At 62.3% G+C, this 112,833-nt stretch carries 107 protein-coding genes and 3 rRNA genes (2 of these 110 only partly in view); 48 read left to right on the top strand and 62 right to left on the bottom strand.

Annotated elements, in window-relative coordinates; all coding sequences use genetic code 11:
• Positions 1-377 carry the 5' end (the start) of a PepSY-associated TM helix domain-containing protein gene (locus tag QQ992_RS23755; RefSeq protein WP_286111261.1) on the bottom strand. The gene continues 1,198 nt to the left of window position 1, outside the view, so only the first 377 of its 1,575 coding nucleotides appear in the window; its start codon is at positions 375-377; its stop codon lies beyond the left edge, outside the window.
• Positions 374-679, bottom strand: coding sequence for a DUF3649 domain-containing protein (locus QQ992_RS23760; protein WP_016713490.1), 306 nt, complete (start codon positions 677-679; stop codon positions 374-376). Before QQ992_RS23760 ends, QQ992_RS23755 begins: the two co-directional genes overlap by 4 nt.
• A 139-nt stretch (positions 680-818) precedes the next feature.
• On the opposite strand from QQ992_RS23760, the gene QQ992_RS23765 reads away from it, so the two are divergent.
• The 5 genes from QQ992_RS23765 to QQ992_RS23785 all read left to right on the top strand — a co-directional run bounded on the left by QQ992_RS23765 (position 819) and on the right by QQ992_RS23785 (position 5,888).
• Positions 819-1,331: a sigma-70 family RNA polymerase sigma factor gene (locus QQ992_RS23765; protein WP_177410249.1), complete on the top strand. Its 513-nt coding sequence runs from the start codon at positions 819-821 to the stop codon at positions 1,329-1,331.
• Positions 1,328-2,248 carry a FecR domain-containing protein gene (locus QQ992_RS23770; RefSeq protein WP_286111262.1) on the top strand — a complete coding sequence of 307 codons (921 nt, stop codon included), beginning with the start codon at positions 1,328-1,330 and terminating at the stop codon, positions 2,246-2,248. Before QQ992_RS23765 ends, QQ992_RS23770 begins: the two co-directional genes overlap by 4 nt.
• A 378-nt stretch (positions 2,249-2,626) precedes the next feature.
• A complete protein-coding gene (gene fecA, locus QQ992_RS23775) occupies positions 2,627-4,951 on the top strand; it encodes a TonB-dependent Fe(3+) dicitrate receptor FecA (RefSeq protein ID WP_286111263.1) in 2,325 nt (774 codons plus the stop codon).
• A gap of 178 nt (positions 4,952-5,129) precedes the next feature.
• Positions 5,130-5,477 carry an HPF/RaiA family ribosome-associated protein gene (locus QQ992_RS23780; RefSeq protein ID WP_105945688.1) on the top strand — a complete coding sequence of 116 codons (348 nt, stop codon included), beginning with the start codon at positions 5,130-5,132 and terminating at the stop codon, positions 5,475-5,477.
• A 120-nt stretch (positions 5,478-5,597) separates the two neighbouring features.
• Positions 5,598-5,888: a DUF3509 domain-containing protein gene (locus QQ992_RS23785; protein ID WP_286111264.1), complete on the top strand. Its 291-nt coding sequence runs from the start codon at positions 5,598-5,600 to the stop codon at positions 5,886-5,888.
• Between the two features lie 3 nt (positions 5,889-5,891).
• Here the strand turns inward: QQ992_RS23785 and QQ992_RS23790 are convergent, their stop codons facing one another.
• On the bottom strand, positions 5,892-6,362 hold the full coding sequence (locus tag QQ992_RS23790) for a phosphate-starvation-inducible protein PsiE (RefSeq protein ID WP_016713487.1): 471 nt from the start codon (positions 6,360-6,362) through the stop codon (positions 5,892-5,894).
• A gap of 223 nt (positions 6,363-6,585) precedes the next feature.
• Here QQ992_RS23790 and QQ992_RS23795 point away from each other — a divergent pair, with 223 nt between their 5' ends.
• Positions 6,586-6,849, top strand: coding sequence for a YebG family protein (locus tag QQ992_RS23795; RefSeq protein WP_016489064.1), 264 nt, complete (start codon positions 6,586-6,588; stop codon positions 6,847-6,849).
• Positions 6,850-6,954: 105 nt separating this feature from the next.
• Here the strand turns inward: QQ992_RS23795 and QQ992_RS23800 are convergent, their stop codons facing one another.
• Positions 6,955-7,974 carry a Leu/Phe/Val dehydrogenase gene (locus QQ992_RS23800; protein ID WP_025753991.1) on the bottom strand — a complete coding sequence of 340 codons (1,020 nt, stop codon included), beginning with the start codon at positions 7,972-7,974 and terminating at the stop codon, positions 6,955-6,957.
• Between the two features lie 123 nt (positions 7,975-8,097).
• Here QQ992_RS23800 and QQ992_RS23805 point away from each other — a divergent pair, with 123 nt between their 5' ends.
• Positions 8,098-8,904, top strand: coding sequence for a SirB1 family protein (locus QQ992_RS23805; RefSeq protein WP_286111265.1), 807 nt, complete (start codon positions 8,098-8,100; stop codon positions 8,902-8,904).
• Here QQ992_RS23805 and maiA read toward each other — a convergent pair.
• Genes maiA through hmgA form a run of 3 tightly spaced genes read right to left on the bottom strand, consistent with a single transcriptional unit; the run spans position 8,898 to position 12,140 of the window.
• Positions 8,898-9,530 (bottom strand): maleylacetoacetate isomerase, encoded by a 633-nt coding sequence (gene maiA / locus QQ992_RS23810; protein ID WP_286111266.1) that lies wholly within the window; start codon positions 9,528-9,530, stop codon positions 8,898-8,900. The two genes, QQ992_RS23805 and maiA, sit on opposite strands and share 7 nt — an antisense overlap.
• A gap of 12 nt (positions 9,531-9,542) precedes the next feature.
• Positions 9,543-10,835, bottom strand: coding sequence for a fumarylacetoacetase (fahA, locus tag QQ992_RS23815; RefSeq protein ID WP_286111267.1), 1,293 nt, complete (start codon positions 10,833-10,835; stop codon positions 9,543-9,545).
• Positions 10,836-10,838: 3 nt separating this feature from the next.
• On the bottom strand, positions 10,839-12,140 hold the full coding sequence (gene hmgA / locus QQ992_RS23820; RefSeq protein ID WP_119371413.1) for a homogentisate 1,2-dioxygenase: 1,302 nt from the start codon (positions 12,138-12,140) through the stop codon (positions 10,839-10,841).
• A gap of 174 nt (positions 12,141-12,314) precedes the next feature.
• Between hmgA and QQ992_RS23825 the strand changes: the two genes are divergently transcribed.
• Positions 12,315-13,097 (top strand): IclR family transcriptional regulator, encoded by a 783-nt coding sequence (locus QQ992_RS23825; RefSeq protein WP_119371414.1) that lies wholly within the window; start codon positions 12,315-12,317, stop codon positions 13,095-13,097.
• 275 nt (positions 13,098-13,372) lie between these two features.
• Here QQ992_RS23825 and QQ992_RS23830 read toward each other — a convergent pair whose 3' ends face one another.
• From QQ992_RS23830 to QQ992_RS23845, 4 genes are all read right to left on the bottom strand, one after another.
• Positions 13,373-14,284, bottom strand: coding sequence for an SDR family oxidoreductase (locus tag QQ992_RS23830; protein ID WP_286111268.1), 912 nt, complete (start codon positions 14,282-14,284; stop codon positions 13,373-13,375).
• 114 nt (positions 14,285-14,398) lie between these two features.
• Positions 14,399-15,304 carry an alpha/beta fold hydrolase gene (locus QQ992_RS23835; protein ID WP_274082695.1) on the bottom strand — a complete coding sequence of 302 codons (906 nt, stop codon included), beginning with the start codon at positions 15,302-15,304 and terminating at the stop codon, positions 14,399-14,401.
• Positions 15,305-15,480: 176 nt separating this feature from the next.
• A complete protein-coding gene (locus QQ992_RS23840; RefSeq protein WP_016713477.1) occupies positions 15,481-16,167 on the bottom strand; it encodes an LrgB family protein in 687 nt (228 codons plus the stop codon).
• Positions 16,157-16,543, bottom strand: a complete 387-nt coding sequence (locus QQ992_RS23845) for a CidA/LrgA family protein (protein ID WP_016713476.1) — start codon at positions 16,541-16,543, stop codon at positions 16,157-16,159. The genes QQ992_RS23840 and QQ992_RS23845 overlap by 11 nt, the downstream gene beginning before the upstream one ends.
• Positions 16,544-16,640: 97 nt before the next feature.
• Between QQ992_RS23845 and QQ992_RS23850 the strand changes: the two genes are divergently transcribed.
• The gene (locus QQ992_RS23850) at positions 16,641-17,522 is read left to right on the top strand and encodes a LysR family transcriptional regulator (RefSeq protein WP_119371416.1); all 882 of its coding nucleotides are present in this window, start codon (positions 16,641-16,643) and stop codon (positions 17,520-17,522) included.
• Between the two features lie 25 nt (positions 17,523-17,547).
• On the opposite strand, the gene QQ992_RS23855 is transcribed toward QQ992_RS23850, so the two are convergent.
• Complete coding sequence (locus QQ992_RS23855) at positions 17,548-18,003, bottom strand: flavodoxin (RefSeq protein WP_286111270.1); 456 nt, start codon at positions 18,001-18,003, stop codon at positions 17,548-17,550.
• A gap of 116 nt (positions 18,004-18,119) precedes the next feature.
• Here QQ992_RS23855 and QQ992_RS23860 point away from each other — a divergent pair, with 116 nt between their 5' ends.
• Together QQ992_RS23860 and QQ992_RS23865 are read left to right on the top strand one after the other, a co-directional pair.
• Positions 18,120-18,548: a PAS domain S-box protein gene (locus QQ992_RS23860; RefSeq protein ID WP_016713473.1), complete on the top strand. Its 429-nt coding sequence runs from the start codon at positions 18,120-18,122 to the stop codon at positions 18,546-18,548.
• A 59-nt stretch (positions 18,549-18,607) separates the two neighbouring features.
• Positions 18,608-19,225, top strand: coding sequence for a hypothetical protein (locus tag QQ992_RS23865; RefSeq protein WP_286111271.1), 618 nt, complete (start codon positions 18,608-18,610; stop codon positions 19,223-19,225).
• Here the strand turns inward: QQ992_RS23865 and QQ992_RS23870 are convergent.
• Positions 19,210-20,145: a MerR family transcriptional regulator gene (locus QQ992_RS23870; protein WP_286111272.1), complete on the bottom strand. Its 936-nt coding sequence runs from the start codon at positions 20,143-20,145 to the stop codon at positions 19,210-19,212. The genes QQ992_RS23865 and QQ992_RS23870 overlap by 16 nt on opposite strands.
• Before the next feature lie 218 nt (positions 20,146-20,363).
• On the opposite strand from QQ992_RS23870, the gene QQ992_RS23875 reads away from it, so the two are divergent.
• The 4 genes from QQ992_RS23875 to QQ992_RS23890 all read left to right on the top strand — a co-directional run bounded on the left by QQ992_RS23875 (position 20,364) and on the right by QQ992_RS23890 (position 22,334).
• A complete protein-coding gene (locus QQ992_RS23875) occupies positions 20,364-20,924 on the top strand; it encodes a putative antibiotic biosynthesis monooxygenase (RefSeq protein ID WP_105946997.1) in 561 nt (186 codons plus the stop codon).
• Between the two features lie 77 nt (positions 20,925-21,001).
• Entirely contained in the window at positions 21,002-21,694 is a 693-nt protein-coding gene (folM, locus tag QQ992_RS23880) for a dihydromonapterin reductase (protein WP_028698644.1), read from the top strand.
• Between the two features lie 9 nt (positions 21,695-21,703).
• Positions 21,704-22,000 (top strand): DUF1244 domain-containing protein, encoded by a 297-nt coding sequence (locus tag QQ992_RS23885; protein ID WP_012274156.1) that lies wholly within the window; start codon positions 21,704-21,706, stop codon positions 21,998-22,000.
• A complete protein-coding gene (locus tag QQ992_RS23890; protein WP_286111273.1) occupies positions 21,993-22,334 on the top strand; it encodes a HopJ type III effector protein in 342 nt (113 codons plus the stop codon). The genes QQ992_RS23885 and QQ992_RS23890 overlap by 8 nt, the downstream gene beginning before the upstream one ends.
• Before the next feature lie 46 nt (positions 22,335-22,380).
• Here QQ992_RS23890 and QQ992_RS23895 read toward each other — a convergent pair whose 3' ends face one another.
• From QQ992_RS23895 to QQ992_RS23905, 3 genes are all read right to left on the bottom strand, one after another.
• Positions 22,381-23,307: an alpha/beta hydrolase family protein gene (locus QQ992_RS23895; RefSeq protein WP_286111274.1), complete on the bottom strand. Its 927-nt coding sequence runs from the start codon at positions 23,305-23,307 to the stop codon at positions 22,381-22,383.
• Between the two features lie 105 nt (positions 23,308-23,412).
• Positions 23,413-24,624 carry an enoyl-ACP reductase FabV gene (gene fabV / locus QQ992_RS23900; protein ID WP_119371422.1) on the bottom strand — a complete coding sequence of 404 codons (1,212 nt, stop codon included), beginning with the start codon at positions 24,622-24,624 and terminating at the stop codon, positions 23,413-23,415.
• Between the two features lie 136 nt (positions 24,625-24,760).
• Entirely contained in the window at positions 24,761-25,621 is an 861-nt protein-coding gene (locus tag QQ992_RS23905; RefSeq protein WP_286111275.1) for a LysR substrate-binding domain-containing protein, read from the bottom strand.
• Positions 25,622-25,756: 135 nt separating this feature from the next.
• Between QQ992_RS23905 and QQ992_RS23910 the strand changes: the two genes are divergently transcribed.
• From QQ992_RS23910 to QQ992_RS23925, 4 genes are read left to right on the top strand one after another with little or no spacing between them, the layout of a single operon-like run.
• Complete coding sequence (locus QQ992_RS23910) at positions 25,757-26,797, top strand: agmatine deiminase family protein (protein ID WP_286111277.1); 1,041 nt, start codon at positions 25,757-25,759, stop codon at positions 26,795-26,797.
• Entirely contained in the window at positions 26,794-27,690 is an 897-nt protein-coding gene (gene aguB / locus QQ992_RS23915) for an N-carbamoylputrescine amidase (RefSeq protein WP_286111278.1), read from the top strand. The genes QQ992_RS23910 and aguB overlap by 4 nt, the downstream gene beginning before the upstream one ends.
• A gap of 2 nt (positions 27,691-27,692) precedes the next feature.
• Complete coding sequence (locus QQ992_RS23920) at positions 27,693-28,778, top strand: extracellular solute-binding protein (protein ID WP_286111279.1); 1,086 nt, start codon at positions 27,693-27,695, stop codon at positions 28,776-28,778.
• Positions 28,779-28,781: 3 nt separating this feature from the next.
• A complete protein-coding gene (locus QQ992_RS23925) occupies positions 28,782-29,891 on the top strand; it encodes an agmatine deiminase family protein (protein ID WP_286111280.1) in 1,110 nt (369 codons plus the stop codon).
• A 9-nt stretch (positions 29,892-29,900) separates the two neighbouring features.
• On the opposite strand, the gene QQ992_RS23930 is transcribed toward QQ992_RS23925, so the two are convergent.
• Positions 29,901-30,434, bottom strand: coding sequence for a cytochrome b/b6 domain-containing protein (locus QQ992_RS23930; RefSeq protein WP_286111281.1), 534 nt, complete (start codon positions 30,432-30,434; stop codon positions 29,901-29,903).
• Complete coding sequence (locus tag QQ992_RS23935; protein ID WP_105947006.1) at positions 30,431-30,697, bottom strand: PepSY domain-containing protein; 267 nt, start codon at positions 30,695-30,697, stop codon at positions 30,431-30,433. Before QQ992_RS23935 ends, QQ992_RS23930 begins: the two co-directional genes overlap by 4 nt.
• Positions 30,698-30,872: 175 nt before the next feature.
• Here QQ992_RS23935 and QQ992_RS23940 point away from each other — a divergent pair, with 175 nt between their 5' ends.
• Positions 30,873-32,051 (top strand): acetyl-CoA C-acetyltransferase, encoded by a 1,179-nt coding sequence (locus QQ992_RS23940; RefSeq protein ID WP_286111282.1) that lies wholly within the window; start codon positions 30,873-30,875, stop codon positions 32,049-32,051.
• A 252-nt stretch (positions 32,052-32,303) separates the two neighbouring features.
• The gene (locus QQ992_RS23945) at positions 32,304-33,257 is read left to right on the top strand and encodes an IS110 family RNA-guided transposase (protein WP_286111283.1); all 954 of its coding nucleotides are present in this window, start codon (positions 32,304-32,306) and stop codon (positions 33,255-33,257) included.
• 111 nt (positions 33,258-33,368) lie between these two features.
• Here the strand turns inward: QQ992_RS23945 and QQ992_RS23950 are convergent, their stop codons facing one another.
• Positions 33,369-34,088: an SDR family NAD(P)-dependent oxidoreductase gene (locus QQ992_RS23950; protein WP_286111284.1), complete on the bottom strand. Its 720-nt coding sequence runs from the start codon at positions 34,086-34,088 to the stop codon at positions 33,369-33,371.
• A 54-nt stretch (positions 34,089-34,142) separates the two neighbouring features.
• On the bottom strand, positions 34,143-34,967 hold the full coding sequence (locus QQ992_RS23955; RefSeq protein ID WP_286111285.1) for a 5-methyltetrahydropteroyltriglutamate--homocysteine methyltransferase: 825 nt from the start codon (positions 34,965-34,967) through the stop codon (positions 34,143-34,145).
• A gap of 202 nt (positions 34,968-35,169) precedes the next feature.
• Here QQ992_RS23955 and QQ992_RS23960 point away from each other — a divergent pair, with 202 nt between their 5' ends.
• Positions 35,170-36,657: a methylenetetrahydrofolate reductase C-terminal domain-containing protein gene (locus tag QQ992_RS23960; protein WP_286111286.1), complete on the top strand. Its 1,488-nt coding sequence runs from the start codon at positions 35,170-35,172 to the stop codon at positions 36,655-36,657.
• Here QQ992_RS23960 and yjiA read toward each other — a convergent pair.
• From yjiA to QQ992_RS23975, 3 genes are all read right to left on the bottom strand, one after another.
• Positions 36,617-37,594, bottom strand: coding sequence for a GTPase (yjiA, locus tag QQ992_RS23965; protein ID WP_105947011.1), 978 nt, complete (start codon positions 37,592-37,594; stop codon positions 36,617-36,619). The genes QQ992_RS23960 and yjiA overlap by 41 nt on opposite strands.
• Before the next feature lie 77 nt (positions 37,595-37,671).
• Positions 37,672-37,869, bottom strand: coding sequence for a YbdD/YjiX family protein (locus tag QQ992_RS23970; protein ID WP_016713459.1), 198 nt, complete (start codon positions 37,867-37,869; stop codon positions 37,672-37,674).
• A 17-nt stretch (positions 37,870-37,886) separates the two neighbouring features.
• Entirely contained in the window at positions 37,887-39,953 is a 2,067-nt protein-coding gene (locus tag QQ992_RS23975) for a carbon starvation CstA family protein (RefSeq protein WP_016713458.1), read from the bottom strand.
• A 177-nt stretch (positions 39,954-40,130) separates the two neighbouring features.
• Between QQ992_RS23975 and QQ992_RS23980 the strand changes: the two genes are divergently transcribed.
• Positions 40,131-40,496 carry a PilZ domain-containing protein gene (locus tag QQ992_RS23980; protein WP_119371428.1) on the top strand — a complete coding sequence of 122 codons (366 nt, stop codon included), beginning with the start codon at positions 40,131-40,133 and terminating at the stop codon, positions 40,494-40,496.
• A 263-nt stretch (positions 40,497-40,759) separates the two neighbouring features.
• Entirely contained in the window at positions 40,760-42,277 is a 1,518-nt protein-coding gene (locus tag QQ992_RS23985; RefSeq protein WP_286111288.1) for a nucleobase:cation symporter-2 family protein, read from the top strand.
• A gap of 91 nt (positions 42,278-42,368) precedes the next feature.
• Here QQ992_RS23985 and radA read toward each other — a convergent pair whose 3' ends face one another.
• Positions 42,369-43,739, bottom strand: a complete 1,371-nt coding sequence (gene radA / locus QQ992_RS23990; RefSeq protein WP_012274175.1) for a DNA repair protein RadA — start codon at positions 43,737-43,739, stop codon at positions 42,369-42,371.
• A 176-nt stretch (positions 43,740-43,915) separates the two neighbouring features.
• On the opposite strand from radA, the gene mscL reads away from it, so the two are divergent.
• Positions 43,916-44,335, top strand: a complete 420-nt coding sequence (gene mscL / locus QQ992_RS23995; RefSeq protein ID WP_286111290.1) for a large-conductance mechanosensitive channel protein MscL — start codon at positions 43,916-43,918, stop codon at positions 44,333-44,335.
• A gap of 87 nt (positions 44,336-44,422) precedes the next feature.
• Here mscL and QQ992_RS24000 read toward each other — a convergent pair whose 3' ends face one another.
• Entirely contained in the window at positions 44,423-45,199 is a 777-nt protein-coding gene (locus QQ992_RS24000) for a ferredoxin--NADP reductase (protein ID WP_028699862.1), read from the bottom strand.
• A 213-nt stretch (positions 45,200-45,412) separates the two neighbouring features.
• Between QQ992_RS24000 and QQ992_RS24005 the strand changes: the two genes are divergently transcribed.
• Both QQ992_RS24005 and QQ992_RS24010 read left to right on the top strand, forming a co-directional pair.
• Positions 45,413-46,120: an autoinducer binding domain-containing protein gene (locus QQ992_RS24005; protein WP_286111292.1), complete on the top strand. Its 708-nt coding sequence runs from the start codon at positions 45,413-45,415 to the stop codon at positions 46,118-46,120.
• Positions 46,121-46,216: 96 nt separating this feature from the next.
• Positions 46,217-47,341: a methyltransferase gene (locus QQ992_RS24010; protein WP_027615365.1), complete on the top strand. Its 1,125-nt coding sequence runs from the start codon at positions 46,217-46,219 to the stop codon at positions 47,339-47,341.
• A 135-nt stretch (positions 47,342-47,476) separates the two neighbouring features.
• Here QQ992_RS24010 and QQ992_RS24015 read toward each other — a convergent pair whose 3' ends face one another.
• From QQ992_RS24015 to QQ992_RS24025, 3 genes are read right to left on the bottom strand one after another with little or no spacing between them, the layout of a single operon-like run.
• The gene (locus tag QQ992_RS24015; RefSeq protein WP_016713451.1) at positions 47,477-47,632 is read right to left on the bottom strand and encodes a DUF2474 domain-containing protein; all 156 of its coding nucleotides are present in this window, start codon (positions 47,630-47,632) and stop codon (positions 47,477-47,479) included.
• 9 nt (positions 47,633-47,641) lie between these two features.
• Positions 47,642-48,649 (bottom strand): cytochrome d ubiquinol oxidase subunit II, encoded by a 1,008-nt coding sequence (cydB, locus tag QQ992_RS24020; protein WP_016713450.1) that lies wholly within the window; start codon positions 48,647-48,649, stop codon positions 47,642-47,644.
• A gap of 3 nt (positions 48,650-48,652) precedes the next feature.
• Positions 48,653-50,089 (bottom strand): cytochrome ubiquinol oxidase subunit I, encoded by a 1,437-nt coding sequence (locus QQ992_RS24025; protein WP_025754001.1) that lies wholly within the window; start codon positions 50,087-50,089, stop codon positions 48,653-48,655.
• Positions 50,090-50,435: 346 nt separating this feature from the next.
• Between QQ992_RS24025 and QQ992_RS24030 the strand changes: the two genes are divergently transcribed.
• From QQ992_RS24030 to trmA, 3 genes are all read left to right on the top strand, one after another.
• On the top strand, positions 50,436-51,656 hold the full coding sequence (locus QQ992_RS24030) for an MFS transporter (RefSeq protein WP_119371432.1): 1,221 nt from the start codon (positions 50,436-50,438) through the stop codon (positions 51,654-51,656).
• 223 nt (positions 51,657-51,879) lie between these two features.
• Positions 51,880-53,175: an NCS2 family permease gene (locus QQ992_RS24035; protein ID WP_119371433.1), complete on the top strand. Its 1,296-nt coding sequence runs from the start codon at positions 51,880-51,882 to the stop codon at positions 53,173-53,175.
• Entirely contained in the window at positions 53,172-54,257 is a 1,086-nt protein-coding gene (gene trmA, locus QQ992_RS24040) for a tRNA (uridine(54)-C5)-methyltransferase TrmA (RefSeq protein WP_286111295.1), read from the top strand. Before QQ992_RS24035 ends, trmA begins: the two co-directional genes overlap by 4 nt.
• Before the next feature lie 126 nt (positions 54,258-54,383).
• Here the strand turns inward: trmA and pcaG are convergent, their stop codons facing one another.
• Positions 54,384-54,989, bottom strand: coding sequence for a protocatechuate 3,4-dioxygenase subunit alpha (gene pcaG, locus QQ992_RS24045; protein ID WP_012274187.1), 606 nt, complete (start codon positions 54,987-54,989; stop codon positions 54,384-54,386).
• A 10-nt stretch (positions 54,990-54,999) separates the two neighbouring features.
• Positions 55,000-55,719, bottom strand: coding sequence for a protocatechuate 3,4-dioxygenase subunit beta (gene pcaH / locus QQ992_RS24050; RefSeq protein WP_003251597.1), 720 nt, complete (start codon positions 55,717-55,719; stop codon positions 55,000-55,002).
• Positions 55,720-55,919: 200 nt separating this feature from the next.
• On the opposite strand from pcaH, the gene ypfJ reads away from it, so the two are divergent.
• A complete protein-coding gene (gene ypfJ / locus QQ992_RS24055) occupies positions 55,920-56,813 on the top strand; it encodes a KPN_02809 family neutral zinc metallopeptidase (protein WP_016713442.1) in 894 nt (297 codons plus the stop codon).
• Between the two features lie 174 nt (positions 56,814-56,987).
• Complete coding sequence (locus QQ992_RS24060; RefSeq protein ID WP_286111296.1) at positions 56,988-58,907, top strand: methyl-accepting chemotaxis protein; 1,920 nt, start codon at positions 56,988-56,990, stop codon at positions 58,905-58,907.
• A 145-nt stretch (positions 58,908-59,052) separates the two neighbouring features.
• On the opposite strand, the gene ggt is transcribed toward QQ992_RS24060, so the two are convergent.
• The 3 genes from ggt to mdaB all read right to left on the bottom strand — a co-directional run bounded on the left by ggt (position 59,053) and on the right by mdaB (position 62,355).
• The gene (gene ggt / locus QQ992_RS24065) at positions 59,053-60,720 is read right to left on the bottom strand and encodes a gamma-glutamyltransferase (RefSeq protein ID WP_286111297.1); all 1,668 of its coding nucleotides are present in this window, start codon (positions 60,718-60,720) and stop codon (positions 59,053-59,055) included.
• Positions 60,721-60,837: 117 nt separating this feature from the next.
• Positions 60,838-61,734, bottom strand: a complete 897-nt coding sequence (locus QQ992_RS24070) for a LysR family transcriptional regulator (RefSeq protein ID WP_028699858.1) — start codon at positions 61,732-61,734, stop codon at positions 60,838-60,840.
• A 30-nt stretch (positions 61,735-61,764) separates the two neighbouring features.
• Positions 61,765-62,355, bottom strand: coding sequence for an NADPH:quinone oxidoreductase MdaB (mdaB, locus tag QQ992_RS24075; protein WP_060500016.1), 591 nt, complete (start codon positions 62,353-62,355; stop codon positions 61,765-61,767).
• Positions 62,356-62,517: 162 nt separating this feature from the next.
• On the opposite strand from mdaB, the gene QQ992_RS24080 reads away from it, so the two are divergent.
• A complete protein-coding gene (locus QQ992_RS24080) occupies positions 62,518-62,832 on the top strand; it encodes a putative quinol monooxygenase (protein WP_016713437.1) in 315 nt (104 codons plus the stop codon).
• On the opposite strand, the gene QQ992_RS24085 is transcribed toward QQ992_RS24080, so the two are convergent.
• Positions 62,822-63,586 (bottom strand): sulfite exporter TauE/SafE family protein, encoded by a 765-nt coding sequence (locus QQ992_RS24085; protein ID WP_286111298.1) that lies wholly within the window; start codon positions 63,584-63,586, stop codon positions 62,822-62,824. The genes QQ992_RS24080 and QQ992_RS24085 overlap by 11 nt on opposite strands.
• Before the next feature lie 77 nt (positions 63,587-63,663).
• On the opposite strand from QQ992_RS24085, the gene QQ992_RS24090 reads away from it, so the two are divergent.
• The 7 genes from QQ992_RS24090 (at position 63,664) to QQ992_RS24120 (ending at position 70,409) form a co-directional block, all read left to right on the top strand.
• Positions 63,664-64,548, top strand: coding sequence for a LysR family transcriptional regulator (locus QQ992_RS24090; protein ID WP_286111300.1), 885 nt, complete (start codon positions 63,664-63,666; stop codon positions 64,546-64,548).
• A 160-nt stretch (positions 64,549-64,708) separates the two neighbouring features.
• Positions 64,709-65,320: a CDP-alcohol phosphatidyltransferase family protein gene (locus QQ992_RS24095; RefSeq protein ID WP_286111301.1), complete on the top strand. Its 612-nt coding sequence runs from the start codon at positions 64,709-64,711 to the stop codon at positions 65,318-65,320.
• A 24-nt stretch (positions 65,321-65,344) separates the two neighbouring features.
• Positions 65,345-67,099, top strand: a complete 1,755-nt coding sequence (locus QQ992_RS24100; RefSeq protein ID WP_286111303.1) for a bifunctional alpha/beta hydrolase/class I SAM-dependent methyltransferase — start codon at positions 65,345-65,347, stop codon at positions 67,097-67,099.
• The gene (locus tag QQ992_RS24105) at positions 67,100-68,413 is read left to right on the top strand and encodes a phosphatase PAP2/dual specificity phosphatase family protein (protein WP_286111305.1); all 1,314 of its coding nucleotides are present in this window, start codon (positions 67,100-67,102) and stop codon (positions 68,411-68,413) included.
• On the top strand, positions 68,410-68,841 hold the full coding sequence (locus QQ992_RS24110) for a hypothetical protein (protein ID WP_286111306.1): 432 nt from the start codon (positions 68,410-68,412) through the stop codon (positions 68,839-68,841). The genes QQ992_RS24105 and QQ992_RS24110 overlap by 4 nt, the downstream gene beginning before the upstream one ends.
• Before the next feature lie 10 nt (positions 68,842-68,851).
• Positions 68,852-69,475, top strand: a complete 624-nt coding sequence (locus QQ992_RS24115) for a lysophospholipid acyltransferase family protein (protein ID WP_286111307.1) — start codon at positions 68,852-68,854, stop codon at positions 69,473-69,475.
• 1 nt (position 69,476) lies between these two features.
• On the top strand, positions 69,477-70,409 hold the full coding sequence (locus tag QQ992_RS24120) for a phosphatidate cytidylyltransferase (RefSeq protein ID WP_119371443.1): 933 nt from the start codon (positions 69,477-69,479) through the stop codon (positions 70,407-70,409).
• A gap of 21 nt (positions 70,410-70,430) precedes the next feature.
• Here QQ992_RS24120 and QQ992_RS24125 read toward each other — a convergent pair whose 3' ends face one another.
• Together QQ992_RS24125 and QQ992_RS24130 are read right to left on the bottom strand one after the other, a co-directional pair.
• Positions 70,431-70,838 (bottom strand): type II toxin-antitoxin system HicB family antitoxin, encoded by a 408-nt coding sequence (locus tag QQ992_RS24125; protein WP_286111308.1) that lies wholly within the window; start codon positions 70,836-70,838, stop codon positions 70,431-70,433.
• A 180-nt stretch (positions 70,839-71,018) separates the two neighbouring features.
• Positions 71,019-71,294 (bottom strand): metal/formaldehyde-sensitive transcriptional repressor, encoded by a 276-nt coding sequence (locus QQ992_RS24130; protein ID WP_060500006.1) that lies wholly within the window; start codon positions 71,292-71,294, stop codon positions 71,019-71,021.
• A gap of 70 nt (positions 71,295-71,364) precedes the next feature.
• Here QQ992_RS24130 and dmeF point away from each other — a divergent pair, with 70 nt between their 5' ends.
• Both dmeF and QQ992_RS24140 read left to right on the top strand, forming a co-directional pair.
• The gene (gene dmeF / locus QQ992_RS24135) at positions 71,365-72,300 is read left to right on the top strand and encodes a CDF family Co(II)/Ni(II) efflux transporter DmeF (RefSeq protein WP_286111309.1); all 936 of its coding nucleotides are present in this window, start codon (positions 71,365-71,367) and stop codon (positions 72,298-72,300) included.
• Between the two features lie 96 nt (positions 72,301-72,396).
• On the top strand, positions 72,397-72,741 hold the full coding sequence (locus tag QQ992_RS24140; protein WP_003258412.1) for a cupin domain-containing protein: 345 nt from the start codon (positions 72,397-72,399) through the stop codon (positions 72,739-72,741).
• Positions 72,742-72,832: 91 nt separating this feature from the next.
• On the opposite strand, the gene mmsB is transcribed toward QQ992_RS24140, so the two are convergent.
• Together mmsB and QQ992_RS24150 are read right to left on the bottom strand one after the other, a co-directional pair.
• Positions 72,833-73,720, bottom strand: coding sequence for a 3-hydroxyisobutyrate dehydrogenase (gene mmsB / locus QQ992_RS24145; protein WP_027609099.1), 888 nt, complete (start codon positions 73,718-73,720; stop codon positions 72,833-72,835).
• 9 nt (positions 73,721-73,729) lie between these two features.
• Positions 73,730-75,256 carry a CoA-acylating methylmalonate-semialdehyde dehydrogenase gene (locus QQ992_RS24150; RefSeq protein ID WP_286111310.1) on the bottom strand — a complete coding sequence of 509 codons (1,527 nt, stop codon included), beginning with the start codon at positions 75,254-75,256 and terminating at the stop codon, positions 73,730-73,732.
• Positions 75,257-75,388: 132 nt separating this feature from the next.
• On the opposite strand from QQ992_RS24150, the gene QQ992_RS24155 reads away from it, so the two are divergent.
• A complete protein-coding gene (locus QQ992_RS24155; protein ID WP_029380272.1) occupies positions 75,389-76,339 on the top strand; it encodes a LysR family transcriptional regulator in 951 nt (316 codons plus the stop codon).
• A gap of 30 nt (positions 76,340-76,369) precedes the next feature.
• Here QQ992_RS24155 and yfiB read toward each other — a convergent pair whose 3' ends face one another.
• From yfiB to mrcB, 18 genes are all read right to left on the bottom strand, one after another.
• The gene (gene yfiB / locus QQ992_RS24160; protein ID WP_286111311.1) at positions 76,370-76,861 is read right to left on the bottom strand and encodes an outer membrane lipoprotein YfiB; all 492 of its coding nucleotides are present in this window, start codon (positions 76,859-76,861) and stop codon (positions 76,370-76,372) included.
• A 4-nt stretch (positions 76,862-76,865) separates the two neighbouring features.
• Entirely contained in the window at positions 76,866-78,137 is a 1,272-nt protein-coding gene (dgcN, locus tag QQ992_RS24165; RefSeq protein WP_286111312.1) for a diguanylate cyclase DgcN/YfiN, read from the bottom strand.
• Positions 78,134-78,700: a regulatory sequestration protein YfiR gene (gene yfiR / locus QQ992_RS24170; RefSeq protein WP_105947035.1), complete on the bottom strand. Its 567-nt coding sequence runs from the start codon at positions 78,698-78,700 to the stop codon at positions 78,134-78,136. The genes dgcN and yfiR overlap by 4 nt, the downstream gene beginning before the upstream one ends.
• 100 nt (positions 78,701-78,800) lie before the next feature.
• Positions 78,801-80,876 (bottom strand): exodeoxyribonuclease V subunit alpha, encoded by a 2,076-nt coding sequence (gene recD / locus QQ992_RS24175; protein WP_286111313.1) that lies wholly within the window; start codon positions 80,874-80,876, stop codon positions 78,801-78,803.
• Positions 80,873-84,547 carry an exodeoxyribonuclease V subunit beta gene (gene recB / locus QQ992_RS24180; protein ID WP_286111315.1) on the bottom strand — a complete coding sequence of 1,225 codons (3,675 nt, stop codon included), beginning with the start codon at positions 84,545-84,547 and terminating at the stop codon, positions 80,873-80,875. Before recB ends, recD begins: the two co-directional genes overlap by 4 nt.
• Entirely contained in the window at positions 84,544-88,023 is a 3,480-nt protein-coding gene (gene recC / locus QQ992_RS24185; protein ID WP_286111317.1) for an exodeoxyribonuclease V subunit gamma, read from the bottom strand. The genes recB and recC overlap by 4 nt, the downstream gene beginning before the upstream one ends.
• Before the next feature lie 150 nt (positions 88,024-88,173).
• A 5S ribosomal RNA gene (gene rrf, locus QQ992_RS24190) occupies positions 88,174-88,289 on the bottom strand.
• A 134-nt stretch (positions 88,290-88,423) separates the two neighbouring features.
• Positions 88,424-91,315, bottom strand: a 23S ribosomal RNA gene (locus tag QQ992_RS24195).
• A 279-nt stretch (positions 91,316-91,594) separates the two neighbouring features.
• Positions 91,595-93,131 (bottom strand): 16S ribosomal RNA (locus QQ992_RS24200).
• Together the 16S, 23S and 5S rRNA genes form the textbook arrangement of a ribosomal RNA operon.
• 500 nt (positions 93,132-93,631) lie before the next feature.
• The gene (gene msrQ, locus QQ992_RS24205) at positions 93,632-94,243 is read right to left on the bottom strand and encodes a protein-methionine-sulfoxide reductase heme-binding subunit MsrQ (RefSeq protein ID WP_119371459.1); all 612 of its coding nucleotides are present in this window, start codon (positions 94,241-94,243) and stop codon (positions 93,632-93,634) included.
• Positions 94,243-95,256 (bottom strand): protein-methionine-sulfoxide reductase catalytic subunit MsrP, encoded by a 1,014-nt coding sequence (gene msrP, locus QQ992_RS24210; protein WP_286111319.1) that lies wholly within the window; start codon positions 95,254-95,256, stop codon positions 94,243-94,245. Before msrP ends, msrQ begins: the two co-directional genes overlap by 1 nt.
• 79 nt (positions 95,257-95,335) lie before the next feature.
• Complete coding sequence (gene pssA / locus QQ992_RS24215) at positions 95,336-96,187, bottom strand: CDP-diacylglycerol--serine O-phosphatidyltransferase (RefSeq protein ID WP_003250045.1); 852 nt, start codon at positions 96,185-96,187, stop codon at positions 95,336-95,338.
• A gap of 150 nt (positions 96,188-96,337) precedes the next feature.
• Positions 96,338-97,354, bottom strand: coding sequence for a ketol-acid reductoisomerase (gene ilvC, locus QQ992_RS24220; protein WP_003250043.1), 1,017 nt, complete (start codon positions 97,352-97,354; stop codon positions 96,338-96,340).
• A 55-nt stretch (positions 97,355-97,409) separates the two neighbouring features.
• Positions 97,410-97,901, bottom strand: coding sequence for an acetolactate synthase small subunit (gene ilvN / locus QQ992_RS24225; protein ID WP_003250040.1), 492 nt, complete (start codon positions 97,899-97,901; stop codon positions 97,410-97,412).
• A 1-nt stretch (position 97,902) separates the two neighbouring features.
• Positions 97,903-99,627, bottom strand: coding sequence for an acetolactate synthase 3 large subunit (locus QQ992_RS24230; RefSeq protein ID WP_060498430.1), 1,725 nt, complete (start codon positions 99,625-99,627; stop codon positions 97,903-97,905).
• A gap of 410 nt (positions 99,628-100,037) precedes the next feature.
• The gene (locus QQ992_RS24235) at positions 100,038-100,370 is read right to left on the bottom strand and encodes a YqcC family protein (protein ID WP_019099850.1); all 333 of its coding nucleotides are present in this window, start codon (positions 100,368-100,370) and stop codon (positions 100,038-100,040) included.
• A complete protein-coding gene (locus QQ992_RS24240; protein ID WP_105948671.1) occupies positions 100,370-101,170 on the bottom strand; it encodes a tetratricopeptide repeat protein in 801 nt (266 codons plus the stop codon). Before QQ992_RS24240 ends, QQ992_RS24235 begins: the two co-directional genes overlap by 1 nt.
• Positions 101,171-101,185: 15 nt before the next feature.
• Positions 101,186-103,507, bottom strand: coding sequence for a penicillin-binding protein 1B (gene mrcB / locus QQ992_RS24245; protein WP_105948672.1), 2,322 nt, complete (start codon positions 103,505-103,507; stop codon positions 101,186-101,188).
• A 115-nt stretch (positions 103,508-103,622) separates the two neighbouring features.
• Here mrcB and QQ992_RS24250 point away from each other — a divergent pair, with 115 nt between their 5' ends.
• Together QQ992_RS24250 and QQ992_RS24255 are read left to right on the top strand one after the other, a co-directional pair.
• Positions 103,623-105,185, top strand: coding sequence for a bifunctional aminoglycoside phosphotransferase/ATP-binding protein (locus QQ992_RS24250; RefSeq protein ID WP_286111321.1), 1,563 nt, complete (start codon positions 103,623-103,625; stop codon positions 105,183-105,185).
• 174 nt (positions 105,186-105,359) lie between these two features.
• A complete protein-coding gene (locus QQ992_RS24255) occupies positions 105,360-105,638 on the top strand; it encodes a TfoX/Sxy family protein (RefSeq protein ID WP_060498420.1) in 279 nt (92 codons plus the stop codon).
• A 190-nt stretch (positions 105,639-105,828) separates the two neighbouring features.
• Here QQ992_RS24255 and QQ992_RS24260 read toward each other — a convergent pair whose 3' ends face one another.
• From QQ992_RS24260 to QQ992_RS24275, 4 genes are read right to left on the bottom strand one after another with little or no spacing between them, the layout of a single operon-like run.
• On the bottom strand, positions 105,829-106,713 hold the full coding sequence (locus tag QQ992_RS24260) for a ChaN family lipoprotein (protein WP_286111322.1): 885 nt from the start codon (positions 106,711-106,713) through the stop codon (positions 105,829-105,831).
• A gap of 12 nt (positions 106,714-106,725) precedes the next feature.
• On the bottom strand, positions 106,726-107,493 hold the full coding sequence (locus tag QQ992_RS24265; protein ID WP_119371466.1) for a heme ABC transporter ATP-binding protein: 768 nt from the start codon (positions 107,491-107,493) through the stop codon (positions 106,726-106,728).
• On the bottom strand, positions 107,493-108,476 hold the full coding sequence (locus QQ992_RS24270; protein ID WP_286113997.1) for a FecCD family ABC transporter permease: 984 nt from the start codon (positions 108,474-108,476) through the stop codon (positions 107,493-107,495). Before QQ992_RS24270 ends, QQ992_RS24265 begins: the two co-directional genes overlap by 1 nt.
• A 50-nt stretch (positions 108,477-108,526) precedes the next feature.
• On the bottom strand, positions 108,527-109,411 hold the full coding sequence (locus QQ992_RS24275; protein WP_286111323.1) for a heme/hemin ABC transporter substrate-binding protein: 885 nt from the start codon (positions 109,409-109,411) through the stop codon (positions 108,527-108,529).
• Positions 109,412-109,559: 148 nt separating this feature from the next.
• Here QQ992_RS24275 and QQ992_RS24280 point away from each other — a divergent pair, with 148 nt between their 5' ends.
• Positions 109,560-109,877 carry a Rieske (2Fe-2S) protein gene (locus QQ992_RS24280; protein WP_016712065.1) on the top strand — a complete coding sequence of 106 codons (318 nt, stop codon included), beginning with the start codon at positions 109,560-109,562 and terminating at the stop codon, positions 109,875-109,877.
• Here QQ992_RS24280 and sfsA read toward each other — a convergent pair.
• Positions 109,867-110,580, bottom strand: coding sequence for a DNA/RNA nuclease SfsA (sfsA, locus tag QQ992_RS24285; protein ID WP_286111324.1), 714 nt, complete (start codon positions 110,578-110,580; stop codon positions 109,867-109,869). The genes QQ992_RS24280 and sfsA overlap by 11 nt on opposite strands.
• Positions 110,580-111,752, bottom strand: coding sequence for a pyridoxal phosphate-dependent aminotransferase (locus QQ992_RS24290; protein ID WP_286111325.1), 1,173 nt, complete (start codon positions 111,750-111,752; stop codon positions 110,580-110,582). Before QQ992_RS24290 ends, sfsA begins: the two co-directional genes overlap by 1 nt.
• Positions 111,753-111,962: 210 nt before the next feature.
• Here QQ992_RS24290 and dksA point away from each other — a divergent pair, with 210 nt between their 5' ends.
• Complete coding sequence (dksA, locus tag QQ992_RS24295; protein WP_012274224.1) at positions 111,963-112,406, top strand: RNA polymerase-binding protein DksA; 444 nt, start codon at positions 111,963-111,965, stop codon at positions 112,404-112,406.
• 63 nt (positions 112,407-112,469) lie between these two features.
• Positions 112,470-112,833 carry the 5' portion of a tRNA glutamyl-Q(34) synthetase GluQRS gene (gene gluQRS / locus QQ992_RS24300; RefSeq protein WP_177410905.1) on the top strand. It continues 524 nt past the right edge of the window, so the window shows 364 of its 888 coding nt (coding positions 1-364); it begins with the start codon at positions 112,470-112,472; its stop codon lies beyond the right edge, outside the window.

Below are 112,833 nucleotides of genomic sequence, written 5' to 3' on the forward strand. Positions count from 1 at the left end.
AAGAACTCGCCACCGCGGCTGTCGCGCGCTTCAACCGGCTGACCGGTCTGGGTATCGAGGGTTTTACTCACGAACCCGCGTGGCCCGCCGTTGGGGTCGCGGTAGCCCACGCTCAAGGCAGTCTCGCGCGCGTTGGGCATGCGAATGAACCAGGTGCCCGAATGCCCGGCATTGTCCTGCAGGTAACGTTGGGCCACCCCCAGGCTGTTGAGCGGATCCAGGGCATGGCTGCGCACTTCGGGCTGCGCCCAGTGGGTGATTTCTTCCTTGAAATACGACAGCGTGCCGGTGAGGAAGATGGCGAACAGCAGCCAGCCGAAGATCAGGCCGGTCCAGGTATGCAGCCAGGCCATCGCCTGGCGAAAGCCTTCTTTCATGGGTTTTTCATCCAGTAGGCGACGCCGCTGATCATGCCCAACAACAGGCTTGGCGCCAGTACACCCAGCCAGGCACGCCAGGCGTTGCGGCAGGCAAAGCACCAGATGAACGCCAGCAGGTAGAAGACGAACGACAGCAACAGGCCGGTGAGCGTGGCATCGACCTTGGGCAACGGCGCCACCAAGGCAATACAGACGCTGGCCATCGACGCCAGCAAGTAGCCGCCCAGCAGCGCGGCGAGGCTGCGTGAGGCAACGCCCAGCCGGTAACTGAGCGGGAGGCCGGCGGTTTTGCGCGTCATGGCGAAGGTCCGGGCGTTTTCGGGGTTGCAATACTAATGATTTCAATTCTCATAAGCAAAGCCTGCTGACAGGTGACGATTGCCGAAAAAGACGGCCACCCCTACAATGCGAACAATTCTTACTACCAGTTGCGCTGTCATGCGCCGGAGTATCACGGTGACCAGCGCGCTTACATCGACGGTCGAAGGCCTTTACCACGCACACCACAACTGGCTCACCGGCTGGTTGCGTCGCCGTCTGGGCTGCCCGCACAGCGCCGCCGATCTGGCTCAGGACACCTACATGCGCCTGCTCCAGGCGCGCGAGGCGCCCCAGCTGGTGGAGCCGCGCGCGTTTCTTGCCACCGTCGCCAAGCGCGTATTGTGTAACCACTTCCGCCGCCAGGAACTGGAGCGCGCCTACCTGCAAGCGCTCGCACAGGTGCCGGAAGAGGTCGCGCCGTGCGAGGAGCAGAAGGCGATCATTTTCGAGACTTTGCTGGAACTCGATCGCCTGCTGGACGACCTGCCGCCATTGGTCAAACGCGCCTTCCTGCTGGCCCAGGTCGATGGCATGGGCCAAGGTGAAATCGCCCGGGAACTGGGCATCTCACTGGCCACGGTCAAGCGCTACCTGAGCAAGGCGGCCATGCGCTGCTACTTCGCCCTGTGAACGCCTCGTTTTCCCCGCAAGTGGCCGAGCAGGCCGTGCACTGGTTGATCAAGTCGCAAGGCGATGATTTCGGCCAGGCACAGCAATCGGCATTCGAACACTGGCTGCAGGCTGACCAGGAGCACCAGCGGGCCTGGGCGCATATCCAACAGGTCAACCAACGCTTGCGTGGGGTGTCGTCGCCGGTGGTGCACGCAACGCTGCAAGCCCCGCATTCGCCTGCCCGACGCCGGGCGCTCAAGGCCTTGTTGCTGGTCGGTGTGGCCAGTGCCACGGGGCTTGGCCTGCAACAGCACAACCCCCTTCCCGGGATGATGGCCGACTACCGCAGCCCGGTCGGTCAGCGCCGACGCATGCAACTGGGCGACGGCAGCGTGCTGCAACTCAACACCCGCAGCGCAGCCGATGTGCGTTTCGACGGGCAGCAGCGGTTGGTGCAACTGTTCGAAGGCGAACTGGCACTGCAAGTGGCCAGCGATGCACGGCCGTTGCGGCTACGTACGGGTGAGGGTGTATTGCACCTGGACAGCGGGCGCTTCAACGTACGCCAGTTCGACGGGTATAGCCTGGTGTCGGTGTTCGAAGGCGGGGCCAGCGCAGACGGGCAGCCGCTCATGGCCGGGCAACAGGCACGCTTCAACGGCGCCTGGCGCTCGGTGTCGGCACTCGACCGCAATGTCGGCGCCTGGGTCGACGGCATGCTGGTGGCCTCGCAGATGCGCCTGGCAGACTTCCTTGCCGAACTTGGGCGCTATCGCCATGGGCAGCTGGGGTGCAGCGAGCGGGTCGCCGACTTGCGCATTTCCGGGTCGTATCCGCTGGATGACAGTGAGCGCATCCTGCAGATGCTGGAGGTGGCATTGCCGGTGCGTGTGCGGCGGTTCACCCGCTATTGGGTAACGGTGGATGTGGGGTAAGGGCAAGCAGGTGACCGCCGCAGGTTTTGCAGGGGGCGTAAATCGAGCGCCGCCCGCGCGGCGCATCGCGAGCAAGCTCGCTCCTACATTTGTTTCGGGCCAGTAACGCCTGTGACAGTCGCGCGCGACCGCCTTGTTTGTAAGACGCGATATCGAGCTATGCGCGAAGGCGTTCGAGCGTAAATATCACAGGAATAATTGGCCCGAAACAAATGTAGGAGCGAGCTTGCTCGCGATGCGCCGCGCGGGCGGCGCTCGGTCTCACAGGCAATAACAATGTCATGCCGGACACCCCCGCAAAAAAATTCAAATTGACTGAGCCATTTTCCCAACCTCGCGTGACAGACATGGCAGAACCCCTCTCTCAGGACCCGACCCATGCCGTTGCGCCCCAGCCCGTTCGTTCACGCCCTGCTGCTCACCACCACCCTCGGCCTGGCCATGCCCGCCGCTCATGCCGAAACCCGCAGCTACCACATCGCCGCCGGTTCGCTTGAAGACGCCCTCAACCAGTTCGGCCGCGAAAGCGGTGCACTGATCTCGTTCGGCTCGCAACTGACCCAAGGCATGAGCACTCAAGGCCTGGACGGCCAGTACGACACGCGCCAGGGGCTGGACGCCCTGCTGCGCGGCAGCGGCTTGCAAGCACGCCAGGAAACCGACAACGCGTTCAGCCTGCAGCCCGTCGCAGCCCCTGCTGCCGGCGCCGCAGTCGAGCTCGGTGCCTCCACCGTGGTCGGCGACTGGCTGGCCGAGGCGCAGCAGGACAACGTATTCGAGCACCCCGGCGCCCGCGACGTCGTGCGCCGCGAAGCATTCGAACGCAACGGCGCTACCACCGCCCGCGAAGTGCTCAACCGCATCCCCGGGGTCAACGCCCCCGACAACAACGGTACCGGCAGCCACGACCTGGCGCTGAACTTCGGCATCCGCGGCCTCAACCCGCGCCTGGCATCGCGCTCGACCGTGCTGATGGATGGCATCCCGGTGCCCTTCGCGCCGTACGGCCAGCCGCAGCTGTCGCTGGCGCCGCTGAGCATGGGCAACATGGACGCCGTGGACGTAGTGCGCGGTGGCGGCGCGGTGCGCTACGGCCCGCAGAACGTCGGCGGCATCGTCAACTTCGTCACCCGGGCGATCCCTGAACAGGCCACGTTCAAGGCCGCCATGCAAAACCAGATCAGCCCGTCTTCCAGCCACGACGGTTTCAAGAACAGCGCCAACCTGTTGGTCGGTGGCACCAACGACAACGGCCTGGGCGGCGCCCTGCTGTACTCCGGTACCCGTGGAGGGGACTGGCGCGAACACAGCGACACGCAGATCGACGACCTGATCCTCAAGGGCAAGCTGCAACTGGACGAAGCCAACAGCCTGCACGCCATGGCCCAGTACTACGAGGGCGAGGCGGACATGCCCGGCGGCCTGAGCACTGCCGATTTCGATGCCGACCCGTACCAGTCCACGCGCCTGAAAGACAAGTTCTGGGGCCGCCGCACCCTGTTCAACTTCGGCTACGACTACAAGCAGGACGACCGCCAGTTCAGCGTCAACAGCTTCTTCACCAAAACCCTGCGCAGCGGCTACCTGGACCAGGGCAGCTTCGTCTCGCTGTCGCCACGCGAGTACTGGGTGCGTGGCATCGAAACCCGCTTCTCGCAGGGCGTGGCCCTGGGTGACAGCTGGCACGAGCTGGGCATCGGCTACCGCTACGTCAACGAAGCCGGCCACGAACTGCGCTTCCGCGAGCCGGTGAACGGCAACCTGCCCACCACCGCCAGCCGCAACGACCGCGACACCCGTGGCAGCACCGAAGCCCACGCCATCTACCTGGATGACCGCATCGACATCGGCCGCTGGACCATCACCCCGGGCGTGCGCTACGAGATGATCGACTCCGAACAGAGCAACAAGCTCAACGGCCAGCGCTACCAAGGCAGCTACAACACTGCACTGCCAGCCCTGAACGTGATGTACCACCTGACCGACAGCTGGAACCTCTACGCCAACACCGAAGGCTCGTTCGGCAGCGTGCAGTACAGCCAGATGCCCAACCGGGTCAGCAGTGGCGAAGTGAAACCGGAAAAAGCGCGCACCTGGGAAGTGGGTACCCGTTACGACAACGGCGACTTGCAGGCCGAGATCGGCGCGTTCCTGATCAACTTCGACAACCAGTATGAAAGCAACCAGACCAACGACTCGGTGATCGCCCGTGGTGAAACCCGCCACCAGGGTATCGAGACCAGCGTCCGCTATGCGCTGGACGGCCTGAGCCCGGCCTTGGCCGGCTTCGACGTGCACGCCAGCTATGCGTTCGTCGACGCCACCATCCGTGAGGACGGTCCGAACAAAGGCAACCAGGTGCCGTTCTCGTCGCGCCACAAGGGCAACCTGGGCGTGGGCTACACCGAGGGCCCGTGGCAGTTGAATCTGGACGGCAGCTTCCAGAGCAGCCAGTACGCCGACAACGCCAACACCAGCACCGAAAGCGCCGATGGCAGCACCGGGCGCATTCCGGGCTACATGCTGGTCAGCACCCGTGCCGGGTACGACTTTGGCCCGCAGTTGTCGAACCTCAAGGTGGCAGTCGGGGTGAAGAACCTGTTCAACCGCGAGTACTACACGCGTTCTTACGATGACAACAACAAGGGCAAGTATGTGGGTGAACCACGTACTTTGTATGTGCAGACGTCGGTGGAGTTCTGACCTGTAGCAAATGGGGGGCCGCTTTGTAGCCCCCTTTTGCAACAAGAAATTTATTTTCAAAAAGGGCTTGAATTCATTCCGCAGTTGCCTGACCTTAGAGTCAAGAGGCGCAGAAATTCCAAGGGTCTCAAGGGCCTAGGCGCGCCTCCATGCGAGCAAGCTGAATAAGGATTGAATCATGCAAATCCAGGTCAACAGCAGCAACCATTTCGAAGGCAACGCCCGGCTCGATCAGTGGGTCCGCAGCACACTGCAGAACTCGCTGGAACGTTACGAAGAAGACCTCACCCGCATCGAGGTTCACCTGCGCGACGAGAACGGCGCCAAGCCCGGACCGCATGACAAACGCTGCCAGATGGAGGCTCGCCCAAAAGGCCACCAACCGATTTCCGTGACCCACACCGCCACTTCGCTGGACCAGGCAGTCGACGGTGCCGCCACCAAGCTCAACCACGCGCTGGAACACTTCTACGGCAAGTTGCGCAGCAAGCGCGGCGCCCTGGAGCTGAGTGACCCAGACGCCTGATCGGCAATGCAAAACGCCCGGCCTAGAGCCGGGCGTTTTTATTTTTGCGATCAACGGAATTGAACCAACCCGCCGTTTTGTCGGTCAACCTCTGCACTCACTCGCTGCAGAAGCCAGACCATGAACAACCCATTCGAACTGATCAGTGCCGCATTTGCCCCCGAGTACCGGGTCAACCTGAGCATCGAAAACCTCGATGGCAGCATCATGCTGACCCTGTCCGACGACGCCGGCGTGGTCGCCAAGCGCCTCATCACCCAGGCCCAGCGCAACGATCCGGTGCGCCTGCAGCGGGTAATCGACAGCATCCGCCTGGGCCTGGCCATCGAACTGAGCCAGAACCCCATGCAGGTGCTGGCTGCGCTGACCCGCGACGCCCTTCACGAGCCGCGCCACTTCGTTGCCAACTGAGGGCTACTTGCCCTCCTCCACTTCCTTGCCGTTGGCATCCAGCACCTTGGTCGACGGGTAGCGATACGAAGCGTAGCGCACCACCAGAATCGAGAACGCCAACAACAGGATGCCGCCGCACAGGTACAGCAGCCCTTCGTCCGGCGCCTTGTGGTGCGAGACATCGCCGATCAGCAGGCGGGTCAACGCGGTAATGGCCACGTACAGCAGGAAGCGGATTGGCATGTGGTTGGTCTTGAAATAAATGCCAACCATCGCCCCCAGTTCCAGGTAGATGAACAACAGCAGAATGTCATCGACACTGACCCCACCCTTGCCGAGCATGTCCAGGAAGGTGACCACCGCCGCATAGGCGGTAATCGCGCCAATGCCGAACAGCGCCAGGTAATGGAAGGCCTCGACGCACAGGTTGCCCAGCGAGTCGGCCGAACCATGCAGGCCTTTGCGTAGCTTGTCTGCCCATTTGATGTTCACGATGTTCCATTCCCCGATACGTCTTTAAGGATGATGCGTCACCGGTGTGACGCTTGTGCCATGCAGTTAAAGGGCCAGGCCCTTGGCTTGGAAGGCGACCGATTGCCGCAAGGCACGTGTGGGTCAGGCTGAAGAATCAGGTTGCGCGATGATGGCAATGCTATTACTGTATGTGCATACAGTAAATTGCAACGCAACCAGCAAAAAGGCATAGAGGTGATGAATGGCCGTCGAAGTGGTGTACCGCAGCAGCCGCGACCCGGAGCGCTTGTTCATGGATAAGGCCGAAGCAGACCGTCACGACAAGATGCTCGAACTGGCCGAGCGCCTGGCCGAAGTGCTGCACAAGGCGGTGCCGTCGCTGACTGAGCAGCAGGTTGAGGAAGCCGGTATCTACATGGCCAAGAACCGCGATGTGTTTGCCCGGGCGTTCAAGAGCCAGCCGGATGCGTTGGCCGAGTTGCTGGAAGGTGGCGCTGCCGAGTGAGATCGGCGCCGCCTGCTTCGCGGGTAAACCCGCTCCTACAGGTATCACGTATCCTTGTAGGAGCGGGTTTACCCGCGAAGAGGCCAGCAAAGCCGGTATCAACCTTCAGCCATACAACAACCGCTCCGCCAACATCTGCGCCACCCGCGCCGGCGAACGCTTCTCCGCCTGCGCATGGCCGAACACTTCGGTCAGCCGTGACGGTATCCGCGCCAGGTGCGCGGTGATGGTGCCCAAATCCTCGCCACGATGGGTCAGCGCCACGTAGATCAACCCACCGGCATTGATCACGTAGTCAGGCGCATACAGTATCCCGCGCGACTCCAGCTGGTCGGCCACCTGCAAGGTGGTCAGCTGGTTGTTCGCCGCCCCCGCCACCGCCGCGCAACGCAACTGCATCACGCTTTGCCCGTTCAGCACCGGCCCCACGCCGCAAGGGGCGAAGATGTCGCACGGGGTGCTGATCAACGCATCGTTGGTCACAGGCTTGGCATCGAACTGCTCCATCGCCAGCCGCACACGTCCTGGGTCCAGGTCGCTGACCAGCAGCTCCGCGCCCACTGCATGCAGTTGCTCCGCCAACGCAAAACCGACATTGCCCAAGCCCTGCACCGCCACTCGCAGGCCTCTGAGGTCATCACTGCCCAGCCGGAACGAGGTGGTGGCGCGAATACCCGCGAACACCCCCATCGCCGCATGTGGCGAGGGATCACCCGATGCGGTGGTACTGGTCACATGGGGTGTGCTCTGAGCAATGCAGTCCATGTCCAGGGTCGAGGTGCCGCTGTCCACGGCGATGATGAAGCGCCCGTGCAAGGTATCGATGAAGCGGCCAAAGGCCTCGAACAGTGCGGCGCGGTTTTCCACATGCGGGTTGCGCATGATCACCGCCTTGCCACCGCCCAGTGGCAAACCCGCCAACGCCGCCTTGTAGCTCATGCCCTGGGCCAGGCGAATGGCATCGGTCATGGCGCTTTCGTCATCGGCATAAGGCAGGTACCGGCACCCGCCCATGGCCGGGCCCAGTTGCTCACTGTGGATCGCCACAACCGCTTTCAGGCCCGTAGGCGGGTCGTTGAACAGGTGCAAGGACTGGGTACGGGTGCTTTGCATCAGAGCGAACATCGACAGGCCCCCCATAAGGTGCTCCCTCCAGTATAGGCACCGCCCTGAAGCTGATGCCGCCGCCGGACCACTGGACGAAACCGCGCGCCACGGCTAATACTCAAGCGTGTGTGGAGAAGCCCCATGAAGCCACGTCAAGCCTGCCTGGCCTGCCTGGAACGCGAGCCTGTCGCCCTGCTGGAAGCCGCATTGTGGATTGCCGCCGAGCACGACCGGAGTGTCGAGCCCGCAGCCAGCCTCGCCGTGCTGCAAGACCTGCAGCGCGATATCAGCACCAACCTGCCGATGCTGCCACTGTGCGAACTGGCCCAGCCGCTGTTGCGCCAGCTCAATGCGCTGGGCTTTCAGCAGGATGAGTACCACCCCCTGCGCCCGCAGGCGGCAATGATGGACAAGGTGCTGCAACGCCGCCGTGGCCAACCGCTGACCCTGGCCATACTCGCCCTGGAACTGGCCCGGCGGTTGTCCATTCCGCTGGAGGGTGTGGGCTTTCCTGGCCATTTCCTGCTGCGTGTACCGGGTGCCGACCACCTGCTCGACCCCTGCGGTGGCCGGCGCCTTTACCCCAACGATTGCCGTGAGCTGCTGGCCCGCCAGTTCGGGCCGCATGTTGCGCTGACGGCCGAGCACATGCGCAGTGCCACCCCGCTGCAGATGCTGCAACGCCTGTCACGCAACCTGCGCCAACTGCACATCAGCAACGACAACCACCTGGCGGCGTTGATCGATGCCGAACGGGTCATGCAGTTGGGGCCGGTGCAGGTCAGTGACTACATGACCCGCGCCTCGTTGTACCAGCACCTGGATTGCCCACAGGCCGAGCGCTTCGACCTGGAGCATGCGCTGCTGCTGACAGAAGATCCGGCCCAGCGCCTGAAGCTGTCCGAACGCATCGGCAAGCTTCCGGCGGCGAACCGTTCGCTTCACTGAGCCGGGCTGTCCGGCTGCTGGGCGGGATGGGCCCGGGTGAACGCCGGATGCCCGGCGGCCAGTGCGGCAACCCGCAGGATACGCGGGAAGCTGCTCAGGTCGATGTTGAAGCGTTCGGCGGCATACAGCTGCGGGATCAGGTACACATCCGCCAGCCCCGGTTGATCACCGAAACAAAAGCCTTGATCACCAATCAGTTGCTCCACTGCCGCCAACCCTTGGCTGATCCAGTGGCCGATCCATTGATTGACCTGCCCCTCGTCCTGCCCGGCCTGGCGCAGCCGGTTGAGCACGCTCACGTTGTGCAGCGGGTGGATGTCGCAGCCAATGATTGCCGCTACACCCCGCACCTTGGCACGCGCCTCGGCCGTGGCCGGCAGCAACGCGGGCTGTGGATAAACCTCTTCCAGGTACTCGATGATTGCCGGTGACTGCACCAGCAATTCACCGCCATCGGTGCGCAAGGCCGGTACGCGGCCCTGCGGGTTGATGGCAACATACTCCGCCCCACGCTGCTCACCCTGCAACAGGTTGACCGGCAGGGACTGGTAAGCCAGCCCCTTCAGTGCCAGGGCAATGCGCACCCGGTAGGACGAGGTGGAACGGTAATAGGTGTACAGCTCCATGCCCGCCTCTCCTCAGTTGGCCGCGATGACCGTGCCACGGCATTCGCCGAAGCCGATGCTGGCCACGCCGTCGCGCGTGCAGCGGGCACGCAGGATGATTTCGTCACCGTCTTCGAGGAACTTGCGCACCTCGCCGCTGGCCAGTTCCACCGGCAGCTTGCCGCCCTCGGTGATCTCCAGCAGGCTGCCGAACGAACCCGGCGTGGCACCCGACAAGGTGCCCGAGCCGAACAGATCGCCTGGTTGCAGCTGGCAGCCGTTGACGCTGTGGTGCGCCACCAGCTGCGCCACGGTCCAGTACATGCTGCGGGTGTTGCTCAGGGTCAGGCGGTGTGGGGCAGCGCCCTGTTCGCGCATGCGCTGGGTCAGCAGCAGCACTTCAAGCTCGATATCGAATGCACCTGCGGCCTGGTCGCGCTTGTCCAGCAGGTACGACAGTGGCTGCGGGTCGCCTTCCGGGCGTGCCGGCTGGGCGCAGCGGAACGGCTCCAGCGCTTCGGCAGTGACCACCCAGGGGGAAATGGTGGTGATGAAGCTCTTGGACAGGAACGGCCCCAATGGTTGGTATTCCCAAGCCTGGATATCACGCGCCGACCAGTCGTTGAGCAGGCACAGGCCGGCCACGTGCTCGGCGGCGTCGCCTACCGGGATCGCCTGGCCCATGTCATTGCCCTGGCCAATCCAGATGCCCAGCTCCAGTTCGTAGTCCAGGCGCGCGCAAGGGCCGAAGCTCGGCTCGGTGTGCCCGGCCGGCAAGGTCTGGCCCTTGGGCCGGCGCACATCGGTGCCCGATGGGCGGATGGTGGAGGCGCGGCCGTGATAACCGATCGGCACGTACTTGTAGTTGGGCAGCAGCGGATTATCGGGGCGGAACAGCTTGCCCACGTTCTTGGCGTGCTCGATGCCGACGTAGAAGTCGGTGTAGTCACCGATCTGCGCGGGCACATGCAGTTGGCAGTCGCTGGCCGGGATCAGCGCCGGCTTCAACGCCGACTGGTGTTCGCTGTGCTCGCCAAGCAGGGCCTGCAAACGCTCGCGCAGCGCCACACGGGCGCTGCGGCCCAAGGCGAAGAATGCGTTCAGCGCGCCGCCGCGGGTGGCTTCGACGGCAGCCTTGGCTGCACCGTCGAACAGGCCGGCGGCCAGCACCGCTTCCAGGTCGAGGATCGCATCACCGATGGCCACGCCACAGCGTTTGGCTTCACCCGGCCGGCTGAAAATACCCATCGGCAGGTTCTGCAGCGGAAAGTCGCTGTGCCCGTTGGCGTGCTCGACCCAGCTACGGGCATTGGCAGTGTGGTTCATGGGTTATCTCCGGTTCGGGTTGAAGGTGCTCGGCAAGGTGGCCCAGCAACTATCGTAGTCGGCCTGCAATTGCGGGCATTCAAGGGCTTGCTGGCTCGGGCGCAGCACTTGGCTGGTCTCGAACATGAAAGCCATGGTGTTGTCGATCTTGTGCGGCGCCAGGTCGGCGGCAATGGCCTTTTCGCAGGTTTCGGCATCGGGGCCATGGGCGCTCATCACCCCGTGCAACGAGGCACCACCCGGCAGGAAGCCTTCGGCCTTGGCGTCGTAGGCACCGTTGATCAGGCCCATGAACTCGTTCATCAGGTTGCGGTGGAACCATGGTGGACGGAAGGTGTTCTCGGCCACCATCCAGCGTGGCGGGAAGATCACGAAGTCCATGTTGGCCAGGCCATGTACGCTGGTGGGCGAAGTCAGCACGGTGAAGATCGACGGGTCCGGGTGGTCGAAGCTGACAGTACCGATGGTGTTGAAGCGGCGCAGGTCGTATTTGTAAGGCACGTTGCTGCCGTGCCAGGCCACCACATCCAGCGGCGAATGTTGCAGTTCACAAGCCCAGTGCTCGCCCAGGAACTTCTGCACCAGTTGCACTGGCCCTGCGGCCTCTTCGTAGTGCGCCACCGGTGTGAGGAAGTCACGCGGGTTGGCCAGGCCATTGCTACCGATCGGGCCCAGGTCCGGGATGCGCAGCGGCGCGCCATGGTTTTCGGCGATGTAGCCGCGGGCCTGGCCATCGAGCAGTTCGACACGGAACTTCATGCCGCGTGGAATCACCGCGATCTCCAGCGGTTCGACTTCCATCACGCCCAGTTCGGTGGCAATGCGCAGGCGGCCCAGCTCCGGCACCACCAGCAGTTCACCGTCGGCGTTGAAGAAAACACGCTCCATGGAACGGTTGGCGCGGTAGATGTAGATACTCACACCGGCCGGTTTTTCCGCCGCCGCGTTGGCCACCATCGGCAGCCAGCCCTCGATGAAGTCGGTCGGTTCGGCAGGGATCGGCTGCGGGCTCCAGCGCAGGCGGTTGGGGTTGATCCCACCCAACGGCCCGCTCAGCGGCTGGCGCGCCAGGCGCTCGAAACGTGGGTGCAGTGCAGACGGGCGAATACGATAAAGCCAGGTACGGCGTAGCTCACTGCGGGCCATGGTGAACGCCGTGCCTGAGAGCAATTCGGCATACAGCCCATAGGGCGCCTTCTGCGGCGAGTTCTGCCCGACCGGCAAAGCCCCTGGCAGTGCTTCGCTGGCAAATTCGTTGCCGAAGCCGCTGAGGTAGTGAAGGTCGGGTGAGGTGTCGCGATTCATCGATGCCTCCGGGCTCTGGCCGAGCCGTTGCGGGCAGCTGGCTGCTGGCCCGGTGTGGGGTGGCAGCGCGTCTGCATTGTTTTTATCGTAATCAGATTACGAATAACGTAATTTGCCCCGCGCTTGGCGTCAAGCTATAAAGGCCCGACTTGAAGAAGCCGGAAGCAGATGTCCATGACCAAAGCCAGCTCCCCCGCCGACAACGGCAAGCAGAAAGTTCGCTCGGCGGAGGTCGGCACCGACATCCTGAAGGCGCTTGCAGAGCTCTCCCCTTCCACGTCGCTGTCACGCCTGGCGGAACATGTGCAAATGCCCGCGAGCAAGGTGCACCGCTACCTGCAGGCGTTGATTGCCAGTGGTTTTGCGGAGCAGGACAGCGCCACCAACCACTACGGTCTGGGTCGCGAAGCATTGCGGGTGGGGTTGGCGGCGCTGGGCAGCATCGATGTGTTGAAGATTGCCGCCCTGCCGCTGTCGCAATTGCGCGATGAACTGAACGAGAGCTGCTTCATTGCCGTGTGGGGTAACCAGGGCGCGACCGTGGTCAGCATTGAACCGGCAGTGCGTGCGGTCACCGTGGTCACACAAATCGGCTCGGTGCTACCGCTGCTTACCTCCTCTACCGGCCTGGTGTTCGCCGCCTATCTGCCCGAGCGCGAGACCGTGGAGTTGCGCGACCGCGAGCTGGCCGCCCTGCAACACAATGCAGAGGACTACCAGGCAGTCTTGGCCGGCATTCGCGACCGTGGGCTGCACCATGTGCACGGCCTGCTGATGCCAGGTGTGGATGCGTTGTCGGCACCGGTGTTCAATGCCTTGGGGCAGGTTGTGGCCGTGATGACCGTGGTCGGGCCAACGTCGATTTTTCATGCCGACGAGCATGGCCCGGCGGCGCAACGGCTGCTGGCGGCGGCGCGAGAGACCAGCTGGCGTATGGGCTATTCACCGGCCGCGTGAGCGCCTGCAGCACTATTGCCCGATACGTAAAGGTGAATGTCATAAGCAGCTATTTTTCCCACAGGATCAAGCGCTTATTCTTAACTCACTGGCCGGCATGAAGGGCTCTTCCCCCCCGCCTTTCAGGCCTGCGAGGTTCACCGACGTAGATTTTGAAGCTCCTTGATCTAACGTCTCGATTGGCCGCTGTGGCTTGCAGCGGCCTTTTTTTTTGCCCCGAAAAAACCTGCGCTCTCGCTGGCTGACGCGCTCCCACAAAGTGCCCAGCAAGCGCTCTAGAGTGGGTACTTCTGCAGATTCGCCATCATCTGCTGCAGCGCCTGCAAGCTGTCCTGCGGGTGCACGGCCCCGTCAAAGTCGCCAATCCGTGCCCAGTTTTCCGCCACCTCCTCCGGGGTAAAGCCTTCGCGCGGATCAAAGCCTACCCCCAGGCTGCGCTCCCAACGCACTTTGCCCACCCAGCCGCCACCCACCTCGAACAATTCGCCCGTGCCCTGGCACTGCTCGCTGCCCAGGTACACCACCAGCGGGCTGACCAGTTCCGGCTTGAGCCGCTCGAAGACCTGAGGCGGGATCAGCCCTTCGGTCATGCGGGTGCCGCCGGTAGGGGCGATGGCGTTCACCAGAATGCCGTGCTTGCGCCCTTCGATTGCCAACGTGCGGGTCAGCCCATACAAGCCAAGCTTGGCCATGCCGTAGTTGGCCTGGCCGAAGTTGCCGTAGATGCCAGAGGTAGAAGCGGTGAAAATCACCCGCCCCCAGTTCTGTTCGCGCAGGTGTGGCCAGACGGCGCGGGTGACCTTGAAGGCCCCTTCCACATGCACCTGATAAACCTGCTCCCAGTCGCTGTCGTCCATCTTGTGGAACGTCTTGTCACGCAGGATGCCGGCATTGTTCACCAGCACATCGACCCGGCCGAAGCTGTCGAGGGCCTGCTCGACGATACGCGCGCCCTGGCTGACCGAGTCATGGTTGGCGATGGCGGTGCCGCCGGCGGCGCGGATCTCCTCCACCACCCGGTCGGCGGCCGAGGCGCTGGCACCTTCACCGTGGGTAGAGCCGCCAAGGTCGTTGACCACGACCCTGGCACCCCGCGCGGCGAACAGCAGCGCATGGGCGCGGCCCAACCCACCGCCGGCTCCGGTGACGATCACCACGCGATCTTGCAGACGGACAGGCTCGCTCATGCTCATGGCTCCAGGCAGGTTCAGGTCAGCCAAGTGTCCGCCGCCAGCGGCAGGCGGACAATCAAGCTCACGCAGGCTGAATGCCTGGCAATAACGCAGGGCGATGAGGCCCGGTCAGGACCACGCCACTTTCTGCGGGTAACAACTCAGCGGCTGTTCACGGAAAGCCAGGTAGTGGCGCAGGACCTGCACAGGCGCCTCGGTGTGCGGGTAATGGCCGATGCCCTGCAACTGCACGGTATCCGGCTCCGGTACCAGTTGCCGATAACGCTCCAGCATGTGCCCGCCGGAAAGTGGGTCAACCACGCCATTGATGAAGCGCAGGGGTACGCCTTTGCGCTGCATCGCCCCGACCCAGCGTTCGCGATGCAACCTGCGCTCGGGCATGTAGCTCACCAGCTTGTGCAGGATGCGCGTGCCCCGGTTGGCGGCGATCAGGCTCCAGAAATCATCCAGGGCGCTTTCACTGGGGTGGGTGCAGGGGCCGTAGACCTGGGTCACGTTGCGTACCAGGTCGTCACGCCCGAACGAGCGCCCGACCAGCCAGCCGAACCGGCTAAGCAGCAGTTTCTGGATCAGCAGCATGCGGCAGCTTTCGGGGAACAGCCCGCTGTTGAGGAACACGCAGCTGGCTATGTCGGCACGCTGTTCGTGGTGCCGCGCCAGCAGTTCCTGGGCCACGCTGCCGCCGTAGTCATGGGCCAACAGGTGTACCGGCTGGTCGACCTGCAGATGGCCGAGCAAGGCCTGCTGCAGGTCGGCTTGCTCCATCAGGCTGTACGCGTGGTCGACCGGCTTGGCCGAGTCGCCAAAACCGAGCATGTCGCAAGCGATCACCCGAAAGCGTTGGGTCAAAGGCCCCCACAGGTAGTGCCAGTCCCAGCTGGCCGTGGGGAAGCCGTGTAACAGAAGCAGGGGCTCTCCTTGCCCTGCGGTCCAGTAGCGGATGCTCTGGCCCCGGAAGTTGAAGCTTTGTCCCCGGGTACGCCAGACGCACAATGGAATTTCGGCCATAGGCATCAGAAGTAACCCGGAGAAGTGATAGGGACGGGATAGGGCAAGGCTGCGGTCATTGCATGTCACCTCGGCACATACATGTGCTCTCTATGTCGAGGCAAAGTCTAGCCAGCAGCCCACTGGCTGGAACTTGCGTTGCCAGCCAGCTTGATGACTGTGCGAGTCAGTGGCACGAACGGTCAGAGCAACAGGGCCAGCAACGGTGCCGCGAACAGGTTCAGCAAGCCGGTCAGCACCATGACCAGGCCGGCCACCGAGCCTTCCTCGCGGCCCACCTCCTGTGCCCGGCTGACCCCGGCACCATGCGCGCCGACACCAAACAGCGCACCCCGTGCCAGCGGCGTGCGCAACGGCAACCAACGCAGCAGCACGCCGCCGAACATGGCGCCGAGTACACCGGTGAACATCACGAACACCGCTGTCAGCTCTGGCACGCCACCCAGGTCATGGGCCAACGGCATGGCAAACGGTGTGGTAATCGAACGCGGCACCAGCGACAGGCTGGTCGCGCTGTCCAGCGCCAGCAGGTGCGCCAGCCCCCAGGAACTGGCGATCGAGGCACTGCTGCCGGCGACCATGCCCACCATCAGCGCCGGCCAATGGCGCGCCAGCATCGCCCGCTGCTGCCAGATGGGCACCGCGAAGGCGACGGTCACCGGGCCAAGCACGCTCATCAACCAATGGGTATTGCGCGCATATTCGGCATACGCGGTGTGCAGCGGCACCGCCACCGCCAGCAACAGCACCGGTACCAGGATCAACGGCGACAGCAGGTAGCGCCCGCTGCGCCGGTACAGCCAGCGGCTGCCCAGGTAGGCCAGCAAGGTCAGGGCCAGCCAGAACAGCGGCATGGGTTCAAGGCTCATGGCGCAACCTCCAGCGGCACACCAGTTCTACGGTGAGCGCGGTCACCACCATCACCATCAGCGTGCTCACGGCGATCACCAGCAAGATGCGCCAGCCCTCCTCACGGATCAGCGAGCCGTAGTCCAGCAGGCTCATCAACGCCGGAATGAAGAACAGCAGCATCTCGGCCATCAGCCAGCCGGCGCCGAGTTGCAGCATGGCCGGCTTGAGCACACCGGACGCGAACAGTATCAGCAGCAGTGCCAGGCCCATCACGCCACCGGGGATAGGCCAGCCCAGCCAGGTGGCTAGCTGGCCGCCAAGCAGGAACAGGGCGCATAGAATCGCCAGCTCGACGAGCAGGCGCAGGGCTTTTTTCAATAAGGCGGGTTTCATGGCGGGGTTCCTCGACAGGCCCTCATTTTAAGATTCGGCTGCCTAGGCCAGAAGCGAATTGTTAGACTGATCGCCATTCCAGAATGGAATTCAGAGCATGGAATTCAAACAGCTGCGCAGCTTTATCGAAGTCGTCCACCGCGGTGGTTTTACCCAGGCGGCGCAGACCCTGCACATCAGCCAGTCGGCCGTGAGCAAGCAGGTGGCCCAGCTGGAGCAAGATGTGGGCCAGCCGCTGCTGGAACGCCAGGCCTCGCAGCTGCACCTGACGGCTGCCGGGCGCATTGTGCTGGAGCGTGGCGAAGCCCTGCTGCGCCAGCGCCAGGCGCTGCTCAACGAACTGGACGACCTCAGCCAGATGGAGCGCGGCGAACTGCGCCTGGGCTTGCCGATGTTGGGCAGTGACGCCTTGTTCGCCGGGCTTTTTGCCGAATACCGGCGACGTCACCCGAACATCGCGATCCAGTTGCTGGAAGGCGGTAGCCGCAGTGTCGAACAGGCGGTCAAGAGTGGCGAGCTGGAACTGGGTGGTAGCCTGACACCCAGCGATGAGACGTTCGACTACCAGCCGTTCTGCAACGAGCCGTTGGATGCCCTGCTGCCGGCGGGGCATCCATTGGCGAGCCTGAACGGGGTGGACCTGGGGCAACTGGCCGATACGCCGTTCCTGTTGTATCAACGCAGTTTCGTGCTCAACGACCGACTGCTGAAGGCGTGCCAGCAACAGGGCTTTACCCCGAAGGAAGGCGGCCGCAGTGGCCAGGCGGATTTTTTGGCGGCGTTGGTGGCGGCAGGCCAGGGCGTGGTGTTGCTGCCCCGTGTGGTGGCAAAAGCGCTGGAGCGCCCTGGGGTGGTGCGTTTGCCGCTCCGTTCGCCGGGGGATTTACGCTGGGACATCGCCTTTATCTGGCGGCGTGGGGCCTATCTGTCACGGGCGGCGCAGGCGTGGTTGGCATTGTTGCGCGAAACTCACGCCTGACGCGCTTTTTTATGCGGCCTTAGGGTCAGGCTTTCAGTGCGATTGCCAATTCAGCCAACCACGGCTCGGCATCCGTCTCCGGGGTCACCGTCTCGCTGGCGTCCAGCCGCAACATCGGCTGCACCTCACGCACACCCAATTCGGCAAACAGCTCGCGCATCTGCTCGCCACCGCCGCAATAGGTATCACCGTAGCTGGAGTCACCCAGTGCAATCACCGCCCCCGACAGACCACGCCAGGCGGCAGGCAAAGTATCGCGAAGGGTGCTGTACAGCGGCATGAGGTTGTCCGGCAACTCGCCCATGCCGGTGGTCGAGGTCACGGCCAGCAAGGCGTCGGGGGCAAAACCTTCAAGATCCTGCTGGGTGGCACGTGCCGCATGCCAGGCCTCCAGGCCCGCTGCCTTGAGCAGCGTTTCAGCGTGACGGGCGACTTCTTCGGCGGTGCCATAGACCGATCCGGAAATAATGGCGACTTTCATCGGGTAGAGGATTCCGAAACTGAGTGAAAACGTAGGATACTAGCATCCAGCGCTGGCAAAAGGCCGCCTCTACCAAAGTCGCCGCCCTCAGCCCCTCTTTGCCCAATGGCCCGAACATGATCAATGCGCAATTGCTGCAATCGATGGTCGATGCGTCCAATGACGGGATCGTGGTTGCCGAACAGGAAGGCGACGACACCATCCTGATCTACGTGAACGCCGCCTTCGAACGCCTGACCGGCTACAGCCGCGATGAAATCCTCTATCAGGATTGCCGCTTTCTGCAGGCTGACGACCGTGACCAGCTTGGCCGCGCACGTATCCGCAGGGCCTTGGCCGAAGGCCGCCCCTGCCGCGAAGTGCTGCGCAATTACCGCAAGGATGGCAGCGCCTTCTGGAACGAGCTGTCGATTACCCCGGTAAGGCACGCCGCTGACCAGCGCACCTACTTCATCGGTATCCAGAAAGACGTCAGCCGCCAGGTCGAACTGGAACGGCAACTGGCGGAACTGTGCGCTCGTCCGAAACCCGACGAACGCGCTTGAACCAAGTACGCCATGCACGGTCAATCCCGATGAAGAAATCGCCACCACCGAGTTCGATCATGCAAGCAGACGTGCTCCTGACCCAGGACGAGCTGGATTTCATCCAGAACATGCAGCATTCGCCGCAATTGAACGTGGCCGACTCCATGTCGAGCCTGCTGGTCAATGGCGACCGCCGCATCCAGAGCCTGCTCACCCGGCTGGTGGCGAACGAACAGGTTACCTTGCAGGCCCAGTTCAACAACCAGCAGATCAGCTTCCCCCTGCAATTGGTAGAGGACGAATTCCACGCCCTGCACCTGCAACTGGGTTCACCGGAAATCTACGAAGACGGCCCCATGCTGCGCCCTTGGCGCCTGTCGATGGACCAGCCGAGCGCACTGCTCGATGCCCATGACAAGGTCAGCGGCCTGTGGGTACGTGATATTTCCTTCAAAGGCGTGCTGCTGGAAGTCCGCGACCTGCCCTCGCCACCCGCCCGCTTCGAACTGCGCTTCGCCCCCGGCGGCATCAGCCCGATCGAACTGCACGGGGTACTGGGCCGGCGTATTGGCCCGGACCTGGCGGCTTATGACCTCAGCCAAAGCCCGGCCGAAGAAATCGAGCGTCTGCGCGACTACATCCTCCAGGCCCACCGTAGGGCCCACCCCGACCTGCACACTCAGGTATCTAGCTGACCTGCCAGAAACTGCCGCAACCGCTGGCGCATGACACTACCCTGCGCTCCCAGGCAGGCGATAGCACTGCCAGCCAGGCTGGCCTGTGCCACTTCCGCCGCCTCACCGGCCAGTAACAACGGGCAGTCCAATACCGCCGCCAGGCGAGCCAGGTGCCGGGTGAGTTCTGCGGTAGGCGGCTGATGAGAAAACAGCACCAAGGCATCCGGCTTCAGGCGCTCGCAAACCAGCGCCAGCTCCTGCAGTGGCTGCCCGCTCGCCAACGGGGTCACACCTGTTTCGTCGCTGCCCAGGATCAGGCTGGTGACCAGCAGCTCAAGCTCATGGCACTGCCCCGGTAATGGCGCCAACAGCACGGTGCGGCTACGCGGCACATGGGCAAGCTGCAAACGAGCGAACACCCGACCACGCAAGAACTGGTCAAAGAACAGCCATTCACTGGCCTGCCCATAGCCGCCCTGGCGGACTGCCATGTCGTGCCACACAGGCATGAACACTTCGCTGAAAACCTGGTCCAGGGTGCTGGCGGCAAACACCTCCTGGAAAAGCAGATCAAGGCCCGCCACGTCGAAACGCTGCACCGCCAGGCGGATCTGGTGCTGCCAGCGTAGCCAGGCGTCCGTCGCATCACCGGCCTGGCCGGCAAGGGCATGGCCACGCGCAAGAATACTGCCCACTTTGCTGACCGCCACACCGCGCTCCAGCCACCCGAGGATACGGCGGATCTCATCGATATCGGCCTGGGAATACAGGCGGTGGCCACTGTCGGTACGGATTGGCTGGATCAGGCCATATCGACGCTCCCAGGCCCGCAGGGTCACAGCGTTGACACCGGTCAGACGGGAAACTTCACGAATTGGAAACAGCTCCTGCTGTTCGAAACTCGCATCGATCACCGGATTACGTCCCTGTTCGTTCATCTGCAAGGGGTACCCTGAGTGCGGAAGTTGAACGGGTATTCTACTACGACGGCGCGAGTCACAGGGTGCAACCGTTTGCCGCCCGACGTTTGCCGAATATTGCAGATACGCGATAATCCGCGCCCGATTCTTGCATGCACGCCTGTGTTGCCCACCACCCCGGGCCACACAGCCAAAGGGGCCAGCTACCCGCCAGCCCCGTTGCCAGGAGATACACGATGTCTACCCCACCCGTCACCCTGATGGTGTCGCGCCGCGCCGCCCACGGCCGCTACCAGGACTTGCTGGCCTGGTTGCATGAAGGCGAGCAGCTGGCCACCGACTTTCCCGGCTACCTCGGCTCGGGCATCCTTGCCCCGCCCCGCGATGGCGACGAATTCCAGATCATCTTCCGCTTCAGCGACGAGCCCACCCTGCATGCCTGGGAACACTCCGCCTCGCGCCGGGCCTGGTTGCAACGCGGCAACGGCCTGTTCGAGCGCCCCAAAGAGGCGCGCGTAAGCGGCATCGATGACTGGTTTGGCACCAATATGGTGCAAAAACCACCCCGTTGGAAACAGGCCGTGGCGATCTGGCTGGCATTCTTCCCGGTCTCGTTGCTGTTCAACCTGCTGTTCGGCCACTGGTTGGCAGCGTTGGACCTGGTACCCCGGGTACTGCTTAGCACCCTGGCGCTGACACCCGTGATGGTCTACCTGTTCATCCCCCTGTCCACCCGCCTGCTGGCCGGTTGGCTGCATGCCACCCCAACGCCCCCTGGCGCCCTGCGCAGCCGCTGAGGGCAGGCCATACAACAGGGAAACAGTTCGGGTATGCTGGGTGGCAACCAAAGGACAGACAAGTTGACCGCCCGAACATGAACAGCCCCATTCTCGTTACCGGAGCCAGCCAGCGCGTCGGGCTGGCCCTGGCCCTTGAACTGGCACAGGCCGGCCATACGGTGGTCAGTGCCAGCCGCAGTGTGCAGCCACAGACGGCCCACCCGAACATCGTGCAGTTCCAGGCCGACCTGTGCCAGGCGGCCGACCGCCAGGCCCTGATCGATCACCTGCACAGCCATTACGACGGCCTGCGGGCCATCATCCACAATGCCTCGCTGTGGCTGGATGACGGGCTCGACAACCTCGAAACCATGTTCCGCCTGCACGTCGAAGCGCCCTACCACCTCAACCTGGCCCTGGGTGACCTGCTGGCCAAGGTGGACAAGGCCGACATCATCCACATCTGCGACGAAACGTCCTCACGCGGCAGCAAGAGCCATATCGGCTATGCCGCCACCAAGGCTGCGTTGCAGAACATGGTGCTGTCGTTCGCCGAAAAATATGCGCCCAAGGTGCATGTGAACGGTATCCTGCCCGGGCTGCTGATCCTCAAGGAAGGGGGCGATGAAGCCTACCGCCAGCAAACCCTGAAAAAGGCCTTGCTGGAATTCGAACCCGGCGCCGGCCCGCTGATCGAGACCGTCAAGTACCTGCTCGCGAGCCAGTACAGCACCGGCAGCCAGGTGGTCATCAACGGTGGCCGCCACCTGAAAAACCGCATGACTTGAGAGAAGCCCATGACCCCACAGCAACAGCTCGAACTCGAAGCCGCCGCGTTCCGGCGCTTGGTCGAACACCTGCAAAAGCGCACCGACGTGCAGAACATCGACCTGATGAACCTGTCCGGTTTCTGCCGCAACTGCCTGTCCAAGTGGTACAAGGCTGCAGCGGACGAGCGCCAGCTCGACCTGAGCCTGGATGACGCCCGCGAAGCGGTGTACGGCATGCCCTACGCCGAGTGGAAAGCCCAACACCAGAAAGAAGCCAGCGCCGAACAACAAGCGGCGTTCGAAAAAGGAAAACCTCGTGACTGATCTGAACACCCTGCGCGCCAGCCTGGCCAGCGGCCAGCATGTATTTGCCGATACCCTGGCGTTCATTGCCGACCACTACAGCTACCAGCCTCAGGCGTTCAACAATGGTGGCGTGGAAAATGCCGCTGGGCAGAACGAAGGTTCGTGCAAGACTTTGGGCCTGGCACTGCTGGAAGGGCTGAGCGACCAGGAAGCGCTGCTGGCCTTTGGCGAGCACTACCGGGACGTGCTGGCCACGCCTGAGGGCAGTGACCATGGCAATATCCGGGCGCTGATCCAGCATGGGCTGGCTGGGGTGAAGTTTGCTGCGCAGCCTCTGGCGCGCAAGGCTTGAGATAGCCGGGGCCGCTATGCGGCCCTTTCGCGACGCAAGGCCGCTCCTACAAGGGACCGCGCTCCCTCCTTCGATCGATGATTGTTCCTGGAACATCTGTCGCCAACATTCCTTGCTGCAACCACTGCAAGGCCACCGGCCACAGGGTTTCGCGAAAACGGTCATGGAAGAACGCGAAATGACCAATCTCCTCGACCGATATATCCACAGGCGCGATGCGCAGGTGCCGGGCACCCTGTATATAACTCAGCAAACGCTCGGTGGCCGCGACGGTGCCGAAGGGGTCATCGGTCAGGCTGATGGCCAGGGTTGCCGCCCGCACCTGAGCGAACGGTAGCGTTTTCAGTTCACGGCCGCTGGGCCGGTGTTCGTAACGCGGGGTTCGTGTGGTCCAGTCGTGCACCACACCGGACGGCGTGTCCTCCAGCCAACCCAGGCGCTTGCCGGGAAAGTAGCCAAACACCCGGTTCAATAGCGGCATCACCACGTGCCACTTGCCAAACAGCTGCCAGCGCTGCTCAGCCGCATAATCGCGCCAATAGGCAAACTGCGCGCCCACCATCACCACCCGGCGCACCCGGCTGGCAGAAGGCGCCAGGCCCACTGCGCAGCCGCCGAAACTGTGCCCCACCACATCCACCGGCTGGCCAGGGAAATGCGTTGCCGCATGCGCCAGCATGGCTTCGAAATCGAGCCTGCCCCAGTCGCTCCATGAAGCCTGAAAACCGCGCAGTGACGCCGGACGGGACTCGCCGATACCCCGGTAATCGTAGGTCAGCACATCGAAGCCCTGGGCGAACAGGAAGTCGGCAAAGCGTGAGTAATAGCGGCAGCGTACCGAAGTGGCAGCGTTGATGATCACCAGCGGGCGCTGGGGGTCTGGCTGAGCGTGGCGCCAGCAGAAACCGCCGAGGCTGTAACCGTCGGCTGCGGGGTGGCGAAAGGCTGTGGCGGGTTGGGTGAGGCTGCTCATGGCGCATTCCCTGTTGTTGTGCGCCAAAACTAGCAAAGATTTTATAGCCTGTACCGGCCCGCTCGCAGGTGAACCCGCAAAAGGGCCGGTACAGGCTATCGCCGATTACAGCTCGACGCAGTCGAACTTCACATCGGTAGCCACGTCTTCGTCGTAGTTGACGTCAGCACGCTCGAAGCCGAACAGGTTGAGGAACTGCTTCTTGTAACCGGCATAGTCGGTCAGCTCGAACAGGTTCTCGGTGGTCACCTGTGGCCACAGGGCTTTGCAGGCGCTCTGCACGTCGTCACGCAGTTCCCAGTCGTCCAGGCGCAGGCGGCCCTTCTCGTCGACTTCGGCCGGCGCACCGTCGGCACGGTACATGCGGTCGCGGTACATACGGTCCAGCTGGTCCTGGGTGCCTTCGTGAACGCCCTTCTCCTGCATGATCTTGAAGACCATCGACAGGTACAGCGGCATCACCGGGATGGCCGAGCTGGCCTGGGTGACCACCGACTTCAGCACCGCCACGTTGGCGCCACCCTTGAGTTCGCCGGCCAGTTTCTGGTCCAGGCGCAGGGCGGTTTCGTCCAGGTCCTGCTTGGCCTGGCCCAGCGCACCGTGCCAGTAGATCGGCCAGGTAATGTCGCTGCCGATGTAGCTGAAGGCCACGGTGCGGGCACCTTCGGCCAGCACGTTGGCGCCCGCCAGGGCGTCGATCCACAGCTGCCAGTCCTGGCCACCCATGACGGTGACGGTGTCGGCGATTTCCTGCTCGGTGGCCGGCTCGATGCTGGCCTCGATGATGGTGTCCTTGTTGGTGTCGATGGCGGTCGACTTGTACGGCTGGCCGATTGGCTTCAGGGCCGAACGCACCAGTTCACCGGTTTGCGGCAGCTTGCGCACAGGCGAAGCCAGCGAGTAGATGACCAGGTCAACCTTGCCACCCATTTCGTTCTTGATCAGTTCGATGACTTTGGCACGGGCCTCGTCAGAGAAGGCGTCACCGTTGATCGACTTGCTGTACAGGCCCTCGGCCTTGGCAAACTTGTCGAAGGCAGCGGCGTTGTACCAACCAGCAGTGCCGGCCTTGGTTTCGGTACCTGGTTTTTCGAAGAACACGCCCAGGGTGTCGGCCTTGAAGCCGAACGCTGCGGTGATGCGGGCCGCCAGGCCATAGCCGCTGGAAGCACCGATGACCAGGACCTTCTTCGGGCCATCCTCGCGCACGCCCAGCTTGCGGGTGGCTTCGATCTGGTCACGGACGTTGAGCTCGCAGCCCTTCGGGTGAGTCGTGGTGCAGATGAAACCGCGAACCTTAGGATGAATGATGGCCAATGTCTGTACCTCGTCAGGTTTATGCCGGGGAACCGCCGTTCGAGGCGATTCCGATTGATCAGAGGGTGAGACTACCCCCGCAGGTTATCCGACACATATTACGGGGTGATCAAAGGGATGCAAAACGGTGGCAACCTCAATCCGGCAGTAAAGCCGCTTTAAGCCAATCCAGAAACTGCCTGGCCAGCGGATCATCCTGGCTGTCCCGATGTACCAGACAAGCCCACGCAGGCCCGCGAACGCGCTGCGCCGACAACGCCTGCAAACGCCCCTCTTCCACTGCCCGCCGCGCGAGCAACTGGCTGACCAACGCCACCCCAAGCCCCTCGCTCGCTGCATCCAGCAACAAACCGGGGTCGGAAAAGTTCAACCCTTTGCCCTGCTGCCCCACCTCTTCGCCGCCTTCCAGTTGCCAGTGGCTCCAGTCCATCTCGCGCTCGCCATGCAGCGTGGTGCGCCGCTGTACCGGCGTTTGCAGCAAGGCTGGATGGCAAGCCGGGTACAACTGGTCCTGATGCAGCACGCTGAAACTGCACTCGGCCTGAGCACTGAGGTCGTCGCGGATGGCAAGGTCGATGGTTTCGGTGGCCATGTCCGGCACCTCGAAACTGGTGAATAACCACAGGTCCACGTCCGGACAGCGCTGATGGAAATCCGTCAGTCGCGGCAACAGCCAGTGCCTGGCAAACGCCGGGCTGGTATTCACCACCAACTGGTTGGGCTTGCGGTACTGGTCGAGCCGGCGAATGCCCACGGCCAGGTGTTGCAGCAGTGATTGCGTGGTGCTGAGCAGGTCGTGCCCGGCGTCGGTCAGGCTCACGCTGCGGCCACTGCGGTAGAACAGCGGCTGCTCCAGGTAGGTTTCCAGGCTGCGGATCTGCTGGCTGATGGCCGACTGGGTCAGGTTCAGCGCCTCGGCGGCCTTGTGGAAGCTGCCCAGCCGCGCGGCGGCCTCAAAGCCGCGCAGCGCATTCAGGGGTGGCCAGTGTTTAAGCATGATTGATAAGCCGTGCTGATCAGATATGCGCTAAATCTATCGTTTGTCGCAGGCCACGCCTAGCCATAGCATGAACACCAACACCCGCGACGGCGGGCTTCGTTGATAAAAATCCCTAATAGATCGGAGTTCACTATGCACCTGTCCCTCGACAGCGGCTGGCGCATGCCCGCCGAATGGGCACGCCACGCGGCAACCTGGATGGTCTGGCCACACAATCAGGCCCTGTGGGAAAGCGGCTGGAACGTACGCCTGGCCGATGTCCAGCAGGACTACGCCCGAGTCGCAGCGGCCATCGCCCGTTTCGAGCCGGTGAAGATGGTGGTCGACCCGTCCGCCGTGGCCAGCGCCCGTGCCTTGTGTGGTGCCAACATCGAGTTGATCGAACTGGCGGTGGACGACAGCTGGTGCCGGGACAGCGGCCCGAGCTTCGTCTGCCACCCGCAGCGCGGCCTGGCCGGCCTGAGCTGGCGCTTCAATGCCTGGGGCGGCAAGTCGCAGCACAGCCTGGACCGCAGCCTGGGCCGGCGCATCCTCGACCAGCTGGGCCTGGACGGGTTCAGCACTGCACTGTGCAACGAAGGGGGGGCGATTCATGTCGACGGCGAAGGCACGCTGATCACCACCGAATCGGTACTGCTCAACCCCAACCGCAACCCTGGCGTGAGCAAGGCCGATTTCGAGGCCTGTTTCGCCCGCCACCTGGGCATCCGCAAAACCATCTGGCTGCCAGGTGACCCGCAGTACGTCACCGGCGACATGACCGACGGCCACGTCGATGGCGTGTGCGCCTTCGCCCGCCCTGGCGTGCTGCTGGTGGATGCCACCCGAGACCCGCATTCGGTGTACGCCGAAGTGGTGCGGGAAAACCGCCGCGCCCTGGAGCTGGCCACCGATGCGCAGGGCCGCCACTTCGAACTGCTCGACCTGTACGAGGCCAGCGCCGCCGTTGACCCGAATGCCGAGGTGTTCTGCGCCTCCTACACCAACTTCTACATCGCCAACGGCGCAATCATCATGCCGGCCTATGGCATCGCAGCCGACCAGGACGCAGCTGCGCAACTGGCCCACGCCTTCCCGGGCCGCGAGATCGTGCCGGTGCGCATCGACCACATTGCCCATGGCGGTGGCGGCATTCACTGCATCACCCAGCAACAGCCGCAGGTACAGCCATGAGCCTGCTGCGCGTGGCCACCACGCAGATGCCGTGCAGCTGGAACCTGCCCGATAACCTCGACCGCGCCGAACACCTGGTGCGCCAGGCTGCTGCCAAAGGTGCCCAGGTGATCCTGCTGCAGGAGCTGTTCGCCACCCCGTACTTCTGCATCGAACAGGACCACCAGCACCAGGCCCTCGCCCAGCCCTATCCCGACAGCCCGATATTGCAGCGCTTCGCGGCGCTGGCCGGCGAGCTGGGCGTGGTGCTACCGCTTAGCTGGTACGAGCGCGCCGGCAATGCCTTTTTCAACTCGCTGACCGTGGCCGATGCCGATGGCCGCCTGCTGGGGGTATACCGCAAGACCCACATCCCCAACGCCATTGGCTACCAGGAGAAGGAATACTTCAGCCCCGGCGACACGGGCTTCAAGGTCTGGGACACCGCTTTCGGGCGCCTGGGCATTGGTATCTGCTGGGACCAGTGGTTCCCCGAAACGGCCCGCTGCCTGGCCTTGATGGGCGCTGAAGTGCTGCTGTTCCCCACCGCCATCGGCTCCGAGCCCGGCTGCGCCGAACTGGACTCGCGTGACCATTGGCAAGTGGCCATGCGCGGCCACGCCGCCGCCAACCTGCTGCCGGTGGTAGCGGCCAATCGCGTCGGCGAAGAAGTCGCGGCCAGCGATGCATCATTGTCCATGCGCTTCTATGGCTCGTCGTTCATCTGTGACCACAAGGGCGCCATGCTCAGCGAAGCGGACCGCGACGACACGGGCATCTGGTTGCACGACCTGGACCTTGCAGCCATGCGCGAAGACCGGCTGAGCTGGGGTATCTACCGCGATCGTCGCCCAGAGATGTACGCCCCCCTGCTGACCCTGGACGGCAAGCATCCACACACCCTGAGGGCCTGAGCATGAAACGCCACGTTTTAGCCGCAATGGCGCTGGCCATCTGCGCCAGCCAGGCACAGGCCGAACAGCCCGTGCTGCGCCTGTACAACTGGGCCGATTATTTTGCCGAAGACACCCTCAAGCAGTTCACCGCCGAAACCGGCATCCAGGTGATCTACGACGTCATGGACGGCAGTGAAGTGCTCGAAGCCAAGCTGATGTCAGGGCGCAGTGGCTACGACCTGGTGTTCCCCGGTGACACCGTTGCCGAGCGGCTGATGCGCGCCGGCAGCCTGCAGCCACTGGACCACAGCCGCCTTGAGGCACTGGACGACATCGAGCCCGGCCTGCGCCAGCTGCATGCTCGCTACCCCAAGGCCAGCCAGGCCACCGTGCCCTACACCTGGGGCACCATCGGCCTGACGGTGAATGCCGACAAAGTCCGCCAGCGCATGCCCGATGCGCCGCTGGACAACCTCGACCTGCTGTTCAAACCGGAAATGGCCGCCAAGTTCGCCGACTGTGGCATTTCGGTGATCGACTCGCCCGACGAAGTGCTGGCCGTGGTCCTCAACTACCTGGGCCGAGAGCCGCGCAGCGCCAAGCGTGAAGACCTGGCCGCCGCCAGCGAACTGCTCAAGGCCATACGCCCGTACGTGCGCAAGTTCCAGTCGCAGCCGGTGACCGAACTGGTCAACGAAAACCTGTGTGTGTCGCTGGGCTACAGCGGCGACGTGATCCAGGCCCAGCGTACCGCCGATGCCGCAGGCAAGCACCTGGACTTCCAATACCGCGTCCCCCGCCAGGGCACCACGGTGTGGATGGACACCATGGCCATCCCGGCCGATGCCAAGCACCCGGAATACGCCTATCGTTTCATCAACTTCGTCATGCGCCCGGCAAACATGGCCGCCATCAGCAACTTCACCGGCTACCCCACCGCCAGCGCCAAAGCGCGCCAGGCCGTGGACCCGCGCATGCGCGACAACCCCGACATTTACCTCGACGAAGCCACCTATGCCCGGCTGATTCCGGGCCGCGATATCCCACAGGCCGACATGCGGGCACGCATGCGCGTGTGGACGCGCTTCAAGACTGCACAGGACTGACCCATGCCTAGCCGTAGAACCTTCCTGCAACTGTCACTGGCCGCTGGCCTCGGCGCGGGCCTTGGCCTGCCGCTGGGCCTGGCCCGCGCTGAAGAACCGGGGCGCTGGCTCATGCCCGACGAAGGTGAACCGCAGCAACGCGCCTTCATCGCCTTTGGCGCGCAGGATGCCATCTGGGAAGATTTCACCGCCGATGTGCAAGCTGCCCTGGGCCGTATCGCCCAGGCCATCGCGCGTTATCAGCCGGTCACCGTGTTCTGCCGGGCCAGCGAACGCAAGCTGGCCGAGCAGCACTGTGGCAGCCCGCGCACCCGCTTTGTCGAATGCAACCTGGACGATATCTGGATGCGCGACATTGGCGCCAACTTCGTCCTTGATGACGACGGCGCGCTGGGTGCGGTGGACTTCAACTTCAACGGTTGGGGCAACAAGCAGCGCCACCGCAACGATGCGCAGCTGGCCAAACGGGTCGCTACCCTGGCTGGCGGCCAGTACCAGCGCAGCGAGCTGGTGGGCGAAGGTGGCGCCATTGAGGTGGATGGCCATGGCACTGGCATCATGACCGAGAGCAGTTGGGTGAATGCCAACCGCAACCCGGGCTGGAGCAAGGCCGACGTCGAGGCCGAGCTCAAGGCGCGCCTTGGGTTGAGCAAGGTCATCTGGCTGCCAGGCATCGCCGGCAAGGACATTACCGACGGGCATGTGGATTTCTATGCCCGCTTCGTGCGGCCGGGGGTGGTCATTGCCAACCTGGACAATGACCCGGATTCGTATGACTACGCGGTGACGCGCAAGCACCTGGATATCCTCAGGCAGGCCACCGATGCCGAGGGCCGGAAGCTGCAGATACATGTGGTGTCACCGCCAATGCGTGGGCGGCGTAACAGGTTCAGCAAGGGCAATGACGACTTCGCGGCGGGGTATATCAATTACTTCGTGATCAATGGTGCGGTCATTGCGCCGCAGTTTGGCGATGCGCAGGCAGATGAGAAGGCACGGGCGTTGCTGGCGGCTTTGTACCCTGAGCGCGATATTGTGCAACTGGATATTGATGCCATTGCAGCCGGGGGTGGGGGGATTCACTGTGTGACGCACCAGTGCCCAGCCATTTAACCGGTTCAGTCAATCGCGGCGCCGACGCCGCCCGGTAATCATCGACCAAGGCAGGTTTTCCCGCAGCAGCACGCTCTCGTAGATGGCCGCCAGCACATGCACACAAACCAGCACCAGCACGGCATCGGCCAACCAGCTGTGCAGATCAGTCGGCCAGTCCTCGCCCCACAAGGCATCTACCTCCTGCGATGCCCAACCGGTCAGGACCAGGCCGACAATGCCGGTCAGCATCAGCAACATCACCAAGGCGCCAATCGGCGAATGCCCCAGGCGGTGACAAGGCTCCCCCCGCACCAGCTTGCGGGCATGCCCCGCCAGGCGAGACGGGGTTGGCCAGAAGTCTGCCCAGCGCGCGCTACGTGGCCCGACAAAACCCCACACCAGGCGCAACATCACGCAGGCCAGTGCGTAGTAGCCCAGCCACTGGTGCCAGTCGTCACCTTCTTCGTTGAAAAAGTAATCAGCGAAGAACACGCCGGCAATGGAGAGGTGGCACAGCCGCAGGAGCGGGTCCCACAGCTGCACCGTGCCGTTGCTGTTCAATCGTGGTACTCGGACTTGACCGCCTTGCCGGTCACGGGGTCATGGTAGATCTCGACCTTGCGGCCATCCTTGTCGAAACCGTAGATCTCGTAGCAGTTGCCCTTGGTCACCTTGAACTTGTTGATCTTGTAGCCCTGTTCCTTGAGCTGCGCCTGGAATTTTTCCTGGTCTTGCCAGGTGCTTTTGTCAGCGGTGGTGCATTGGGTGGCGGCGAATGCTGTGCTGCTGCCGATCAGAATAAACAGGGCTATCAGGATGCGCATGGGAATGAGCTCCATTCAGTTGGGTGAAAACAGCACGAGAATCAGCTTAGTTGGATAGCGCGATTGGTGCTCATTGATTTGCTTTTCACATCAATCAGAAAGAAAAACAAACTTAACAAATAAGCCAAAGCCACCGATTCTTGGGCATTACGCCCATCGCACGGAGAACAACAACATGAACGACGTGGTCATTGTCGCCGCAACCCGTACCGCCATCGGCAGCTTCCAGGGCGCCCTGGCTACGGTGCCTGCGGTCGACCTCGGTGCCGCCGTGATCAAGCGCCTGCTGGAACAGACCGGGCTGGACCCGGCGCAGGTCGACGAAGTGATCCTCGGCCAGGTACTCACCGCAGGTGCCGGGCAGAACCCGGCGCGCCAGGCCGCGATCAAGGCCGGCCTGCCCTACAGTGTTCCGGCACTGACCCTGAACAAGGTCTGCGGCTCGGGCCTCAAGGCCCTGCACCTGGCCGCCCAGGCCATTCGCTGCGGTGACGCCGAAGTGGTGATTGCCGGCGGCCAGGAAAACATGAGCCTTGCCCCTTACGTGATGCCTTCGGCACGTACCGGCCAGCGCATGGGCCATGGCCAGCTGATCGACAGCATGATCACCGACGGCTTGTGGGATGCCTTCAACGACTACCACATGGGGATCACCGCCGAGAACCTTGTGGACACGTACAGCCTGAGCCGAGAGCAGCAGGACGCCTTTGCCGCCGAGTCGCAGCGCAAGGCGGTGGCGGCTATCGAGGCCGGGCGTTTCGATGACGAAATCACGCCGATCGTGCTGCCGCAGAAAAAGGGTGAGCCCAAAGTGTTTGCGCGTGACGAACAGCCACGCCCGGACACCACCGCGCAATCCCTGGCCAAACTGCGCCCTGCGTTCAAGAAAGACGGCAGCGTCACTGCGGGCAACGCCTCCAGCCTGAATGACGGCGCAGCCGCCGTGCTGCTGATGAGCGCCACCAAGGCCAAGGCCCTTGGACTGCCGGTACTGGCGAAGATCGCAGCCTATGCCAGTGCCGGCGTAGACCCGGCAATCATGGGCATCGGGCCGGTTTCCGCGACCCAGCGTTGCCTGGACAAGGCCGGCTGGCAGCTGGCCGAACTGGACCTGATCGAAGCCAACGAAGCGTTCGCCGCGCAAGCGTTGGCGGTGGGCAAGGCACTGGAATGGGATGCGGCACGGGTCAACGTGAATGGCGGTGCGATTGCGTTGGGCCACCCGATTGGTGCATCCGGCTGCCGTGTGCTGGTGACCCTGCTGCACGAGATGATCAAGCGAGATGCCAAGAAAGGCCTGGCCACCTTGTGCATCGGGGGTGGCCAAGGTGTGGCGCTGGCGATCGAGCGTTGATCACAGCCTGAGTTGAACAGGCCCGGCCTCTTCGCGGGCAAGCCCGCTTGTATGGTTAGACTTGAAGGGGTGGTGGGACTAAATGCCCGATTCTGACTGTTCGCATCAGTACAGACCGTGGGAGACATCGCCCCACCCCTTCCACCAAAGCGCCGATAAAGAATGCATCGTTTGCAAGCGACGATAGAAGCAAGCCAGCGCCTCTTGGTGAAACCCCTTCAAGCCGAAAAACCATAGCGTGAGGAGTCGCCCATGGCAATGCAGGTAGGCAAGCTGATTGTGGGTGCGGATGTCGCAAAAGCTGAGCTGGTTATCCATCACGATGACCGTGATGAGATCGTCAGACTGAAAAATTCCAAACCCGAAATCAAAAAATGGTTGAAGCAGCAACCGCTGAACACCGCTATCGCGGTTGAGGCGACCAATGTTTATCACCTGGACTTGGTTGAGCTGGCCCATAGCTTGGGTTTCGAGGTTTATGTCATCGATGGTTTCCAACTGAGTAACTACCGGAAAAGTGTTGGAGGACGGGTTAAAACCGACCCTTCCGATGCTCGGTTGCTGTCCCGATTTCTGAGAAACGAAGGGGAGGATCTTCGTCCCTGGAGCCCGCCTCCCGCTGTCTACGGCAAGCTTCAGAGCCTGCTTCGTCGCAGAGCAGCCTTGGTAAGTGCTCGCACTGCAATGACTCAGAGCTGGGCTAATGAAGGCCTCTTGAAGGCTGCGTTCAGTACCTTCGTGAAATCGATAGATCGGCTGGAGCTGTTGATCCAAAAGAAGATTAAGGAAGTGCTGCGAGAAGCTGGATTGCACGAGCAAGTCGCTCGCTGCCAGGCAGTAGAGGGTATTGGTTTTCTAACCGCCACAGCGCTGGTAATGGCGTTTATGAGGGGTGAGTTCAAGAGCAGTGACGCGTACATCGCATTCTTGGGAATGGATCTACGAGCCAGTGACTCTGGGCAGAAAAGTGGGCAGCGTCGCCTCACTAAGCGCGGTTGCTCAGAAATTCGTCGTTTGTTGCATAACGCAGCGATGGCCGCCAGCAAGTCACCCGTTTGGAAAGGGGACTATGAGCGGCATCGGAACAATGGAAAGGCAACGACCCAAGCGTTGGTAATCCTCGCCAGGAAGCTCGCACGGGTGGCATTCGCCCTGATGAAAAATCAGGACGAATACATCACCAAAGGTGCCAAAACAGCTTGCTGAAAACCATAGAATCTCCCACAGGTAAAGCACAAACCACGAAATTGTGCGGTCCCTGTGGGAGCAGGCTTGCCCGCGAAGGGGCCGAGCCTGCCTACAAAGCAACCTCAGCCTTCAGAACCGCTCATCAGCAATAGCCGGCAAGGTCAGTTCCCTCACATAGCTCGCTGCCGAGAGCTCAAGCAGCGTGCGTACCATCAGCACTACATCGTGCAGCGGTATCAGCCCCCCTTCCCCACGCACCGCAGCCTCGGCCACCGGCACGTCCAGGCTGTCCTCGGTATTCAGGTAACCCAGGTTCAGGCACGTCACCCCAAGGCCCTGCCCGCGATAACCTTCGCGCAACGCTTCGGCGATACCGCGAAGGGCGAATTTTGAGGCGGCGAAAGTCACTTCCGGGCGGCCACTCTGAGGCAAGCCCGAGGTGGAGCCGGTCAGAATGATCCGTGGTTTTTCGCTTTCAAGCAGCAACGGCAGCAGCCGCTTGATCAGCAGGATGGTTGCCGTGATGTTGCAGTCGACCATGCGCTGCAATTCCACATCACGGTCTTCTAGGAAGCTGTAGTGCGCCTCGAACGCTTCGGCCTCCCACAAGCCGAGGTTGTAGATCAGCGTATCCACCCCGCCCTCCGCCACTGCTTCGGCAATGGCCTCGACGGCGGCAGCGGGCTGGCCGAGGTCGGCCTCGATCCACCGGGTTTCAACACCCTTGCCCAAGCTCACGTCTGCTGGCCGGGTGCGAGAGACACCGACCAAAGTGTCACCCGGCTTGCCCAATCCTTCCATGAAGGCCTTGCCCAGGCCCTTGCTGGCGCCGACTACCAGAACTCTCATCGCATCACTCCCTGTCGATTTGAATCGGAGTCGGCATTCTAGGGTGTTTGAGGATCAAGCGGCGATAGCGATCTGTTTCAGCGAGTTGTTCAAGGCCTTGACCAGTACAGCCACTTCCTGGCACTTCTGCACAGCCAGGTCCAATGGGCTGTGCAGCAACGCGCAAGATGGCGCCACCCACAGCCGCTCCCCCAGACGTTCGTGGGCATCGCGCAGCAGGTCCAGGGTCTTTTCCTGGTCGCACGGCGAAGCATTGCGGCCGTCGACCAGGCCCAGCGACAGCACCTTGTAGGCCGGCAGGCGGTCGAGCATGGCGGTGTACTGGTCGGGCGCCTGCACCAGGTCGATGTGCAAGCCATCGACCGGCAGGTTCGCGGCCAGGCCAAGGTTGCCTTCAAGGCCTCCCGCGTAAGTGGCGATCAACTTCTTCAAAGGTGCGCGCTGAAGAATGTTGTAAACGCGCTCGTAGGCGTTTTTCCAATCTTGCGGCAACTCAAGGGCGAGGATCGGTTCATCGATCTGCACCCACTCGACGCCCAGGGCAGCCAGGCGATTGAGGGTTTGGTCATACAGTGGCAGCAGGCTGTCGAGCAGCTCCAGCTTGTCGACATCACCGGCCTTGGCTGTGGCCTGCCACAGGTAGCTCAACGGGCCCAGCAACACCGGCTTGACCGCATGGCCCAGGGCTGTGGCTTGCGCTACTTCCTCGAAAAGCTGTTCCCAGTTCAGGGCAAACTGCTGGTGGTCACCGGCCAACACCTGGCCGTACCAGGCAATGTCGCCGACTGGCAGCAGTTCAATGCCGGCGTCTTTCTGCACCTGCCACAGCTCATGGTCGCGGCCGGTGTGTGGAAAGCCCAGGTTGTGTGCCAGTGCCATGTCTTGTCCCTTCAGCATGCATAAATGATTGAGGGGATTTTCCGGTTCGCGGACCGTTGAGACAAACTCATTAAATTTGAGATGAACTCAAGATTTCTTCATGATCATGTCTCAATCAGGGCACCCTCCTGCGCACCCGGACATGACCCGGTCCGCCTTGTGCCGCACAATGGCACCCTGACCACACCAGGTACCCGGCCACATGAGCCTGCTGAAAACCGCGCTGCGCGAACAGAATTTCGTCTGCGTGATGGAGTTCGTCCCCAAGCCTTCCGCAGAACGCTTCGCCGCCATGGAAGCGATCATGGCCCGTGCGCACCTGTGTGGCTGGCCGATGACCGTGGCCATCGGCGACCGTGTCGGCAGCCCGCTGGACATGTCGCCGCTGGACGCCCTCGCCTCGTTCAGCAACCCGGTGCCTGCCCTGCCGCACTTTTCCGGCAAGGACCGCGAACGCCACCACCTGCTCGCCCAGTTGCAACGCATGGACGCCGCCGGCCTCGACCAGCTGTTGCTGCTGACCGGCGACCGCCTGCCCGGCCACGAGCCTGGCCAGCGCCCGGTGCGTTATCTGGAGTCGGTCGCCGCCCTGCAGATCGCTCGTCAGGCTTGCCCACACTGGCTGCTGGGCGCTGCACTGAACCCGTTCAAGTACCACGAGGAAGAAGGTGGCGCCCAGTATTTCAAGGCCGAGAAAAAGCTGGCAGCAGGCGCCGACTTCCTCACCCTGCAACTGGGGTTCGATGGGGATAAACACCAGGAAGCCATGCACTGGATGCGCCGCCAGGCCACGCCCAAGCCCATGCTGGCGTGCCTGATGAGCCTTACCCACGGGCGCGCTGCGATGCTCGACCACGTGGCTGGCGTTACCGTCACACCGTCGATGCGCGATATGCTCGAAGCGGAGACCGTGCAGTCCAAGGCCTTTGCCCAGGCACGCAGCGTTGACCGCCTGGCCTTGCAGATCATCGGCGTGAAGCTGATGGGTTACGCCGGCGTGCATCTGTCAGGGGTTCACGAACTCAAACAACTGCTGGCCCTTGAGGCCCGCATCGAACACTGGCAAACCCGGATCCACACCCTGGATCAATGGGCGCCTGCGTGGCGCGCCAGCTGGCAGATGCCCGGCCTGCCGGCAGTCACCTTCCATCCGCCGCAGGCGGGTTGGCGCCAGGGCGAGTCACGGATCGATGCTTCGCTCAAAGAAAAAGCGCGCTATCACCTGATGCACGGCATGCATTCATTGCTGTTCAGCCGTCGCAATAGCCTGAGCAAGGCATTTGGCTGGGCGGTGCGCCAGCCGCTGTGGTCCACGCCAGTTGGCGCACAGGTGCTGCACAAGGTGGAGCGCGCAGTGAAACGGCCATTGGTGGGCTGCGACACCTGTGGCCGCTGCCGCCTGGAAGACACGTTGTACATCTGCCCGGAAACCTGCCCCAAGGGCCTGGCCAACGGCCCCTGCGGCGGTACCGCACTGAACCGCTGCGAGTTCGGCGACCGTGAATGCATACACAGCATCAAGTACCGCACGGCCAAGGCCGTGCGGCAAACTGCAGTGCTCACCGAGCGCCTGATCCCCTGCATCGAGGTCGAAACCCGCCACCGCAGCTCATGGCCGCAGTGGTTCGCACCGCAAACACCGCGCCGGCTCAGCCCGCAGCCAACGCCTCGAAGCCAGCCCGAATCGTAGCCTCTGGCAGTTCATCGGCGATGAACACCATCACGCTTTCGCGGGTTTCGCCTTCAGCCCACTCGGCGTCCCAGTCAAAGCCGTAGAGCTTGAGCACGCCCTGGAACACCAGCTTGCGGTCCTCTCCGGCAATGTTCAGCACACCTTTGTAGCGCAGCAGCTGCTTGCCGTGGGTTTCCAGCAGTTCGTTCATGAAGTCGCTGAGGCGGTCGATGTCCAGCGCAGTTTCCGTACGCAACACCAGCGTGGAAATACGGTCCGGGGTAGCCGGTTTGAGTACAGGGCGTAACGTCGGCTTCAGGTTCGCACCCAAGTCGGGGTTGAGGTTGAAGCCACGTACATCAAGCAGCTCAGCCAGGTCGATGCGGCCATGTTCGACGACGCGGATAGCCGCCCGGCCATTGATTCGCGCCAGCCGCTCGCGCAGGGCTTCTACCGCAGCCGCGTCGACCAGGTCGGTCTTGCTCAACAGCAGGCGATCGGCAAAGCCGACCTGGGCCTGGGCAATGGTTTGGGTCAGGTGCAGTTCGGCATGAGCCGCGTCTACCAAGGTGATGATGCCGTCGAGGATGTAGCGCTCACGCAGTTCCTCGTCGATGAAAAAGGTTTGCGCCACCGGCGCCGGATCGGCCAGGCCTGTGCATTCGATTACCAGGCGGTCGAAGGCGATTTCGCCTGCGTCCAGGCGTTCAAGCAGCAGGTACAGCGCGCGCGTGAGGTCGCCGTGGATGCTGCAGCATACGCAGCCGTTGGCCAGGGTCATCACCTGCACCGGTTCGTCGCCCAGCAGTTGGCTGTCAATGCCAGCCTCGCTGAATTCGTTTTCGATCACGGCGAGTTTCAGGCCGTGCTCGGCCTTGAGCATGTGCTTGAGCAAGGTGGTCTTGCCGGCACCGAGGAAGCCAGTGAGCACGGTTACGGGAATAGGCGTCTGCACGCAGTAAATCTCCTGAATCTGAAATGACTGTGGGAGCCGGTTACCCAGGCTCCCACAGGTTCACACGTGTCGCAGGCTCAACAGCACTTGGGCCCGGACTTGCCACCGTAACGCGCTTCCTGACGTTCGCGGAAAAATTCCTCGTACGTCATCACCGGCTTGTCCGGGTGCGTCTTCTGCATGTGCTCGACATAGTTGTCGTAGTCGGGCATGCCGACCATCAGGCGGGCTGCCTGCCCCAGGTATTTACCCAGTCGACCCAGGTCGTTGAACATGACTGCAGTCCTCTCGATTACGCGTCAGGCAGTGCCTGGAACGGGGTTTCCTTGTCGGTACGCTCCTTGCGGCCCAGGGCGGCATAGCCAACCTTGATGGCGAAGAACAGGATGCTGAACACCACCAGCAGGAACAGAATCGTCAGGCCCGCGTTGGTGTAGGCGTTGAAGATCACATGCTGCATCTGCCCGATGTCCTTGGCCGGGGCCAGTACCTGGCCGGCGTCCAGCGCGGTGCTGTATTTCTTGGCCAGGGCCAGGAAGCCAACCGCCGGGTTCGGGTCGAACAGCTTGATCAGGCCTGCAGCCGTGGTGCAGATCAGCAACCAGACGGCCGGCACCAGGGTGACCCAGATGTAGCGCTGACGCTTCATCTTGATCAGCACCACGGTACCGAGCATCAGGGCGATACCGGCCAGCATCTGGTTGGAGATGCCGAACAGCGGCCACAGGGTGTTGATGCCGCCCAGCGGGTCGATCACACCTTGGTACAGCAGATAGCCCCAGAGTGCCACGCAACCCGCGGTAGCGAGCAGGTTGGCTCCCCACGATTCGGTGCGTTTGAGGGCCGGCACGAAGCTGCCCAGCAGGTCTTGCAGCATGAAGCGCCCGGCACGGGTACCGGCGTCCACCGCGGTGAGGATGAACAGCGCCTCGAACAGGATCGCGAAGTGGTACCAGAAGGCCATGGTGTTCTCACCCGGCAACACCTGGTGCAGGATCTGCGCGATACCGACCGCCAGGGTCGGCGCACCGCCGGCACGGGCCAGGATGGTGTGCTCGCCGATGTCACGGGCGACGGCTTCAAGCTGCTCAGGCGTAATCAGGAAGCCCCAGCTGCTGACCGTCTGCGCCACCGATGCCACGTCTGCACCGACCACGGCGGCCGGGCTGTTCATGGCGAAGTACACACCCGGCTCGATCACCGAAGCGGCGACCATGGCCATGATGGCGACGAACGACTCCATCAGCATGCCGCCGTAGCCGATGTAGCGGGCGTTGGTTTCGTTGTCCAGCAGCTTGGGCGTAGTACCCGAGGAGATCAGCGCATGGAAGCCGGACACCGCACCGCAGGCGATGGTGATGAACAGGAACGGGAACAGGGTGCCCTTCCACACCGGGCCGGTGCCGTCGGTGAACTGGGTCAGCGCTGGCATTTTCAGTTCGGGCGCGATGATCAGGATACCGATGGCCAGGCCAACGATGGTGCCGATCTTGAGGAAGGTGGACAGGTAGTCACGCGGTGCCAGCACCAGCCACACTGGCAGCACGGCAGCGACGAAGCCATAGCCCACCAGCATCCAGGTGATTTGCACGCCGGTGAAGGTGAACGCCGGGCCCCACACCGGATCCGCAGCGATCACGCCGCCCAGCCAGATCGAGGCCAGCAGCAGTACCACGCCAACCACCGAGATTTCGCCAATGCGACCCGGGCGGATGTAGCGCATGTAGATGCCCATGAACATCGCGATCGGGATGGTTGCCATCACCGTGAACATGCCCCATGGGCTTTCGGCCAGGGCTTTGACCACGATCAGCGCCAGCACCGCGAGGATGATGATCATGATCAGGAAGCAGCCGAACAAGGCGATGGTACCCGGAATGCGGCCCATCTCCTCGCGCACCATGTCGCCCAGCGAGCGGCCGTTGCGGCGGGTGGACAGGAACAGGACCATGAAGTCCTGCACCGCACCGGCCAGCACCACGCCGGCAATCAGCCACAGCGTGCCGGGCAGATAGCCCATTTGCGCAGCCAGTACCGGGCCCACCAGAGGGCCTGCGCCGGCAATGGCAGCAAAGTGGTGGCCGAACAGAATGTGTTTGTTGGTCGGGACGTAGTCCAGGCCGTCGTTGTTGAGCACCGCCGGCGTGGCCCGCCGCGGGTCGAGTTGCATCACCTTGGTGGCGATGAACAGGCTGTAGTAACGGTAGGCAACCAGGTAGATGGCCACTGCCGCAACCACGATCCACAAGGCGTTGATCGCCTCACCGCGACGCAGGGCAACCACACCCAGCGCGCAGGCCCCTATGACTGCCAGCGCCAGCCACGGAATGTGGCGTAGCAGGCTATTATTGTTGTTCATGGTTTGCTTCCAGCTGGTGGATTGGAAAGACCGCCCACCGAGTCTAGGGCCAGTCATCGCGCATTGCCACACTTGCTTTGGTCTAGAGCCTCTGCGGCCAGATTGCGGTACCTGATGCACACACCACTCTAACTATAGTCAGGATGTCACCTTAGGACCTACCCGAGGACCCATGCCATGAGCGATCACGACGAACGCCGCCGCTTCCAGCGTATCCAGTTCGACGCCCCCACCCGGCTGTGCCAGGGCGAACGCTGCTGGGAGGTGAAACTGCTCGACCTGTCCCTCAAAGGGCTGCTGGTCGAATGCCCACAACCGTGGGATGCCGACCTGACCCAGGACTTCGAAGCCTACATCGTGCTCAACGATGAAGTGACCGAGGTGCAGATGCAGGTCGAGCTGCGCCACGAAGAACCCGATCGCCTGGGCTTCATCTGCCTCTACATCGACGTCGATTCGATGACCCATTTGCACCGTCTTGTGGAATTGAACGTGGCTGACAGCACCGAAATGATGCGTGAGCTGCGCGAACTCATCGAATAATGAAATCTCTTAGCTAGCTAATAGCTCTCCCGCCTGATGTTTCCTGTCTACCCAGACAGCTTTAAGCCTGGGTAGCAGAACTTTGTACACACCCCTCTAGCACCGCTTTCGATGAGTTGGTACGCCTTCTGCATTGGGTTTTCGCACACCCTGCGGTCGCTCGTGTACGCGCTCCGATCAAAATATTGTATACAATTCTTGTGGCAATCATTTGTAGGAAATGTCTACAGTAGCGACACAACAATAAACAGAGAGCCTGCTCCATGACTACGTCCCCTAGCACGTCTCCCACCAAGCGCCCCGAGGATGAAAACCTCGGGCTTGGTGCCAACCTGGCCTATGGTCTGCAGCATGTGTTGACCATGTACGGGGGGATCGTCGCGGTACCCCTGATCCTGGGGCAGGCCGCTGGCCTGAACGGTGCCGAAATCGGCATGCTGATCGCGGCCTCGCTGTTTGCCGGTGGCCTGGCCACCCTGCTACAGACCTTGGGGCTGCCGTTCTTCGGTTGCCAGTTGCCGCTGGTGCAGGGCGTGTCGTTCGCCGGTGTGGCGACCATGGGCGCGATCCTCAGCAGCGAGGGCGGCGGTGGCTTGCCGGGCGTGCTTGGCGCGGTCATGGCGGCATCGCTGATCGGCTTTCTGATCACGCCGGTGTTCTCACGCATCACCAAGTTCTTCCCGCCACTGGTGACCGGTATCGTCATCACCACCATCGGCCTGACCCTGATGCCAGTGGCCGCACGTTGGGTGATGGGTGGCAACAGTGCCTCGCCAGAATTCGGCAGCGTGGCCAACATCGGCCTGGCCGGGCTCACCTTTGCCATCGTGCTGCTGCTGAGCAAGCTGGGCAGCTCGACCATCTCGCGCCTGTCGATCCTGCTGGCCATGGTGGTCGGCACGCTGATCGCCTGGGCACTGGGCATGACCGACTTCAGCAAGGTCAGCGAAGGCCCGATGTTTGCCTTCCCTACGCCGTTCCATTTCGGCATGCCGGAATTCCACATCGCCGCGATCCTGTCGATGTGCATCGTGATCATGGTAACCCTGGTGGAAACCTCGGCCGACATCCTTGCCGTGGGTGAGATCATCGACACCAAGGTCGACTCCAAGCGGCTGGGCAATGGCCTGCGCGCCGACATGGCATCGAGCATCCTGGCGCCGATCTTCGGCTCGTTCACCCAAAGCGCGTTCGCCCAGAACGTTGGCCTGGTGGCCGTGACCGGGGTCAAGAGCCGCTATGTGGTGGCTACCGGTGGCGTGATCCTGGTGGTGCTCGGCCTGCTGCCGATCATGGGCCGGGTGATTGCCGCCGTACCTACCCCGGTACTGGGCGGCGCGGGCATCGTGCTGTTCGGCACCGTGGCAGCCAGTGGTATCCGCACCCTGTCGAAGGTCAGCTACAAGAACAACGTCAACCTGATCATCGTCGCGGCCTCGCTGGGCTTCGGCATGATCCCGATTGCCGCGCCGACCTTCTACCACCACTTCCCGAACTGGTTCGAGACCATCTTCCACTCGGGCATCAGCTCGGCGGCGATCATGGCCATCCTGCTGAACCTGATCTTCAACCACTTCACCACCGGCAACTCGGAAAACCAGTCGGTGTTCGCTGCGGCCTACGAGCGCACCATCCAGTACTCGGACATTTCGGCGTTGCGTGATGGTGACTACTTCAAGGATGGCAAGCTGTTCGACGCTGAAGGCAATGAGGTGCCGATGCTGGAGGTGGATGAGCATGGCAATGAAACCGTCAGGCGGGCGGCGGTTGCCGAGCATTGACTGCCTGTAGGAGCGAGCTTGCTCGCGATGAAGCCAGCGCCTGATCCAAGGCGGGCGCTGGCTTCATCGCGAGCAAGCTCGCTCCTACAAACTACTCGAACAGTGCATCCAGAGCCTGCTCCAGCCGGGTAACGGCAATCACCTGCAACCCCGCTGGCGGTTCTTTCGGCGCATTGCCCTTGGGCACGATGGCGCGCTTGAAACCGTGCTTGGCCGCCTCCTTCAACCGCTCCTGGCCACTGGGCACAGGCCGCACCTCGCCCGACAAGCCAATCTCGCCAAACACCAGCAGCCCATGGGCGAGTGGCCGGTTACGCAAGCTGGACATCACCGCCGCCAGCAACGCCAGGTCTGAGGCTGTCTCCAGCACCTTCACCCCGCCCACCACGTTGAGGAACACGTCCTGATCGTGGGTCGGAATCCCCCCGTGGCGGTGCAACACCGCCAACAACATGGCCAGGCGGTTCTGGTCCAGGCCCAGGGTCACCCGCCGAGGGTTGGCCAGGTGGCTGTCGTCGACCAGTGCCTGCACCTCGACCAGCATCGGCCGGGTGCCCTCCCAGGTCGCCATCACCACGCTGCCCGGTACTTCCTCCTGGGTGCGGTTGAGGAAGATCGCCGAAGGGTTGGAGACTTCTTTAAGGCCTCGGTCGGTCATGCCGAACACGCCCAGCTCGTTGACCGCGCCAAAACGGTTTTTCACTGCCCGCAACAGACGCAGGCGGCCGTCAGACTCACCTTCGAAATACAGCACGGTATCGACCATGTGCTCCAATACCCGCGGGCCGGCCAGCGAGCCTTCCTTGGTCACGTGGCCGACGAGGAAGATGGCCGTACCGCTCTGCTTGGCGTAGCGCACCAGCAAGGCCGTGCTCTCGCGTACCTGGGCCACGCCGCCGGGTGCCGACTGCAACTGCTCGGTGAAAATGGTCTGGATCGAGTCGATCACCATGACCCGTGGTTTCTCGACGCGGGCTGTGGCGATGATGGTCTCGATGCAGGTTTCGGTCATCACCTTGAGCTGGTCCTGGGGCAAGCCCAGGCGCCGAGAACGCATGGCCACCTGCTGCTGCGACTCCTCACCGGTGACATACAACGCCGGCATGCCCACGGCGATGTTGCACAAGGTCTGCAGCAGGATGGTCGACTTGCCGATGCCAGGGTCACCACCAATCAGCACCACCGAGCCATCCACCAGGCCGCCGCCCAGCACGCGGTCCAGTTCAGTGCTGCTGGTGGTAAAGCGCGGGATTTCCTCGACGCTGACTTCGGCCAAGGTCTTGATCTGTGCCTGTTGCCCGGTCCAGCCGGCGCGGCCGCTGCTGGGCGCCGCCGCGCCGCCGCTCTCGATCATGGTTTCGACCAGGGTGTTCCAGGCCCCGCATTCGCCACACTGGCCTGCCCATTTGGGGAAGGTCGCGCCGCACTCAGTGCAGCCATACAAGCGCTTGGCCTTGGCCATGGGTGGGGTCTCCTGGAAAAAACCGCCATGATAGCCGAGCCGAACGTGTCTCGAACGCTTCAGGATGCGACAAAACTATTCGTTCCAACTGCAGTCAGTAGCCCTGAACACCACGCATGAAGCGTTTTAGTGGCTTACACTGCGTTAACCTTACCTTTTGTTACAAGGAACCAAACATGGGCATGATCAGTGAGTTCAAGGCCTTCGCGGTCAAAGGCAATGTCGTCGACATGGCGGTGGGTATCATCATCGGCGCGGCCTTCGGCAAGATCGTCTCGTCCTTCGTCGGAGACGTGGTCATGCCGCCACTGGGCCTGTTGATCGGGGGGGTGGACTTCAGCGACCTGGCGATCACCCTGAAGGCTGCAGAAGGTGACGTTCCGGCTGTAGTGATGGCCTATGGCAAGTTCATCCAGACCGTGATCGACTTCCTGATCGTGGCCTTTGCCATCTTCATGGGTGTGAAGGCGATCAACCGCCTCAAGCGTGAAGAGGCTGTGGCACCGACTGTGCCGCCTGTGCCGACTGCCGAAGAAACGCTGCTGACCGAGATTCGCGACTTGCTCAAGACGCAGAACCAGAATCGCTTGCCCTGAGAACTAGCTTCAAGCTTCAAGCTTCAAGAAAAAGCGGACGCAGCACCAATCCGCTCTTTCTTGCAGCTTGCAGCTCGCAGCTTGCAACTACCAGTAGTTCTCTACCGCCACCTGCCCTGGCCGCTTGCTCAGGCTCAGTTGCAGGTCACGTGCCTTCAGCACTTTACGTGTCTCATCGATCATCTCCGGGTTGCCACACAGCATCACCCGCGAATGCTCCGGTGACAGCTCCAGCCCTGCGGCCTTCTCCAGCTCGCCATTCTCGATCAGCGTGGTAATACGCTGGTTCAACGCACCCGGGTGCTGCTCACGGGTCACCACCGGAATGAACTGCAACTTGCCGGCAAACTCGGCCAGGTAGTCGCGCTGCTCCAGCCCGGCGATTTCATCCACATAAGCCAGCTCTTTCGCTTCGCGCACCGAGTACACCAACTTGATGCTGTCGAAACGCTCCCAGGCCTCGAAGTCCTGCAGAATCGACATGAATGGCGCAATACCCGTGCCCGTGGCCAACAGCCACAAGTCACGACCGCCGACAAAGCGGTCGAGGGTGAGGAAACCAAACGCCTGGCGGTCGATCAGCAGGGTGTCGCCTGCACCCAACCGGCTCAGCTCGCTGGTGAACTCACCGCCCGGCACAACGATGGAGAAGAAGTCGAGGTGCTCGTCATGCGGTGCGCTGACCATGGAATAGGCGCGCCACACCACACTGCCATCGGCCTTGGTCACGCCCAGGCGGGCAAACTGGCCGGAACGGAAACGGAACCCCGCATCGCGCGTAACCCGCAGGCTGAAGAGGTTCGGCGTCAACGGCTGAACATCGAGCAGGGTCTGGCGGGTGAATTTTTCGGCGCTTGCGGTCATATCGGGCTCCAGGGTTGGCGAGTGCACAGTGTCGCTTAAAGTGGCCCGGATAAAAACCACCGCTTTGTAGGGCCTCATCAAGGGCGATCGTGCCGAACTCTCAGAAATTCCTGATCGCTATAACAAAAAAATCCCAACACGATGGTAGGACTTTTCCTACAATCATCCGGGTACTCAAACGGATTGGATCCTGACACCCAAGGAGTGCTTCAAATGCTTCATTGGAGACCCGAACACCTGAATGTGTTCGTCAGCGAGCGATGCCCAAGGAAGTTGTTCGACATCGCAGTGCACTTGGCTCAGGACTTGGGCATGGAATACCTCGGGCTGAATATTCGCATTCAGATCGCCATGCAGACACCCAAGGTTTACCTCTACAGCAATTACCCGAACGAGTGGATCGAGCGCTATCAGCGTGACGAGCTCTATAAACAGGACCCCGCCGCAAACGTGAGCCACAGCTCGACGCTGCCAGTGCTGTGGACAGATGAGCTGTATCGCGATGCCCCTCAGTTTCGCGAAGAGGCTTGCCAATATGGCCTGCGTCATGGCTGGACGCAGTCGCTACACGACTTACAGCACAACGAGAGCCAGATCAGCGTAGCCAGACCCGCCGGCAACATCGACATTTCCGAACTCTACGACAAGGCGGGCAGTGTTCAATGGCTGTGCCACACCCTTCATGCCGTACTCGGCGAGCACCACCTGAACGCACTGTGCCCACCCCCACCCAAAATGAGCGATCGGGAACTGGAAGTGCTGAAATGGTCAGCCGCCGGCAAGACCGCTGCCGACGTGGCCTGCATTCTGTCGCTGTCGCAAAGCACGGTTAACTTTCATATCCGCAGCGTGATCACCAAGACCAACGCAGCAAACAAAGCCGGTGCCATCGCCATCGCCGCCCTGCGTGGCTGGATCTGACCTACAAACCTGCGACCTTGGGCAAAGCCCTGTAGAATCGCCCGGCAAAGCCCGGGGCGAACCGCAACGGGCAGTTTCATACCCGAGCCAGACGCCATGCCCCTGTTGACCACCCCCTACGCCGAACTCGACCTGATCCGCCAGCCGGAGCAGGCCAACGACCCGCTGCAGGCTTTCGACGCCGCCGACGAGTACCTGCTTGCGCAACTGCACGAACAGGCACCCGACGCCAGCTGCCGGGTGCTGGTGCTCAATGACAGCTTCGGTGCCCTGGCCGCCAGCCTGGCGGGCCAGCTGCAGGTAGTCAGCAGTGGCGATTCGCACCTGGCGCACCTGGCTCTGGAAAAAAACCTGGCGCGCAATGGCTTGCCGTTCGACAGCGTGCCGTTCGTACCGGCCAGTGAACACTGGCAAGGCCCGTTCGACCGGGTGCTGGTGCGCGTGCCAAAAACCCTGGCGCTGCTTGAAGAGCAACTGATTCGCCTGCAAGGCCACCTGGCGCCAGGGGCGCAGGTGATTGCCGGGGCAATGATCAAGCACTTGCCGCGCGCGGCTGGTGACCTGATGGAGAAGTACATCGGCCCGGTGCAGGCCTCGCTGGCGCAGAAAAAGGCGCGCCTGCTGACGGCAACGGTGGCCGAACTGCCGGCCGCCCGCTCGCCCTACCCTAGCCGCTATCGCCTTGAAGCGCCTGCCCTGGAGCTGGTGAACCACGCCAACGTGTTCTGCCGTGAAGGGCTGGATATCGGCACCCGGGCATTCCTGCCGCATCTGCCACGCGACCTGGGCAACGCGAGGGTGGCAGACCTGGGCTGCGGTAATGGCGTGCTGGCGATTGCCAGTGCATTGGCCAACCCGGATGCCCAGTACACGCTGGTCGATGAGTCGTACATGGCAGTGCAATCGGCGCGGGAGAACTGGCAGGCTGCACTGGGCGAACGCCCGGCGACCTTCGTCGCGGCCGATGGGTTGGCCGGGGTGGAGAAGCAGTCGCTGGACGTGGTGCTGTGCAACCCGCCGTTCCACCAGCAGCAGGTGGTGGGGGACTTCCTGGCCTGGCGCATGTTCCAGCAGGCGCGTGAGGCGCTGGTGGTGGGTGGGGCGCTCTACATCGTGGGTAACCGGCACCTGGGGTATCACAGCAAGCTGGCGCGGTTGTTCCGGGGGGTGGAGCAGGTGGCAGCGACGCCCAAGTTCGTCATCCTGAAAGCCCGCAAATAGGCTTTTGGGGCTGCTTTGCAGCCCATCGCGACACAAGGCCGCTCCTACAAGGTCCTGCGTATGCCGATCCGTGTGGGAGCGGCCTTGCCGGGGCGCCGGACCGGTCGGAAAGGGGCGCAAAGCGCCCCCATCGGTTCAGTGGGTGGTAAGGCCCGCAGCCCCCATGAACAAGCGCATCACCCACGCGGCCACACCCAGCGCCGCCACGCTCATCGCCCAGATCAGCAACAGCCAACCCAGCCGCTGCCACAGCGGTTTCTTCTCTTCCAAGCCATGCTTGCCGGTCATCATGCGGCCCTCCTAGTGATAGCCGTCTTCATGGGTCACCTTGCCGCGGAACACGTAGTAGCTCCAGAAGGTGTACATGAGGATGAACGGCAGGATGAATAACGTGCCCACCAGCATGAAGCCCTGGCTTTGCGGTGGCGCCGCAGCATCCCAGATCGAGATCGACGGCGGGATGATGTTCGGCCACAGGCTGATGCCCAGGCCGCTGTAGCCAAGGAAGATCAGCACCAGGGTGAGCAGGAACGGCGTGTAGTGCGCGTTGCGTGCCACCGCCTTGAGCAACCCGTAGAAGGTCACCAGCACCAGCAGCGGTACCGGCATGAACCAGATCAGGTTAGGCATGCTGAACCAGCGGTCGGCGATCTGTGGATAAGCGATGGGGGTCCACAGGCTGACGATACCGATCACCACCAGTAGCACCAGCGCCAGCGGCCGGGCCATGTCGTGCATCTTCTGTTGCAGCGGCCCTTCGGTCTTCATGATCAGCCAAGTGCAGCCCAGCAGCGTGTAGGCCACGATCAGCCCCAAGCCACAGAACAGGCTGAACGGGGTAAGCCAATCGAGGGTGCCACCGGCAAAATGGCGGTCGACCACCTTGAAGCCTTCAAGGAAGGCGCCCAAGGCCACGCCCTGGAAGAAGGTAGCGACCAGCGAACCCCAGATGAACGCCTTGTCCCAGATGTGGCGCTTGTCGGCCTTGGCCTTGAAGCGGAACTCGAAGGCCACGCCGCGGAAGATCAGCCCGATCAGCATCAGGATCAATGGCAGGTACAGGGCTTCGAGCACCACGGCATAGGCCATCGGGAACGCCCCGAACAGCCCCGCACCACCCAGGATCAGCCAGGTTTCGTTGCCGTCCCACACCGGGGCGACGGTGTTCATCATTACATCGCGGTCCTGCTCGCCCTTGACGAAGGGGAAGAGCATGCCGATACCCAGGTCGAAGCCGTCCATCACCACGTACATCATGACGCCGAAGATGATGATCACGGCCCAGATCAGCGGAAGGTCGATACCCATGGCTCAGTCCTCCTTGCTCAAGCTGGCAGTCTTGGCCTCATGGCCATCATCGGCGGCAGACAACGGCCGCGCCGGCGTACGTTTCTGGCCAGGGCCGCCCGGTGTGTGTTCGTCGCCTTCGCCGGTCTGTGGCCCTTTGCGCACCAGGCGCATCATGTAGCCAAGGCCGGTACCGAACAGGGCGAAGTACACCACCACGAACGCCACCAGGGTGAAGCCAAGCTGTGCATAACTGTGGTTGGACACACCATCCGCCGTGCGCATCAGGCCATACACCACCCAAGGCTGGCGCCCGATTTCGGTGGTGAACCAGCCGGCCAGCAAGGCGATCAGCCCGGAAGGCCCCATCCATAGCGCCAGGTACAGGAACGGGCGCGAGGTGTAGAGCGTGCCGCGCTTGCGCAACCACAGGCTCCACAGGCCGACGAAGATCATCAGGAAGCCAAGCCCGACCATGATGCGGAACGACCAGAAGACAATGGTCGAGTTGGGCCGGTCCTCAGGTGGGAATTCCTTCATCGCCGGCACCTGCTTGTCCAGGCTGTGGGTGAGGATCAGGCTGCCGAGCGCCGGGATTTCAAGCTTGAAGTGCGTCGTTTCGGCCTTCATGTCGGGGATGCCGAACAGGATCAACGGGGTCGGCTCGCCGGGCACGTTCTCCCAGTGGCCCTCGATGGCAGCGATTTTCACCGGCTGGTGCTTGAGCGTGTTCAGGCCATGGAAGTCGCCGATCACTGCCTGGATCGGGGCGACGATCAGCGCCATCCACATGGCCATCGACAGCATCTTGCGCACCGCCGGGTTGTCACGCCCGCGCAGCAGGTGCCAGGCCGCCGAGGCGCCGACGAAGAACGCCGTGGAGACGAACGCAGCCGTGGCCATGTGCATCAGGCGGTAGGGGAACGAGGGGTTGAACACCACCGCAAACCAGTCCACCGGCACCACCCGGCCATCGATGATCTCGTGGCCTTGCGGGGTTTGCATCCAGCTGTTGGAGGCGAGAATCCAGAAGGTGGATACCAGCGTGCCCAGTGCCACCATGCAGGTGGAGAAAAAGTGCAGGCCGCGGCCTACACGGTTCCAGCCGAACAGCATGACGCCGAGGAAGCCCGCTTCGAGGAAGAAGGCGGTCAGCACCTCGTAGGTCAGCAATGGCCCGGTGACGGCGCCGGCGAACTCGGAGAAGCGGCTCCAGTTGGTACCGAACTGGTAGGCCATGACCAGGCCCGAGACCACGCCCATGCCGAAGTTGACGGCGAAAATTTTCGACCAGAAGTGATAGAGGTCACGGTAGACCTGGTTGTGGGTCCGCAGCCAGAGGCCTTCGAGGACTGCCAGGTAGCTCGCCAGGCCAATGGTGATGGCCGGGAACAGGATGTGGAACGACACGGTAAAGGCAAACTGCATTCGGGCGAGCTCCAGGGCCTCTATTCCGAACATGGTGCTTCCTCTTCAGATAATCCGGCGTCCGGGCTTGTGGCCCCAGTCGCCCACTGCCCCCACTGGGTCGAGTACGGCGTGTTGGAATTGTTCTGTTCGATCGCAGGGATTCCGGCCCAAAGGGCCTATTCGTTGAATCTGGAACGATTGATCCAGATCAACGAATGCTAGGAAGCATAGTCCCGAATGGCCCGGCAAGCCGTGTGGTTGATTGCCGCGTGACCGGTTGCCCCACCCTCTTTCATTACGTGTGAAAAAGTGCCGATCCGGGCAAACAGTAACCGTTTGTTACAAACAGATGATACGCTGCGCAACCCCTCTACTGCGCCGAGGCCCCTGGTTTCCGATGTCTGATTCCGCACCGCAGTTGTTACGTCACCACCGCCCTTTCCTGGCGTTCTGGCTGGCCCGCGTGTTTACCGCCAGCGGCTTCCAGATGCTCACCGTGGCCATTGGCTGGCACCTCTATCAATTGACCGGCAACGTGCTGGACCTGGGCCTGGTCGGCCTGGTGGAATTTGCACCACGGGTGCTGTTCATGCTGCACACCGGGCATGTGGCCGACCGCTATGACCGGCGCAAAGTCGCCGCCCTGTGCCAGAGCCTGCAGGGGCTGATCGCCCTGGCGCTGGCGGTGGGCAGCGCGACTGACAACGTCACCCGAGAACTCATTTTCGCCCTGGCCTTCCTGCTGGGCGCCACACGCTCGTTCGAAATGCCGGCGACTCAGGCGCTGTTGCCCAACGTGGTACCGCCTGGGCTGTTCCCAAGGGCGGTGGCGGCGTCGGCGTCAGCCACCCAGTCGGCGACCATCGTGGCGCCAGCGGTGGGCGGCTTCCTGTATGCCTTTGGCAGCATCTGGGTGTATGGCCCCACCGTGGCCCTGTACGCCATCGCCTGCGTGCTCACCCTGAGCCTGCAGGCACGCGGCCAGGTCGTGCAGCGCGGGCGGGCCAGCATCGAGTCGCTGCTGGCCGGCATTCGCTTCATCCGCAGCCGGCCTGACATCCTCGGCGCTATCTCGCTGGACCTGTTTGCCGTTCTGCTGGGTGGCGCCACCGCGCTGCTGCCGGTGTTCGCCAAGGACATCCTGCTGACCGGCCCGCTGGGCCTTGGCCTTTTGCGTTCGGCGCCGGCAGTGGGCGCATTGCTGATGTCGGTATGGCTGGCGCGCTTCCCGTTCGAGCGCAATGTGGGGCGCACCATGTTCACGGCAGTCGGGGTGTTCGGCGTAGCGACCATCGCCTTCGGCCTGTCGACCTCGTTCTGGTTCTCGCTGGCAGTGCTGGTGGTGCTGGGCGCGGCGGACATGATCAGCATGGTGATTCGCGGGGCTTTCGTGCAACTGGAAACGCCGGATGAAATGCGCGGGCGGGTGAGCGCGGTGAACGGGTTGTTCATTGGTGCCTCGAACCAACTCGGTGAGTTCGAATCCGGGGTGACGGCGCACTGGTTTGGCACAGTGCCAGCGGTGGTGATGGGCGGAGTGGGCACGTTGGTGGTGACCGGGGTGTGGATAAAACTGTTCCCGACACTGGCAAAACGGGATCGGTTGCATAACAACTGAATGGGTGGCCTGTGCCGGCCTCTTCGCGGGCTAGCCCGCTCCCACAGGGATTGCACAGGCTAATAAAAACCCATTCCCCAACGGCCATAGGCCCCCGCCGAGCATGCTGGTATCATGCGCGGCTTTTTTCCTCCCCACACAAAACCACGGCAACCGGTACGGTCTGTGCTTTGCTGATGGGGTCGATACATTCATGGCGCCGGGGGCGCCTTGGGGAGCGGGCATGCTGGAAAGGCTGTTTCAACTAAAAGCACACAACACCAATGTGCGCACCGAGATTCTCGCGGGCGTCACCACCTTCCTGGCCATGGCCTACATCCTGTTCGTCAACCCGAGCATCCTCGGCGAGACCGGCATGGACAAAGGCGCGATCTTCGTCGCCACCTGCCTGGCCGCAGCCATCGGCTCGGTGACCATGGGCCTGATCGCCAACTACCCGATCGCCCTGGCGCCGGGCATGGGCCTGAACGCGTTCTTCACCTACACCGTGGTGCTGCACATGGGCCACACCTGGCAAGTGGCGCTGGGTGCGGTGTTCCTGTCGGCGGTGATGTTCTTCCTGCTGTCGATCTTCCGCATCCGCGAATGGATCGTGAACAGCATCCCGCTGCCGCTGCGCTCGGCGATTGCCGCCGGTATTGGGCTGTTCCTGGCGCTGATCGCGCTGCATAACGCGGGCATCGTCGTCGATAACCCGGCTACCCTGGTGGGCCTGGGCGACCTCAAGCAGCCGGCTCCGATCCTCGCCACCCTGGGCTTCTTCCTGATCGTGGGCCTGGAGTCGCTGAAAGTGCGCGGCGCCGTGCTGATCGGTATCCTCGCGGTGACCATCGCCTCGATCGCGATGGGCGTGACGCCGTTCGGCGGCATCGTCTCCATGCCGCCATCGCTGGCACCGACCTTCCTGCAACTGGACATTGCCGGTGCACTGGACGTAGGCCTGGTCAGCGTGATCTTCGCCTTCCTGTTCGTCGACCTGTTCGACAACTCCGGCACCCTGATCGGCGTGGCCAAGCGCGCCGGTTTGATGGGCAAGGACGGCCACATGCCGAAAATGGGCCGCGCCCTGATCGCCGACAGCACCGCCGCCATGGCCGGTTCGCTGCTGGGCACCTCGACCACCACCAGCTACATCGAATCCGCTGCAGGCGTGAGCGCCGGTGGCCGCACTGGCCTGACCGCCATCGTGGTTGCCGTGCTGTTCCTGCTGGCGCTGTTCTTCGCTCCGCTGGCCGGTAGCGTGCCGGCGTTCGCCACTGCCCCGGCGTTGCTGTTCGTCGCAGTGCTGATGGCTTCGGGCCTGGCAGAAATAAACTGGGACGACGTCACCGAAGCCGCACCGGTGGTGGTGACCGCCCTGGCCATGCCGCTGACCTACTCGATCGCCAACGGTATCGCCTTCGGCTTCATTTCCTGGACCGCCGTCAAGCTGATCTCTGGCCGCCACCGCGACCTGAACCCGGCCCTGGTGATCCTTTCCATCCTGTTCGTCATCAAGCTGGGCTGGTTCAACGCATGAGTGCTGCTTTCGACCCCTCCTCCTACGCCACCCAGCTGGACGCCAAGGTGGCCCGGCTGCGCGAGCTGCTGGCGCCCTTCGGCGCGCCGGAGCCGGCTGTTTTCGACTCGCCGCGCGAGCACTACCGCTTGCGCGCCGAGTTCCGCCTGTGGCGCGAGGATGGCCAGCGCCACTACGCCATGTTTGCCCCGGGCGAGAAGCACAAGGCAATCCTGATCGAGGACTTCCCCATTGCCAGCCAGCGCATCAATGCGCTGATGCCGCGCCTGAAGGCGGCCTGGCAGGCCAGTGAAGAACTGGGCAACCGCCTATTCCAGGTGGAGTTCCTGACCACCCTGGCCGGCGATGCGATGATCACCATGTGCTACCACCGCCCGCTGGACGAGGCGTGGGAAGTGGAAGCGCGGCAACTGGCTGAAGCGCTGGGCGTTAGCGTCATCGGCCGCTCCAAAGGCAAACGCCTGGTGATCGGCCGCGACTACGCAGTGGAAAAGCTCGACGTGGCTGGCCGTGTGTTCAGCTATCGCCAACCGGAAGGCGCGTTCACCCAGCCTAACGGCGCGGTGAACCAGAAGATGCTGAGCTGGGCGTTCGACGCCATCGGCGAGCGTGAAGACGATTTGCTGGAGCTGTACTGCGGTAACGGCAACTTCACCCTGCCGCTGGCTACCCGCGTGCGCCAGGTGCTGGCGACCGAAATCAGCAAGACTTCGGTCAATGCCGCGCTGAGCAACCTCGACGAGAACGCTGTAGATAACGTGCGTTTGGTGCGGTTGTCGGCGGAAGAGCTGACCCAGGCGCTGAATGAGGTGCGGCCGTTCCGTCGTCTGGAAGGCATCGACCTGAAGAGCTATGACTTCGGCACGGTGTTCGTCGATCCGCCGCGCGCGGGGATGGACCCGGACACCTGCGAGCTGACCCGGCGTTTCGAGCGGATTCTGTACATCTCGTGCAACCCGGAAACGCTGGCGGCGAACATTGCCCAGCTGCAGGACACCCACCGCATCGAGCGGTGTGCGTTGTTTGACCAGTTCCCCTATACCCACCATATGGAGAGTGGGGTTCTGCTGGTTCGGCGGTAAACTTCAGATCGCCGGGGCTGCTTTGCAGCCCATCGCGACACAAGGCCGCTCCTACAGGGAGTTGCGTTCCCCTGTAGGAGCGGCCTTGTGTCGCGATGGGCCGCAAAGCGGCCCCAAAGGCTTCACTCAGAAGTCGAAGAAGACCGTCTCCCCTTCCCCCTGAATACGGATATCGAAGCGATACGCCGTTTTCCCGTCCACTTCGCAACGCTTGGCAATCAACGTCTCACGCCGCTGCGGCTGCTCGATCAGGTTCAGCACCGGGCACTTGGCGTTGGCCTGGGCCTCATCATCGAAGTACAGGCGCGTGTGCAGGTGAATGTTGATGCCCCGGGCAAACAGGCTGATGTTGATGTGCGGCGCCATCGGCACGCCAGCCGCGTTGTTCACCACGCCCGGCTTGACCGTGTGCAGCGTCCACTCGCCGGCATCGAAGGTGGTGGCGGTGCGACCAAAGCTGTTGAAGGCGTTTTCCAGGTTGTAGGCATCCTGGTACTCGCCATTGGCGTCGGCTTGCCACACTTCCAGGAACGAGTCGCGCACCAGGTGGCCGTTACCGTCATACACCTGGCCGATCAGCAGAATGTGCTCGCCCGGCGCGTCTGGCTTGGCCAGGCGGTTCCAGATTTCCTGGTCGCGGGTCGGGTTGCCGGCCGCTTCCAGGGCCAGGCCGATGTGCACGTAGGGGCCGGCAGTCTGCGAAGGGGTTTCCGGCAGCAGTTCGATTGGCATGGCGGGGTCCTCAGCAGTTTTCGAAGTGGGTCTTGCGCTGGCCGCGCAGCACGATGTCGAAGCGGTAGGCCAGGCAGTCCATCGGGTTGGCGTTGCTCATGTCGAGCTTGGCGATCAACTGCTGCACGGCTTGCGGGTTGGCGATCGACTTGACGATCGGGCACATCGGGATCAGCGGGTCACCCTCGAAGTACAGCTGGGTGATCAGCTTGGTCGCAATCGACGGGCCGCTGATGGCGAAGTGGATGTGCGCCGGGCGCCAGTCGTTCGGGCCGTTGCGCCATGGGTACGGGCCTGGCTTGATGGTGCGGAAGCTGTAGTAGCCATCACGGTCGGTCAGGCAGCGGCCGACACCACCGAAGTTCGGGTCCAGCGGAGCCAGGTAGCGGTCGTTCTTGTGGCGGTAGCGGCCGCCAGCGTTGGCTTGCCACATCTCCACCAGAGTATTCGGCACAGGCTTGCCGTACTGGTCGACGACCCGGCCGGCAACGATGATGCGCTCGCCGATTGGCAGGCCACCGTTGTTGAAGTTCAGCAGCAGGTCATGGTCGTGGGCACCGAAGCCCAGGTGGGAAAAGTCTGGCCCCGTGGTTTCGCTGATCGACTGTGGGATGCTGACCAGTGCCTGGCGCGGCGAGCGGGCAATGGACGTCTTATAGTCAGGCGTAAGGGCTTTGGGGTGCCAGTTGCGATCACGGATCACGAAGCGGCTGTTGTCCTGTGCGGGCATGCCGGTTTCCTCTCTTGGAATTATGTGAAGGCCTGGGCGTGGCAGGCGGACTTGCAGTTTCTGACAAGTCGCGCGCGATGAATATTGAAATCAGGCACCTTAAACATAACCATATGGTTATGGATTAACACCTTGGCCTGACACCTGCTGCTGTCGTGAACTAATCTTTGTCTTCTTGTTTCACGCTCGGGAGAGCACTCATGGAATGGCGAAAAGGCCGACGCAGCGACAACGTGGTCGATGCCCGAGGCGAAGGTGGCGGTGGCGGCGGCATGCGTTTCGGCGGCGGCAAGGGGCTGGGGCTTGGGGCGATCCTGCTGATCGTCGGCATCGGCTGGCTCACCGGGCAGGACCCGTTGCAGATTCTTGGCCAGCTCGCCGGCCAGATGGAGCAGCAACAGACGCAGGTTGCACCGAGTGGTGCGGGCGGCAAGGCGCCACCGGCCAATGACCAGCAGGCCGAGTTCGTTGCCTCGATCCTGGGCGACACCGAGGACACCTGGAAAGCCCTGTTTGCCGAAGCCGGCAAACAGTACCGCGACCCCAAGCTGGTGCTGTTCAGTGGCCAGGTCAATTCAGCCTGTGGCTTCGCCTCGGCGGCAGTGGGGCCGTTCTATTGCCCGGCAGACCAGCGGGTGTACCTGGACATGTCGTTCTTCCGCGAAATGGAAACCCGCTTTGCTGCCGCTGGCGACTTCGCCCAGGCCTACGTGATCGCTCACGAAATCGGCCACCATGTGCAGACCCTGCTGGGCGTTTCGGCCAAGGTGGATGCCGCGCGCCGCAACGGCCAGCGCATGGAAGGCGACAACGGCCTGCTGGTGCGCCAGGAGCTGCAAGCCGACTGCCTGGCCGGTGTGTGGGCCTACCAGGCCCAAAAGCGCCTGAACTGGCTGGAACCGGGTGACGTCGAAGAAGCTTTGAACGCGGCCAACGCCATTGGCGATGACCGCCTGCAGCAGCAAGGTCGCGGGCGTGTAGTGCCAGACTCGTTCACCCATGGCACTTCGGCGCAGCGCGTGCGCTGGTTCAAGGCCGGGTTTGCCCAGGGCGAGGTGAACAGTTGCGATACCTTCAGTGCGCGTAACCTTTGATACTGATTGGGGCCGCTTTGCAGCCCCAATTTATCCAGTTACAAATCTGCTGAAAAAGCGTTTCAGCTTCCGCAATCATTGCCGATAACCCCTGCACGAATCAGCGGGCATCCAGAACAACAACGCCTGGCGATCGAAGATCAAGAGAGCGAAAACTACTTCTGGAGAGCGTGCATGAACAGCTGGTTCGCCAACATCAGCGTCAACCTCAAACTCGGCCTGGGCTTCGGCCTGGTGCTGGTCCTCACCGGCCTGCTGGCCCTCACCGGCTGGACCAGCCTGGGCAGCCTGATCGACCGCAGCAACTGGATGGGCGACATCGGCCAGCTGAACAAGGACCTCACCGACCTGCGCATTGCGCGTCTGCAGTACATGATCGCCAACGGCGACGATGCCGCCGCCGCCAACACCCAGACCAAACTGGACGCCTTCAGCAAGCAACAGGCCTACCTGGCCAGCACCTTCAAGAGCCCGGAAAACATCAAGCTGCTGAATGAACTGGGCGAAACCATCAGCGCCTACAAGCTGTCGCTGAACAAGATGCGCCAGGGCTACGACGCCACCCGTACCGCGCGCACGGCGATGGACAGCTCGGCAACCCGCGCCGACCAGGCCATGGACACCCTCAGCCAGGAAGTGATGGCTCGCCCCGAGGCCGACAGCGTGCGCCTGGCCCAGTACCAGCTGATCAGCAAGGCCCGCCAGCAACTGTTGCAGGTGCGCATCGATGTACGCGGCTACATTGCCGACAACACTGCCGCCAACGAGCAGGCCGCCCTGCGCCAGCTGGATGCGGCGCTGGCCGATATCGACAACCTCAAGCGCCAGCTGCCCGCCGAAGACGTCCGTCTGCAGCAGTTCGAGCGCTCGGTGCTGGCCTACCGCGACGCCGTCCGCCAATTCCGCGACGCAGTCGCCGACATCACCACCTCACGCGCCGAAATGACCGTACAGGGTGCCGACATCGTCAAGCGCAGTGATGCGCTGTACCAGATCCAGCTGGAGCGCCGCGACATCGAAAGCACCCAGGCCCGCAGCCTGCAGGCCATCGCCACGTTGCTGGCGCTGTTGGTTGGCGTGCTGGCAGCGGTGCTGATCACCCGCCAGATCACCGGCCCGCTGCGTGAAACCCTGGGCGCGGTGGAAAAGATCGCCAGCGGCGACCTTACCCAGCACCTGCGCGTCACCCGTCGCGATGAGTTGGGCGTGTTGCAGCAAGGCATCGCACGCATGGGCACCACCCTGCGCGAGCTGATCACCGGCATTCGCGATGGCGTCACCCAGATCGCCAGCGCCGCCGAAGAGCTGTCGGCAGTCACCGAACAGACCAGCGCGGGCGCCAACAGCCAGAAGGTCGAGACCGACCAGGTGGCCACCGCCATGCACGAAATGGCCGCCACCGTTCAGGAAGTGGCACGCAACGCCGAGCAGGCCTCTCATGCCGCCACCGGTGCCGACGACGAAGCCCGTGCCGGCGATCGCGTGGTGGGCGAGGCGATTGGCCAGATCGAGCGCCTGGCCGAAGACATGCACCGCTCCACCGAAGCCATGAACCTGCTGCAGCAGGAAAGCCAGAAGATCGGCAGCGTGATGGACGTGATCAAGTCGGTGGCCGAACAGACCAACCTGCTGGCGCTGAACGCAGCGATCGAAGCGGCGCGTGCTGGCGAGGCCGGGCGTGGATTTGCCGTGGTTGCCGACGAAGTGCGCGGCCTGGCGCAGCGCACGCAGAAGTCCACCGAAGAAATCGAAGAGCTGATTGCCAGCCTGCAACATGGCACCCAGCAAGTGGCGAACGCCATGCAGGGCAGCCGTACCCTCACCGACAGCAGCGTCGAGCTGGCACGCAAGGCCGGGGCTTCGCTGGAGAGCATCACCAGCACGGTGTCGAGCATCCAGTCGATGAACCAGCAGATTGCAGCGGCGGCAGAGCAGCAGAGCGCGGTGGCTGAAGAGATCAGCCGTAGCATTCTGAATGTGCGTGATGTGTCGGAGCAGACGGCAGCGGCCAGTGACGAGACGGCGGCGTCGAGTGTGGAGCTGGCGCGGTTGGGTGGGCAGTTGCAGACGCTGGTCAGCCAGTTCCGCGTCTGACCTCAAAATTGTGGGGCCGCTTTGCGGCCCATCGCGACACAAGGCCGCTCCTACAGGAGATCGCGGAACCCTGTAGGAGCGGCCTTGCCGGGGCGCCGGACCGGTCGGATAGGAGGGCAAAGCCCTCCCAGCAATCTGGCAGGTATTACTTGACGATCATCCCCACCCCACGCCCACGCGGATCGGAAGCGGTCTCAAGCTTCGCCCCGTCCACCCGGATCGCCTGGATATCGCCCATCTCCCAGCCCTGATCCTCCAGCACATAACCCATCTTCTTCAACTTATCCGCCTCCGGCCCGGTCAACGGCGCATAGGCATCAAAGTAGATGGTGTCCTTGGGCAGCAACTGATGGTGCACCCGCTGCGCCGCCACCGCCTTGGCTAGCGGCATATCGTAGTCGTACAGGTTGTTCATCACCTGGAAGATCGAGGTAAAGATCCGCGAGCCACCCGGGGTACCGATCACCAGTTCGACTTTGCCATCGCGGGTCATCAGGCTAGGGCTCATCGACGACAGCATGCGCTTGCCCGGTTCGATGGCATTGGCATCGCCCCCCACCACACCAAAGGCATTCGCCGCCCCCGGCTTGGCGCTGAAGTCATCCATCTCGTCGTTGAGCAGGAAGCCTGCCCCCTTCACCACCACGCCACTGCCGTAGTCGAGGTTGAGGGTGTAGGTGTTGCTGACCGCGTTGCCCTGCTTGTCGACGATGGAGAAGTGCGTGGTCTGGTGCGGCTCAAGGCCCGGCTTGACCTTGTCGGTGTCGGAAATGGCCTTCGGGTTGACCTGCGCGGCACGCTTGGCCAGGTAGTCCTTGGCCACCAGTTTATCCACAGGTACCTTGGTGAACGCCGGGTCACCGAGGTAGTCGGCACGGTCGGCGAACACGCGCTTCTCGATCTCGGCCAACAGGTGGATGTACTGCGCCGAGTTGTGCGCCACCCCTTTGAAGTCCGCCGCGCGGTCTTCCTTGATACCCAGCAGCTGGGCCAGGGCCACACCGCCAGAACTTGGCGGTGGCGCGGTGTAGACCACGTTGCCACGCCAGCTCACGGCCATCGGCTCACGCCATACGGCCTTGTAGTCCTTCAGGTCTTCCTTGGTGATCAGGCCTTTGTCAGCCTGCATCTGCGCCACCAACAGGTCGGCGGTCTTGCCCTGGTAGAACTCGCTCACGCCTTTGTCAGCGATACGTTCCAGTGTCTGGGCCATTTCTGGCTGTTTGAACAGTTCACCGACCTTCATGTTGCCGAAGTAGTCGTTGAAGTTGGTCGCCGTCTTGAACATGCCTTGGGCATCGTTGCGGTACTGGTACTGCTTCTCCGCCACCTTGAAGCCGTTTTTCGCATAGCCGATGGCCGGGGTCAGCAGCTCGCTCCAGGGCAGCTTGCCGAACTTCTTGTGTGCCTCCCACAGGCCCATCACGGTGCCGGGCACACCTGCTGCACGCACCCCGACCAGGCTGAGGTTCTCGATGACTTCGCCCTTGTCATCCAGGTACATGTTGCGCGTGGCTGCCTTTGGCGCGACTTCGCGGTAGTCGAGGAAGTAAGGCTTGCCGTCGACGAACAGGGTCATGAACCCGCCACCACCAATGTTGCCGGCTTCGGGGTACGTCACCGCCAAGGTGAAGGCAGTGGCCACCGCGGCATCCACCGCGTTACCACCCTTTTTCAGAATATCGGCAGCCACCTGTGCACCATATTGATCGGGGGCAGCCACCGCGCCACCCTCCAGCGTGGCGGCGTAAACCGAGGAACAGCTCAGGATCGCGGCTGCGAGAGCCAGGTACTGGAATGGAACAATACGCATGACACTTCCTTGGTGTTGTTTTTGTTGAGCAGTCAGTAAGGCCGAAGCGGTTCGACTGCGCAATAACACGTAGGAAGTTTCGCCGCCTGCGGACAGGATTTGTCGCGTTCAGGCAACTCAGCAGGCGTACATCGCCAGCTTGCGCTGGATGAAATCGAGGAAGCACTGGATACGCAATGCCAGCTGGGTGTTGCGGTAGTACACCGCATGAATCGGCTGGCGGTAGCCATTGTTGGCCTCGCTCAGCAGCACCTGCAGGCGCCCGGTGCGAATGTCCTCGTGGGTCATGAAGTGTGAAAGGCTGACGATGCCCTCGCCGGCCAGCGCCAGCTGGCGCAGGGTCTCGCCACTGGAAGCGATCAGCGCCGGGCGAATGCTCCAACGGTCACCCTGGGCATGGCGCAGTGGCCACTGGTTGAGCGACTCGGGCTGGCTGAAACCTAACAGGCAATGATTGGCCAGGTCCTCGACCTGCTGCGGTGTACCGTGCTGCTCAAGGTAAGCCGGGCTGGCCAGCACCTGCACCGGGCTGCAACCGAGGTTGCGTGCGTGCAGGCTGGAGTCGGCCAGCTCACCGATGCGGATCGCCACGTCGGTGCTCTGCTCCAGCAGGTCGATGATCAGGTCGTCGGTGTTCAGTTCCAGCTCGATGCCCGGGTACTGGCGGCGAAACTCGCCGATCCACGGCAAGATGGCATGCAGCATGAACGGCGCGGCCGCATTGATGCGCAGGCGCCCGGTAGCGGTCTGGCGGTTCATCGACAGGCGCTCTTCCATCTCGTCCATCTGCTCCAGTACCTGCCGCGAACGCTCAAGGAAAAAGCGCCCTTCCTCGGTCAGGTCCATACGCCGGGTGGTGCGGTTGACCAAGGTAGTGCCGAGCTTGCCCTCCAGGCGCGACAAGGTACGGCTGACGGCGGACGGGGTCTGGCCCATCTGCTCGGCAGCGGCAGAGATCGAGCCGCAGTCGATGACGGCGACGAACACCTGGAGTTCTTCGGATCGGGTTTTCACATTCGGGCCTGCGGCAGCTACTTGCCTGGATTAGATCGCCTTGCCGAACACCTTGTCCAGATGTGCTTCATAAGCCGCCAGTGCCGCCGGTACATCCGGGCGCTTCATCACATCCACGGCCAGGAAGGTTGGCAGGCCGGTCATGCCGAGGAACTGGTTGGCCTTGTGGAACGGGAAGTACACCGCATCCACACCCTTGCCTTCGAAGAAATCGGCGGGGTCATCGAATGCCTGCTGCGGCGCGTTCCAGGTCAGCGACAGCATGTACTGCTTGCCATGTACCAAACCACCGCTGCCGTACTTTTGCGAGTGGTCCGAACGGGTGCGGCCATCGTTGGCGTAAAGGCTGCCATGGCCAGCGGTGAAGACTTCATCGATGTACTTCTTCACGGTCCAGGGCGCGCCCATCCACCACCCCGGCATTTGATAGATGATGACATCGGCCCAGAGGAACTTCTCCACTTCGGCCTGCACGTCGTAGCCGCCGTCGATGAACGTCTCCTGCACATCGAAACCGGCGCGGTCCAGGTGAGCGATGGCCGCTTCGTGCAAGGTCGCGTTGAGGCGGCCATCGGAGTGAGCGAACTGTTTACCACCATTGAGCAGAAGGATCTTTTTCATGCTGGCCTCCCCGGCCGGGTCAGAATTCATGCCGGCAGGTTAGAGACTCATGGGGGTGGGATACAGCGATGACGGGGCAAAATACAATTGACCAGAAGTCACGAATGCGCAGCATATTATTGCCGTAGAATCGGTTCACCTTCCATCACCGAGTAGCGCCCCATGAGCGAGCAGTTCGCCTTCATCCTCAAAGCCAAGACCCGCCCGGAAATGGCTGACGCCTTCGAAAACCTGTTCCGCCCTTACGTCGAGCCAAGCCGCCAGGAGCCGGGCTGCATCGAGTACCACATGCTGCGTGACCAGCAGGACCCGAGCCTGTTCGTGTTCTTCGAAGTGTGGGCCGACCAGGCTGCGCTGGATGTGCATTCGGCCCTGCCGCACATGGCCGCGTTCTTCGAAAAGCGCATGGATTACCTGGAGCGCGACTTCGATATCCAGCGGGTCGACATGCTCAGCGCCTCAAGCGCTAGCCGTTGATCAGCAAATGGCCGCCCAGTGCGGCCAGGCCGATGAAAAAGCAACGTTTGAACACCAGCGCGCTGATGCGCTGACGCAACCACTGGCCGACCAGCATGCCGAGCAATGCTGGCGCCAGCATCAGCAGCGAAGCCCCCAACGCCTGGCCACCCAAGGCATCCTGCCCGGCCAGGCCAACGGCCAGCGCCAGAGTCGAAACCGTGAACGACAGGCCCAGGGCCTGGATCAGTTGCTCGCGGCTCAGGCCCAGGCTCTGCAGGTAGGGCACAGCCGGTATCACGAACACTCCGGTTGCCGCCGTGACGACCCCCGTCACCAGCCCACAAACCGGCCCCAGCCAGCGCTCGTGCGCCACCACCACTTGCAAACCTTGGCCAATCAGCCCGTACACCGCATACACCAGCAAGGCCGCACCCAGTGCGTGGACGGCCCATGGGCCGCTGTTGATGCCCAACCAGGCGCTGCCCAGCAAGGTGCCAATGAAGATGAGTGCCAGCATCGGGCCTAGCCGCACCAGCAAGGCCTGAAGGTGCCCGCCACTTGCCAATTGCCAAAGGTTGGTGAGGGTCGAAGGCACGATCAGCAGCGCAGCAGCCTGCGCCGGTGACATAGCCAGGCCCAGCAGGCCCATGGCGATGGTCGGCATACCCAGGCCGATCACCCCTTTGACGGCGCCGGCCAGCAGGAAGGTCAGCACGACCAGCAGTGAGAGCGCTGGGCCAATGTTCTGGTAGAAAGCGAGCAAGGTAGTCATGGGCCGATGATGGCGTGTGGCGGGCGGTCTGAAAATCTGCCATACCATTAGCCAGACTCTTGCATAGACAGAGCCACATGCATTTCGACCTGATCGACCTGAAGCTGTTCCAGCACACCCTGGAGTGCGGCAACATTACCGCCGGTGCCAGCCGTAGCCATCTATCGCTGCCGGCAGCCAGTGCGCGCATCCGCGCCATGGAGGCATCGCTGGGTATCCCGTTGCTCGAACGCAACCGCCGCGGCGTGCAGCCGACTCCAGCCGGCCAGGCGCTATTGCAGCATGCCAGGCTGATTGCACAGCAGGTCGAACGCCTGCAGTTCGACCTGGGCCAGTACACGCAGGGGCGGCAGGGCCAGGTACGCCTGCTGTGCAACACCGCTGCGCTCACGGAGTACCTGCCTGAGTTACTGGCGTGTTACCTGGCTGAAAACCCGGGCGTTAGCATTGATGTGCAAGAGCTACCGAGCTTGCGCATCGTGCAGGCGATTACCCAAGGCATGGCGGACCTGGGCATCGTATCCACCGCTGCGCCGAGCGAGCATCTGCAAACCCGGCCGTTTCGCGATGATCCGCTGGTGCTCGTGACGCCTGTTGGCCACCCGCTGGCCAGTGCGCCCTCGCCCAGCTTCATCGACAGCCTGGCGCATGGCTATGTCGGGCTGGGGGCCGGCAGCGCATTGGCGTTGTACCTGGAGGAGCAGGCATTGCGTGAGGGGCGGCGTATGCAGGTAAGAGTGCGGGCCGAAGGGTTTGACGGGGTGATCCGCATGGTTGCAGGCGGGGCCGGTATCGGGGTGGTGCCGATGGCGGCGGTGAAGCGCTGGCAGGGGATGTTGCCGCTACACTGGGTGGCCCTGGCGGAACCCTGGGCCAACCGCCGGTTGCTGGTTTGTGCGCGGGATTTTGCGGCGTTGCCAGGGTATACGTCGGGGTTGGTTGATCGGTTGTTGGAAGCCTGAGACTACATCGCTGCCTGCCATGACGCATTCGCGGGTGAACCCGCTCCCACAGGGTATGCAGTCGCTCCCGGGTTGGCGCTATACCTGGAGGAGCGGGTTTACCCGCGAAGAAGGCTCACACACAATGGCGCCATGTCGCCCCACTAAAAAGGACTTTCCAGTGGCATCGATCTACCAGCTCAAACCGCGCTTCCAGGCCCTGCTGCGTCCAACCGTCCAGCGCCTGCATGACCGGGGCGTCACCGCCAACCAGGTCACCGTCACCGCCGCCGTGGTATCAATCCTGCTGGGCTTGCTGCTGGCCGCCCTGCCCCATGCCACTTGGCTGTTCATCCTGGTGCCAGTGTGGATGCTGCTGCGCATGGCGCTGAATGCCGTCGACGGCATGCTGGCCCGGGAGTTCGGCCAGCAATCCACCCTCGGCGCCTACCTCAACGAACTCTGCGACGTGATCGCCGACGCCGCCCTGTACCTGCCCTTCGCCCTGCTGGCCGGGGTGTCACCGACGCTGGTGATACTGGTGGTGCTGTGTGCCACCTTCAGCGAATACGCCGGGGTCATGGGCCCGCTGGCCGGCGCCTCACGGCGTTATGACGGCCCCATGGGCAAAAGCGACCGCGCCTTTGCCTTCGGCGTGCTGGGCACCGGCGTCGCCTTTGGCCTGCTGAACGGCAGCTGGATCAATGGTTTGCTGCTGGTCATCCTCGCGCTCTCGCTCTATACCCTCTACAACCGGGTTCGCCAGGGGCTGGCCGAAACCCGCAGAGCCTAAAATCGTCGCAAAAGGACGTTGACCATGCGCCAAGCGCAAGCGCTGCACTTCTCCACCCATGACGGTGTCGAGCTGCACTACCGTCATTGGCCTGCCACCCGCAACGAACACCAGCCACGCCGGGCCGTGGTGATGTTCCACCGAGGCCATGAACACGGCGGGCGTATGGCCCATCTGGCCGATGAACTGGACATGCCCGGTTATGACTTCTTCGCCTGGGATGCGCGCGGCCACGGCCAGTCGCCAGGTGCACGCGGCGACAGCCCGGGGTTCGCCACCAGCGTGCGCGACGTGCAAACCTTCATCGAACATATCCAGGCCCACCACGGTATTGCCGAGCAGGACGTGGTGGTGCTGGCGCAAAGCGTCGGCGCCGTGCTGATTGCCACCTGGGCCCACGACTACGCACCCAAGGTGCGCTGCCTGGTGCTGGCCTCGCCGGCATTCAAGGTCAAGCTGTACGTGCCGTTCGCCCGCCCCGGCCTGAAGCTGCTCAAGGCCTTGCGCGGCAACTTCTTCGTCAACAGCTACGTCAAACCGCGCCTGCTTACCCACGACCCCGAGCGGGTGATGTCGTACGTGGCCGACCCGCTGATCAGCCGGCCTATTTCAGTGACCATGCTGCTGGGCCTGTACGAAGCCGCAGACCGGGTAGTGGCAGACGCCCAGGCCATACAGGTACCGACCCAATTGCTGGTCTCCGGGGCCGACTTCGTGGTCGAGCGCCTGCCGCAGGAGCGCTTTTTCGAACGGCTGGGCAGTGCCCGCAAGGAAATGCACATACTGCCCGGGTTCTTCCACGACACCTTGGGTGAACGTGATCGGGCCCATGCGCTGAGGCGTATCGAACGGTTTGTCGAACACAGCTTCACCCACCCCGCCACACAGCCGTCATTGCTGAATGCCGACAAGACCGGCGCCAGCTGCGCCGAGGCCGAGAGCTTGGCCGCACCGCTGCCACGCAATTCGCCCCGCGACCTTTACTGGCGCGCCACCCGCGCGGGCCTGCAGCTCGGCAAGGGGCTGTCCGAAGGCGTGAAACTGGGCTTCGACACCGGCTTCGACTCGGGGAGCACCCTCGACTACGTGTACCGCAACCAGCCGACCGGCAAGGGCAAACTGGGCCGCCTGATCGACCAGAACTACCTCGACGCCATCGGCTGGCGTGGCATTCGCCAGCGCAAGCTGCACGTCGAAGAATTGCTGCGCCTGGCCATCGCCCGCCTGCGTGAACAACAACGGCCCGTGCACATTGTCGATATTGCCGCCGGCCATGGCCGCTACATCCTCGAAGCCCTGCAAGACCTTGAGCAGTTGCCGGACTCGATCCTGCTGCGCGACTACAGCGAGCTGAACGTGCAACAAGGTAGCGCGCTGATCGCCGAGAAAGGCTTGGTCGATATCGCCCGCTTCGTCCAAGGCGATGCTTTCGATCGCCAGAGCCTGGCCACGCTTGAACAGCCCCCAACATTGGCCGTGGTTTCGGGGCTGTACGAACTGTTCCCCAGCAACCAGTTGGTGGGCAACTCGCTGGCGGGCCTGGCCGATGCCGTGGAGGATGGCGGCTACCTGGTCTACACCGGCCAGCCGTGGCACCCGCAACTGGAGATGATTGCCCGCGCCCTCACCAGCCATCGGGGTGGCGAGGCTTGGGTGATGCGCCGCCGCAGCCAGGCCGAGATGGACCAGCTGGTCGAGGCAGCGGGCTTCCGCAAGCTGGCCCAGCGTATCGATGAATGGGGCATTTTCAGCGTCAGCCTGGCACAGCGGGTACGCTGAGTGAGCCCGCCACGCGAGCCTGGGCTGATTCGCCGGGGCGTGTTCTGGCTTCTGCTGCTGGGGCCGTTGTTCTTCCTCAGCTATGGGCTGGCGAACAATTACACGGCCGGGCGCAGTGATGTCGGCAGCCTGGTGTTCGGCTGGGAGCACGGCATGCCGCTGTGGCCCTGGACGATCATCCCGTACTGGTCGATCGACCTGCTCTACGGGCTGTCCTTCCTGCTGCCGCGCACACGCCAGGAAATGGACCGACACGCGCTGGCGCTGCTCAGCGCACAGGTGATCAGCGTCTCCTGTTTCCTGCTGTGGCCGCTGCGCTTCACCTTCGAGCGACCGGACCTGGACGGGCTGTTCGGCTGGCTGTTCGATGTGTTGATGGGCTTCGACAAGCCCTTCAACCAGGCGCCTTCGCTGCACATCGCTTTGCTGGTGATCATCTGGACGATGTTTGCCCGGCATGTGCAACGCCAGCCCTGGCGTTGGCTGATGCATGGCTGGATGGCGCTGATCGGGGTGTCGGTGCTGACCACCTGGCAGCATCATTTCATCGATGTACCCACGGGGGCGCTGGCCGGGTTTGCCTGCCTGTGGCTGTGGCCATGTCAGGGGCGCCTGCCTTTTCAAGCGGCCCACCTTGCACGGGATGCCAAGCGTTGGAAGGTCGCCGGTTGTTATGCCGTGGGCGCGCTGCTGTTTGCGCTTCCAGCTGTTGCGCTGGGCGGTACCTGGCTGTGGTTAAGTTGGCCGGCCGTGTCGCTGGGGCTGGTGGCGCTGAACTATGCCGTGTTCGGAGCGGGCGGTTTTCAAAAGGGTTCCGACGGGCACTTGTCGAATGCCGGCCGGTGGCTACTAGCGCCCTATCTGGCAGGTGCGTGGCTCAATTCGCGGATGTGGACGAGGCGCCACCCGCAGGCGGATGAGGTATGCGATGGCGTGTACCTTGGGCGGATTCCAGGACGTGGCGAGGGGGAGCAATTTGCTGCGATTGTCGATTTGTGTGCGGAGCTGCCGTGCACAGTATTGGCTACGCAGGATTACCTGCATTTCCCCACCCTTGACCTGATAGCACCCGACGGCATCCTGCTACAGCAGGCCGCTAACGCCATCGAACACTACCATGCCAAAGGCCCCGTGCTGGTCTGCTGCGCTTTGGGTTATTCACGCAGCGCCAGCGCCGTGGCGGCTTGGCTGGTGGTGACCGGCCGCTGCGATGACGCCCAGCAGGCAGAATCCCTTATCCGTAAAGCACGCCCCGGCATCGTCCTGCGCAATGCGCATCACCAGGCTCTCCAGCAACTGGGAGCACAGCCATGAACCTGCGTGTAGTGGCCAGCCTGCTGGGCCGAGGCAAACAGCTGGAGCGCCTGTCCGACGGCCTCACCCTGCTGGCCCTGGCCTATGGCCTCGCCCCCTTGCTGGGTCTCACTCTGGCACCGCTGGCCAGCGTGCTGTGCAGCGTGCTGCTGGCGCTCGGCGTGCTGCACAAGTACTGGGCCATCCGCGTGGCGATCGATGCCGAACTGTTTGCCCACCTCGCCAATAGCGGTGACCTGACGGCAGACACCCAGGCCCTGGACCACGCCCTGTTCGAACTGAAACTAAAACCACAGGCCACCGACGGCCGCGCCTGGCCTGCCCGCAGCCAGGCCGCACTAGGCCTGTTGCGCCGTCAGGCCGTATGCCTGGGCCTGCAGCTCTCGCTAGCCTTGGCTACCCTGCTGACACTGCCTTTGAAGGGATAACGAACGCCCCATGCTCGCCAACCTGACCGCCTATGTCATCACCTCCGCCGCCCGCCTGATCACGGGCGCCCGCGCCCTATGGCTGGGTTGCACGCCGCTGCCGGTGCAGCGCCTGTACTTCGCCAACCACAGCAGCCACGGTGACTTCGTGCTGCTGTGGGCCTCACTGCCGCAACCTCTGCGCAAGCGTACCCGCCCGGTGGCGGGCGCGGACTACTGGGCCAAACCGGGCATTCGCGACTTTCTCATTCGCAAGGTGTTCAACGGCGTGCTGATCGACCGCCAACGCAGCGAAGGCCAGGGCAGCCCGCTGCAACCGATCCTCGAAGCCGTGGCCCAGGGCGACTCGCTGATCTTCTTCCCGGAAGGCACCCGCAACCTGGGCGACGAGCCGCTGATGCCGTTCAGAAGCGGCTTGTACCACCTGGCGGCAGCCAACCCCGACGTCGAGCTGGTACCGGTCTGGATCGCCAACCTCAACCGGGTGATGCCCAAGGGCCGTGCCCTGCCCCTGCCATTACTGTGCACCCTGAGCTTTGGCGAACCGTTGCACCTGCAAGCTGATGAAAGCAAGCAGGCCTTTCTCGAGCGGGCCAGCCAGGCCCTGCTGACCCTGGCCCCGAAGGATGTCTGAGATGGACGACAATACCCTTTCCCTGTTCACCGGCATCGGCGCCCTGCTGCTGCTCGCCAGCGTGATCGGCCGCCTGCTCAAATGGCGCGCAGGCCCAGCGCCACACGCGGTAATCGACAACCTCAACGCTCGCATCAACGCCTGGTGGGTGATGGTGCTGGTCATCGGCATCGCCTTCCTGTTCGGCAAGTACGGTGTGATCGTGCTGTTCTACGGCGTGTCGTTCTACGCCCTGCGCGAGTTCATGACCCTTACCCCGACCCGGCGCAGCGACTACCCGGCGCTGGTGGCGGCGTTCTATGTGGCGCTGCCGGTGCAGTACGTGCTCATCGCCATGGACTGGTACGGCCTGTTCAGCATCTTCATCCCGGTGTACCTGTTCCTGCTGCTGCCGATACTGGCCAGCTTTGGCGGCGATACCACGCGCTTCCTTGAACGTGCGTCAAAGGTACAGTGGGGGTTGATGATCGCGGTGTACTGCGTGTCATCGGTGCCGGCCTTGATGACGCTGGACATCCCGGGCTACGAGGGGCGCAACCTGCTGCTGATCGCCTGGCTGATCCTGGTGGTGCAGATCAGCGACGTGCTGCAGTACGTATGCGGCAAGCTGTTCGGCAAACACAAGGTGGCACCCAACCTGTCGCCGTCCAAAACCGTCGAAGGCCTGGCAGGCGGCGTGGCACTGGCCACCCTGATAGGCGCCCTGCTGTGCTGGATCACCCCGTTCACCTTCTGGCAGGCCGCACTGATGGCCCTGACCGTGAACACCATGGGCTTCTTCGGCGGGCTGGTGATGTCGGCGATCAAGCGCGACCGTGGGGTGAAAGACTGGGGACACATGATCGAAGGCCATGGCGGCATGCTCGACCGTATGGACTCGGTGTGCTTTGCGGCGCCGGTGTTCTTCCACTTTGTGCGGTATTGGTGGGCGTAGCGCATTCGGGCACAACGATGATCAGTGTGAAAGCGCCAACTCTCGCAAAGCAGCCGTGGCCAGAAAACCGGAGCGGGATGCATAACGGTGGTCACGCTTCACTTTTTCATCGATCCGCTGAAGCAGGTTTTCTGGCAGCGTTGCATTGAAGCGAACCGCCTTACCCAGGTAGGGGGTGACATCAAAATCCACCACGGCCCAGACCACGCCTTCAAAATCAGGATTCGCCACATGGACATCGATTTCCTGTGCTTGCGGCAACGCCTCGTTATCGGCTACCAAACCTTCGAAATGCAGCGCCAACGCCTCCAGCACGTTCTCCAACGCCAGTGCGACAGTGGCACCGGCGGAGAAACAACCGGGAACATCGGGAACGGTCACGCCGTAATCCGAACCGGCGTCTTTGTGCAATACGACCGGAAATTTCATTGATTACCTCCGTTGTCACTCGTGAACCAAAACGAAGCGCACTACACACTATCCACACCTGTCCAGACTAGCGGACGATTTGGACCGCTATGTAAGGGAGTACCTGCCGAAATGTAGGAAATATGCCCCCTTACCCGAAAACCGATACCCCCCTGGGGTATCCACGATCATGACAACAGGCTACTTGAGGTAAGACCGCAACAACGCCGCCACCTTGTCCGCCTCATCCTGCCGCTCCTCGGCGCTCAGCCCGTCCGCCACCAGATGTTCGCGGATATGCCCTTCCATCACTTCGGCCATCAGCCCGTTCACCGCGCCGCGCACGGCGGCGATCTGCTGCAGGATCGCCAGGCAATCCTTGTCCTGCTCCAGCGCCGTCTCAAGCGCAGCAGCCTGGCCCTTGATCTTGCGCACCCGGGTCAGCAGTTGCTTCTTGCTCTTCAGGGTATGTGCCATTGGATTCCACACCATGCTATGTATACTGGGGTATAGTATATTTCTCGATCTTCCGGGAGCATGATAAACCATGGCGACACAAACCTCAGACCGTTGGCAGCACAGCCATCAGTTCCATACCAGCAACCTGGGCGCCGAGCGCAAGACCCGCCTGGCGGTGTGGCTGACCGCCGTGATGATGGTGGCGGAGATTGCCGGTGGCTGGTTCTTCAACTCCATGGCACTGCTGGCCGACGGCTGGCACATGAGCTCCCACGCGCTGGCCCTTGGCCTGTCGCTACTGGCCTACGCCGCCGCACGGCGCTATGCCGCTGATCGACGCTTTGCCTTCGGTACCTGGAAAATCGAGATTCTCGGTGGTTATTCCAGCGCGCTGCTGTTGCTGGGCGTGGCCGGGCTGATGGTGTTCCAGTCGGTGGAGCGGCTGCTGACACCGGGGCCGATCCATTATGACGAGGCCATCTTCATCGCCGTGATCGGCCTTGCGGTCAACCTGATTTGTGCCTGGCTACTGCGCGATGACCATCACCATCATGATCATCATGGGCACGACCATCACCATGACCACAGCCATCACCACCACGACCTGAACCTGCGCTCGGCCTACTTGCATGTGGTCGCCGATGCCGCCACTTCGGTACTGGCCATCGTTGCCCTGCTGGCCGGCAAGTTCTGGGGCGCCAGCTGGCTCGACCCGGTCATGGGCCTGGTGGGTGCGCTGCTGGTGGCGTTGTGGGCCCGCGGCCTGCTGCGCGATACCGGGCGGGTGCTGCTGGATGCGGAGATGGACGCGCCGGTGGTGGCAGAAATCCGCGAAGTGGTGGCGCAGCTGCCGGTGCCGGCCAGTATCACCGACCTGCATGTATGGCGGGTGGGCAAGGACCAGTACGCCTGCATTCTTGGCTTGGCCACCTCAAGTGCCCTCAGCGCCGACAGCGTGCGCCAGGCCTTGGGTGTGCATGAAGAACTGGCGCACGTCACCGTCGAGGTAAACCGCCTGGCATAGCGCGACCAGACAGCTGGACGTCGAGCCCAGGCAACTGCGGCTCGGCCGATGGCCCTATGGTGACGAGTCATTCAGCCAGTCACCAGGAGTTGTGCCATGTCCGATTTCATCACCGTCCTGCGCGAAACCTGCCCGACGCCGGTCGTGGACGCCACCAAGTGGAAGCGCATCGGCGGCGATCCGCACACCGTCAACCTCAATGCCTACCTGTCGGCCGACGGCAGCAAGATCATGGGCACCTGGATCTGCACCCCGGGCAAGTTCGAGGTCAACTACGAGAAGTGGGAGTTCTGCCACTTCCTCGATGGCTACTGCATCATCACCCCGGAAGGCGAAGAGCCGAAGCACCTGAAAGCCGGTGATGTGTTCGTCATCGAACCGGGGATGAAAGGCACCTGGGAAGTGGTCGAGACTGTACGCAAGTATTTCGTTTTCGCCTGACAAAAAAAAATCGCGGGGCAGGCGCCCTTCCCTCTGGTGCGCAGTTACAGAGGGAAGGCCACCTGGCCCGCGAATAAGTCCACCTCGCTCGTCAATCCTTCTTGCGGTACCCCTCGACGATGGCCGAGAAGTCCTTGCCCCCTTCGCCGCGCAGGCTCATGGCCTGATACAGCTGCTGGGCCACGGCCCCGAGGATCACCGGCTGGTGTGCCTGGCGTGCCGCTTCGGTGGCCAGCCCCAGGTCCTTGAGCATCAGTTCGGCGCCAAAGCCACCGGTATAGCCACGCGATGCCGGCGCCGTTTCGATGATGCCCGGCCACGGGTTGTAGGTGTCCGAACTCCAGCAACGCCCGGTCGAGCTGTTGATGATGCCGGCCAGCACCTTGGTGTCGATGCCCAGCGCGTTACCCAAGGCCATGGCCTCGGAGACGCCGATCATGGAGATGCCCAGCAGCAGGTTGTTGCAGATCTTGGCGATCTGCCCGGTGCCGACTTCACCGCAGTGCACGATGTTGCGGCCCATCTGCTCCAGCACCGGCTTCAGGCTGGCGAACAGCTCGGCGCTGGCGCCGACCATGAAGGTCAGGGTGCCCGCTGCCGCACCGCCAGTGCCACCGGACACCGGCGCATCCCCCATGTCCACGCCCTTGGCCGCAGCTGCCTTGGACACATCACGTGCGGTCTGCGGATCGATGGTGCTGCAGTCCACGGTTGGCGTACCGGGGCGAATGCCGGCCAGCACGCCGTCGTCGTTCAGGTACACGCTGCGTACATGGGCCGCCGCCGGCAGCATGGTGATAACCAGCTCGCTGTTGGCCGCCGCGTCCTTGGGCGACGGGCTGATCTGCCCGCCCAGTTCTGCCAGCTCGGCTAGCACGGTTTTGTTCAGGTCGAACAGGTTCAGCTGATGCCCGGCCTTGATCAGGTTGCGGGCCATGGGCGCGCCCATGTTGCCGAGGCCAATGAATGCAATACGCATGACGTCTCCTTAGCGCAGGCTGATGGTGGTGTTCACACCGTCATTGACACTGTCGTCATCGAACCAGCGGGCGGTGACGGTCTTGGTCTGAGTGTAGAACTGCACCACCTGCTTGCCGTATGGGCCGAGGTCACCGAGCTTGGAGCCACGCGAACCGGTGAAGCTGAAGAACGGTACCGGTACCGGGATCGGGATGTTGATGCCGACCTGGCCGATGTCGATTTCGCTCTGGAACTTGCGCGCGGCCGCGCCGCTTTGGGTGAACAGGCCGGTGCCGTTGCCGAACGGGTTGGCGTTGACCAGGGCGATGGCCTCGTCGAGGGTATCGACCTCCAGGGTCACCAGCACCGGGCCGAAGATTTCCTGGGTGTACACCTGCATGTCGGTCTTCACGCCCGAGAACAGGGTTGGGCCGACGAAGTTGCCCTGCTCGTAGCCCGGCACCTTGACATCACGGCCGTCGAGTTCCAGCTTGGCGCCTTCCTTGATACCGCTTTCGATCAGGCCCAGCACACGCTCCTTGGCGCGCTTGGACACTACCGGGCCGACATCGGTGCCAGGCTCACAGCCGGCATTGACCTTGAGCTTGCTGGCCGCTTCCTTGATATCCGGCAGCCATTCGCGAGCCTTGCCCACCAGCACCGCCACCGAGGTGGCCATGCAGCGCTGCCCCGCTGCGCCGAAAGCAGCACCGACCAAGGCGTTGATGGTTTGCGTACGGTTGGCATCGGGCAGCACCACTGCGTGGTTCTTGGCGCCCATCATCGACTGCACGCGCTTGCCGTGCTGGCTGCCCAGGTTGTACACGTGGGTGCCGACTTCGGTAGAGCCAACGAAGGAAATGGCTTTGATGTCTTGATGGGTGCAAATGGCATCCACCACTTGCTTGCCACCGTGCACCACGTTAAGCACACCCGCCGGTACGCCAGCTTCAAGCGCCAGCTCGACCAGCAGCATGGTCGAGAGAGGGTCCTGCTCGGACGGCTTGAGCACGAAGGTGTTGCCGCAGACGATGGCCATGGGGAACATCCACAGCGGGATCATCGCCGGGAAGTTGAACGGGGTGATGCCGGCGCATACACCAATCGGCTGGCGCAGGGTGTAGGTATCGACACCGCCTGCGACGTTCTCGGCGAACTCGCCCATCTGCAGGGTGCCAATGGACGCCGCGTGCTCGACCACTTCCAGCCCACGGAATATATCGCCCTCGGCATCTGCCAGGGTTTTGCCCTGCTCGGCGCTGAGCACCTGGGCAATGCGTTTGGTGTGTTCGCGGATCAGCGCCTGCAGCTTGAGCATGATGCGCATGCGTGCGCCAATCGGGGTGTCGCGCCAGGTCTGGAAAGCGCGATGGGCAGCAGCCACGGCAGCGTCGACTTCTTCGACAGTGGCGAACGGCACGCGCGCCAGCACTTCCTGGGTGGCCGGGTTGACGATGTCGCGCCATTCGGTGGTCTTCGACTCGACCCATTGGCCGTCGATCAGCAGCTTGACCTGCTCGACCTTGGTCGGTTTCGGGGATTGCGGTGCGTTCATCTGCGTTCTCCTTGGAATTATTGTCGGGACGAGATCGCCAGCGCCAAGCAAACGCAAGGTGGCGTCCTGAGGCTTGTTTCGAGTATAGATGTGCAAACATCCAACAAGAACGCACAAAAAAACCGGATCATCATGCAAAAAGACCTCACATCCCTGAGCGCCCTCAACTGGGACGACCTGAAGTTTTTCCTTGAAGTGGCCCGCACCCGCAAGGCCAGCAGCGCCGCCAAACGGCTGAGCGTGGATTACACCACGGTGTCGCGGCGCATCAGCTCGCTAGAGGGGGCGCTGGGTACGTTGCTGTTCGAAAAATCGCGGACCAACGGCTTTGTCCTCACCGCCGAAGGCCAGCGCCTGCTGGGCTATGCCGAGTCGATCGAAAGCACGCTGCACATGGCCTGCGAGCAGGTGTCCGGGTCGGGCGTGGCACTGTCGGGGCATGTGCGCATGGGTTGCACGGAGGGCTTCGGCAGCTTCTTCATTACCCCGCAGCTGAGCCACTTCGTTGATGCCTATCCGGCGATTTCGGTGGATATCCTGCCGCTGCCGCACTTCATCAGCCTGTCCAAACGTGAGGCGGACATTGTCATCGCACTGGAGCGACCGGAGCATGGGCCTTATGTGTGCTGCAAGCTGTGTGACTATCGCTTGCGGCTGTATGCGACCCAGGATTACCTGGACAGCCACGCACCCATTCGTCAGGTGGCGGACTTGGCCAAACATCCCTTCATCAGTTACGTGGATGATTTGGCGTTCAGTTCGGAGCTTCTGTACCTCGCCAACCTGATCCCCGGCGCCACTGCGCACCTGCGCAGTACCAGTGTGATTGCACAGTACACGGCGGCGTTGCAGGGGCGTGGGTTGGCGATATTGCCGTGTTTCCTGGCTGCGCAGGACCCGCGCTTGGTGACAGTGTTGCCGGAGGAAATCGAGGTGACGCGGCAGTTCTGGATGTATTGCCGGGAGGATTTGCGCAAGTTGAAGCGGATTACCCTGTTGTGGGATTACATCCGGGGGGTGACCGAGGCGAATGCGCCGTTGCTGATGGGGGAAACGCGGGAGATGAGTTTTGCTCAGGAATGATCAGGGCGCTCAGCGCCCTGATATACCCAGTCAGTAAGACGCCACCACGATAGACACCCGCCGGTTCTCGGTACGCCCGGCGCTGGTGCGGTTGTCTGCTACTGGCTGGGTGCTGCCCAGGCCACGGCGCTGAATGTTCTGGGCCTGCATGCCCACCCCGACCAGCGCTTTGGCCACGCTTTGGGCACGGCGCTCGGACAGTTGCTGGTTATACCCCGCCTTGCCGGACGAATCGGCATGCCCGTCTACCCGAACGCCCTGGATGCCAACACCCAGCAGCGCCTTGCCAATGCGCTCGACAATCGCCTGGCTCTGGCCGTTGAGGCTGTCCAGGTCGCTGCCGAACAGCACTTTGCCGGAAAGGTCGTAGGCCCAGCCTTCATCGGTGGGGGTAAAGCCTTCGCGCTTGAGTACGGCAATCTGTTCAGGGGTAAGGCCCTTGGGTGGTGCGCTCTGGCAACCGGTCAGCGCCAGCATGGCGAGCAACAAGGCCCAAAGGGGAAAACGTATAGCGTGCATCACGGGTTCAACTCCTGTTCTTGATTTCACTGGCGGACCGTTCCGTCTGCGCCACTTGCCAATGGCCACGGCGTTTACGCTTGGCCTCGTACATCGCCGCATCGGCGGCATTGAGAAGACTGGCGGGGTCAGCGCCGTCATCCGGGTAATAGGCAATACCGACACTCAGTGAGGTGGCAATGCTGCGGCCGCTGTCCAGCTGCACCGGCAGCTTCATGCTGGCCACGATCTTCTCGGCGATCTGCTCGGCGTCCTTGCGCGACTGCAAAGGTGTCAGCAGCACGGCGAACTCATCACCGCCCAGGCGTGCCACCAGGTCATGCTCGCGCAGCTGGGCGCGCACACGGTCGGCCACGCTGATCAGCACTTCGTCGCCCACGGCATGGCCAAGGGTGTCGTTGATCTGCTTGAAGTGGTCGCTGTCGAGGAACAAAAGGGCAAGGTGGTCCCGCTGCCGTGCGGCGTTGCGCACGCTGCGGTTCAGGCGCCCCTCGAAGAAGGCGCGGTTGGGCAGGCCGGTCAGGCTGTCGTGGCTAGCCTGGTGGGCCAAGGTCTGGTTTTCGTTCTGCAGGTGGCTGTGCCACACCTCCAGTTCGTCCAGCAGGGCATTGAAGTCGTTGCCCAGTTCGTTTAGCTCGGCAATCGGCGCCTCCGGTACGCGCCGGTCGAAGCTGCGTTCGCGGCGGGCGGCGTGGGCGACACTGGCCAGGCCGCGCAGCGGGCGGGTGATATTGCTGAGCAGGCGCCGCGACAGATACTGGGCAGCCAAAGCGCTGAGTATCGTGCAGAACAGGATTCCGGCCAGACCGCTGAGCAGGAACAGCAGCAGGCTACGGCCCTGGCCGACCAGTTCGGTGTGCCCGACTTTTTGCTGCTGGTGCAGGATCGGCAAGTTGACCGGCTCATCCAGCAAGGCCGTGGCCACCTGCACTTCGAGCTTGCCGAGCATGCCCGTATCACCGCGTTGCCAGTGCGCCAGCAGTTCGCCTTCGTTGTTGAAGATCTTGGCCTCGGCCACCTCCTCGTTACTGGCGATCAGCGCCAGTGATTCGTTGGCTGCGGCACTGTCATCGAACACCACCGCCGCCTCTACGGTGTAGTTGATCGAGCGGGCGATCAGGTGCAGGTTGTGATTGGCATAGACGCGCAGGGCGAGCACACCCAGCAGCGTAAGCGAAATACCGGCCAGGCCTACAGCGAGCAAGGCAACGCTGAGGTGGCCACGGCCCAGCACCGAACGCAGGGTCGGGCGCACGCCCTGCTTGCGGGTCGGCTTCATGGCTGCACCGCCCGGCGCCGCGACAATTGCAGCACGCTGGGGTGAATGCGCACGCCGGAACGCGCCACCGAATCCAGGTTGACTTCAAAGGCCACCTGCTGGTCGCTGACCCGCAGGCAGAACAGGCTGCCGACCGTGCAGGGGTCGTTCGCTTCGCTGATGCTCAGAACCGGGTGGCCGCTGATGCGCTCGAACAGTTTGTCGCGCTGGCCCTGGTCAAGCTTACCGATGTAGATGGCATCGCAGGCCTGGGCGACCTGGGTATCCTCTGCCAGCAGCCGCCGCACCTGCAGCGGGCGGCCGGACTCCTGTACATGGCCTTTGATCAGGTCATCGGCATACTCGGTGGGGCCAACCAGGCACAGGCGTAAGGGGGATGGTTCGACCGGCCAGCGGGCATAGCTGAAGATACCCAGTACGACCTGGGTCACGGCCTTGGCGCGCTGCTGGGCCTGGGCGGTGGTTGTGGCGGTATCTGCCCGGGCGGAGCCCATGGAAATGAACAGGGCGGCCAGCAACAGCGAAAGTGCACAGCTTGGCGCTCGCCTCCCGGCCACGTTCATGTGGGAAATCTCTTATGGTCCTTTCCGGTATCGGCGCAACGATAGCACATGGCCGCTTCCTTGTATGGAAGAGCGGCCAGGTGCATCGGGTTGTATGCCCCTAGACCTGCTCCAGCATCAACCCGGAAATACGCCGTACCTTGCGCGCCACCGCTTCTTCGAAAATGCCCTGGCGTGGCTCGACCAGGCTGAAGCAGTGCTTGGCACGGGTAATGCCGGTATACACCAGCTCCTTGGTCAGCACCGGGTTGAGCGCATCCGGCAACACCAGTGCGGTGTGGCTGAACTCCGAGCCCTGGGACTTGTGCACGGTCATGGCGAACACCGTTTCCACTTCGTTAAGCCGGCTCGGCAGGACGAAGCGCACCCCGCCGCTGCCATCGTTACGCGGGAACGCCACGCGCAGCAGCGGCTCGCCTTGCTCATCCGGCAGGCGCAGGGCGATGCCGATGTCACCGTTCATCAGGCCCAGGCCGTAGTCATTGCGGGTCACCAGCACCGGGCGCCCTTCGTACCAGGGCTGCTGGCTGTCGATCAGCCCGGCATTGTGCAGCACCCGCGCCACCCGCTCGTTGAGGCCTTCGACACCCCAGGCGCCGCGACGCACCGCGCAGAGCAACTGGAAGTCCTCGAAGCTGTGCAGCACCTTGCCCGCCCACTGCTCCCATGCCGGGTCGTCAAATGCGGTTTCGAGTGCCGGCCTGTAGCGGCCAAGGGTGCGCAGGTAGCTGCGATAGCCTTGCGGGCCTTCGGCACCACGGTTCAGGCCGTCGAGCAGCAGGCGGTCAAAAGCACGGTCTTGCTCGTGCTTGAGCGCCAGGCTGTGCACGTCGTCCGGTGGCGTGGCCAGCAGGTTGCGTGCCGCGTAAGCGTCCTGGCGATTGACCAGCCTGGCCAGTTGACCAATGCCGCTGCCTTCGCCGAAGCGTCGTGAAAAACGCAGCATTACCACCTGCTGGGCCAGCGGGTTGCGCTGCTCATCGCCAGCCTTGAGCCCGCTGCCGGCCAGCGACTCGCCGCTGACCTGCTCCAGCCACGCGGTGGTTGCCGGCGAGTAATAGCCCTCCTCGGCATCCCGGCACAAATCCCCCAGCACCGCGCCGGCCTCGACAGAGGCTAACTGGTCCTTGTCCCCCAGCAGCACCAGGCGTGCCCGTGGCGGTAAGGCATCAAGCAGGTTGGCCATCATTTCCAGGTCGATCATCGACGCCTCGTCGACCACCAGCACATCCAACGGCAACGGGTTGCCAGCATGGTGGCGGAAGTGCCGCGAGCCTGGGCGGCTGCCGAGCAGCCGGTGTACGGTGCTGACGTCAGTGGGAATTTGCCCGCGGACTTCGGCGCTGACGTGCAGCCGCTCGACTTGCTGGCCAATGGATTCGGTCAGGCGCGCAGCAGCCTTGCCGGTCGGCGCGGCCAGGCGTATGCGCAGCGGCCTGCCCAGCTCTACCGCCGGCCCCTGAAGCAAGGCCAGCAGGCGCACGACGGTCGTGGTTTTACCCGTGCCGGGGCCGCCCGTGATGATGCTGAAACCGGCACGGGTGGCCAGCGCACACGCAAGCTTCTGCCAGTCCACCTGGCCTGCTGGCGCCCCGCCCGCGAACAGCTGTGTCAGGCGATCTGACAGGTCGGTCAGCGGCGCTTCGGCCTGGGTCAGGCGCTGGCGCAGGGTATGGTCGATGCGCCGCTCGTAGCGCCAGTAACGGCGCAGGTACAGGCGCTCGCCGCTGAGCACCAGCGGCCGCGCTTGCTGGCCTGGGTTATCGCCAAGTGCCACCAGCGAGCTGGCGGCGATGCGCTGGCGCCAGGCATTCAAGTCGAGGTTGGCCAGCAGTTGCGAGGGTAACAGCAGAGGGCCAGTCAAGGCGTCGCCTTCCGGTGGCAGCGACAGTGCAAAGTCGGGCTCGGCCAGGGTTTGCTGCAAGTCGAGGCACACATGGCCATGGCCCAGTTGGTGGCTGGCCAACGCTGCCGCCAGCAACAGCAAGGGGTCACTGCCAGGGGCGCGCTCTTCAAGGAACGACACGAATGCGCGGTCCAGGGCGCGCAGCCAGCCCCGCTCTACCCAGCGGTCGAGCAGTTGCAGCAGGTCACCACTGTCATGCTGAGGTGCCAGCGCCAACAGGTGCTCGGCGTGCAATGGGGTGGGCAAAAGGTCGACTAGGCTTCGGCTCATGGCGCGACTCCGGCTAACAGGTCCTGCTGTGCGGGCGCGCGCTCGCCACGGAACAGCGCATCCAGGCGTTCAATCAGCTCACGCGGTGGCTTGGCGTGGTACACGCCGTGGCCGCTGCTGCTGGCGCCTCGCAGGAAGATGAACAGGGCGCCACCGACATGGCGGTCGTAATCGTAATCCGGCAGGCGTGCGCGCAGCTGGCGGTGCAGGGCCAGCAGGTACAGCACGTACTGCAGGTCGTAGCGGTGCTCGATGATGGACTTTTCCATGGCCATTGTGTCGTAGGCCTGGATGTCCGGGCCCAGCCAGTTGGACTTGTAGTCGGTCACGTAGTACTGCCCGTCCAGCTCGAACGCCAGGTCGATGAAGCCTTTGAACATGCCGTTGAGCACGGTTGGCTGCGCTGCCGGGCGTGCCAGCCCAGGGTGGGTGTGGCGAGCGACCAGGCGGTCGAGTTGTTCGGCGTCGACCTGGTGGCTGGCGAACCAGAACTCCATTTCGATCTGGTAATGGCGCAACTGACCGAGCGTTACGCTCAGGTCGTTGCCCGGCAACGGCAGCGGCTCGTTCAACAAGCGTTGCAGCCACTGGGTAAGGGTCGGAATCCAGCCAGCCCAGTCACGGCGGTTGCATCGCTGGCCAACGGTTCGCTCGATCAGCTGTAAGTTGCCGGTGACGAGGCTGAAGCCCTCGCGCCCTGCCCATTCCAGCAGGCCATGGAGGAAGGTGCCCGGGTTCGGCCCCCGTGGAAAGCGGTGGATATCGCCGCTGTCGGGCGGGACCTCGCGCAACACCTGGGCATCGAGCACCTCGTCATCCAGCAATTGCTGGGCCTGCGAGCTGTCGGCGCCGAGGGTCTGGTCGCCGACGCGCAAGGCGCTGTACGACGCGATCCACCAATGCTCGGCTGCTGCGCGGCGAGGCTTGCGTGCGGGCAGCAGCTCACGCTCGGCATGCGGCATGCGATACACCTGCTCATCCGCCTGCGGCAGACCCGGGCAGGTGATGTGCGGACACGTCGCTGCCAGCGCCTGCAACCAGTCCGTCAACTGCGTCGACCCGGCCAGAGCAAGGCCGCCCCCCAGCAGGTAGCCAAATGCCGAGCGGTGCAGCTGCGAACTCTTCTGGTTGCCACGCTTGAGGTCGGCCACACCCAGCCAGCAAGCATGCTGTGCCCGGGTCAGGGCTACGTAGAGCAGGCGCAGGTCTTCGGCCAGGCGCTCGTCATCGGCGCGCTCGATCTGCTCCTGGTTAGGCGTGAGTGTGAGGTGGGCATTACCGTCGCTGTCATGCCAGGCCAACGGCAGTCGGGTACCGTCGACGGGTTTGCTGGTGCAGATGAACGGCAGATAGACCAGGGGATATTCCAGGCCCTTGGACTTGTGGATCGTTACCACCTTGACCAGCTGTTCGTCGCTCTCCAGGCGCAGGATCTGTTCTTCACCGGCCTGCCCGGAATTGGCCAGGTGCTCGGCCAGGTGGCGGATCAACGCCTGCTCACCGTCCAGCTCGCCTGCGGCCTGTTGCAACAGCTCGGCCAAGTGCAGCAGGTTGGTCAGCACCCGCTCGCCATCACTGCGGCGAATCAGCGTGCGCGGCAGGTGGAAGTCGTGCAGCAGGTGGCGCAACATCGGTAGCACCCCTTGGCGCTGCCAGGTGTCGCGGTAAAGGCGAAAACGCATGACCCAGCCTTCCCAGACCCGCTCGTCCTGGTTCAGCCGGTCCAGTTCGGCCAGCGACAGGCCCAGTGTGAGGCTGGCCAGTGCGGCCTTGAGCAGGCGTTCCGAGTCTGGCTCGGCGCAGGCCTTGAGCCAGGCCAGCAGGTCGTGGGCTTCCTGGGCGGCGAACACCGAATCCTTGTCGGACAGGTACACGCTGCGCACATCACGTGCGGCCAGCTCGGCGCGGACCATCTGTGCTTCATGGCCATCACGCACCAGGATGGCGATGTCCGAAGGCAGGCAGGGGCGCAATTCGCCCTCGGCATTCTGAAAGCCCGCCGTGCCCTGCTGGCCACCGTTGAGCAAGGCGACGATATGGCTAGCGCAGCTGGCGGCCAGTTGCTGGCGGTAGACGCTGCTGGAAACCGGCTCTTCGCTTTCCAGCTGCCAGCACTGCAGGGCTGCGCTGGCTTCACCGTCAATCAGCAGCTGTTCGCCACGGCCCTTGGCATGCACCTCGATGAACGGCAACGGGTTGTCATCGGCCTCGCGGAACAGGAATGCACCCCGCCCCGTTTCACGCGCTTCGGCCTGCAGGAACACCTGGTTGACCGCCGCGACCATGGCTTTGCTGGAGCGGTAGTTGGTGTCCAGGCTGTGCAGGCGGCCACTGGTGGCGCGCCGCGCAGCAAGGTAGGTGTAAATGTCGGCACCCCGGAAGGCGTAAATCGCCTGCTTGGGGTCACCGATCATGAACAGGCCGGTTTGCGCACGGTTTTCGCTGATCTGGTAAATGCGCTCGAAAATACCGTACTGCACCGGGTCGGTGTCCTGGAATTCGTCGATCAGCGCAACCGGAAACTGCTCGCGAATCAGGCTGGCCAGGCGCTCACCGGCCTCGCTGGCCAGGGCGTGCTGCAGGCGCACGAGCATGTCGTCGAAGCCCATTTCCGCACGGCGGCGCTTCTCCACTTCGAATCGCGCCGATACCCAGCCGGCAGCATGCTCAAGCAACGGCGCATCTGGGTTGTCCAAGGCCTGCAATTGCTGTTGCAGCGTCTGCATGGCGTCGAGGGCCGGGTGCTCGGGCGGTTTGCCCTTCCAGGCTTCAGCCATGCCCGCCGGGGTGAGGCGGGTGAAGCCGGTACCCAGGTCGAGCTCCACCCGTTGCTCATCGGCAGCCCAGGCGCAAAGTTTGTCGAACCAAGGTTCGAAGTAACGGGCCTGCATCTTGCGGCCGTCGACCTGCTTGGCGGCCAGTGCATCGCGGCAGATTTGGCGCAGCTCTTCGGCCCACTGCGCCCACGGCGCCTTTAGCCGGGCCAGCTGTTGGCCACGTTGCTGCAGCGACGCCTGGATCAATGCGGCTGGCTCTGGCCCGTCGTGCTGAGCGCGTATGCGGCCAAACAGCGGGCGAATGCGCGGCAGCAAGGCATCGGGGCTCCCCCAGTTGCTGCGGACCCAGGCCAACGCATCACCGCGCATGCCGTAGCAGAAGCGCCGCCAGTAATCGCGCATCACCTGGCCCAGCAGCTCGCTGTGGTCGGTTTCCAGGGTCTGGGTGAACAAGCTGCCACTGTCGAAGGCATGCTCGCGGAGCATGCGCTGGCACCAGCCATGGATGGTCGATACCGCCGCTTCGTCCATCCACTGCACAGCGATTTCCAGGCGGCCGGCACAACGCGGCCAGGCCTCTTGTGGATAATCGTCACGCAGTTGATGCAACAACGGGTCGGCGCCTTCCAGTTCACCACGGAAAAACCGTGCAGCCTCAGCCAGGCGGGCACGAATGCGCTCGCGCAGCTCTTTGGTGGCAGCGTCGGTGAAGGTCACCACGAGGATCTGCGGTGGTAGCAGCTCACGGTCGAAGCCCTGTTCGCCACCGTGGCCGAGGATCAGGCGCAGGTACAGCGCCGAAATGGTGAAGGTCTTGCCCGTACCGGCGCTGGCCTCGATCAGCTGGCTGCCGTGCAGGGGGAAACTCAGTGCCAAGGGACGGGCCTGGGTCATACGCCTTTCTCCGGATTGCCCAAGGTCTGCCAAGGGGCGGTGAACAACGGGCGGTACAAGGTTTCGCACCAGCCTTCGAAGGTTTCGTCAGCGGTGAGTGCGGCAAAGTCACGGAACTGGCGGACCAGGGCAATGCTTTCACCACGCTCGCCAAAACTGGTGCGCTCGTCGCCTTCGTAGGCGCGGGCTGCGGCGGCCAGAGCCTTGTCGGCATCGTCCTGGGCCAACCATGCAAACGCGGTTTTGGCTGCAACGGGCAGAGGCGCATTCATCCCTGCCTGACGGGCCACCAGCAAATCGCCCAACAGTTGCGCGGCCTGCTCGGGCGGCAGCGGTGCAAGCAACAGGGTCAGGTCACTGGCTACCAGTGCACTGTTATAGGGGTAGCCCGCCGCACAGGCGGCCAAGTGCGTGACCCAAGGGGCGATCAGGCGGTGCCACTTGAGGTTATTGCGCCCGGCACTGATGGTGTTGGGTACGGTGGTGATGCTGAGCAGGCTCTGGTCATCGGCCTGGAACACACGGCCCAGCCAGCCTTCGAGCCGGTACTGGCCGTGCTCGAAATGCACCGGCAAAGCGCCCTCGACCAGCTGTGGCCAGCGTTGCAGCAACTGCTGGTGACGTTGCAGCAGGTCGGGTAGCGGTTCGATCAGCTCGTTTTGCAGTAGCTCGCCGAAGCCGGCCAGTGGCAACAAACCGCAGGCTTGCAGGCGCCGGGCCTGGGCCTGCAAGGCCTGTTCGGCGTTGCCTGGCTCGGCCAGGGCGGCGCCGAGCAGGCTCTCACTGGCACCGTAGCGTTGCAGGGTATCGAGGACAAAAGGTTCTTCGTCCGGGGTCGGCGCCTCCAATGCTTCGAAGTACACCTTCAAACGCTGGCTGAAGAAGTGCCGTACCGGGTGGCGCAGAAAGTCATTCAGCTGGGTCAGGCTCAGGGCCTCATCGTCGAAATAAGGTGGCAAACCTGGGTCGCCCTGCTCTTGCTCCTCGCCTTGCTGGTGCAGCACCTGCCATTCGTGGGCAAAACTGAACAGCGGGCTACCCTTCTGGAAATAGCGGGGGCTGAACGGCTGCAGCGGGTGCTCCAGGGTCAGTGCGTGCAGCAGTTGCTCGCCCGGCTCCGCGGGTTGCCCTTGCTCGGCGCCGGTCAACTGCCAGCCCCCAGCGATGTGATCGCGCAACTGGCCGATCAGTACCGAGGCCGGGCGCTCGCTGTTGTCGCGGATACTGCGCCCGACCCAGCTGACATACAGTTGGTCGCGTGCCGACAGCAGCGCTTCGAGCAGCAGGTAACGGTCGTCTTCGCGGCGTGAGCGGTCACCGGGGCGGTAATCGCTGGCCATCAGGTCGAAGTCCAGTGGTTGCTGGGCGCGCGGGTAGTCGCCATCGTTCATGCCCAGCAGGCAGACTACGCGGAACGGGATGGCGCGCATGGGCATGAGGGTGCAGAAGTTAACCGAACCGGCGAGGAAGCGTTGCGACAGCTTGCCCTGGTCGAGGCCTGACAGCCAGGCTTCACGCACCACGGTCAGCGGCAACGGGTCATTCAGACCAACAGTCTCGCACACTTCAAGCCAGCCATCGCGCAGGTCCTGTAGCTGCATCAGCAGGAATTCGTCGTGCTCATCCTCGGCGAGGAAGAATACCTGCAGCAAAGCGTGCAGGCGCTCCCCCCACTGACTGACAGTGGCAGGCTCGGAAAATGCCTGACAAGCGACGTCGAGTGCATCGAGCAGTGCGACCAGCGGACCGATCAGTGCTGCGTCCAGGCCTCCGATTTCATCGTAGGGCTCGATGCCATCGCAGGCCTCTCCCACACCTACGGCATAGCCCAGCAGCATGCGCCGCAGGCCAAAGCGCCAACTGTTCTGTTCAAGCCCGGCGGGCAAACCCAGGCTGGCCCGCTGCTCGGCGTTGAGGCCCCAACGAATACCGGCGCCCTCGATCCAGCGGTGCAGCGTAGGCAAGTCGTTTTCGCGGATACCGAAGCGGGCACGGACTGCCGGTACGTCCAGCAGGTCGAGCACTTCGCTGACCGCGAAGCGGCTATCCGGCAGTTTGAGCAGGTGTTCAAGGGCGATCAGTAAAGGCTCACGCCCGCGCTGGCCCTGGTCGGTGAGGGTGAACGGGATATAGCGCGGGTCATTGCGCTGCAACTGGCCGAACACGGCGCGGATATGCGGCGCGTAAGTGTCGATGGCTGGCAGCATGACGATTACGTCACGCGGGCGCAACGTAGGGTCGGCGCTGAAGCGGGCCAGCAGCTGGTCATGGAGAATCTCCACTTCGCGTTGCGGGCTGTGTGCAATATGGAAGCGGATCGAGCGGTCTTTGCCTGGATCAACTGGCGGCCACAGCTCGCGGGTTTCGGCGAGCGGGCGTAGTTCAAGAATGTCGTCCTGCAACTGGTTGAGCAACGTGGTGGGCGAGCCGTCGCTGAACAGGTCGATGCGCCCATCGCTGAACGCACCTTGATAGCTGCCCGGGTCGTCATAGCTGTCGAGCAGGTTGATATAGTCGCGGCCCTGTTTGCCCCAGGCGGCCAACAACGGATGAGCATGCTGGTGCAGCGACTGGTCGTCCAGTTGCAGGGGCATGCCCTGTTTGCGTTGCTGGCGCCTGTACTGGTGGCGCAACAGGTCCTTGTCGGCAACGATGTCGGCCCAGTGGTGGCGGCAGGGATTGTGCACGCACAGCAATACCTGGCTAAAGCGCGCCAGGCCTGCCAGTGCTTCCAGGGCCTGCGCAGGCAACGAGGAAATGCCGAACACGATCACCCGCGGTGGCAGCCCCGCAGGTGCCTGTTCCAGGTTATTGATGCGCTCGGTGAAGCGCTGATGTACCCCGGCGCGGCTTTGCGCCATGCCCTGCTCACCAACATCCTCCAACAAGGCTCGCCACAACTCGGCTTGCCAACGGTTGCCCGGCGGCAGGGCTTTGCGCTCACCACGGGCAGTATTGAGGATGTGATTGCCAGCAGCCCAGTCCTTGAGCCAGTCGGCGCGGTAGACCTGGTACTGGTCGAACAGGTCGGCCAGTCGCTCGGCGAGCTGGTAGCGCTTGCGCAGGTCGCTGTCGTCATTGAGAAAGCGCTGCAGCGGCTCGAAATGCGGGCGCTCTATCAGGGCTGGCAGCAGGCGCATCAGGCGCCAGGTCAGTGGGGCCTTGTCGAGCAGGGATACTTCGGGAATTTCGTCGTGACCCAGCACGCTGCGGTACAGCTGCCACATGAAGCTGCCAGGCAGTTGCACATCGATTGCGGCAGCGATGCCGCAACCACCCAGGTCATTTTCCAGCGGGTCTTCAGCCAGGGCCAGTTTGAGCCATTGGGCGATACCATTGCTTTGGACAAGGGCAATCTCGTTTTCCAAAGGTGCCAAGGGGTAACGGCGCATCCAGCTCACCACCAGGCTGCGTAGGTCATCGAGGCGGTTGCCGTGGACGATCATGAAACCTGGGTGGAGCGTGGTAATAGCCATTGAGCATTCCCTGGAAGGCAGTCGGTTCAGATGCGGAACCATATCACGGGGCGTGGCACGGACCGTGGCACGCTTGGAGACAAATCTTTTCCTGGCCGGAAAAGACAAAACCCCTACCTGCATGTGCAGATAGGGGTTTTGCGAAATGAATCTTGACGATGACCTACTCTCACATGGGGAAACCCCACACTACCATCGGCGATGCATCGTTTCACTGCTGAGTTCGGGATGGGATCAGGTGGTTCCAATGCTCTATGGTCGTCAAGAAATTCTGTTGCCAGAAGATCCAGATGGATGCTCTAGCGAATTCGGATATGTGAATTTGTGGTTGCGAACTTTCGGTTCGTATCATCTTCACCACCACAATTTGGCTCTGACGCGCAAATTGCTTGGGTGTTATATGGTCAAGCCTCACGGGCAATTAGTATTGGTTAGCTCAACGCCTCACAGCGCTTACACACCCAACCTATCAACGTCGTAGTCTTCGACGGCCCTTTAGGGGATTCAAGATCCCAGTGAGATCTCATCTTGAGGCAAGTTTCCCGCTTAGATGCTTTCAGCGGTTATCTCTTCCGAACATAGCTACCCGGCAATGCCACTGGCGTGACAACCGGAACACCAGAGGTTCGTCCACTCCGGTCCTCTCGTACTAGGAGCAGCCCCTCTCAAATCTCAAACGTCCACGGCAGATAGGGACCGAACTGTCTCACGACGTTCTAAACCCAGCTCGCGTACCACTTTAAATGGCGAACAGCCATACCCTTGGGACCGGCTTCAGCCCCAGGATGTGATGAGCCGACATCGAGGTGCCAAACACCGCCGTCGATATGAACTCTTGGGCGGTATCAGCCTGTTATCCCCGGAGTACCTTTTATCCGTTGAGCGATGGCCCTTCCATACAGAACCACCGGATCACTAAGACCTACTTTCGTACCTGCTCGACGTGTTTGTCTCGCAGTCAAGCGCGCTTTTGCCTTTATACTCTACGACCGATTTCCGACCGGTCTGAGCGCACCTTCGTACTCCTCCGTTACTCTTTGGGAGGAGACCGCCCCAGTCAAACTACCCACCATACACTGTCCTCGATCCGGATAACGGACCTGAGTTAGAACCTCAAAGTTGCCAGGGTGGTATTTCAAGGATGGCTCCATGAGAACTGGCGTCCCCACTTCAAAGCCTCCCACCTATCCTACACAAGCAAATTCAAAGTCCAGTGCAAAGCTATAGTAAAGGTTCACGGGGTCTTTCCGTCTAGCCGCGGATACACTGCATCTTCACAGCGATTTCAATTTCACTGAGTCTCGGGTGGAGACAGCGCCGCCATCGTTACGCCATTCGTGCAGGTCGGAACTTACCCGACAAGGAATTTCGCTACCTTAGGACCGTTATAGTTACGGCCGCCGTTTACCGGGGCTTCGATCAAGAGCTTCGCTTGCGCTAACCCCATCAATTAACCTTCCGGCACCGGGCAGGCGTCACACCCTATACGTCCACTTTCGTGTTTGCAGAGTGCTGTGTTTTTAATAAACAGTCGCAGCGGCCTGGTATCTTCGACCGGCATGGGCTTACGGAGCAAGTCCTTCACCCTCGCCGGCGCACCTTCTCCCGAAGTTACGGTGCCATTTTGCCTAGTTCCTTCACCCGAGTTCTCTCAAGCGCCTTGGTATTCTCTACCTAACCACCTGTGTCGGTTTGGGGTACGGTTCCCAGTTATCTGAAGCTTAGGAGCTTTTCTTGGAAGCATGGTATCAACCACTTCGTCGCCTAAAGGCAACTCGTCATCAGCTCTCGGCCTTGAAATCCCGGATTTGCCTAAGATTTCAGCCTACCACCTTAAACCTGGACAACCAACGCCAGGCTGGCCTAACCTTCTCCGTCCCTCCATCGCAATAACTGGAAGTACAGGAATATTAACCTGTTTTCCATCGACTACGCTTTTCAGCCTCGCCTTAGGGACCGACTAACCCTGCGTCGATTAACGTTGCGCAGGAAACCTTGGTCTTTCGGCGTGCGAGTTTTTCACTCGCATTGTCGTTACTCATGTCAGCATTCGCACTTCTGATACCTCCAGCAAGCTTCTCAACTCACCTTCACAGGCTTACAGAACGCTCCTCTACCGCATCATCATAAGATGATACCCGTAGCTTCGGTGCATGGTTTGAGCCCCGTTACATCTTCCGCGCAGGCCGACTCGACTAGTGAGCTATTACGCTTTCTTTAAAGGGTGGCTGCTTCTAAGCCAACCTCCTAGCTGTCTAAGCCTTCCCACATCGTTTCCCACTTAACCATGACTTTGGGACCTTAGCTGACGGTCTGGGTTGTTTCCCTTTTCACGACGGACGTTAGCACCCGCCGTGTGTCTCCCATGCTCGGCACTTGTAGGTATTCGGAGTTTGCATCGGTTTGGTAAGTCGGGATGACCCCCTAGCCGAAACAGTGCTCTACCCCCTACAGTGATACATGAGGCGCTACCTAAATAGCTTTCGAGGAGAACCAGCTATCTCCGAGCTTGATTAGCCTTTCACTCCGATCCACAGGTCATCCGCTAACTTTTCAACGGTAGTCGGTTCGGTCCTCCAGTCAGTGTTACCTAACCTTCAACCTGCCCATGGATAGATCGCCCGGTTTCGGGTCTATACCCAGCGACTAAACGCCCTATTAAGACTCGCTTTCGCTACGCCTCCCCTATTCGGTTAAGCTCGCCACTGAATATAAGTCGCTGACCCATTATACAAAAGGTACGCAGTCACCTAACAAGTAGGCTCCCACTGCTTGTACGCATACGGTTTCAGGTTCTATTTCACTCCCCTCTCCGGGGTTCTTTTCGCCTTTCCCTCACGGTACTGGTTCACTATCGGTCAGTCAGTAGTATTTAGCCTTGGAGGATGGTCCCCCCATATTCAGACAAAGTTTCTCGTGCTCCGTCCTACTCGATTTCATTGACAAGAGATTTTCGTGTACGGGGCTATCACCCACTATGGCCGCACTTTCCAGAGCGTTCCACTAATCTCAAATCAACTTAAGGGCTGGTCCCCGTTCGCTCGCCACTACTAAGGGAATCTCGGTTGATTTCTTTTCCTCAGGGTACTTAGATGTTTCAGTTCCCCTGGTTCGCCTCTTGCACCTATGTATTCAGTACAAGATACTCAGCTTATGCTGAGTGGGTTCCCCCATTCAGAGATCTCTGGATCACAGTCTGTTTGCCGACTCCCCAAAGCTTATCGCAGGCTACCACGTCTTTCATCGCCTCTGACTGCCAAGGCATCCACCGTATGCGCTTCTTCACTTGACCATATAACCCCAAGCAATCTGGTTATACTGTGAAGACGACATTCGCCGAAAATTCGCATTTCGCTCATTACTGAGCAGAACTCACAAATTTTACCTTAGCCTGATTTCCAGCAGTGAAACTGGTCATCAGTCTATATCTATCACATATCCGAATTTTTAAAGAACGGCCTGACAAAAGTCAGAAATCAACATTCGCAGGGAATGCTCATTTCTGAATTCTCATCAGCAAATGAATCAAGCAATTCGTGTGGGAGCTCATCAGCAGGCTGATGTCGTCGATTAAGGAGGTGATCCAGCCGCAGGTTCCCCTACGGCTACCTTGTTACGACTTCACCCCAGTCATGAATCACACCGTGGTAACCGTCCTCCCGAAGGTTAGACTAGCTACTTCTGGTGCAACCCACTCCCATGGTGTGACGGGCGGTGTGTACAAGGCCCGGGAACGTATTCACCGCGACATTCTGATTCGCGATTACTAGCGATTCCGACTTCACGCAGTCGAGTTGCAGACTGCGATCCGGACTACGATCGGTTTTGTGAGATTAGCTCCACCTCGCGGCTTGGCAACCCTCTGTACCGACCATTGTAGCACGTGTGTAGCCCAGGCCGTAAGGGCCATGATGACTTGACGTCATCCCCACCTTCCTCCGGTTTGTCACCGGCAGTCTCCTTAGAGTGCCCACCATAACGTGCTGGTAACTAAGGACAAGGGTTGCGCTCGTTACGGGACTTAACCCAACATCTCACGACACGAGCTGACGACAGCCATGCAGCACCTGTGTCAGAGTTCCCGAAGGCACCAATCCATCTCTGGAAAGTTCTCTGCATGTCAAGGCCTGGTAAGGTTCTTCGCGTTGCTTCGAATTAAACCACATGCTCCACCGCTTGTGCGGGCCCCCGTCAATTCATTTGAGTTTTAACCTTGCGGCCGTACTCCCCAGGCGGTCAACTTAATGCGTTAGCTGCGCCACTAAAATCTCAAGGATTCCAACGGCTAGTTGACATCGTTTACGGCGTGGACTACCAGGGTATCTAATCCTGTTTGCTCCCCACGCTTTCGCACCTCAGTGTCAGTATCAGTCCAGGTGGTCGCCTTCGCCACTGGTGTTCCTTCCTATATCTACGCATTTCACCGCTACACAGGAAATTCCACCACCCTCTACCGTACTCTAGCTTGCCAGTTTTGGATGCAGTTCCCAGGTTGAGCCCGGGGCTTTCACATCCAACTTAACAAACCACCTACGCGCGCTTTACGCCCAGTAATTCCGATTAACGCTTGCACCCTCTGTATTACCGCGGCTGCTGGCACAGAGTTAGCCGGTGCTTATTCTGTCGGTAACGTCAAAACAGCAAGGTATTAGCTTACTGCCCTTCCTCCCAACTTAAAGTGCTTTACAATCCGAAGACCTTCTTCACACACGCGGCATGGCTGGATCAGGCTTTCGCCCATTGTCCAATATTCCCCACTGCTGCCTCCCGTAGGAGTCTGGACCGTGTCTCAGTTCCAGTGTGACTGATCATCCTCTCAGACCAGTTACGGATCGTCGCCTTGGTGAGCCATTACCCCACCAACTAGCTAATCCGACCTAGGCTCATCTGATAGCGCAAGGCCCGAAGGTCCCCTGCTTTCTCCCGTAGGACGTATGCGGTATTAGCGTTCCTTTCGAAACGTTGTCCCCCACTACCAGGCAGATTCCTAGGCATTACTCACCCGTCCGCCGCTGAATCAAGGAGCAAGCTCCCGTCATCCGCTCGACTTGCATGTGTTAGGCCTGCCGCCAGCGTTCAATCTGAGCCATGATCAAACTCTTCAGTTCAATACTGCTTGGGTTTTTAAGAAACCCTAAACTTGGCTCAGCAATCTCAAATGACTATGTGATTTCTCGCATGGTCACTTGTGATGCTGATAATCTTTTTGACTATCAGTCCGTACTCACAAGCACCCACACGAATTGCTTGATTCGATTTGTTAAAGAGCGTTTGGTTAAGAGCTTTTCGTCTCAACCGAGGCGCGCATTCTACGCTTTCCTCAGAGCCTGTCAAGCGTTTATTTTGAAGTTTTTTGCGAGAAACTCGTTTAGCTTCAAACACTTGGCTCGCTGCGATCTCTCGTAGCGGGAGGCGAATCATACAGCGTTTAAAGCCGCTGTCAACCACCATCTTAACCGCTTGCGATCATTCGATCGTAGCCCTTTCAACTCCACCTTAACTATTTAACTCGTTGAATCTCAAGGAGTTTTTCGTTCCGATGTCGCTGGAAGTGGGGCGCATTATAAGGGGATTCGAAAGCGCGTCAACCCTTATTTTCAGAAATGTTTCAAACTGCCCTACCCCGCCCACGAGCGAACTTGGGCAGAGCCCGCGTAATAGCCGGAATACGCAGCAACATCAGTAAAGCGCCAACCCCTGCATAGATCGCCCACTCCCTGAGGTCCGAGCGCACGATCCACAAAAAGTGCAGCAACCCCAAGCCAAGAATCACGTACACCAACCGGTGCAACTTCTTCCACCTGGCCCCCAACCGCCTTTGGCTATAGCGATTCGAGGTCACTGCCAGGGCCAGCAAGCCAAGGAACCCCAGCGCCCCCACAATAATGTAAGGCCGCTTACGCAGCTCCACCGCCAGTTGCCCCCAATCCAGCCCCAGAATAAAGAACAGGTAGGCCAGGATGTGCAGCACGATGTAAGCAAACACCCACAGCCCCAGCTGTCGACGCACCACGACCCAGCCCGACCAGCCTGTCAGCTTCTGTAGCGGCGTCATGCTCAAGGTCACCAGCAGGAAAGTGAGCGCTCCGAGCCCAAGACGATCCATCATGATCTTGCCGGGGTCCGGCCCCAGCAGATTCATCGCTGCCTCATACAACCACCACGCCGGGAACAGGCACCCCACAACGAAGATGGCCAGGCGAAACCAGGGATAGCGCATCAATAGTTCTTCCGCAGATCTAGCCCGCTGTACAGTGAGGCCACTTCATCAGCGTAGCCATTGAACATTTGTGTTTCGCGCACATTGGGGCTGAACAACCCGCTGGGCAACCGCCGCTCACGCGCCTGGGTCCAGCGCGGGTGGTCGACCGTCGGGTTCACGTTGGCATAAAAGCCATACTCATCTGGCGCCAACCCTTGCCAAGTGGTGCCGGGCTGTTCAGCCACCAGGCTGATGCGCACGATCGACTTGATACTCTTGAAGCCATACTTCCAGGGCACCACCAACCGCAACGGCGCACCATTCTGGTTGGGCAACACCCGCCCATACATGCCCACCGCGAGGATAGCCAGCGGGTGCATAGCCTCATCCAGTCGCAACCCCTCTCTATAAGGCCAGTCGATCAGGGCGAAACCGGAGCGCTGCCCCGGCATATGCTGCGGGTCTTTCAATGTCTCGAAGCGCACGTAGCGCGCCTTCGAAGTCGGCTCGACCTGCTTGAGCACCTGCGCCAAGGGAATGCCCAACCAGGGAATGACCATCGACCAGGCTTCGACGCAACGCAACCGGTAGATGCGCTCTTCAAGCTGATAGGGGTTAACGAAGTCTTCCAGCGCATAGCGGCCTGGCTTACCTACCTCACCATCCACTACAACCGACCACGGCTCGGTCTGCAGGCTGTCGCCATTAGCCGCCGGGTCGCCCTTGTCGGGGCCGAATTCATAGAAGTTGTTGTAGTGGGTGGCATCCTTGAAAGGCGTGATCGCCTCCCCCTGCACCGTCACAGCCTGCCAGTGAGCAGAAGCAAGCTTGTCACTGAACCAGCCTGGCGCCTTGCCTGCCTCGACATCGGCATATCGACTGGGCTCTGCCGCCAGCCCCATGCGAGGCAATGCACCCAGCGCCAGGCCGGCCAACGAGCCACCCAGCAGGGTGCGACGGGAAAGGTAGATGCCTTCGGGGGTGATCTCCGACGCTTTGCACTCGGAAGACCTGGGAAGCTTGATGAGCATGGGCGGCTCCACAGCACTGGATAACGGATGTACCAGTAAGACTATGGAGCCGGAGGGTTATTCCAGCATTAAGCGATTTTTACGCTTTGCGCCGGCGCGCCTTCAACAGGAACTGGATCGGCCCCGATGCCGCATAGGCGAGGAAGATCAGCAGCAGGATGCGCGGTGGATCGCTGAACACCACGGCAAACACCAGCACCACCGCCAGGATGGCCACGAACGGTACGCGCCCTTTGAGGTCCAGTTCCTTGAAGCTGTTGTACTTGATGTTACTGACCATCAGCATGCCGGCCGCCGCTACCAACAGCGCCACCAGGAACGACAGCTTGGAGCCCTGGATGCCGTAGTCGCTGAACGCCCACACGGTACCCGCCACCACACCCGCGGCAGCCGGGCTGGCCAGGCCAATGAAGTAACGCTTGTCGGCGGTGCCGACCTGGGTATTGAAGCGTGCCAGGCGCAGTGCTGCACCGGCCACATAGATGAAGGCGACCATCCAGCCGACCTTGCCCATGTCACCCAGCGCCCAGCCGAAGGCCAGCAAAGCCGGGGCCACGCCGAAGGCAACCATGTCCGACAGCGAGTCGTACTCGGCGCCGAAGGCACTCTGGGTATTGGTCATGCGCGCAACGCGGCCATCCAGGCCGTCGAGCACCATGGCCACGAAGATGGCGATGGCGGCAAAGGCGAAGTACTTGCTCGCCTCACGCGGGTCACCGGCACTCAGGGCGCTCTGCGCGCTCATCGAGCTGATGATGGAATAGAAACCGGCAAACAGGTTGGCGGTGGTAAACAGGTTGGGCAGCAGGTAGATGCCGCGGTGACGCACCTTGCGCCCTTCGGCGTCATGCCCTTCTTCAACGTGCTCATCGACAGGTAGCAGGCTTTCGGCGTCGGAGGGCTTGTTCGGCTCTTCGGGACGTTCGCTCATGGAGGGTACCTTGCAACAGGATGGAAAATGTTCGACACGGGCCTGCGAAACAGGTTCTGACGGCAGGCCACTGGTCTGCTTTATACCAGAAGCGGACTGCCAGAACGAAAAAACGCGGCCGAAGCCGCGTTTTTAATCTTTCGATAAGACTTAGTTCTTGGTCTTGTCGACGATTTTGTTAGCCGAGATCCACGGCATCATCGAACGCAGTTGCTCGCCGATGATTTCGATGCCGTGAGCGGCGTTGTTGCGGCGCTTGGCGGTCATCGATGGGTAGTTGGTAGCACCTTCGGAGATGAACATCTTCGCGTATTCGCCGTCCTGGATGCGCTTCAGGGCGTTGCGCATGGCCTTGCGGGATTCTTCGTTGATGACTTCCGGGCCAGTGACGTACTCACCGTATTCGGCGTTGTTGGAGATCGAGTAGTTCATGTTGGCGATGCCGCCTTCGTACATGAGGTCAACGATCAGCTTCAGCTCGTGCAGGCACTCGAAGTAGGCCATTTCTGGCGCGTAGCCAGCTTCGACCAGGGTTTCGAAACCGGCTTTGACCAGCTCGACGGTACCGCCGCACAGAACGGCTTGCTCACCGAACAGGTCGGTTTCGGTCTCGTCCTTGAAGGTGGTTTCGATGATGCCGGTACGGCCACCGCCAACGCCCGAAGCGTAGGACAGGGCGACGTTCTTGGCGTTGCCCGAGGCATCCTGGTAGATAGCGATCAGGTCAGGGATGCCGCCGCCTTTGACGAACTCGGAGCGAACGGTGTGGCCCGGGGCCTTCGGCGCGATCATGATCACGTCGAGGTCGGCACGTGGCACAACCTGGTTGTAGTGGATCGAGAAGCCGTGGGAGAAGGCCAGGGTAGCGCCCTTCTTGATGTTCGGCTCGATCTCGTTCTTGTACAGCGCGCCCTGGAACTCGTCCGGGGTCAGGATCATGACCAGGTCAGCCGCAGCGACAGCGGTAGCAACGTCAGCAACTTTCAGGCCGTGGGCTTCAGCCTTGGCAACGGTAGCCGAACCTTTACGCAGACCGACGGTAACGTCTACACCGGAGTCCTTCAGGTTGCACGCCTGAGCGTGGCCCTGGGAGCCGTAACCGATGATGGCGACTTTCTTGCCCTGGATGATGGAAAGGTCGCAGTCTTTATCGTAGAAAACTTTCATGAAAATACCCCTGGTTATATCTCGGCCCCTGCGGAGCCATCGCTAATTTTTGAATTTAGATGCTGAGCACTTTGTCGCCACGGGCAATGCCGGTAACGCCGCTGCGCACGGTTTCGAGAATCGATGCAGTGCCGATCGCCTGGATGAAGCTGTCCAGTTTGTCGCTAGTACCGCTCAGCTGTACGGTGTACACGCTGGCGGTCACGTCGACGATCTGGCCACGGAAGATATCCGTGGTGCGCTTGATTTCAGCGCGCTGGGCACCGGTGGCCTTGACCTTGACCAGCATCAGTTCACGCTCGATGTGAGCGCTTTCCGACAGGTCGACAAGCTTGACCACTTCGACCAGCTTGTTCAGGTTCTTGGTGATCTGCTCGATCACTTCGTCATGGCCAACGGTGGTCAGCGTCAGACGCGACAGGGTCGGGTCTTCGGTCGGCGCCACGGTCAGGCTTTCAATGTTGTAGTTGCGCTGGGAGAACAGGCCGACCACGCGGGACAGAGCACCGGGTTCGTTTTCCAGCAGCAGGGAAATGATGTGCCGCATATCAGGTACGCTCCGTCTTGCTCAGCCACATGTCACGCATCGAGCCATCCTTGATCTGCATCGGATAGACGTGCTCACTGCGGTCAACCGCGATGTCGATGAACACCAGGCGGTCCTTCATCGCAAACGCTTCTTCCAGCTTCGGCTTGAGGTCCTTCAGGCTGGTGATGCGGATACCCACATGGCCATAGGCCTCGGCCAGCTTGATGAAGTCAGGCAGCGATTCGACGTACGAGTGCGAGTGACGACCGTTGTAGGCCATGTCCTGCCACTGGCGGACCATGCCCAACACACCGTTGTTCAGGTTGACGATCTTCACCGGCAGGCCGTACTGCATGCAGGTGGACAGCTCCTGGATGTTCATCTGGATACTGCCTTCGCCAGTCACACAGGCGACGTCCTGATCCGGGAAGTTGAGCTTGACGCCCATCGCCGCCGGGAAGCCGAAGCCCATGGTGCCCAGGCCACCGGAGTTGATCCAGCGGTTCGGTTTGTTGAAGCGGTAGTACTGCGCCGCGAACATCTGGTGCTGGCCCACGTCGGAGGTGACGAAGGCATCGCCATGGGTCACTTCGCACAGGGTCTCGATGACTTTCTGCGGCTTGATGACGTTGCCGTCGCCCTTGTCGTAAGGGAACAGCTCACCATTGCCACGCCATTCGTCGATCTGCTTCCACCAGGCATCCAGCGCAACCTTGTCAGGCTGCTCGCCGATTTCCTTGAGGATGCCGAGCATTTCGCTGAGCACGCTGTCGACCGGCCCTACGATTGGCACGTCGGCCTTGATCATCTTGGAGATCGACGCCGGGTCGATGTCGATGTGGATGATCTTGGCGTTCGGGCAGAACTTGGCCGGGCCGTTTACAACGCGGTCGTCAAAACGCGCGCCCACGGCAAGGATCACGTCGGCATTGTGCATGGCCATGTTGGCGGTGTAGCTGCCGTGCATGCCGAGCATGCCGAGGAACTGGCGGTCGGTACCCGGGAAGCCACCGAGGCCCATCAGGGTATTGGTGACCGGCAGGTTCAGCGACTTGGCGATTTCGGTCAGGGCTTCGGAGCCACCGCCGAGGATCACGCCACCACCGGAGTAGACGATCGGGCGCTTGGCCGCCAGCAGCATTTCGGCAGCCTTGCGGATCTGGCCGGAGTGGCCACGGACCGCCGGGCTGTAGGAGCGCAGCTTGACCTTTTTCGGGTAGACGTATTCGAACTTCTCAGCCGGGTTGGTCATGTCTTTTGGAATGTCGACCACGACTGGACCTGGGCGACCGGATTGCGCCAGGTAGAATGCTTTTTTCAGAACTTCCGGGATCTCGGTCGGGTTCTTGATCATGAAGCTGTGCTTCACGATCGGCCGCGAGATACCGATCATGTCGGTTTCCTGGAAGGCATCGGTACCCACCATGGTGCTAGGCACCTGGCCGGACAGGATAACCATCGGAATGGAGTCCATGTAGGCGGTGGCAATGCCGGTAATGGCATTGGTCGCGCCCGGGCCGGAGGTTACCAGCACCACACCGGCCTTGCCGGTGGCGCGGGCGTAGCCGTCCGCCATATGGGTTGCCGCCTGCTCGTGACGAACCAGGATGTGTTCCACTTCCGGTTCTTTGAACAGTGCGTCGTAAACATGCAGGAGAGCACCACCAGGGTACCCGTAGATGTGCTTAACGCCTTCGTCACGCAAGAAGCGGACGACCATCTCAGCGCCAGATAAAAGCTCCACGTTGTTCACCTCTAAAACGCCAGAATACCGTCCCTAGTGGACGGGTCTTAATAGGTTTACTGCCAAGCAGAGCATGAGCGAAAACGTCAGCACTGACTGAGCAAGTATTGGGAGCGCCCCAGAGTGTTGCGGGGTTTTCCCACCCAGCGCGAGGTAACGCGTTGCGGGGTGTAACGAGTCGGCGCGGGTGTGCACCTCATGATCTGCTTAGCGGGTCTGCTTCTGGCAGTCCCTCTACAGCGGAAGTTGGATTCTTGTGATTCGGCGCCAACAAGTCAAGAAAAATTATTGCCAATTTTTCCCCAAGATGAATTCCTGCCACCACTAAAAATCGCTTCAGCAGCAGAATTAATAAGATTTCCAAAAAAAAGGGCCACAATCTGCGGCCCTTGAAGGAAAAACTGAAGAAATCAGGCGGAAGGAGCGATCAATTGGTCAAAAGCTGCCAACAGGCGGCGAAGCTCACGACTTTGCTCCGGGCGGTCGGTAAACACGGTTTCGGCCATGACGAGAATGCTCGACGCGTTGGGCAGCGGGTGGCCCAGCTCGATGATGATCTTCATGCGGGGCAGGAAGATCCATTGCAGCCATTGCTCGAAACTGAGGGTATCGACGGCGAACGGCACGGTACTGGCCAATGCCTCGTCGCTTGGCGGTTCGTCATCCCACCAGCCTTGCACCTGCAGCTCTCGCTCGATCAGCAACAGGTGGTCGGCGATGTCCAGAATGCGTTGCTCGATCATCACGAATTGACCCGCGCTTTTTGCCGGGCCAGTGCGGCACCCGCGCTGTCACCCTGCTTTTCACGGGCCTGGGCGATGGTGTTCCACAGCTCGGCCTGCAGGCTTGGGCGGCCGTTGGCGTAAGTGAGCGCGCGGCGCGCCAGCTGCTCGGCCTGAGCCGCATCACCCTGCGACAGGCGCACCTGGGCGAGGCGGTACAACACCTGCGGCTCGCGCGGGGCAATGCGTTGGGCACGCTCCAGGCTGGACGCGGCGCCGTTGAAGTCGCCACTGCCCTGCTGGGTCTTGGCGGTAGTCAGCAATGCCAGTACCGGGCCGTCCAGTTGCTCGTCGGCCGACAGGCCGCCGGCAGCGCTGCTGCGCGGAATGCCGGTTGGCGCGCTGGTGCTTTGCGGGGTGCTGTTCATCGCGGCGATGTCGAACGGTTCGTCGGCGATCGGGTTTGGATTGGTGGTCATTGGCGCCGAACTTACCGGGCCCGGGGTAATCGGGCCAGGCGTGATCGGCGAGGTGCTGATGGGCGCCGCACCATTGGCCGCCGGGAACGTCTGGATGCCCGAGGCACCAGCGCCCTGCGGGATCATCACGGTGACGCCAGAATCCTCGGGTAGCGTCTGCGCCTGGGCGGTGCCCGTGTTATAGCCACCCGCCGAGCGGTTGGCTGTCACGCGTTCGCTGTTGGACACGCGGGTGCTCGAATCGACCACCGGAATATTGCCGCGCGGGACGCTGGAGCACCCCTGGAGCACTGCCAGCGCCGTCACGGCAGGAAACAGCCACTTGTTCACGTCACACCTCATCAATGCAGCCTGTGCTTAGTTCATCCAGCCCTTGACCCAGTCCATGACCGATTCGACTGGGTCCTGCTCACCGCCACAGGTCGCGCCGGCGGGGGGCTCACTGCCGCGAATATACGGCATCTGCACCGCTCCCGGACAGCTGGCATCAGACCCATGACCCGTGTACGGGTCGATCCAGGCCTGCACCACGTTGTCCGGCTGCGGCATGTCCAGCGGCAGCGGGTCGGCCTTCTTCATGAAGCTGGTCCAGACCTGCAGGGCACCAGTGGCACCGGTAAATGGCGTTTTGCCGTTATCATCACGGCCCATCCACACCACAGCCAGCAGGTCCTGGCTGAAGCCGGAGAACCAGCTGTCGCGCGAGTCGTTACTGGTACCGGTCTTGCCCGCCAGGGTCAGCGAGCGCGGCAGGGTGTTGTACACCGATCGGCCGGTACCTTCACGCATGACCCGCTGCATGGCGTTCTGCACCAGATAGATGGCGCCGGGGTCGAAGGTTTGCTGGATCTGGAACGGGTAGCGCTTGAGCGGCTCGCCTTCGGCAGTGAGCACGCTGCGGATACCGCGCATCGGTGTGTTGAAGCCGCCGTTGGCGATGGTCTGGTACATGGTCGCAACCTGCATCGGCGACATGCCGCCGGCACCCAGCAGCATGGCCGGGAAGGCTGGCCAGTCGACATTCACCCCCAGACGGCCGATGGTCTTGATCACGTTGGGCACGCCCACTTCCAGACCGAGCTTGGCGGTCGACAAGTTGTACGAGTTGGCCAACCCCTGATACAGGTAGATGGTCCCGTGCGGGCGACGGTCATAGTTTTGCGGGCGCCATACCTGGCCGTCGGCACCTTTGACCGAGAATGGCTCGTCCTGCACCCAGCTGGTCAGGGTGTACTTGCTCGGCTGCTCCAGCGCCGTCAGGTACACCGACGGCTTGACCAGCGAGCCGATCGGGCGCACAGCGTCGATGGCCCGGTTGAAGCCGGCGAAGCCTGCCTGGCGGCTGCCGATGAGGGCTTGTACTTCACCGGTTTCCGGGTTGGTCACGACCATTGCCGACTCCACCTCGTCAGCGCCCTTGCGCCCCGCCAGGCGCTTGAAGGTCTCGCTCATCGAGGTTTCGGCCTTCATCTGCAGGATCGGGTCGAAACTGGTGAAGATACGCAGCCCTTCTTCGGTCAAGTCTTCGTCGCGGTAGTCCTGGCGCAACTGGCGCTTGACCAGGTCGAGGAAGGCCGGGAACGAGCTGTCAGCCAGGCTGCCACGCTTGGTCACGCCCAGCGGCATTTTCTTCGCTGCATCGACTTCCGCCTGGCTGGCCACACCCTGCTCGGCCACAAGGTCCAGCACCAGGTTACGGCGGGCCAGGGCACGGTCAGGGTAACGCCGCGGGTTGTAGTAGGACGGGCCTTTGACCATACCCACCAGCAAGGCGATCTGGTGCAGTTTCAGCTCCGACAGCGGCTGGCTGAAGAAGAACTGGCTGGCCAGGCCGAAGCCATGCACGGCACGCTGGCCGTCCTGACCGACGAACACCTCGTTGAGGTAGGCCTCCAGGATTTCGCGCTTGTCGTAGTGCAGCTCCAGCAGCACCGCCATCATCGCCTCGGTCAGCTTGCGGCTGAGGCTGCGCTCGCTGCTGAGGTAGAAGTTTTTCACCAGCTGCTGGGTCAGGGTACTGCCACCCTGGCGCATCGAGCCGGACGAGGTGTTGACCCACATGGCCCGGGCAATGGACTTGGGCGACACGCCAAAGTGGCTGTAGAAGTCGCGGTCTTCGGTGGCCACTAGGGTTTCGAGCAAGTACTTGGGCACCTGGTCGATCTTGATCAGGATGCGGTCTTCGAGGTTTTTCGGGTAGATACCGCCAATCATCAGCGGCTCCAGGCGCACCACATCCAGTGCCTTGCCGTTGGCACCGGAAAGGCCCGCCACGTAATCGCCCGAGAAGCGCACGCGCACGAACTGCGCCGGCTCCATGCCCTCGTAGAACTGGAAGCCTCGGGTATTGAGGTCGACGGTATTACCGTTGATCGCCGCAGCACCCGGGCCGTTGGCCGCACTTTCACGGCGGTAGCCGAGCGCATCGAGTTCGGTGAGGAAGTCGTTCTTGCTCAGTTTCTGGCCGGTGAACAGCTCCAGCGGCCGGGCATACACCTTGGCCGGGATGGTCCAGCGTTTGCCGGAGAACTTCTCCTGCACAACGGCATCGAGGTAAACCGCGAAGCCGGCAACGATCACCAGGCCTACCAGGCTGAGCTTCAAAGCCCAGCCCAGCCAGGCGCGGGAGCGGCCGGTCGGGCGTTTCGGAGGGGTACGGGGATTTCGGGTTCGGGTCATGGCGGCGGATTATACGCACTTTATAAAGGCTGGGCAGACGGCCCGGCGGTAGGCAGGGACGGCACCATTGACCATAATGGCGCATTCGAATTCCCTTGCCCCGGAAGGATTTGCCGTGAGCCAAGCTCTTATCACTGCGTTGCAGAACCCAGCCCTGTACCCTCACCCTGTGGATGGGTTCCAGCTCATCGAGACGCATATCTCCTGGGTGCTGCTCACCGGCGAGTACGCCTACAAGATCAAGAAGCCGATGAACTTCGGCTTCCTCGACTTTACAGGCCTGGACCAGCGCCAGCATTTCTGTAACGAAGAGTTGCGCCTCAACCAGCGCCTGACCGATGGTCTGTACCTGGAAGTGTTGCCGATCACCGGTAGTGTTGACGCACCGCAAGTCGGTGGCGAAGGCGAAGCCATCGAGTACGCGCTGAAGATGCGCCAGTTCCCTCAAGGGCAGATGCTCAGCACGCTGCAGGCCAATGGCGAGCTGAACGCCACGCACATCGACCAGATGGCCCGGCAGATCGCCGAGTTTCACTTGCAGGCGCCACGCGTACCGGTGGATCACCCACTGGGCACGCCAGAAAGCGTCATGGCGCCGGTGGAACAGAACTTCGAGCAGATTCGCCCGTTCCTCAGCGACACCGCCGACCTGCAGCAACTCGACGCCCTGCAGGCCTGGGCCCGCAGCAGCTTCGAACGCCTGCATGGCCTGCTGGAAAAGCGCAAGGCCAACGGCTTTATCCGCGAATGCCATGGTGACATCCACCTGGGCAACGCCACGCTGATCGATGGCAAGGTGGTCATCTTCGACTGCATCGAGTTCAACGAACCGTTCCGCCTGACCGACGTCTACGCCGACACCGGCTTCCTGGCCATGGACCTGGAAGACCGCGGCCTGAAATGCCTGGCCCGCCGCTTCATCAGCCAGTACCTGGAACTGACCGGCGATTACGAAGGCCTGGAACTGCTCAATTTCTACAAGGCCTACCGCGCACTGGTACGGGCCAAGGTCGCGTTGTTCAGCATGCCGGCCGATGCCGATGGCGTGCAGCGCGCCACCACCCTGCGTACCTACCGCAACTATGCCAACCTGGCCGAAAGTTACAGCGCCATCCCGTCGCGCCTGCTGGCCATCACTCACGGTGTTTCGGCTGTAGGCAAGAGCCACGTGGCCATGCGCATGGTCGAAGCTCTGGGCGCGGTCCGCGTGCGTTCGGACGTAGAGCGCAAGCGTTTGTTTGGTGAACAACAGCAGGCCGACGCTGGCCAGCTGAGCGCCGGTATCTATGGCCAGGACGCCAATGTAGCGACCTACCAGCGCCTGCACGAAGTGGCGGCAACCGTGCTGCGTGCCGGTTTCCCGGTGGTACTGGATGCCACCTACCTCAAGCGTGAGCAGCGCCAGGCTGCGGCCGACGTTGCCAGCCAGACCGGTGTGCCATTCCTGATCCTCGACTGCCACGCCCCGGATGCGGTCATCGCCAGCTGGCTGGAGCAGCGCCAGGCGCAGAACAGCGACCCGTCGGATGCCACGCTGGAAGTGGTCAAGGCCCAACAGGCCAGCCGTGAGCCGCTGGATGCGCAGGAGCTTGTGCAAAGCACCCAGGTCGATACCCAGACCGCCGGCAGCATGGACCAGGTGATCGAGCAGATTCGCCAGCGCTTGCCTGGGCTCTAAGCTCAGCACTTTCCTGTACCGGCCCCTTCGCGGGCTTGCCCGTGGAGCCCGGTACAGCACATCTCGTCACCCCCGATGGCAAAAGGCCGCGCATTTCCCAACCCCCGCTACACTCCTCTCTGACCTGCTCGCGATTTATCCCCCAGACCCGTTCAGCCATCGCAAGGAGGCTCGATGAACGATGAATTGCAGCATCTGAAGAACCTTGGCAAGACCTCTGCGCAGTGGCTGCACGCAGCCGGCATCCACAGTGCATCGGATCTGCGCCGCCTGGGCGCGGTGGGTGCATACCAGGCCGTGAAGACACGAGGGTTTCGCGCATCAAAGGTGCTGTTGTATGCCATTGAAGGCGCCCTGCTGGACATGCACTGGAACGATTTGCCGCTCGAACGCAAAGAAGCCCTCAACCAACAACTCGACGCGAAGAACCCTTCGCAAAAAAATCCAAAATAATCGTGAAAAGGGGATTGACGGCTAAATGAGAATTGTTATGATTATCACAACTGGTCGCGAGACTGGTTGGATAAGCTAAGAGCCCCTGGTTCGGACTCTCAGATTATCTCCTCATCAGGCTAATCACGGTTATTGACCCGGCAATTTGCCGGGTCTTTTTTTGCCTGTAGGTTTTGTGTCACCGCTCACATTACTGACGAAACTGCGCGCAATAGTCCTGCTCCGGCATCGCCGCCGTGTACCACACGTAATCCGCCTCGCCTGGCTCAACCTGCTCACCCACCTCGGTAAGCAGCAGGACCTTGCTCTCCCCCGATGCGCCCAGATCAGCCAGATGCAACGGCACGCCCAAGTCCTTGCGCGCGTGATAGGCCCCGGCGAACAGCAACGCCGGCTGCGGTGCCGCCAGCAAGCGCTCGGCCATGCGCCGGTCGCGCTGTTGCTGCACGGCCAGCATCGCTGGCAACTGGCTTTCAGGCAGCATCCCGCAGTGCCCAGCGCGCACTTGCTCCAGCAACGCAGCCTTTACCGTTGGAGCATTGGACTTATCACCTTTTAACGAAGCGGGCTGCCGATAAGCCTGGCGCATTTCGCCAGGCGACAGATTGGCCGCCAGCAGCGGCACGCGCTGCTGCAAGGCCTCACGCACGATCGGCCCGTACAACGTCCAATCCCAACCCTCTTGCCACGCCAGGGCCTTGGGCAGGTCTGCCGGCACAGCATGCGCCTGCACCTTGTCGACCAGCGGTTGCTGCTCGGGCTGCAGCATTTCCAGCAAGAGGCTGCCTTGCGCGCGCCGAGCGTGCAAAGCGCGTAGCAGCCAAAGCTGCAGCGCATGATGATCGGGGTTGTCGTGCTTCTCGCCCACCATTACTCGGGGCGCGTCTGCCAAGCGCTGCACCAGCTGCTCAGGGCTGATCACCTGACCAGTGGCAAGGTCGATGATGTGCCCCAACTCGGCATGCGTACGCCCTTCGCTGCTCTGCCAGGCGGGTAATGGCGGCAAGCTGGCCTGGCAGCCACCCAGTGACGACATCAGGCATAGCATGAGACCAGACAGCAGCAGATGACGCATCGGCAATGCCTCCTAGCGGGTGATGATCAGTGGGTGCCCACGCTCCGGGTGCGCCTGCACCAGCACGTCAATACCGTATACCGCCTTCAACGCTGCGGGTGTCAACACCGCCTCGGGCGTGGCAAAGGCATGGCAGCGCCCCTGTTCCAGCAGCAGGATACGGTCACAGTAACGCGCCGCCAGGTTCAAGTCGTGCAGGATCACCAGCACTGCGGCGCCGCGGTCGGCGAAGCGGCGTACAGACTCCAGCGTCGTGTGCTGGTGCAGGGGGTCGAGCATCGAGGTCGGCTCGTCGAGCAGTAGCGTGGTGCCCTCTTCGCCCGGCCACAACTGCGCCAGCACGCGGGCCAGGTGCACGCGCTGCCGCTCACCTCCCGATAAGGCCAGGTAACTGCGCTCGACCAAATGCCAGGCATCTGCCGCCTGCAAGGCCGCCTCGACAATTTCTGCATCGCGCCGCTGCCCGGTGCCATGCGGCATGCGGCCCATGCTCACAACCTCTTCCACCCGGAACGAGAAGCCCAGGCTAGACACCTGCGGCAGCACCGCCAGGCGCCTGGCACGCTCCTGCCCACCCCAGTCAGCCAATGGCCGTCCCTGTAGCGTTACCTGTCCACGGTCCGGTGCCAGTTCGCCACACAACACCCCCAACAGGCTGCTTTTGCCGGCACCGTTGGGGCCTAGCACACCCACAACCTGCCCCGGGCTCAGTTGCAGGTGAATGTCATGCAGCACCTCATTGCTGCCCCGCCGCAGGTGCAGCCCTTCCACTTGCAACATCAGCTGCGCCCTCTTATCAGCAAGAACAGGAAGAACGGCGCACCGATAAAGGCCGTGACGATACCGATCGGCAACTCGGCAGGCGCCAGCAGCAGCCGTGCGGCCAGGTCGGCGAACAGCATCAGCACGCCGCCCGCCAGCAACGACGCCGGCAGCACCACCCGGTGATCAGGCCCGGCCAGCAAGCGCACCAGGTGTGGCACCACCAGGCCGATGAAACCGATCAGCCCGGCGGCAGCCACCGCTGCCCCCACCCCCAGCGCCGTGCAGAACACCAGCTCACGCTTGAGCCGCTCCACATCAACGCCCAGGTGGCGTGCCTCCGACTCTCCAAGCAACAGGGCATTCAGTGCCTTGGCCCGGCGCGGCAGCCACACCGCTACCCCCGCCGCCACCAGTAGCAGCGGCCACAGCCGCTCGTAGCTCGCGCCGTTCAGGCTCCCGAGGTTCCAGAACGTCAGGGTGCGCAGGGTAGCGTCGTCGGCCAGGTAAGAGAACAGCCCCACGGCCGCGCCGCCCAGCGCGGTCATGGCCACACCGGCCAGCAGCATCGTCGCCACGTTGGTCTGCCCATCGCGCCGCCCCAGGCGGTAAACCAGCGCGGTTACCCCAAGCCCCCCGACAAACGCGCAAAAGGACAGCAAATAGGGCGCGAAGGCCTCCGGCATGGCGCCAAACCAGGCACCGCCGACAATGGCGACCGCAGCCCCCATCGCAGCCCCGGCGGCCACCCCCACCAGCCCTGGGTCGGCCAGCGGGTTACGGAACAGCCCCTGCATGGCCACACCGGACAGCGCCAGCACCGCGCCCACCGCCAACCCCAACAGAGTACGCGGCAGACGGATCTGGCCCAGGATCATCTCGGCCTGTTGCAGGCCGTCAGCCGCAATCGGCAGCCCCAGCAGGCGCAGGCCGGCGCGCAGGGTGTCGAACAGCGGCAGGCTGACCGGCCCCAAGGCCAACGACAGCCAGACCGCCAACAGGCACAACAGGCTCAGGCAAATGAACAACGTACGTGGCTGTACCCGCTGCTTCATTGTGCAAAGCTGGCCTTGGCCGCCGGGTAGAAGTTGCCAGCCAGCGACTGCAAGGTAGCCGGCAGCCGTGGCCCAAGACCGCCGACCAGCAATGTGGGGTCAAGCGATACAAGGCGCTTCTCACGCACTGCACGGGATGCCACCAGCGCGGGGTTTTCTTTCAGCAGCGCCTGCAAGGCCTGCTCATCGGCCAGCGCCCGGTCGGAGAACACGATCACATCCGGGTCCAGCGCGGCCAGTGCTTCGTTGGAGAAATTCTTGTAACCCTGATGCGCTGCCAGGTTACGCCCACCCGCCTGGCCCAACAGCCAGTCACCCGCAGTGCCCTGCCCGGCAATCAGCGGCTTGGCGCCGGCATGCCCGACGAGTAGCAGCACGCCCGGCGCCTTGTGCCCTGCCTGGGCCTGCTTGACCTTGGCCTGCAAACCCTCGAGTTGCTGGTGGTAACTGGCCGACAACGCCGACGCTTGCTGCTCGGCGCCAAGCAGCTGGCCCAGGTGCTTGAGGTTTTCATCCACCGCCGACAGCTCGGCCTTGCTGGAAAACAACTCCACCTGCACACCCGCCTTGCGGATTTGCGCCAGCACCGGTGGCGGGCCCATTTCTTCGGTGCCCACCAGCACATCCGGGCGCAGGCTGAGGATGCCTTCTGCCGACAGTTGCCGCTGGTAACCCACGCTAGGCAGTGATTTCAACGATGCCGGGTGCTGGCTGGTGGTATCAACCCCCACCAGCCGCGCTTCACCGCCCAGTGCTGTTATCCACTCACTCAGTGCACCACCGGCGCTGACCCAGCGTTGCGGCAGCTCGGCCGCCAGGGCCTGGGTAGAGAGCACAAGGCTTGCGCACAGCGCGAGCAAGGCGACGGGACGGCGCATCATCGGGTTCCTTCTGAAGGCGGACCACACGCCTTGTGGCGAGCGGCAGAACTGCGCACCATAGGTAGCCAGGCGCAGCGAATGCGGGCAATTTGATAATTATTCGCATTGACGCGTCAAGCCATCATCTGTTTCACGAGTCGTCCTTGCCATGCACTTCCTTTGTACCTCCCACGGCCTGGCCGAAGGCCAAAGCCGCGCCTTCAGCGTAGACGGCGTCGAACTGTTCGGCGTGCGCCGCCAAGGCCAGGTGTACCTGTACCGCAACCGCTGCCCGCATCGGGGGATCCCGCTGAACTGGGCAGAAGACGCGTTTCTGGACGACAGCGCCAGCCTCATCCACTGTGCCCACCACGGCGCACTGTTCCTGATAGAAAGCGGCGAATGTGTGGCCGGCCCCTGTGAAGGAGAGCAACTTCAGCCCATGGGCTGCCATGAAGACAGCCAGGGCATCTGGTTCAAGGGTTGAGCAGCACTGGCAAGCGGCGGTCGATGACGATGCCTTCAGCGTCCAGGCGGGTACCGTAAGCCAGTACCTCCACTCCGTCGGCCACAGCGGTACGCAGGGCCTGAGCGTAGGCGCCGTCGATTTCCTCGGCCGGGCGCACGGCATCGATACCGGTCAGGTTCACACAGTACAGTTGTACCGCCCGTACGCCCTGCCGGGCCAGCGTGGCCAACTCGCGCAGGTGCTTGGCACCGCGCTGGGTCACCGCATCCGGGAACGCTGCGACCGTGCTGTCGGGGTAGCCCAAGGTCACGCTCTTGACCTCGACGTACACGGGCGCACCGTCAAACTCCAGGCGAAAGTCGATCCGGCTGCCTTCCTCGCCGTAAGCCACTTCGCGCTTGAGCGCCGTGAAACCGGCCAGCTCGGTAATCACGCCTGCCCGCAGTGCCTCCTCGACCAGCGCATTGGCCCGCCCGGTATTCACACAGGCCAGCCGCCCCTGCGGCGTTTCGCTGATTTCCCAAGTGCCCGGCAGCTTGCGCTTGGGGTCGTTAGAGCGGCTGAACCACACCTGCCCGCCTTCACGCATGCAGTTGAGCATGGAGCCGGTGTTGGGGCAGTGAATAGTCAACTGTTCACCGTTGGCCAGTTCGATATCGGCCAGAAAGCGCTTGTAGCGGCGCAGCAGGCGGCCCTGTTCAAGTGAAGGAGAGAAACGCATCAGCCTTGCCAGCTCCGCAGGCCACGGGCAATGCGCTGCACCGCCTCTTCCAGGCGTGGCAGGCTCTGGGTGTAGGCAAAGCGCACATGGTGGCCGGCCAGGTGGCGGCCGAAGTCCAGGCCCGGCGTCAAGGCCAGGTGCTCGGTTTCCAGGAAGTGCCGACAGAAGGCGAACGCATCACCGCCAAAGACACTGATGTCGGCATACAGGTAGAACGCGCCCTGTGGCTCGACGGCAATACGGAAGCCCAGTTCGCGCAGGGCTGGCAACAGATAGTCGCGGCGGCGGGCGAATTCGGCGCGGCGTTCTTCGAAAATGGCCAGGGTTTCCGGCTGGAAGCATGCCAGAGCGGCATGCTGCGCCATGCTAGGTGCGCTGATGTACAGGTTCTGCGCCAGCTTTTCCAGATCGGCCACTGCGCCAGGCGGCGCCACCAGCCAGCCGAGGCGCCAACCGGTCATGCCGAAATACTTGGAAAAACTATTCAGGACGAACGCCGAGTCGTCGACTTCCAGCACGCTTGGCGCGTCCATGCCATAGGTGAGGCCATGGTAGATCTCGTCCACCACCAGGTGGCCGTGACGCTCATGGGTGGCCCTGGCAAGGCTGGCCAGCTCGTCACGCCCCAGCACGGTGCCGGTCGGGTTGGCTGGCGAAGCGACCAGAGCGCCCACCGTGTCCTTGTCCCAGTAACGGTCGACCAGGTCGGCTGTCAGTTGGTAATTCACATCCGGCCCTACCGGCACCAACTGCGCGCCACCCTCGACCAGGCGCAGGAAGTGGCGGTTGCACGGGTAGCCCGGGTCGGCCAGCAGCCAGTGCTTGCCCGGGTCAACCAACAGGCTGCTGGCCAACAGCAATGCGCCAGAGCCACCCGGGGTAATGAGGATGCGCTCCGGGTCGATATTCAGCCCATACCGCTGGCCATAAAAGCCGGCGATGGCTTCGCGCAGTTGTGGCAGCCCACGTGCAGCGGTGTAGCGGGTGTGCCCGGCGGCCAGTGCCGCCTGGCCGGCCGCGACGATGGGCGCGGCCGTGGTGAAGTCCGGCTCACCGATTTCCAGGTGGATCACGTCATGCCCGGCCGCCTGCAGCTCGTTGGCCCGGGCCAGCAGTGCCATGACATGAAAGGGTTCGATGGCGCGACTGCGCGCACTGTAGGGGTGGGCCATGACCTTCTCTCAATTGGGTCTAAACTGGAGATTCTACCTCTGCACGCCACCGAACGTACGGCTCAGGCCGCTGTCAATTGCCAGTAACAGGCGGGGTAGCGCACCCCCGATCTATCTGGTAAGTTCGGCGGCTCGCAGTCGCAGGGCCGGCGGGTGCCGGAGATGGAGCAGCCTGCGCATTGGATCAGATGAGTGAGAGGCGGTCTATTCATGTCCACCGTAGAAAAGCAAAAAGCCCAGACCATGTACGGTGTCGAGCCATACGTAGAAACCAAGGGTGAAGAGTACATGGGCGAACCCATGAAAAAGCACTTCACCAAGCTTCTCGGCGCCTGGAAGCAAGAGCTGATGACTAGTGTGGACCGCACTGTGGACCACATGAAGGACGAAGCAGCCAACTTCCCCGACCCGGCCGACCGCGCCAGCCAGGAAGAAGAATTCGCCCTGGAGCTGCGCAACCGCGACCGCGAGCGCAAGCTGATCAAGAAAATCGACAAGACCCTCGACAAGATCAAGGCCGACGAATACGGCTGGTGTGAGTCGTGCGGTATCGAAATCGGCCTGCGCCGCCTGGAAGCCCGTCCGACCGCGGACCTGTGCTTCGACTGCAAGGAAATCGCCGAGAAAAAGGAAAAAACGGTCGGCAAAGGCTGATCTTTCTTCCACCTGAACGGGGCGCTCGATGCGCCCCGTTTCATTTATATGCCCAGCCAGACCATGACCGACTCCAGCTACATCGGGCGTTTCGCCCCCACCCCCAGCGGCTTCCTGCACTTCGGCTCGCTGGTCGCCGCCCTCGCCTCCTGGCTCGATGCCCGCGCCGTCAATGGCCGCTGGCTGCTGCGCATGGAAGACACCGACCCACCCCGCGAAATGCCCGGCGCCCGCGATGCCATCCTGCAAACCCTCGAACGTTACGGCCTGGAATGGGATGGCGAGGTCGTGTTCCAGAGCCAGCGCCACGACGCCTACGCGGCGGTGGTCGACCGCCTGTTCAACATGGGCCTGGCTTATGCCTGTACGTGTTCGCGCAAGCAACTGGAGGGTTACAACGGGATTTACCCGGGCCTGTGCCGCAACG

This window comes from Pseudomonas kurunegalensis (assembly GCF_030291635.1).
GTDB lineage: Bacteria > Pseudomonadota > Gammaproteobacteria > Pseudomonadales > Pseudomonadaceae > Aquipseudomonas > Aquipseudomonas monteilii.

Bases quoted from the DNA above. Each gene is read 5' to 3' on its own strand.
- QQ992_RS24100 (WP_286111303.1), top strand. From the start codon at position 65,345: ATGCGCCAAGCGCAAGCGCTGCACTTCTCCACCCATGACGGTGTCGAG.
- maiA (WP_286111266.1), bottom strand. From the start codon at position 9,530: ATGGAGCTGTACACCTATTACCGTTCCACCTCGTCCTACCGGGTGCGC.
- QQ992_RS24265 (WP_119371466.1), bottom strand. From the start codon at position 107,493: ATGTTGCAAGTGGAAGGGCTGCACCTGCGGCGGGGCAGCAATGAGGTG.
- yfiR (WP_105947035.1), bottom strand. From the start codon at position 78,700: ATGAACGTGGCCGGGAGGCGAGCGCCAAGCTGTGCACTTTCGCTGTTG.
- ilvN (WP_003250040.1), bottom strand. From the start codon at position 97,901: ATGCGGCACATCATTTCCCTGCTGCTGGAAAACGAACCCGGTGCTCTG.
- QQ992_RS24035 (WP_119371433.1), top strand. From the start codon at position 51,880: ATGCTGGAAAGGCTGTTTCAACTAAAAGCACACAACACCAATGTGCGC.
- ggt (WP_286111297.1), bottom strand. From the start codon at position 60,720: ATGCGTATTGTTCCATTCCAGTACCTGGCTCTCGCAGCCGCGATCCTG.
- QQ992_RS23805 (WP_286111265.1), top strand. From the start codon at position 8,098: ATGAAGCCACGTCAAGCCTGCCTGGCCTGCCTGGAACGCGAGCCTGTC.
- QQ992_RS24125 (WP_286111308.1), bottom strand. From the start codon at position 70,838: ATGAAATTTCCGGTCGTATTGCACAAAGACGCCGGTTCGGATTACGGC.
- mscL (WP_286111290.1), top strand. From the start codon at position 43,916: ATGGGCATGATCAGTGAGTTCAAGGCCTTCGCGGTCAAAGGCAATGTC.
- QQ992_RS24085 (WP_286111298.1), bottom strand. From the start codon at position 63,586: ATGACTACCTTGCTCGCTTTCTACCAGAACATTGGCCCAGCGCTCTCA.
- QQ992_RS23925 (WP_286111280.1), top strand. From the start codon at position 28,782: ATGCCTAGCCGTAGAACCTTCCTGCAACTGTCACTGGCCGCTGGCCTC.
- QQ992_RS24005 (WP_286111292.1), top strand. From the start codon at position 45,413: ATGCTTCATTGGAGACCCGAACACCTGAATGTGTTCGTCAGCGAGCGA.
- QQ992_RS23840 (WP_016713477.1), bottom strand. From the start codon at position 16,167: ATGAGCCTTGAACCCATGCCGCTGTTCTGGCTGGCCCTGACCTTGCTG.
- QQ992_RS23780 (WP_105945688.1), top strand. From the start codon at position 5,130: ATGCAAATCCAGGTCAACAGCAGCAACCATTTCGAAGGCAACGCCCGG.
- trmA (WP_286111295.1), top strand. From the start codon at position 53,172: ATGAGTGCTGCTTTCGACCCCTCCTCCTACGCCACCCAGCTGGACGCC.
- QQ992_RS24010 (WP_027615365.1), top strand. From the start codon at position 46,217: ATGCCCCTGTTGACCACCCCCTACGCCGAACTCGACCTGATCCGCCAG.
- QQ992_RS24090 (WP_286111300.1), top strand. From the start codon at position 63,664: ATGCATTTCGACCTGATCGACCTGAAGCTGTTCCAGCACACCCTGGAG.
- QQ992_RS23845 (WP_016713476.1), bottom strand. From the start codon at position 16,543: ATGAAACCCGCCTTATTGAAAAAAGCCCTGCGCCTGCTCGTCGAGCTG.
- sfsA (WP_286111324.1), bottom strand. From the start codon at position 110,580: ATGCGTTTCTCTCCTTCACTTGAACAGGGCCGCCTGCTGCGCCGCTAC.
- fecA (WP_286111263.1), top strand. From the start codon at position 2,627: ATGCCGTTGCGCCCCAGCCCGTTCGTTCACGCCCTGCTGCTCACCACC.
- hmgA (WP_119371413.1), bottom strand. From the start codon at position 12,140: ATGAATCGCGACACCTCACCCGACCTTCACTACCTCAGCGGCTTCGGC.
- QQ992_RS23920 (WP_286111279.1), top strand. From the start codon at position 27,693: ATGAAACGCCACGTTTTAGCCGCAATGGCGCTGGCCATCTGCGCCAGC.
- QQ992_RS23945 (WP_286111283.1), top strand. From the start codon at position 32,304: ATGGCAATGCAGGTAGGCAAGCTGATTGTGGGTGCGGATGTCGCAAAA.
- QQ992_RS24155 (WP_029380272.1), top strand. From the start codon at position 75,389: ATGCAAAAAGACCTCACATCCCTGAGCGCCCTCAACTGGGACGACCTG.
- QQ992_RS23935 (WP_105947006.1), bottom strand. From the start codon at position 30,697: ATGCGCATCCTGATAGCCCTGTTTATTCTGATCGGCAGCAGCACAGCA.
- ilvC (WP_003250043.1), bottom strand. From the start codon at position 97,354: ATGAAAGTTTTCTACGATAAAGACTGCGACCTTTCCATCATCCAGGGC.
- QQ992_RS23855 (WP_286111270.1), bottom strand. From the start codon at position 18,003: ATGAAAGTCGCCATTATTTCCGGATCGGTCTATGGCACCGCCGAAGAA.
- QQ992_RS24120 (WP_119371443.1), top strand. From the start codon at position 69,477: ATGGACGACAATACCCTTTCCCTGTTCACCGGCATCGGCGCCCTGCTG.
- QQ992_RS23970 (WP_016713459.1), bottom strand. From the start codon at position 37,869: ATGTTCAACGACCTGGGTCGACTGGGTAAATACCTGGGGCAGGCAGCC.
- QQ992_RS24240 (WP_105948671.1), bottom strand. From the start codon at position 101,170: ATGAGGTGTGACGTGAACAAGTGGCTGTTTCCTGCCGTGACGGCGCTG.
- QQ992_RS23850 (WP_119371416.1), top strand. From the start codon at position 16,641: ATGGAATTCAAACAGCTGCGCAGCTTTATCGAAGTCGTCCACCGCGGT.
- dksA (WP_012274224.1), top strand. From the start codon at position 111,963: ATGTCCACCGTAGAAAAGCAAAAAGCCCAGACCATGTACGGTGTCGAG.
- QQ992_RS23885 (WP_012274156.1), top strand. From the start codon at position 21,704: ATGACCCCACAGCAACAGCTCGAACTCGAAGCCGCCGCGTTCCGGCGC.
- QQ992_RS23870 (WP_286111272.1), bottom strand. From the start codon at position 20,145: ATGAACGAACAGGGACGTAATCCGGTGATCGATGCGAGTTTCGAACAG.
- QQ992_RS23955 (WP_286111285.1), bottom strand. From the start codon at position 34,967: ATGGCACTGGCACACAACCTGGGCTTTCCACACACCGGCCGCGACCAT.
- QQ992_RS23875 (WP_105946997.1), top strand. From the start codon at position 20,364: ATGTCTACCCCACCCGTCACCCTGATGGTGTCGCGCCGCGCCGCCCAC.
- QQ992_RS24275 (WP_286111323.1), bottom strand. From the start codon at position 109,411: ATGATGCGCCGTCCCGTCGCCTTGCTCGCGCTGTGCGCAAGCCTTGTG.
- cydB (WP_016713450.1), bottom strand. From the start codon at position 48,649: ATGGGTATCGACCTTCCGCTGATCTGGGCCGTGATCATCATCTTCGGC.
- recC (WP_286111317.1), bottom strand. From the start codon at position 88,023: ATGGCTATTACCACGCTCCACCCAGGTTTCATGATCGTCCACGGCAAC.
- QQ992_RS24110 (WP_286111306.1), top strand. From the start codon at position 68,410: ATGAACCTGCGTGTAGTGGCCAGCCTGCTGGGCCGAGGCAAACAGCTG.
- QQ992_RS23980 (WP_119371428.1), top strand. From the start codon at position 40,131: ATGAGCGATCACGACGAACGCCGCCGCTTCCAGCGTATCCAGTTCGAC.
- QQ992_RS24140 (WP_003258412.1), top strand. From the start codon at position 72,397: ATGTCCGATTTCATCACCGTCCTGCGCGAAACCTGCCCGACGCCGGTC.
- recD (WP_286111313.1), bottom strand. From the start codon at position 80,876: ATGAGCCGAAGCCTAGTCGACCTTTTGCCCACCCCATTGCACGCCGAG.
- QQ992_RS23975 (WP_016713458.1), bottom strand. From the start codon at position 39,953: ATGAACAACAATAATAGCCTGCTACGCCACATTCCGTGGCTGGCGCTG.
- QQ992_RS24060 (WP_286111296.1), top strand. From the start codon at position 56,988: ATGAACAGCTGGTTCGCCAACATCAGCGTCAACCTCAAACTCGGCCTG.
- QQ992_RS24255 (WP_060498420.1), top strand. From the start codon at position 105,360: ATGAACGATGAATTGCAGCATCTGAAGAACCTTGGCAAGACCTCTGCG.
- pcaG (WP_012274187.1), bottom strand. From the start codon at position 54,989: ATGCCAATCGAACTGCTGCCGGAAACCCCTTCGCAGACTGCCGGCCCC.
- QQ992_RS23895 (WP_286111274.1), bottom strand. From the start codon at position 23,307: ATGAGCAGCCTCACCCAACCCGCCACAGCCTTTCGCCACCCCGCAGCC.
- msrP (WP_286111319.1), bottom strand. From the start codon at position 95,256: ATGCTCATCAAGCTTCCCAGGTCTTCCGAGTGCAAAGCGTCGGAGATC.
- QQ992_RS23940 (WP_286111282.1), top strand. From the start codon at position 30,873: ATGAACGACGTGGTCATTGTCGCCGCAACCCGTACCGCCATCGGCAGC.
- msrQ (WP_119371459.1), bottom strand. From the start codon at position 94,243: ATGCGCTATCCCTGGTTTCGCCTGGCCATCTTCGTTGTGGGGTGCCTG.
- mdaB (WP_060500016.1), bottom strand. From the start codon at position 62,355: ATGAAAAAGATCCTTCTGCTCAATGGTGGTAAACAGTTCGCTCACTCC.
- fahA (WP_286111267.1), bottom strand. From the start codon at position 10,835: ATGAACCACACTGCCAATGCCCGTAGCTGGGTCGAGCACGCCAACGGG.
- QQ992_RS23825 (WP_119371414.1), top strand. From the start codon at position 12,315: ATGACCAAAGCCAGCTCCCCCGCCGACAACGGCAAGCAGAAAGTTCGC.
- pssA (WP_003250045.1), bottom strand. From the start codon at position 96,187: ATGAGCGAACGTCCCGAAGAGCCGAACAAGCCCTCCGACGCCGAAAGC.
- QQ992_RS23835 (WP_274082695.1), bottom strand. From the start codon at position 15,304: ATGCCTATGGCCGAAATTCCATTGTGCGTCTGGCGTACCCGGGGACAA.
- QQ992_RS24235 (WP_019099850.1), bottom strand. From the start codon at position 100,370: ATGATCGAGCAACGCATTCTGGACATCGCCGACCACCTGTTGCTGATC.
- QQ992_RS24000 (WP_028699862.1), bottom strand. From the start codon at position 45,199: ATGACCGCAAGCGCCGAAAAATTCACCCGCCAGACCCTGCTCGATGTT.
- recB (WP_286111315.1), bottom strand. From the start codon at position 84,547: ATGACCCAGGCCCGTCCCTTGGCACTGAGTTTCCCCCTGCACGGCAGC.
- QQ992_RS24015 (WP_016713451.1), bottom strand. From the start codon at position 47,632: ATGATGACCGGCAAGCATGGCTTGGAAGAGAAGAAACCGCTGTGGCAG.
- QQ992_RS23760 (WP_016713490.1), bottom strand. From the start codon at position 679: ATGACGCGCAAAACCGCCGGCCTCCCGCTCAGTTACCGGCTGGGCGTT.
- mmsB (WP_027609099.1), bottom strand. From the start codon at position 73,720: ATGCGTATTGCATTCATTGGCCTCGGCAACATGGGCGCGCCCATGGCC.
- ypfJ (WP_016713442.1), top strand. From the start codon at position 55,920: ATGGAATGGCGAAAAGGCCGACGCAGCGACAACGTGGTCGATGCCCGA.
- radA (WP_012274175.1), bottom strand. From the start codon at position 43,739: ATGGCCAAGGCCAAGCGCTTGTATGGCTGCACTGAGTGCGGCGCGACC.
- QQ992_RS23910 (WP_286111277.1), top strand. From the start codon at position 25,757: ATGCACCTGTCCCTCGACAGCGGCTGGCGCATGCCCGCCGAATGGGCA.
- QQ992_RS23865 (WP_286111271.1), top strand. From the start codon at position 18,608: ATGCAAGCAGACGTGCTCCTGACCCAGGACGAGCTGGATTTCATCCAG.
- folM (WP_028698644.1), top strand. From the start codon at position 21,002: ATGAACAGCCCCATTCTCGTTACCGGAGCCAGCCAGCGCGTCGGGCTG.
- QQ992_RS24280 (WP_016712065.1), top strand. From the start codon at position 109,560: ATGCACTTCCTTTGTACCTCCCACGGCCTGGCCGAAGGCCAAAGCCGC.
- QQ992_RS23765 (WP_177410249.1), top strand. From the start codon at position 819: ATGCGCCGGAGTATCACGGTGACCAGCGCGCTTACATCGACGGTCGAA.
- QQ992_RS23785 (WP_286111264.1), top strand. From the start codon at position 5,598: ATGAACAACCCATTCGAACTGATCAGTGCCGCATTTGCCCCCGAGTAC.
- QQ992_RS23860 (WP_016713473.1), top strand. From the start codon at position 18,120: ATGATCAATGCGCAATTGCTGCAATCGATGGTCGATGCGTCCAATGAC.
- QQ992_RS24130 (WP_060500006.1), bottom strand. From the start codon at position 71,294: ATGGCACATACCCTGAAGAGCAAGAAGCAACTGCTGACCCGGGTGCGC.
- QQ992_RS23795 (WP_016489064.1), top strand. From the start codon at position 6,586: ATGGCCGTCGAAGTGGTGTACCGCAGCAGCCGCGACCCGGAGCGCTTG.
- mrcB (WP_105948672.1), bottom strand. From the start codon at position 103,507: ATGACCCGAACCCGAAATCCCCGTACCCCTCCGAAACGCCCGACCGGC.
- QQ992_RS24260 (WP_286111322.1), bottom strand. From the start codon at position 106,713: ATGCGTCATCTGCTGCTGTCTGGTCTCATGCTATGCCTGATGTCGTCA.
- QQ992_RS23985 (WP_286111288.1), top strand. From the start codon at position 40,760: ATGACTACGTCCCCTAGCACGTCTCCCACCAAGCGCCCCGAGGATGAA.
- dgcN (WP_286111312.1), bottom strand. From the start codon at position 78,137: ATGAAGCCGACCCGCAAGCAGGGCGTGCGCCCGACCCTGCGTTCGGTG.
- pcaH (WP_003251597.1), bottom strand. From the start codon at position 55,719: ATGCCCGCACAGGACAACAGCCGCTTCGTGATCCGTGATCGCAACTGG.
- QQ992_RS24080 (WP_016713437.1), top strand. From the start codon at position 62,518: ATGAGCGAGCAGTTCGCCTTCATCCTCAAAGCCAAGACCCGCCCGGAA.
- QQ992_RS24115 (WP_286111307.1), top strand. From the start codon at position 68,852: ATGCTCGCCAACCTGACCGCCTATGTCATCACCTCCGCCGCCCGCCTG.
- QQ992_RS24025 (WP_025754001.1), bottom strand. From the start codon at position 50,089: ATGTTCGGAATAGAGGCCCTGGAGCTCGCCCGAATGCAGTTTGCCTTT.
- QQ992_RS24030 (WP_119371432.1), top strand. From the start codon at position 50,436: ATGTCTGATTCCGCACCGCAGTTGTTACGTCACCACCGCCCTTTCCTG.
- dmeF (WP_286111309.1), top strand. From the start codon at position 71,365: ATGGCGACACAAACCTCAGACCGTTGGCAGCACAGCCATCAGTTCCAT.
- QQ992_RS23800 (WP_025753991.1), bottom strand. From the start codon at position 7,974: ATGTTCGCTCTGATGCAAAGCACCCGTACCCAGTCCTTGCACCTGTTC.
- QQ992_RS23905 (WP_286111275.1), bottom strand. From the start codon at position 25,621: ATGCTTAAACACTGGCCACCCCTGAATGCGCTGCGCGGCTTTGAGGCC.
- QQ992_RS23830 (WP_286111268.1), bottom strand. From the start codon at position 14,284: ATGAGCGAGCCTGTCCGTCTGCAAGATCGCGTGGTGATCGTCACCGGA.
- QQ992_RS24290 (WP_286111325.1), bottom strand. From the start codon at position 111,752: ATGGCCCACCCCTACAGTGCGCGCAGTCGCGCCATCGAACCCTTTCAT.
- aguB (WP_286111278.1), top strand. From the start codon at position 26,794: ATGAGCCTGCTGCGCGTGGCCACCACGCAGATGCCGTGCAGCTGGAAC.
- QQ992_RS23950 (WP_286111284.1), bottom strand. From the start codon at position 34,088: ATGAGAGTTCTGGTAGTCGGCGCCAGCAAGGGCCTGGGCAAGGCCTTC.
- QQ992_RS23960 (WP_286111286.1), top strand. From the start codon at position 35,170: ATGAGCCTGCTGAAAACCGCGCTGCGCGAACAGAATTTCGTCTGCGTG.
- QQ992_RS24150 (WP_286111310.1), bottom strand. From the start codon at position 75,256: ATGAACGCACCGCAATCCCCGAAACCGACCAAGGTCGAGCAGGTCAAG.